Genomic DNA, 115,343 nt, shown 5'->3' with positions numbered 1-115,343 from the left:
ATGGATTGGATGACAACCGATTAAGCTATCTCGATTGTCGTCATTTTGCTGTTCCACCAAAAGAAGGTGATCAGATGGCGTTGTTTTAGTTATTTAAGCCATCGGCATGATGTAAAAAATCCCCCTAAGAGCAAACTCTTAGAAGGATTTTAATGTCGAGTCTTTGTTTCAAGAACAACTATAGTTTGTTGTTAAATTGACTCACCGCATCAACGACTTGTCTTGCGCCAATTTGAATGTCATTCATTACATGACCCGCTTCAGTCGAAAGATCTAACGCTTTATGGGCTTTTTCCATACTTTGTTCGATGAGAGATACGGCTTTTTCTGTCAGGTGTTTATTCTCACCTACAACCTTGATAATTTCTTCGGTGGCCGTACTCGTCCTAGACGCGAGTTGTCTAACTTCATCAGCCACCACTGCGAAACCCCGACCTTGTTCGCCAGCTCGCGCGGCTTCGATTGCGGCATTAAGTGCAAGCAAGTTTGTTTGATCGGCAATACCGCGGATACTTTCTACCAAAGCGGCTACTTTCAATGACTGAGTATTGAGCTCGATTATTCCTTGGCTCGCATTGCCCATTTGCACTGAAAGTTCATCCATTGTCTGAATCGTCGACTCGATGACTTTTTTACCAGTAATAGCGTCCGCATCACTTTTCTTGGAGATGTCATAGGCGATCTTAGAGGTTTCAGAAATAGCGAACTCTCGATTCATTTGCTCGGTAATGACCGTCGCGAATTTAACAACTTTATATAACTCGCCACTTTCATCGTGTATTGGGTTATAAGAAGCTTCCAACCACACCGCATTTCCATGGCTATCAAAACGCTTGAAACGTTCAGAAACAAATTTGCCCGATCTAAGTTGACGCCAAAAATCTTGATATTTTGAAGACTCAACTTCTTTCGAATCACAAAACATTTTGTGGTGTTTACCAATAATTTGGCTTTTTGAATAACCCATGCTTTTCAGGAAGTTTTCATTGGCATTTAAGATAATGCCATCTAGGGTAAACTCAATCACAGCAGAAGATCGGTTCAATGCCGCCAGCATATCTTCCACTTCTTTGGACTGAGAAATCGTTCGCGTAAGCTCAGCCGAGTAAACTTCCAACAGCACGCGCCCATCTTCAACTTGTTTTTTCGGTTGAATAATCGACCTATACCATGCTTCTTGACCTTTCTTGGTCTCTAGCTGTAAAGCGCCATGCCAGTGCTTCTTCCCACTAATAGCAGCCAACATTTTTTGACAATGGTCTTTGTCTAAAGACTTGCCAAGAATGAAATCTTGAATATTTTTACCTGTTAATTCAGCTTTTTCGAAACCACAGGACTTTATGAAAAGCGAGTTTGCATCGACTATTTTTCCGTCTGATGTCATAGCGAAATACAGCATTTCCTGTCTAAGATCGGCTTGAGTCTCTTGAAAGGAAACAAGTTCTTTTTCCAATTCAGTAATTCGGGTCAATAATTTATTGTTACCAAATAACATTTACTTCTTCCTTAAGTATCTCAATTCAATTTTTATTAAAGAGTAGCGGATGTTTTACACGAACACGACATTATTTTTGTTTTAAGAAAACGACTTAGCACTATTTACACAAAAACATTATGTAAATCAGCCGATTCAGTTTATAAACAAGCTTCGACTTACCCCTTTTTTGGAACCTATTTGCATGCCTAGTGATGACTTTATCGATCTGCTCAAACTGCTTATTCGCGCGCCCAGTGTGGTTGGCGCAGAGCATTCATTTTTCCGCGTGTTACAACGCGAACTGGAAGAGCGAGGGGCAAAAGTCACTTGGTACGAAGGTTTGTTGGTTGCCCAAGGCAGCGATCCGTTTAGCACTATGTTTTCGGCGCATATAGATCGTCACGGCTTGGTGTGTACGGGCCCGAATGAATTCCAATACGCAGCGTTTGTATCAGCAAACCGCACTGACTTATTGAACAACTCGGTTTCTGAAGAGTTGATGACCAAGGTCACAGAGCGTTTCAACCATGAAGAGATCTACGCCTACGAGCCTTGGTCTGGGGTGTATCGGGGCAAAGGCACAATAAAAAGCTCTTACGTTTGTGAATTCCGTAACAACTTAATTTTCGAAACCGAAGGGTTAGAAGGTGTGGTTGCTGGTACACCCATTGCGTTTAAAGACCAATTACACATCGTTGACAATCGATTAGAAGGCCAGCTTGATAACGTAATTTCAGCCGCCGCTTTGGTGCATCTTTTTGATCATGGTTTTAAAGGTACGGCCTTTTTTACTGCCCAAGAAGAAGCCGGAAAAAGCTGGCGCTATCTGCTTGAATGGTTCCGTCGCTTTGGTGGCTCAACTAACCGCTTGTTTGTGGTTGATACCAGCCCTTTTCCAAATGTCGATGCCGCCAATGAACAGCTTCTGGTACTTAGGGAAAAAGACGCCAACGCCACGTTCAATAAAGACAGTACACAACTTCTTGAAGAACTGTGCGTAAAAAACAAGATCAGTTATTTGTATAAAAACCGTTACGTGGAAAACGAAAACGCGAAACGTGCTGAGCAAGGGTTGCCGCCAAGCTCGCTAGGTAGTACTGAACTTGGTCGCATTATCGCCGCATCAAATGGCTTGGTAGATGGCACCACTATTCAAATCCCAACCATAGGCTACCACACCATGCACGAATCGGCAGCAGTAGAATCCGTGGATGCGTTTCTGGATATGTTAAAAGTTGTTTCGAATATTTAGATTCACTTCGTACCATTTACTGATTGGTACTATTTGCAACACACAAAAATCCCGTTTCGATATACATTCAAAACGGGATTTTTTATCTACTCAAAAGTAAATATCTAAGTTGTTGGAGTCTTAAGCTTCATTAGCGTTCAGTGTTTACTATCTATGTAAGAGTGCTTACTGGCAAAAGCTTGCAGAGCTTCACAAGCTTGTTCCCATGCATTGTCGTCCTCATATAAAGCAGATTTTAAATACGCTGATGTCATTTTTTGGGTAATGGAGAGACGATCAGGATCTTCGTCATCGGTTTCTTTTGCATCATAACCAGCAATGCCACCTAACCCATGTTTTCCTCCAATTAATGACAACAAAAAATCGCTACCCGGCGCAATATAGTACGGATCCGCATGCCAGTCTGCATCTCGGGTTGTGAAGTGGGGGCTAAGATCTTGATCACCATACACTACTAAATTCTTTGTGGTCATTGATGAATAATCTGGATTAATTTCAGGGAACCTTTCTCTTGCTGATTCAATTAAATCATCTCCCCCTTTGCCCACTGCCGCTAATAGGACTCCGGCTTTGATACGCTGATCTAATACGCTGCGTATATGTGGTAGCATCATGCCCATTAACATAGCCGCTGTCATCGCCCCTGCAGAATGCCCCACGATCGCAATGCGTTCCTTATCTAATCGGCCAGAAAGACTGACTATATCGCGCTCAATTTGCGCCAAATTGTCCAAAATGGTTTTCATTTCAATCACTCTTTCATTGAGAAAAAGTGGCGCATCTGGGTGAGTATTATCGAGACCACCCACTCTTGAGCTTGCATGGGTAGGTTGAATAACGGCAAATCCTTGCTCAGCGTGATAGTTTACCAACGGGGCGTAACCATCTTTAGAAGGCAGGTACGACGATGGCCCATGACCATGAGAAAGTAAGATAATTGGAATATTATCGCCACTTAATGGCAGGGTAATACGAAGTTCAAGTGGTGTTTCACGGCCTTCTACCGTTAGGGTAATTGGGCTAATAGACAGGGTAAGTTGTCGATTAGACTCTGGGATATTCTTAGATTCGGTAACGAGATTATTCATAAAAGCTCCTTAAGTGTTGAGGTGCTAACTCTATCTAAAGGCGCATGTACAATATATAATGAAAAATCCACATTGCATTACCAATAGTATTTAAATGATAGATCCTCTTTCGTGTATTGTGACCCTATTACAACCAAAAGCCGCTTTTTCTAAGGTAGTTCATGCCGCAGGCAAGTGGCGCATTAGACGCGAAGAAATCGGTAATCCTTTCTATTGTGTTGTACTAGAGGGAAGTTGCGAGTTCACATTAAAAGGCGATGAACCGATTGATCTAACCGCTGGCGATTTTGTCCTTGTTCCAGAAGCTCATGCTTTTACGGTAGCTAGCAGCCATGCTCCAGCACTGGACGAAGCCGATACTGTGCCCATTAAAACGGCTGCTAGCACCTATTTTGTAGGTGAAGCAGAGCAAGAGTTGAATGCGCATTTACTTATTGGCCATTGTCAATTTGAGGCGCCTGATTCAAAAATACTAGTATCGCTTCTTCCGAAACTTGTTCACCTTCGCGAAGCGAAAAGGCTCACCACACTGGTCGAGCTTGTTATTGAGGAATCTTTGGCGCAACGCCCCGGCCGCGATTCTGTATTGGCTCGATTATTAGAAATTCTGCTGATTGAAGCTTTTAGAACGAAGATGGACGCGCCAGAAGTTCCTGGTTTGTTAGTCGGTTTAGCCGATGAGCGACTTGCAATAGCAATTCGAAAAATCCATCAAGATGTGAGTAAGGCATGGACGATTGATCAATTAGCCAAAGAAGCCTCATTGTCTCGTTCCAGCTTTTTTCAGCGCTTTAGTAAAGCCGTGGGTTATACACCAATGGAATATGTTATTGCATGGCGTATGGCGATTGCGAAAGACCTCTTAAGACGCCAAACCTTTACTATGGCCACCATTGCAGAAAGGATAGGTTACCAATCTGCCAGTGCGTTTAGCTCTGCTTTTAGCAAACATACAGGACAAGCTCCGTCAAAATTTTTAGTTGAAGACGGTCTTGTTGAGAGAAAGTTACAGGAAGTTTAAACAGAGCAAAACTAGCTTTAGCTACACGCCTACCTAAATTAGCAAATTCAGAAAGCAAAAAAAATCCCGTTTCAAAACATAAACTTGAAACGAGATTTTTACAATTCGAACTATAAAGAGAGCTCTTTTCGAATGATGTCTGCACCCGCTGTTAAGGCATTTAGCTTGCCTCTCGCCACGGCACGAGGCAGCGGAGCCATACCGCAGTTAGTACAAGGGTAGAGCTTGCCTGCATCGACAAACTGCAATGCTTTGCGCAAAGTATTGGCCACTTCTTCTGGTGTCTCTATGGCATGATTTGCCACGTCGATTGCGCCGACCATGACTTTTTTACCGCGAATAAGTTCGAGCAATTCCATTGGCACATGCGAGTTATGGCATTCTAGCGAAATGATATCGATATTGGATTTTTGCAGCTTAGGAAAGGCTTCTTCATATTGTCGCCATTCAGAGCCAAGCGTCTTTTTCCAATCGGTATTGGCTTTGATGCCGTAGCCATAGCAAATATGTACTGCGGTTTCGCATTTCAGGCCTTCAATGGCTCTTTCTAACGTTGCGATGCCCCAATCATTGACCTCATCAAAAAACACATTAAATGCAGGCTCATCAAATTGAATGATATCCACACCAGCCGCTTCTAACTCTTTGGCTTCTTGGTTGAGAATCTTGGCAAATTCCCACGCGAGCTTTTCGCGACTTTTATAATGATCATCATAAAGCGTATCAATCATGGTCATTGGACCTGGCAACGCCCATTTAATCGGTTGCTTGGTTTGCTGGCGTAGAAATTTAGCGTCTTCAACAAACACTGGCTTAATGCGGCTAACAGGGCCAACAACCGTAGGCACAATGGCATCATAGCGGTCACGAATTCTCACCGTCTGACGATTCTCAAAATCCACGCCGCTGAGGTGCTCAATAAAAGTGGTAACGAAGTGTTGGCGCGTTTGTTCCCCATCACTAACAATATCGATACCCGCTTGCTGTTGCTCTTGTAGAGAAACACGCAGCGCATCCTGTTTTCCGTCAACTAATTGATCGCCTTCCAATTTCCAAGGAGACCAAAGGGTTTCTGGCTCGGCAAGCCATGTGGGTTTAGGCAAGCTGCCTGCCGTTGATGTTGGTAGTAGCGTGTTATTAGTACCTGTTTTTTCAATAACTGCTTTTTCAATAACTGTTTTCATAATAAAAGATGCCGTCTATTAAATGTAATGTTGAAAAATAACCATGGAGACTTGCGCCTATGCGTAATTAGCAGACCACTGCTCAAGTACCTTTTGGTAGGGCTTTATAAAATGCTGCTCAGCAAATTTGCCTTGTTCACTCGCTAATTGACTGCGTTCTTCACGGTCATAAACAATTTGTGTTAGAGAATGATCCGAGTTTTTCAAGTTCGGCTGATAGCTCTTTCCAGCAACCGCGTTGGCGTTGTAAATTTCTGGACGGTAGATTTTCTGGAAGGTTTCCATCGTACTGATGGTGCCAATCAGCTCAAGATTGCTGTAATCATTAAGCAAGTCGCCTACAAAATAAAACGCTAATGGTGCAGCACTGTTGGCAGGCATAAAGTATCGAACCTGTAAGCCCATTTTCTGAAAATATTGCTCGGTCAAAGAGGTGCCATTTGGTTGATATTCAATTCCCAATACTGGGTGCTGATTTCCTGTTCGCTGATAGGTTTTATTTTCTGACACACTCAGACATATCACTGGCGGCTTGGTAAATTTTTCTTTAAAGCTGTCTGACTTCACAAAGCTTTTAAAGAGCTTTCCATGCAGATCGCCAAAGTTATCAGGAATGCTAAATTCTTTTTGGCCTTTGTTATGGTTTGGCAGCACGACGCTGAAGTCGTAATCGCGGACATAAGAAGAGAAATTGTTTCCTACAATACCTTCGATACGCTGCTCAGTGTGGTGATCAAGAATATTCGTTTTCAGAATTTCAATGGTTGGGAAAGTCTGGCCCTTCCCTTCGATATCCACATCAACCGAAACGATTTCAAGTTCAACAGAATAACGATCGCCCTTTGCGTTATCCCAATGCGCCAAAGCATTAAAACGATTGTTAATCATCCTTAGCGCATCACGTAAATTCTCTTGTCGTCGCTCTCCTCTGGCCAAATTCGCAAAGTTGGTCGTAATGCGAGTATTGTCTGCAGGGCGGTAGTTTTCATCGAAGCAAATACGCTTAATGGTAAAGATAAAATCGTTGCTCATGGTGACCTCGTATCCTATTTTCTGAAGTGAAATAAGGATCTCTTCCTTGTTCTCACTTGCCAGTTTTTGATTATTGGCGATCTGTCTAATGACTCTATGAGTACATTTATACGCAACCATCATCATGAATAAAAATGAATTAAACTTAATTATATTGAATTTTATTCATTTAAAGAGATGGACGAGCCTCAGAATTGGGAATTTTCAATAACGACTAGGAGGGGAGAATCAAAGACAAGAACGCCCTAAATAGGGCGTTCTATTATCGGGTGCTATTCAACAAGAGAAAACGGAATGACCGGACAATTAAGCACGATATCGGTTCGTTCGATGGTAACCAAACCCTGATCTTCCGCTGTTAGAATCGCTTCTTCAGACGTCAGTTCTTTTGCCTTACTTGGGTCTTTCCACACTACGACATACATCAACCAAAGCGGCGAGTAATGTGTGTCTTGGCTTTTATAGCCTAATGGCTCTGGAACCGAAGCAAATACGCTCCACGCTTGCTCTTGATTCGGAAATGCATACACACGCTCTAACACGGTCTTCACTTGTGGTGGTTTAGGATAATGAGGCACAGCGTCACGCAAACGAGGCGCGTAATTGGCATTTTTGGCTTTTGCCACAGCTTGATCTGATACATCGGTGGTAATGTAGCGAACTTCTTTGCCATCATGCCAGCCATGTAGCAAAGGTAAACTGATTGTGCTCTGTGGCACCTGTTTATTTTTAACAGAATAACTACTACAAGATGCCAATAACAAAACACAGACAATTCCTAAAAGACATTGACGCAACATACCATTCACTCCTGAGTGTTTTAAACAGAAAGATCATTGAAAACCACCAATTAACGGCTATTAATACTATCTACTAACTTATTTAGGCCGCTAATAGCCAACGAGAGACGCGCATGATAGATAAACTTGAAATAAATCATCTTAGAACATTAGATGCGCTCTATCAGTTCAGCAATATTTCAGTCGCTGCTGAACATCTAAGCGTTTCTCAACAGGCTATCAGTCTTCAACTTAAAAAATTAAGAATAATTCTTGGTGATCAGCTCTTTGTTAGAACTGGCCACGGAATGATTCCAACGCCCTATGCCAAAGAGATCGAGTCGCACATTCAACAGATATTGATTCAGATAAATAGCATCCCTCCGGCAAAGATACTTTCTCCACAGGAAATAGAAAGGACTTTGGTTATCTGTGCAACAGACTACACACAAGAAGTGATAGTAACTGACCTAATTAGAGAACTTAGACAATACGCACCTAAAATCAAAGTGATCATTACCAATATAGAACACGCCAATCTAACCAAAAAAATCCATCTAGGCACAATAGATCTTGTTTTTACCACCAGCGCCTATGTTCCCGAAGGATTGATTTCCACTCCATTATTTACAGAGAAGTACTTATGTGTGACAGCGAATAAAGCCATTAAACGTACTCATGATCTATCACTAGAACAATTAACAAAACACGACTTCGTCATCGTTTCGCCAGGCATTGGCAGTTTTATAGGTTCTGCTGATACTTGGTTCGAACAACAAGGCTTTCCACGTCAAGTTACCGTATCCGCCCCATCCTTTCATATGGCTAAAGAAATCTTAAAACATTCAGATATGGTGGGATTCATTCCTTCTAGACTTCTACCGTACGAAGGACTATTTGAGCTTCCATTAGAAAAATACCCACCGGGTTATCAAGTCGTAGCAGCCCATCACCCAAATACCAAAAATGACCTATTAATTAGCTGGTTACTGGACAACATTCAGAAAAAGTTTACTAATTAAAGAGACCTTAACTTGTATCGGTAACAAGCTAGGCTTTATAGTCAAACGACCCACTCAACTCTACTCTAGCGTCACTTTAAACACTATGTAGAGGTCATTATGTCCATTAAACGCATTAACCCACCATCTTTGTATGACGGTACAGCTACTGGCATGTCACAAGCCACTGTCGATACTGATACAGGGTTGGTTTTTATTTCAGGCCAAGTCGATTGGGACACCGATTTTCAAACCAACAATCACGATATGAAAACGCAAACTGCCAATGCGGCAAAACACTTAATCACGGTTTTAGAAGCAGCAAATTCTTCAGTCGAGTCTATTTTGCAGTTACGTGTCTACGTTCGCGGTGAGGTTGCTGACCATATGGAAGACATCGTCCCTATTATCGCCAGCACATTAGGCACTTCACGCCCAGCATTAACGGGAATTGGTGTCGCCTCTTTAACCTCTCCAGAGACGTTAATTGAAATTGAAGCGGTCGCAAAAATCGCTCGATAATATACCGATTCCTGTTTTAACCACAAAGGTTAAAACAGGAACGACATTATCAGCTTAGACATCATTTTCTTTAGGCTTCGAGTATTTATAAACTGTATTTCGACTAACACCAGCGGTTTTCGCGGTTTGCGAAACATTACCTTTGAATTCATTCAGTAATCGCGGAATCAACTGTTCTAGTGGCTCTTCCTGCTCTCTCTGTGAGCTTTCATCGGCTTGTGTCATGGCATCGAGATCATCAAAGAAATCATCAGGCAAATGCCATTCCTCCAATACTTCTTCATCCGCCATGGCCATACCAACTTTAAGTACATGAACCAGTTGGCGCATATTTCCCGGCCAAGGATGAGTCACTAGTAAGTCCAGCATAGGTTGCGACAAAGCAGGACCAGGCTCTTCTTTTCGTAAACGCTCATGGAGGTATTGAATCAATTTCGCTTTGTCAGTTCGTTCACGCAAAGCGGGTAACTCTATGTTCAAACCAGAAATCCGGTAGTACAAATCTTGGCGAAAACGTCCTTCTTTTACTTCGTCTTTTAGGATGCGATTGGTGGCGGATATCAGTTTAATATCCACCGGAAACGCCTCAGTAGAACCCAACGGTGTGACTACTCTTTCTTGTAAAACACGCAATAAACGCGACTGCACAGCCATCGGCATTTCACCGATCTCATCGAGAAATAATGTACCTCGATGGGCACGACGAATCAGGCCAATAGAGCCGCGATTTTGTGCGCCAGTAAAAGCGCCTTTTTCATAACCAAAAAGTTCAGACTCAACTAGTTCTGCAGGAATTGCGGCACAGTTTACTGCGACTAACATCTCTTTAGCTCGGGAGCTGTGATAGTGCAAACTGCGCACAAAAATCTCCTTGCCTGCTCCTGTTTCGCCATGGATCAAAATAGGAATGTCTTTTTCCATGATCTTATGAGCTTGACGTACTAAACGCTCTACTCGGTCGTCGCCATGTTGCAATTCAGCCAATGGAATGACGTTATCTGGAATCGTTTTAGATGGTGATATTTCCGGTTTCTTCACCTTTTCAACAGGCGGATTTTGTTCATTCATAACAAAGGCTTCTGGCTGTGGAGGAGCAACGTAATCAGCACGCTGACGAAAGTCAGGTATGCGCATAATCTGCTGTACGGGAGGAATCACTTTGACATAGAACTGATAACGTCCCATAGCGATCAATTTCATCGGCAAACTATAGGGATGATGCTTAATTTCACGCATTTCAATATCAAAGATTTGATTGATATTGAGTAAGGCTAAATCCTGTGCCAATACCACTTCTGCACGACGATTCGCCGACACAATAGTGCCGTTTTCATCGAGTACCAAGATACCTGACCAATGACTGTCCAAACTGACCACATTGGTATTAAAACTGAGAATGAAATGCTCTTGTTGAAAAGCGGAAAATATCAGACGATTCTCCACACTCAAAGACATCAATTTGACCATACCAAAAGTATGATCCTGTGGAAGATACGCGTCTGAAGAAATGTCTAATACACCGACCAAATCGTTTTTGGTGTTATAGATAGGCGAAGCAGAACCCACCATAAAACGATTGGCACGCAAGAAATGCTCATCTCGTCCAACTTGAATAGCTTCACCGGTAATCAGCGCAGTACCAATGGCATTGGTACCGACGCCCATTTCTGTCCATTGGTTTCCACCCACTAAACCATGCTGTGCAGCACTACCAAAACGCGGTTGCCCCCAAGTATTCAACACATGGCCTTGGCGGTCCGCCAAAACAATCATGCAAGCCGAATTGCTGAGAATATTTTCGTAGTAAGGCAGCACTTCGTTTTCGGTGGTTTCCAGCAAGCTACGATGCTGATCGATCAAGTCACTCAAGGTGCCTTTTGGCAAAGTCGCGAAATCTGGGCTACTGCTGTGATCCAAGCCAAATTGCTCGCAACGATACCAAGACGCTTGAATTCGCTCTTTGTGAGTCTGCGCCAGATTCGCTTCCGAAGCTGGATCTATTTCTGCTGTTGAGGTCGCGATTTTTTGTTGTTTTTGTTCTTCTTCGTCTTGCATTTCCAACTCCAACACATTGGGTAAAACACCTAAAGTGTGCATGAAATGTTCACTGTAATCAGGAGACTGTAAACACTTTGAACACTCGTGAACAGTCCTTTTTCGAAAGTGAAAATCATAAAAAACACTAATAAAAACCGATAAAACCTTTATTTTTCAAAATCTTAACATTTATAAAAAACATAAAAATAATTTTGGCATGGCTTTTGTAAGTACTTAACGAATACAGACAAGATTACAGTGCATTCATTTTTGAGCCTTGCACAAGACCAAAAAGCGTTTGCACTAGAAAACAATAACAACAAAAAAGGTACTTACAATGTCTCTGACGCTGCAGAATGTATCGCGCGTTGTTGAAGGCGAGACGTGGATCGACGATGTAAATTTGTCTCTCGAACCCGGCTCTTTCAACGTTTTACTTGGACGCACGCTGTCTGGTAAAACCACGCTAATGCGCCTCATGGCCGGTCTTGATCGACCAACCAAAGGGAAAATCCTCATGAATGGGGTGGACGTAACGGGTGTGCCCGTTCGCGAACGCAACATTTCCATGGTGTACCAACAGTTCATCAATTACCCCAATCTCACGGTTTACGAAAACATTGCATCGCCGCTTCGCTTAGCAAAGATGGATGAAAAAGAAGTCGACCGCCGTGTACGTGAAACCGCTGAAATGTTGCGTATAGATCCTTATCTTGATCGTCTGCCACTGCAACTTTCCGGTGGTCAACAACAACGTACCGCCATGGCGAGAGCCTTGGTGAAAGACTCGCAAATCATCCTGTTTGATGAACCCTTGGTTAACCTCGATTACAAATTACGCGAAGAGCTGCGCCAAGAATTGCGCGCCTTGTTCAAAGCTCGCAACTGCATCGCCATTTACGCGACAACCGAACCCAACGAAGCCTTAGCCTTGGGTGGTAACACTGCAGTATTGAACGAAGGTCGTTTGTTGCAAATGGGACCAACCGCTGAGGTTTACCATCAACCCAAAGACATTATCACCGCCGAGATGTTCTCAGAACCACCAATCAACGTGGTTCCCGGTCGCGTCAGCGAAGAAGAAGTGACTTTTGACGACACCGTACATTTTCGTTTAAACAGCGATTTACGTCGCCTAACTCCCGGTGAATATCAGTTCGGTGTGCGCGCCTCGCACATTGGTTTAGTGCCACATTCTGACGACGACTTAGAACTACCAGTGCGAGTGGATTTGGCTGAAATCAGTGGCTCTGAAACCTTCTTGCATGTTCACAATCCGCATTTTGATTTAGTGCTGCATTTATCTGGGGTTCATGCCTACCAAGTGGACCAAGAAATTAAGGTCTACTTCCCAACGCACAAACTTTACGCCTTTGACGCTCAAGGCAAGATGGTGCATTCCCCAGCACGAATGAGGGATCAATAATCATGGCCTCTATTACATTAAATGCCTTAGCGCATACTTATACAGACAACCCAACCAAGCCAGAAGATTACGCCATCCGCGAAATGTCCCATGTGTGGGAGCAAGGAGGTGCTTTCGCTCTACTTGGCCCATCTGGTTGTGGAAAATCCACCCTACTGAACATCATTTCAGGTTTGCTGGAGCCTTCCCATGGGGAAGTCTTATTCGACGGCAAACGCGTGAACGAATTAAAGCCAGAAGAACGCAATATCGCTCAGGTTTTCCAGTTCCCTGTGGTGTACGACACTATGACGGTGTTTGATAACTTGGCCTTTCCACTGCGCAATATTGGCGTGCCGGAATACAAGGTGAAGTCGAAAGTATACGAAGTCGCTGAGATTCTTGAACTGTCTGACCAGCTAAAACGCAAAGCCAAAGGTTTATCGGCAGACCAAAAGCAAAAAGTCTCCATGGGCCGCGGTTTAGTACGCGACGATGTGTCGGCGATTTTGTTTGATGAACCACTCACCGTTATCGATCCTCAGTTGAAATGGAAACTGCGCCGTAAGCTCAAGCAAATCCATGAGCAGTTCAACATCACCATGGTGTATGTCACCCACGACCAGTTAGAAGCCTCTACTTTCGCCGATAAAATCGCCGTGATGTACAACGGTAAAATCGTCCAGTTCGGTACCCCACGAGAGTTATTCGAAAAACCAGCCCACACTTTTGTTGGCTACTTCATTGGTAGTCCGGGCATGAACTTTTTTGAAGCCGAACTAAAAAGCCAAGATGATAAAAAAGAAGTACTGATGTTCGGCGATTATGAAATCTCAATCAGCGATGCCATGCTGACACGTTTAAAAGCCATGGGCGCCAATAAGGTTACTTTGGGAATTCGCCCGGAATTTGTGCATGTTTGGGACGGCAAAAATAACGATGCTTTCCCTGTAGAAGTGGACTACGTGGAAGACCTTGGTACATACAAAATCCTATCTTTCTTATTCCAAGGGCAAGTGATGAAAGCGCGCCTAAGTGAAGACCAGAAAGTGCCTTCAGGGCAAATCTACGTAAGCTTCCCTGAGCAATGGACTAAGGTCTATGTAGATGAGTATCTGGTTGATGTAAGTGATCAAGCCCACTCAGAAGATCCAAAAAAGGAGACTGGCCATGCAAACTAAAGTCGAAAACAATAAGGCGTGGTTCCTTGTTCTGCCTGTTTTTCTCATCGTGGCTTTCTCTGCCATCATTCCTCTTATGACGGTGGTGAACTATTCGGTACAGGATATTTTTGATCCTTATACACGCTACTTTGTCGGCACAGAATGGTTCAAGCAAGTGATGCTAGACAGCCGCTTACAAGAAGCCTTGCTGCGTCAGTTTATCTATTCTTTCACGATTATTATCATTGAAGTGCCACTGGGGATTTGTGTTGCCTTGATGATGCCAACCAAAGGCCGAGGCGCGTCTTTGGCCTTAATTCTGGTTGCCATTCCTTTGCTGATTCCATGGAATGTGGTGGGCACTATTTGGCAAATCTTTGGCCGTGCAGACATCGGTTTATTTGGTGCTTTTATGAGCAGTATCGGTGTCGATTATAACTATGCCTCTGATCCTACCGACGCTTGGTTAACAGTTGTCTTGATGGACGTGTGGCATTGGACTCCATTGGTTGCCTTATTGTGCTATTCCGGACTGCGGGCGATTCCTGAAGTGTATTATCAAGCAGCACGCATCGACCAAGCATCACGCTGGGCGGTATTCCGTTACATCCAGCTACCGAAACTCACTAACGTGCTGATTATTGGTGTGTTATTGCGCTTTATGGATTCTTTCATGATTTACACCGAACCTTTTGTTCTTACCGGTGGCGGCCCAGGTAGTTCCACAACCTTCTTGAGCCAAGCCTTAGTACAGCAAGCCATCGGTCAGTTTGACCTTGGTCCTGCCGCAGCGTTCTCGCTGGTGTACTTCTTAATCATCTTGCTCGTGTGTTGGGTGTTCTACACCACCATCATGAACATGCAAAAAGACAAGTAGGAGCGGATCATGACGCAATCAAATACCTCTATGACACGCACACGCAATACAGGTAAAAAAGAACAAGCCCCGGTTTACAGCAAAGCTGAACGTAAGACGCGTAATGCCCACCTTCGTGGACGCTTCGGTTTGGTGCTGTATTTGGTGCTGTTACTACTGCCAATCTATTGGCTAATCAACATGTCATTTAAAACCAATACCGAAATTCTCAGCGGCTTATCTTTCTTCCCTGAAGATTTCACTTTGGCAAACTACGCTAAGATATTTGGCGACCCAACCTGGTACATGGGTTACGTAAACTCAATTTTTTACGTGTCCATGAATATGGTTATCAGTCTACTGGTTGCCTTACCTGCTGCTTATGCCTTTAGCCGCTATAAGTTCATTGGTGATAAGCACATGTTCTTCTGGTTACTCTCTAACCGTATGGCGCCACCAGCTGTGTTCTTACTGCCATTCTTTCAGCTGTATTCTTCTGTTGGTTTGTTTGATACCCATATTGCCGTGGCGCTAGCTCATTGTATTTTCACAGTGCCTTTAGCCGTGTGGATACTGGAAGGTTTTATGAGTGGCGTACCTCGTGAAATTGATGAAACAGCGTATATCGACGGCTATTCGTTCCCTAAATTCTTCGTGCGTATCTTCATCCCCTTGATTCGCTCAGGTATCGGCGTGACAGCCTTCTTTTGCTTCATGTTCTCTTGGGTAGAGTTGCTATTAGCACGGACGTTAACGTCAGTTGATGCAAAACCTATCGCGGCCATTATGACTCGAACCGTCTCGGCGTCAGGGATGGACTGGGGACTACTCGCAGCCGCAGGTGTGCTGACTATCCTACCGGGTATGTTGGTCATTTACTTCGTTCGTAACCATGTGGCGAAGGGCTTTGCCCTTGGTCGAGTGTAAGGAGAATTATTATGGCTTGGATGTCTTGGACATTACCTACCGCCCTATTTTTTATCGGCATTGCTGTGATCTTGGTCGGCATGACCACATGGCAACTGGTCTCGCCTTGCGTGGAACGTCGTGGCTTTTTGCCACTGGCAACCACGCGTGGTGATCGCTTATTCATTGGCCTGCTTAGCAGTGCTTTTATCCACCTTGCATTCGTTGCGTTAACGGATGTGAACATTGCGGTGGCAACCGTCCTATGCGCATTTTGGATGATCATCCTGATGCGTTGGGGCTAGTCAACGTCATTATCAGTAATGAACTGATGGACTCTCTAGTACGACAGGCACGGAAGCCAAACATAAAAAACCAAAAAGAAAAACCAAACTTTGTTGAGGTAAACTATGCACTACAATAAGAAAAAAATTGCACTCGCCGCCTTACCCTTTGCTGTCATGATGCATTCGGCCACATTATGGGCTGACGCGTACTCAGACGCTGCAGAGAAGTGGGTAGATACCGAATTCACCGTTTCTACACTAACCAAGCAACAACAGCTTGACGAAATGCACTGGTTCACCGAAGCCGCGAAAAAATTCCGCGGTATGGAAATCAACGTAGCGTCTGAAACCTTAACGACTCATAAATATGAGTCTCAAGTTTTAGCTAAGGCCTTCACCGAAATTACTGGCATCAAGGTCAATCATGACCTGATCCAAGAAGGTGATGTGGTCGAAAAACTGCAAACACAAATGCAATCTGGCCGTAACATCTATGATGCTTACGTCAACGATTCCGACTTGATCGGTACCCATTTCCGCTACGGCAAAGTGGTACCAATCTCAGACATGATGACTGGCGATGGCAAAGATTTCACCTCGCCAACCTTGGATCTTGCCGACTTTATCGGTTTGGATTTCACTACAGGGCCAGATGGCAAGCTTTACCAATTACCAACCCAACAGTTTGCTAATCTTTATTGGTTCCGTGCTGACTGGTTTGCTCGTCCTGATCTAAAAGCCAAATTCAAATCTATCTATGGTTATGAGCTAGGCGTGCCAGTTAACTGGTCTGCTTATGAAGATATCGCTGAGTTTTTCACCGATAAAGTGAAAACCATTGATGGTGAACGTATATACGGTCACATGGATTACGGTAAAAAAGACCCATCTCTAGGCTGGCGTTTCACCGATGCTTGGTTCTCTATGGCAGGTGCGGGCGATAAAGGTCTTCCAAACGGCTTGCCTGTAGACGAATGGGGTATTCGTATCAAAGATGCGTGTTCGCCTGTTGGTTCAAGCGTCTCTCGTGGTGGTGCAACAAACGGCCCTGCTGCGGTTTATGCAACAACAAAATACGTAGAATGGCTGCGCAAATACGCGCCACCAGAAGCGCAAGGCATGACCTTCTCTGAATCTGGCCCTGTGCCAGCTCAAGGTGGCGTGGCTCAGCAAATTTTCTGGTACACCGCCTTTACGGCTGACATGACGACCAAAGGTCTTCCTGTTGTAAATGAAGATGGTACGCCAAAATGGCGCATGGCGCCGTCTCCTGTTGGGCCATACTGGGAAGAAGGCATGAAAAAAGGTTATCAAGACGTGGGGGCTTGGACTTTCATGAACTCAACACCAGAAGACCGTCGTCTAGCCGCGTGGTTGTACGCTCAGTTCACCACAGCAAAAACCGTTTCATTGAAAAAAACACTAGTAGGTCTAACACCTATTCGTGAATCAGATATCAACTCTCCTGAAATGGCAGCTGCGGCGCCTAAATTGGGTGGCTTAGTTGAATTCTACAAAGGACCGGCGCGTAAACAATGGTCGCCAACAGGGATTAACGTACCTGATTATCCTAAACTAGCTCAGCTTTGGTGGCAGTACATTTCTCAAGCGGCAAGTGGAGAAGCCACACCACAGGAAGCGCTTAACGGCCTAGCAGAAGCGCAAGACAAAGTAATGGAGCGTTTAGAACGTGCTAACGTACAGCCTCTATGTGGACCAAAAATGAACAAACCACGTGACGAAGCTTACTGGTTGGCTCAACCGGGTGCTCCAAAACCAAAATTGGCGAACGAAAAACCACAGGGTGTTACAGTTTCCTATGACGATTTGCTTCGTTCTTGGGAATAAGATAACTCTACACTCTCTGAACATTTGACCGGCCTAGGCCGGTCTTTTTCGAGTGGAAAATGGCGAGGATTAAATTGCATTGGCAATAGTTGATATTACGTGGCTAAATAAATAAAAGTATCAATGTGTCAATGTGTCATTGTTTCATCGTCCACCATCAAAGCTTTTAGCTCGTCCTGCAAGCTTTCAATCTTTTCAGCCAGTATATGCTGCTGAGAAGGCGGTATTTGAGCAATATCCTGAAGCGATACTTTTTCTAAGTTTTCGAGCAAGCTAACCAAATGTTGTATGCGGTCATCTTTTCTGTTCATGCGGGTTCTCTCCGTAGATAGCATGGTGACTACATAACCATAGACAACTTTTAGAAATTACTCTGTCATAAATGAGAAAAGTTATGTAAAAAATTGAAGTATTTGTTAGATAAGAACAAAAAACTTTGATTTTAAAGCATTATTTATAGCTACAAGGGCGAACACCTGAAATCACTAAGACTCTAACGCTGAACGGGAAACCAACTCGATGACATTTTCTAACCGTGAAAACTTCCGAAAAAAGGGTGTCCTTCAACTCTCCAATGTTATCGATGTTGAAATGCTTGCCGATGTGCAAACTCATCTTTGGCAAGAAGTGGAGCGCAACTTTAGCATCAATATCGACGAACCTAGTACATGGTTTACCAATGCCAGTAACCCTGTCGGAGACGCTCGTGCAAAACGGCTAAACGGTATGGGATCGATTATGCGAGAGCTCAAAGCGTCAGGTAAATTGGATAAGGTAGAGAGTGCAATCCAATCGGCTATTGATAAGGTATTTGGTGCTCATTCATGGCAACCGCTAGATCTTTGGTATTCTTTGTTGAGTTTTCCGGGCTCAGAGTCAGTTTGGAATGTGCCTCATAAATCTTGGCATAATGATGAACCCACTGTGGTGGAAGACGCCGAGCCGTGGAGCCTATTTGTTTTTGTATTTCTCGATAATGTCACTGCCGATATGGGGTCAACAACGGTCGTATCTGGCTCTCATCGACGAGCGGAACGTCTCGCAACAGCACTAGGAACATCCAATAACGCGGCGTTAATAAACGCCTTTGAATCGGTGAACAGCGGACTGTTTGAAAACCCTGAAGACGTCACGCTACTGCCCATGGATCAGGTGTTAGATCCCCTTATTCAAGAAGATCCGTGGTTCCAAGAACTGGTTAAAGAAGGCTCCCCTGATCAACGAATCCAACGATTCATAGAAGAAGGTAGTTCCCTGCATGGCATCGAACAGAGAGTTGTCACATTGACCGGCACCGCTGGAGACATCATTGTATTCGATCCGCGCTGTCTTCACACTTTTTCGGCCAATGTTTCAAATCTTCCTCGACAAGTATTACGACTCGATTTTAGGCGCAAAATATAACCTATCGGCCAATACCCTTATTTGCCTTCTTACTTAAACAGTCAATAAAAAAGGCAAACGCTATGATTTCCCAGTAAAATACAGCACCTACCATTTCACTATTTATAAGGTTTTCATGGCAACATTTACGCAGCCCAATTCATTAGATCAGTCCAATGAGGCGTTAGAGCATGCTAGAAAGGCATTTGAAATCAGTGCTTCTAACTTCACGACAGATCACACCGATGTCATCAGTCACATGCAGGCAATTGTTGATATCTTGCTAGCACAAAAACAGTTTGCCGAGGCATTAAAAGAAATCGAGCAGTTAAAGGCACTGGCGGCTTCGAACAAAAAGATCAAAATCGCCATGCTTGAGATGAAAGGTCGAATCAAACAGGTCGGCGCTAGATCAGGTTTTCGATCTAGAGCCACCAAGAAATATACGACCAAAAAACCCAAGAACAGTTAGCCAATCATAGAAGCTTACAGGTTAAAAATTATGCCTCCTGTTCGAGGAGAAATTCCGTTAGCAGTTTATTCACTTCCACTGGCTCTTCAATTTGTGGCGTATGGCCGCAATCTTCTAAAATAATCAATTTAGAATTAGGTGTCATGGCTTGAGCATGTTGCGAATGCGCTAGTGGTATCACCACATCGTGGCGGCCATGAATAAATAAAACTGGCTTCTTTGTCGAAGATAGGATCGCGAGCGTTTTGCTGTAGAGACTTTCTCTTTGTCCCGATACCGTCGATATTTCTTTCAAAGTGGCAACAAAGGCTGCTTGAGCTCCTTCTCGCATAACATTGCGAGCTATGGTCGCTTTTACTTTTTCAGTGACTTTATCCTGATCATAAAAAATGCCTTTAATCTGGTTATCGATCGACATCTGTCCAGGCTTTGATATTAATTTCCCCAAAATCGGCAATAGCATCAAGCGAAAGGGAAGAGGGATATCTTTACCAAGTGCAGCCGAATTCAATAAAACGGCTTTTGTGACTCGCTCTGGATGAAGTCCCATCATATGAACACTGATCCCAGCCCCCATAGAGTTTCCACCTACAGCAGCCTGATCAATCTTCAGCGCATCTAAAAAATGCCATGCAAAACCTGCATATGTTTCTATGCCAAAGGCATCATGGGGAATATCTGACAGGCCATGACCGGGTAAATCCCAGCTAATAATTCTGAAATGCCCAGCTAGTGAGTCCGCTTGCGCTTCCCATGTTTCTAGCGATGAGCCAATACCATGAGTCAGTAACAGTACCGGCTTTTCACCGCCAGTGTCTCGATAGCGAATCGTATTGCCTTGAACGGATGTGTATAAATCTTCCAAAATAGTGCCCTCTCATTGTTTTTATATTTATATGGACAAGGTTAGCAAGGCATATGCCATCTTTAATAACAGCCGTTAGATTACTGATTTTTAAAGACTTAACTGTTTGATTAGAAAACAAAAAAACCAGTTTTCACACTGGCTTTTTTTGGCGTTTAAGCTTTTTTATTTTCTCATCAAATGATAAAACAGAAAAACAAGGGAGGTAGATTTTTTATCATTTAAACAATCGCAACCAACTATCAAATCAAGCTAATCAAAGCGAAAGCTAGAGGCTGTCCAGCCACCGAAAAGCCCTTCATCGTGATACACACAAGTTGCTTTACCATTTTGTGCCGCTCCAAGAGCCACCATTAGCGGAATCAAATGATCTTCTCTTGGGTGAGCAATACGAGCATAAGGCGCTTTGTCCCACTCAACCAATCGACTGTTTCGCTCTGCTGGTGCTGATTCCAGTAATGTTTCTTGTAACCAAGCATCAAAGCCATTCGAAGGCTTGATGGCTTGTGGGCCTCTCAATCCAAGGTTGTGAAAACTCAAGCCACTGCCGACGATCAATATGCCTTCTGCACGTAATGGTGCCAACGCTCGGCCTAATGCCATGTGTTCTTCTGGGTTTAAGTTCGATTTAAGTGACAATTGAACCAGTGGCATATCAGCCTCTGGATACATCACTGCCATGGGAGCAAATGCGCCGTGGTCGAAACCTTTTTTATCATCCAAATCCACTGGAAACCCTGCACCTTTTATGAGTTCAGCGACACGAGCTGCGACGTCTGGCGCGCCCGGAGCCTGGTATTTCACTTCATAGGTATGAGCTGGGAAACCGTAATAATCGTATTCCATTCCCGGAGCTGGACTAGACTGAACACCAAAAGTTTTGCGCTCCCAATGGCCAGAAATCATCAAAATGGCTTTTGGTTTTTCAGGCAATTCTTCCGTCATTCGAACCAAAGACGCTTCAAGATTAGAAAACATGGCGCGCATGTCTGTCATGTAAGGCCAAGGGCCGCCGCCATGAGAAATAAAATAAGTGGGTAACATAATCATTCACCTCTAAAACTGGAATAATTAGCCAACTCGCTAAAAGCTGAATTGGCTTTATTTGATGTGATCAGTCTAGGCTTGCGACTCAACTTGATCAATATGCATCCAGTTAACCCATCATTTCATTTTAATCAACAATCTAATAAAAAAGACTGCTTGAGTTTCTTTTCGATTAAAAAAAGAAAATCTTCATCATTTGATCGATGAAGGTATCTTCTTAGCCATTAGGCTTTCTCATGCTTGCCTTTTTCATAGGTATAGACACGCAGACGATGGCCATCAGGATCGAGCGCGGTGAACGTCGTGCCAAAGTCCATTTCGGTTGGTTCTTGAATAATGTCGACGCCCAGCTCTCTCCATTTGGTGTAATGGATTTGTAGAGTAATCAGATTATCAAGAGCTAGTGCTACTTCCATGCTACCTGCTGGTACATCGTTGGCTTTTGGCAATACGCTTTCTCGCGCCCATAAGCCAAATTTTGTTCCCGTTTCCGAGACAAACAAAGCAAAACCTTCGGTCGACTCGACAGGCTCCCGGCCAAACAAAGGACGATAAAAATCTACACTGCGCTGAACATTATCTACATATAAGATGGTGAAATTTGAGAGATCCATACTGATATTCCTATTTGCTGTTTATATTTCACGTTAAAAGTTTAGTACTTCAAATCGGGCTTTCGCCCGATAAAATGAGAATAAACAGACAGAGTGTCAGATCTTGTCAGCAGTGATGCAAAGTAGAGAGTGTTTTATTGAGAAGGCTTTAACTCATGTAGCGTAGCTCGCCATCGTTTGAGCAATACATGACGAGGCGTTGCATAGCGAGTATTGATTAGCTCACTAGATAGGATTCTATCCGTACGAAAGTTTCGAATCTCCTGTCTCAACTCACACCAAGCAACCAACACTCGCACTTCATCGAAATAGCCTAAAGCAAATGGCCAAATTCGTCGCTGGGAGTGTTTGCCTTTTAAATCTCGATAATCAATAGAGAGGATTTTCTCGTCACGAATGGCTTGACGAACTTCGGCCATATCAACCGTATCTGAGGTCGACTCTTTGCTCGGGCCGATCAGCAAGGTCGTATCATCGAGGATGTCTTTTAATTCCGCAGGCAATACCGACGCAATTTTATTCAAAGCGTTTTGTGCCCCATTACTTAATTGGCTATCGGTACGTTGTGCAACCCAACGTGCGCCTAGCACCAAGGCTTCTATTTCTTCTTCTGTGAACATTAAGGGAGGCATAAGAAAGCCCGGCTTGAGAACGTAGCCAACGCCAGCTTCACCTTCAATATTCGCACCTTGCTCTTGCAGGGTGACAATGTCTCGATACAAAGTCCGCAAACTCACATTGAGTTTTTCCGCCAACGCCTTCCCAGATACTGGATATCGGTAACCACGTAGTAAATCAATTAAAGCAAGCAAACGCTGGGAACGAACCACAACTACACCTATTAATAAAAAGACTTTCGACAATACCTCTCCATTCTGTAATGAACAACTCATCTCGCTAAAAAGTTAACTCTCTGAAGTGAAAATCTCGTGTAATGAATATCTCCTTTTCTGCGCTTTTAAATACCTATCCTCTACTCTATCCGTGTTAATAACGCTTATTAAGTAAACACCGCGTCATGATTGCGCAATATCAGATTACATAAGGGTTATAGGTAATTTCGGGGGTGTTTTTTTAACATCAACAAACGCGCTATGCTGAGAAAAAGAACAACCAACACAGAAAAATATAGATATTTATCAGGAGATAAAAAATGTCTTTTAAAATCGCAAAACGCACGCTTCTCAGCAGTATTATTGCAGCGTCTTCAGTATCAACATTGGCGCTTGCACAACAACAGGAAGGATTCACCGTTACGCCAAGTATTGGCTACTACAATATGGATAGCGATAGAGATACCAAGGATGATCAAGCTTACTCTTTAGGCCTAGGTTACCAATTCAACAACCCATGGGCGGTCGAATTTGTTTACCTAAATGCAGATTCTAAACAATCTGGTGGCGGCGGTGACGTCGATGTAGATCAATACCGAATTGATGGTCTATATCATTTACCAGATGTCAGCCCACTTAATCTTACGCCTTATTTAGCCGCTGGTGTGGGTACTGCCGACTTTAGTAACGGTGGTAATAACAATACACAAGTCAACGCGGGTGGTGGTTTGAAATATGCTATTAATGACACAGTGTCATTACGTGCTGACTTCCGTCTAGTCGATGATGTGGAAGATCATCACCTCGATAATGTCACCTCTCTTGGTGTACAAATGACGTTCGGTGGATCGTCAGCAAACTCAACATCTAATGACGATGATTACACACCTGTAGAGCAGACTTATACACAGGTTGAACCAGAGCCAGCAGCTCAACCACAAGAAACACAACAGCCAGAAGCAGTTACAGAAGAACCTGTTGCAGCCTCACCTATTGCGGAAGAAGCACCGGCACAACCAGAAGTAGTGGCTGAGCCACCGGGAAAAATCAATATTCAATTTGGCCTTAACAAAACCAATGTTGAACAGAAGTTTTACCCAGAAATAGAGAAAATCGCTATTTTCCTTAAAGACAACCCAGAAAGCACTGTCGTAATCGAAGGCCATACAGATGACTCTGGTGCCGCAAGCTATAACCAGAAGCTCTCTGAAAAGCGTGCTCAAGCCATTTCTGATGTGTTAACTAACACCTTTGAGATCTCAGCAACACGCGTTGAGGCAATTGGTTACGGCGAAGAAAGACCTTTCGTTGAGAACGATACAGAAGCACACCGTGAAGCTAACCGCCGGGTTGTCGCAATTATCTCAACCAGCGAAGCATAAGCACCACATATTACATTCTCCCAAGTAGCCTAAGGCTAAGGCAACGCCCGATATTTTTTATATCGGGCGTTTTTTTATTTGTAGTATTTGAAGATTCCTGTGCGAATCACGCTTTTTGACAAAGCGCCTTCTATTTACCTTTGTGCATAATTAGCACTTTGTGACCTTCTGGTGCTTAGTCACGCCACAATTACTTTTTGGCTATTTTTAAGTGAAAACTTACTGTAATAAGCGACGCATTTCCTACACCCTTCTGGGCGCTTTTTGACCACTAAACTGCTTGAACACCACCACTTTAGTAAAGCTTCCGTCATGATTGGGTAGCAGAGGTTCATGTCCCATTTTTTACGCATTTTGAGGGGGCTTTTCACGGCAAAAAATCCGCGTAATCTAGATAGCGAACAACAAAACATTATGTTCATTAGGAGAAATTAATATGTCTACATCATTTAAAAAATACACTCTTTTTAGCGGTGTCCTAATAGCTTCATCACTCGCTACAATGGCATATGCTGCAACACCAAAAGAAGGTTTCACAGTAACACCAAGCATCGGTTACTACGATGCGGATAGTGATAGACAAGCTGGCAATGACATGTCTTACTCCATTGGCGTCGGCTATCAAACAAACAGCCCATTAGCACTAGAAGCAGTTTATCTTCATTCTGATGCCAGCAAAGGTGGACGTGATAACGACTTGAATCAATATCGAGTAGATGGCCTATACAGCCTGCCTGAGTTCACTACTGTAAATCTAACGCCATACGTCGCAGCAGGTGTTGGTATGACAGACGTTGATGGCGACTCTAACAACCTACTGGTAAACGCTGGTGGTGGTGTAAAATATGCAATTAACAGTGATGTGGATCTTCGCGCAGACTTCCGTCTAGTGAAAGATATTGAAGACGATCATTTAGATAACGTAACGTCTGTTGGTGTACAGTACAATTTCGGTATGCCAAACCAACAAGCTTCTAATAACTAAGCTTTAAAAGACAATCAAATCATTCTCTAACATGGATATGTTGCTGAAATAGAAAATGAATAGAAAAGCGCCCAATGGCAACATTGGGCGCTTTTTATATGCTAAATCTAAGAGTTTTATATCACCTACTCAGGATAGGAACTCATCCACGCCTTTGGCAGCCAAATGCCCAGTAGCAAAACAAGCCGTTAATAAATACCCACCTGTTGGCGCTTCCCAATCCAGCATTTCACCAGCACAAAAAACACCTAGCATGGCTTTCAGCATCAGCTTGTCATCAACACTGCTCTCACATACCCCACCCGCACTCGAAATGACTTCTTCTATCGGCTTGGTTTTGTAAAAGCTAACAGGCACCGATTTTAAACATCTAGCTAAGGTTTCTGGCGTCTGAAAGGCTTCTTTAGGAAAGGATTCGTGCAACAACACAGCTTTCACGCCAGTGATACTCAGCGTACGTTTTAAGTATTTACTAAAGGATTCTTTTGGCTTGGTATTGCGCAGTTTTTTGATGACTTGCTCTTCACTTTGCAGCGGCAGAAAATCCATCAACAAAGACGACTGACCTGAGTCGTTAATGCCATCGCGCAAGTATTTAGAAAAAGCATAAATCAGACTGCCTTCCATTCCATCTTGCGTAACAATGCATTCGCCCTTTTTCGTCACCACTTGGCCGTCCTCTAAGGTAAAAGAAAACGCCACATCTTTGAGTGGGCTACCAGCGAACTTAGTTTTTAAATGCTCACTCCATTCACTGTAAAAACCACAGTTGGCACTTTGCAATGGTGCCACATCAATGCCTTTTTCAGTCAATACTGGAAGCCAAGTACCATCTGAGCCCAACTTCGGCCAGCTAGCACCACCCATTGCCAATACAATCGCATCCGCCCGTGCCGTGACACTTTCTCCAGCATGATCAAACACCACTTCATTGGCTGACAAGCCAATCATTTTGTGACGCATATGAAACTGCACACCAGCATCACGCAAACGTTTTAACCAGTTGCGTAATAAGGGGGCAGCTTTCATGTCTTTGGGAAAAACTCGGCCGGATGTGCCGACGAATGTCTCGATGCCTAAATTATGAATCCAATCACACAAGGCATCGGCATTAAACTGACTAATCGATGTATCCAACCACTCAGCTTTGTCGTAATAGCGTTGAATAAACTCTGGATAGGCTTCGGAATGGGTAATATTCATACCGCCAACACCCGCCAATAAAAACTTACGGCAAGCGCTCGGTTTAGCATCATAAACATGAACCTGATGACCTGCGGCACAAATACCTTCTGCTGCCATCAGACCCGCAGGGCCAGCACCGACAACAATGACTGTTTTTTGCATTTGTACCACTTCTTGCATACTCGCCAACATCACTTTAAAGAGTTACTAAAAAAAGAAGTGCATGATAAAGAGTTTTGACTCAAGCCCCAATGATTTCTAGTAAAAAACACACGTTAAAGTATTAAAGCTTAGGTTTTCCCTGCACCCCAGCCGTCAAGGCAAGACGCATAGCTTCTTCTACACCTATGTCCAACTCGGTTAAGCGATCACGGGAGATATAAAGCGTCATACCACCAATTTGATAGCTAAGTGGCACATAAACACCCACTAAATTTTGTTCTCCAAATAACTGCTGCCCAGTTTGTTCACCAGTAATAAAACCAATCACTTGCGCGCCATTCCATTCAATTGACACTACGCTCTTCATTTCCTTCTTTTCCGCCAAGTTAAACACCATCATCATGTCTTTAATGGCGCCATAAATGGACTTCACTAACGGAATACGCTCAAAAATGTTTTGGCTCAACTTCACCAAATAACGAACACCATAAAGGTTGACTAAGAACCCAATCAATACCAAAGCGCCCAACGTAGCGATTAAGCCTAATCCTGGAAAATACAGCGCATCGGGAATAAGGAATAATAAAAGCGGCTGAGCAATAGCTTCACCTGTCGCCAGCAACCAATAGATCAAATACACGGTCAAGCCAATCGGTAAAACCGCCACTAACCCTTTAAGCAATAACGTAATCAATTTATTCATGTTTATAATGATCCTATAAAATTGTTCACAGCATACCGCAAGCTTTGTGCCACTCCTATGACTCTGACAAGAGTTAACGAAAAGATTGCCGAAACATCGTCAGCCTTATACCCTTTCGCGCAATAACGACTAAGTTAAGGCCTCTTACGGAGTAACAATATGAACTACAAACGCCTAGAAACCTTCGTATGGGTTGCCTCGTTAGGCAATTTCCGTAAAGCCGCAGAGCGACTTCATACCACGCAACCAGCTATTTCAGCTCGGATTGCGGGATTAGAAGCTGAGTTAGGCGTTAAACTTTTCGAACGAGAAGGCGGTTCCAGCCCGATTATGTTGACCTCCAAAGGCAAAGAATTACTCCCTTATATAGAAAAAATTCTTTATCAGACCGAGCAACTACGAAAACGCGCCGGTCTTTCCACCGCTTATTCTGGCGTACTGCGTTTAGGTGTATCTGAAACAATAGTAAACACTTGGCTGCCGGATTTTCTTTCCCGTCTGCACAAAGATATGCCAAACCTAGATGTGGAAATGACGGTCGATATCACGGCAAACCTAACGACAAGTATCAAGGACAGAACACTGGATTTAGGGCTGCTAATGGGACCGATTTCTGAGCCGAACATTGTTAACCGAGAGCTCTGTACTTTTTCTCTATCTTGGGTCGCCAGCCCGAACCTGGATCTGCCCGATAGGCTTTTGTATCTAGAAGAGTTAGCCAAATGGCCAATCATTACCTATGCTCGCGCCACTAAACCTTATGTCGAAATTAACCAAAAATTCCGTGAGCTGGATGGCGCACCCGCGCACTTCTTCGCCTCTACATCATTGGCCGCCTGCCGAAGTTTAGCCATTGATGCGGTCGGCATTTCTACTTTGCCGAACATTATGATCGCCAAGGAGCTGGAAGCGGGCAGCCTGCAAAAAATTCGTGCCGTTTGGACACCCAGCGACCTTACGTTCACCGCATCCTATTCAGATGAGCCATTTAACCCGATTGCTGAAGTGGCGACAAATATTGCCGTACTTGCTGCCCAAGAGTACAGCAAAAAGCAAACCGGAGAAGATAACAGAGCTTAAGAAAGCACTTAAATAGACAAACAAAAAACTTGGCGCTCTTTAACCGATACGCCAAGCTTTTTTAGAGCAAACAAAATAACTAGCCTTGTAAAATAGCTTCTACTTGTTTCGCTAAGCTTAACAGCACTTGGTCCTTACCATTGCCAGCCGTCAACATCAGCCCCATAGGCTCTTGTTGAAAACGGAAAGGAACAGAAATACTACAACCATTTAAAACATTGGCTAACGAGGTATTGCGCAGGCACAACAGGTTTAAACGATCGTATTCGGAGTCTTGTGCTAAATCCGTCAATTTAGGCGCGACAACAGCAACGGTCGGCAACAAGAAAACGGTATTAGGTTCTTCCTCTGCCATTCGCTTAATAAAAGCCTGTCGAGCCGCTTGAGTTCTCTGAAAGTCCTCAGCATTAATGGTTTTCGCACGGGCGATACGAGAAGCAACTCGTGGATCAATATCCGCAGTCTCTAAGTCATAGTTCTGACTATAAAACGCCTGACTTTCGAACGACGAGAATTGCCAAACTGGCAAGGTTTTATAGGCTTCTAGAGCTTCAATGAAACGTCGTTCAACTACAACACCAGCGGCCTCAAGACAAGCTAGCTTCTCCTCAAAACCATCCTCAACCAGCGCATCCAAATCATTCATACCAAAGTTACTTGGTACGACTAGCTTCAACTGAGAAGAATCCGTGCTTTTTGCTGAATCCACTGACGGTGCCCCAGACAATACATGCCAAAGCAATTCACATTCTTCTACTGTTTTAGCAATTGGACCGACTGAATCAAGCTCATCAGACAATGGCAAACAACCTTCCCTTGAGACAGTTTGCTGTGATGGTTTAAAACCAGTCAAGCCACAAAACGCCGCTGGAATACGCAATGAACCGCCAGTATCGGTACCAAGCGTTGCATCCGCCACACCCAAAGCGACAGACGCGGCACCACCACTGGTCGATCCTCCGGTAATGCGACCGGCATTAATAGGATTGTCCGGCGTGCCATAATGGGGATTCAAGCCCAACCCAGAATACGCCAGCTCCGTCATATTGGTGTGACCCAAGAAACTCGCACCAGCGGCTCTTAACAAAGCAACGGCAGCGGCATCTTGCTTTGCAAGCTGTTGGTTAATAAATACAGAACCTGCTTGCGTCTTATAACCTTGTACTTGAAACAGGTCTTTAATCGAAATAATCGCACCATTTAATGACCCTGGCTGAGGCTCAACATAATCAAAAAGCTCAGTAAAAACCGCTTGGCCTTTTGTATCAATGATATCTAAAGCACTCTTCCATTTGGCGACAAGTTCTCGATTCTGCCAAGCAAAATTCGATGATTTTGGTTGCGTCATACATTAGCTCACTATTGGCAATTCTTTGGTGATGTATTCACATGAAATAGTGCGATTTAATACAGGGTCATGAATACTCATACGAAATTTTTCTGTACGACGTACACCACCAATCGCAGGGCAAGTTCCACATAACATCGCACTTCCTTCAGGCAAGTTACCTTTCTCAATCAATTCCGTCAAAGGACGAATGTTCGCCAATGAACCTTTTTGATACTGAGTCCAACCTTCACCTTCGTCTACCCAAGATTCGATTAGCAACTCATCTAAATGATCCGCTACTTCATCAAAATCCCATAACGTGGAAGAAACTGGCTTTACCGATACTTGTTTTGAATGAGCAACAGAATGCGCTTCTAGCTTTCTATCAGTATGATCAGAACCCACACCCAGCCACAATTTGCCTTCTGCCTTGATAATTAATGGTTCAACTTCACCAGAGGTATCCCCACTTAACACTTCAACAATCGGATCTTGCGTCACTAGCAAGTTAGATGCACGGTAAAATAATGGCACAGTAGAAGGCGGCGTTACGCCAATTTCTATTAACTCATCAATGTGTTCTTGAACAGACTCCATGTCTCGGGCTGTCCAGCCAGCAATGACTAAGTGTTTGATATCAATTTGCTTTGCAGTTTCATTCACGGTAAATAACATGACTTTCCTTAAAAATTATTAGGTAGGTAAAGAGAAATACTTGGATAAGCAATAAGCAGAATAATCATCAAGATCATCACGCCAACGTAAGGCAAGCTGCCCATGACCACATCTGAGATTTTGCCGTTCTTCCGGGCAGAGTTAACAACGTATAAATTCAATCCAACAGGTGGGGTAATCAATGCCATCTCAACCAAAATGATCATTAGAATACCGAACCAAATTTTGTCGTAGCCAAGCTCAACAATAATGGGAACGACAATAGGAATGGTCGCCACCATCAGCGACAAGGTCTCAATAAAGAACCCTAGAACAATGTACATCAAGACAATAATCAGCAAGGTAGCGATCGCGCTTAGCCCAAGACCTGCTAACAGATTTTGTAACGTCCGGCCCACACCCGCAGCGGTTAAAGCGAAATTGAGAACATACGCGCCCAATACCACCAACATAATCATGGCCGTAATTCGTATGGTTCCTGATAAGCTATCAAGCAGCATCTTCTTCGAAAATGCCTTGTAAGCAAGGGCTAGAACAAGCGCAATCAACACGCCAATAGCAGCGGCTTCTGTCGGTGTGGCCCAGCCCAAATAGATAGAGCCAACAATGCTGAACAATAAAACCAGCACAGGCAGAAGGGACTTCAATGCGACAAACTTTTCTTTCCAGCTACTGTGCTGTTTTGGTCCGCCTAAACGCGGCCAAATAGAACAAATAATGACAGTCACTATCATAAACATCAGCGCCATGCTGATACCTGGAACAATGCCAGCTAGAAACAATTTCGGAATAGAGCTTTCTGTCAGAAAACCATAAACGATCAAGTTTATAGACGGTGGGATCAAAATCCCCAAAGTACCGCCTGCGGCGATAGAGCCAGTAAATAAGCGTTGATCGTAACCTAGCTTTTCTGCTTGAGGTGTCGCAACGGTCGCTACCGTCGCAGCCGTTGCCACCGAAGAGCCCGACGTCGCTGAAAACATAGTCGCCGTTGCAATATTGGCGTGTATCAGACCACCCGGCAGCCACGAAACCCAAGCGTTAAGGGCACCGTAGGTTTTCTGTGCCACACCGCTGCGCAATAAAATCTCACCGATCAGTACAAACAGCGGTACAGCAATGAGCGTTGAGTGATTAGACGAAGACCATAAAACTTGCCCTAATCCACGCATTAGAGGAAAAGGGCTAAAAAACTCATCAATCCCAAATGCCAATAGAAACAACACAATGCCAACAGGAATAGATAAAGCGAGCAGGCCTAACAGACCAAAAAACGTAAAAGGAAGCATTATTCAGTCCCCGTGCCGATAATATCATCTACTTGATCGTGTTTACGCTGAATAACCAACCAAGTAGCACAAACCAGTAACACGCATGAAGTAACAGCAAACCATATCCATCCCGCCATCCATATAGATTGAGGAATGATAAGTGGCGTCTCTAATGAAGTATTGGCAAGTGACTGTCGCTTAAAGCTTTTTTCCACGACAGGAATCACATAATAAGCGGCATAAATCGCCACAAATGACGTAGCGCACAAAGCAATAAGATCTGAAATTGAACGCCCTACTGCCTTACTTTTGTTTCTTAACACATCAATACGTACATGGGCTTTTTCTGTTAATGCATAACAAATCCCCCAGCTAGAAACGGACGCCATGACATAACCAGAGATTTCTTCTGAACCACCAAAACTAATGCCAAATTCCCGCAACACAATATCAACCAGAATGAGGAGAATGCAGGCCAACAAAACTAGGCCTGCAGCAATCGCCACTCCATTATTGATACGTTTTAACCAATCAATAATGCGCATCATGGTAACTATTCTCCAGTCACAGCGACTTGAATACCAACAGCTTCCCCAACTGTGCTATTCCACTCTTTTACCCAGTCCTTGCCAGCGCGATCCGCCCAGTCTGGTAATACTTTTGAGGTAAGAATATCTTTAGCATGTGCTAAGTCAGCGTCACTCGGCTCAACCAACCTCATGCTATGGCTTGGCCCCTTGGTGCATTCGCCGTTACCAGTTAAACAAGCCACATCTTGATCAAGATCACCCTGAGCGGCGTCCCATACTGGTTTTTCGAATTTAGTAGCAACTTCAGATTGTAGGAATGCTTGCTGCTCGCTTGAAAGGTCGTCCCATTTGTCTAGATTAATGGCCGTAACCACAGGATCCCATCCACCCAATGGCAAGGTCATCAGAGTCGTTGTTACTTCCCACCAACCCGCGCTATAACCAGAGCCTGCGCCAGTCACTGCACAATCGATAACGCCACGCTGTAAAGCGCCTGGCACTTCACCAAATCCAATATTCACGCTTTGTGCGCCTAACGCATCTAAGAACTTCGCAGTCATACGACCAGAAGCACGAACTTTCAAACCAGATAAATCCTCTAGAGACGATACCGGCACCTTACAAAACACCACTTGAGGTGGGTAAGGTACAATGGCCAATACTTTCGAGTTAAAGGCTGTCTCATAAATTTTTTCGACCATTGGACGAGCTGCATTTACCATTTTGTGGGCTTCTTCCGCTGTATTCGCTAATAGAGGGACATCTAGTCCTTCTAATGCTGGTGCATCAGCAACGGCATAGTCGCCAACCGTCATGCCAATATCAAAAACGCCATCACCCAGCATTCGAAAAACATCGCCACCGCCAATACCCATTTGGTCATGCGTTGTCATAGAAACACTAAAATCACCCTTGCTGTCACTAGGCAATGTGTTTGTCCAAAAGGGTTGTTCAAATTGTTTATAAAGCGGCAAGCTGCTCCAACTACCGACAATAGAAAGAGACTCATCTGCAAAAGTATTACCTGTGAAAAGCGCCCCAGCTAAAACAAAAGGAATCCCCGTTTTGCATATATTCTGCTTAGTCATGTTCGTGTCCTATTTTGTGAATTTGTTGGTTACAAATTTTTTTATGTACCCCAAAAGACAAATTGTCTTCAGATAGGCTGAGTTCAGTGTTGAACGCTCAAGTGATAAAGTCAATTCGCTATTTTCTTTCTAAAGTGATAAAAAAAACTGATCATCAATACCACTAACACAAAAATAAAGAGCGCATGAGATGAACTTTGATCAATTAAAAACCTTCCTTTGGGTCGCAAAATTAGGCGGAGTACGAAGAGCCGCCCAGCAGATGAATTTATCCCAACCGGCTGTTTCTGCACGAATTTCGGCGCTGGAAGAAGAGCTAGGGATTAAGCTATTTGATCGTCAAAAAAGTGGCGTTGTACTGACAAAAGAAGGCTTATTGCTAAGATCGCATGCAGAACGAGTAGAAAGCTATTTGTCACAAATTAGAGCTGAGCTAACGCCCTCAGAAGAAGTAAAAGGCACATTACGAATCGGCGTAGCAGAAACTATTGCACAATCCTGGCTGTCTGAATTCCTTTCAGCTCTCAGGAAGCATTACCCAAAACTGGTTGTTGAACTTTCGGTCGACATAACCATGAACTTACGCGATCAATTATTAAGCAGAAACATGGATTTAGTGTTTCTAATGGGGCCGCTATCAGAAGGTAATGTGGAAAATATCACTTTACCGTCGTTCCAGCTTGGTTGGTTCTGCCATCCACAAACTGAAAACAAGGATCTGGGCAGCGCACCTATTATTTCTTTTTCTCGACTCTCTCGCCCTTATCAAGAACTCATGTCTGAGTTAATGCGACGCTATCGAGAAGTAGGGCAAGTTTTTCCTTCAACATCACTATCCACCAGCTTTGAAATGATCGCCTCAGGCATTGGCGTTGGTGTTTTACCAATACAACTGGCTCAGCGTTTTATAGAGGCAAACCGTCTTATTTCTTTTGATCCAGGTTGGGTGCCGGATGACCTTATTTTCACCGCGTCTTACTTAAATGATCCAAGGGACCATATTGTTTATCAAGTCGCGCAACTGGCACTTCAGATTGCCAAAGACTACGACCAAAAAACCAAACCACAGAAGAAATAAGAGCCAAATAAAAAATTTGATAAAAAAAATTGATCAAATAGCCCAAAAAAACACGATTAGACTTTTAAGGTAAGCAAGATCTACTCTTAGTTATCAACAATGTGGCAAGAATAAGGAAAAAATAAATGAAATCAGCCCCATCAACCTTACTGCAGCAAACCGCTGACTTGCGCCAAGCCATTCGTAGCAAGGCACATACGGGCGTTACTAGCGGCTTAGCACAAGGTGCGATGCAAGGTAACGTGGTGATTTTGCCAGCCGATTGGGCAAATGATTTTTTACTTTATTGCCAAAAAAATCCAGTTTCATGTCCTTTAATTGGTGTATCTGAAGTGGGTAATTTTACGATGCCAGAGCTTGGCAACGACATTGATATGCGCCACGACATCCCAGAATACTATGTGTACCGTAATGGCGAAAAAGTCGAAAGCCGCTCCGATATTGAAGACCTATGGCAAGACGACATGGTGGCGTTTGTATTGGGCTGCTCTTTTTCTTTTGAAAACGCGCTATCACAAGCAGGACTAACGCCAAGAAACATAGAAGAAGACGTAAATGTCTCTATGTTTGAAACCAATATTGCCACTGTGCCTGCGGGGCGTTTCTTTGGTAACACGGTCGTGACCATGCGCCCTTATGTTCCAAAAGATGCGATTCGTGCGATTCAAATCACCACACGTTTTCCCAAAGCACACGGTGCTCCACTACACTTTGGTTCACCACAAGACATTGGCATTGCAGATTTAAACAAGCCAGATTACGGCGATGCTGTAAGCGTTAGAGACGGCGAAATCCCAGTTTTTTGGGCTTGTGGCGTCACTCCACAAGTGGCCATTCGTAATGCCAAACCACCAATTTGCATTACACACGCACCAGGAAAGATGCTTGTGACAGATATTTTAGATACGGACCTCGCTGTGCTATAGCTTTTTCAGAACCTTGAATGACAACACGCAGGTAGAAACTACCGCATCATTGATAATAAAAAACAAATAACTTTTAAAAATAGGAACGAACACCATGTCAAAATTAACCAGTGCATTACTTATTAGTGGCGTCGCTATCGGCGGCCTTACTTCTACTGCCAGCTTTGCCGAAAAATGGCACATGCCAACTCCTTACGGTGATGGCAATTTACAAACACAAATCGCTTATAGCTTCGCGAAAGAAATCAAAGACAATACCAATGGCGACCTTGATATCACGGTTCACTCTGGTGGTTCTTTGGTCAAGCACACTGAAATCCCACGTTCAGTGAAAACAGGGCAAGTACAGATGGGCGAAGTGTTTTTGGGTATTTTGGGCAATGAAAATCCTATCTATAAACACGACAATATTCCGTTTTTGGCAACGTCTTTTGAAGACGCCAAAAAATTGTGGGAAGCGGCTAAACCTTCTATCGCTAAGGAATTGGACAAAGACGGCATGATGTTGCTTTATACCGTTGCATGGCCAGCACAGAGCCTTTACAGCAAAGAGCCTGTAAACAGCTTGGCCGATTTGAAAGGTCAAAAAATGCGTGCTTACAGCCCAACACAGTCGCGCCTTGCTGATCTAATGAATACCACACCAATGACCATTCAAACGCCTGATATTCCTCAAGCTTTTAGTACTGGCATTATCCAAGCCATGATCACTTCGCCATCGACAGGCGTTGATAGCCAAGCTTGGGATTACGTGAACTATTACACAGATGTGAAAGCATGGATTCCAAAAAATATCGTTGTGGTGAACAAGCGTGCTTTTCGTCGTTTAGATAAAGCGACTCAACAAGTAATACTAGACGCAGCGAAAAACGCCGAAGCGGCAGGTTGGACCCAAATCGCAGCACGCGCAGCGAAAGATAAAGCAACTTTGGTTGAAAACGGCATGGTGGTATCGGATCCATCACCTCAGTTAGTTGAAGAACTAAAAGCCATTGGTAAAACGATGACAGAAGAATGGAAAGCGGAAGCACCAAAAGAAATTGGTGAAATCCTGACTCGTTATCAGAACTGATCATCAAGAGTCTTTAGCGAATAAAAAAGACTCATAAATAAAAGCGTCCTCCCAACACCCCTAGTTTTTTTGTTGATACAACATCAAGCTAGGTGGTGTCTTCCAAGCAAAAAGTGAACACTATGAGCCAATTAAAAGAAAAGCTGTACCTCTGTTCTGGCCTGTTGTCCGGTTTGTGTATCGTTATTATCACCTTGCTTTTATTAGCGCAAATCGTCGGTCGTTTATTCGGTTTTATTGTACCCTCTGCGGAAGATTTTGCAGGTTACGCGCTTGCAGCATCGACCTTTCTTGGATTGGCTTATACCTTCCGTGAAGGCGGTCATATTCGAGTCACCTTGCTGATTCAACGATTTTCTCCGGTCCCCCGCAGGATACAAGAAGGTGTAATTCTGATCTTGTCCTTCGGGCTATTGTGCTATTTGTCCTACGCCTGCAGTTACATGGTGTACGAATCTTATATTTATGAAGAAGTGTCCTACGGTTATATTCCGATTCCGCTTTGGATTCCTCAGCTGCCTGTTGCGATTGGTGTAATCGCGTTGAACCTTGCCATTTTAGATGCATTAGTCACTGTATTGCGTGGTAAAAAGCCCACTTACAGTGAACAAGAAGACGCTCTGTCTTTGGAGGAAATCTAATGGATATGATGTGGATTTCTATCCTGCTGGCGTTTGCCATGCTTGCCCTTTTGTCACTGGGTGTTTGGGTGTCTTTTACCCTAATCGCCATTGGTGGTTTGGGCTTAATTCTTTCTGAAAACTATCAAGTGGATTTGCTTTTTGCGACCTCAAGCTGGGGGGCAAGTACCGCGTGGTCACTGACCGCTTTACCACTGTTTATTTGGATGGGTGAGGTGCTGTTTCGTACGCGCTTATCAGAAGATTTATTCAAAGGTCTGTCGCCTTGGTTAGGCGGCGTTCCAGGTAAATTGCTACATGTGAATATTCTCAGCTGTGGCATTTTTGCTGCGGTATCTGGCTCTTCTGCGGCAACCGCTGCGACGATTGGACGCATGACTTTGCCAGAGCTTCGCAAGCAAGGTTACAGCGATCGCATGGCCATCGGCACCTTGGCAGGCTCTGGGACCTTGGGTCTGCTCATTCCTCCATCGATTATTTTGATTGTGTATGGCGTGGCGGCAGAAGTATCTATCGCACGTTTGTTTATCGCTGGCGCTTTGCCAGGCTTGTTATTAGTCACCCTATTTATGGGCTTTACCATGATTTGGGGACATCTACACAAGGACGAATTACCTAAAACAACGGGTCATGAAACTAGCTGGTCGGCACGCATTAAAGGCTTACGTAAACTATTGCCAGTCGTCGGGTTGATTGGTTTTGTATTGGGGTCTATTTACGGCGGTATTACGACACCAACCGAAGCTGCCGCTATTGGTGTGGCCGGTGCATTGGTACTGGCTGCATTCACTGGATCATTAAGCCGTCACAGCTTTATGGACAGCTTATTAGGCGCGGTAAAAAGCTCTTGTATGATTGGTTTCATCCTAGTTGGCGCGCACTTTTTGACACTAGCAATGGGCTTTTTAGGTATACCTAAAGCCTTGGCTTTGTGGATTTCTGGCATGTCTTTATCGCCTATGGAATTGATCTTATACCTCACAGTATTGTTCGTGATATTAGGCTGTTTCTTAGATGGTATTTCTGTGGTGGTGCTCACTGTAGCGGTCATATTGCCTATGGTACAAGCAGCAAATATTGATCTATTGTGGTTTGGTATCTTCATAGTGTTGGTGGTGGAAATGTCGCAAATCACCCCGCCCGTTGGCTTCAACCTTTTTGTGATACAGGCTCTGACGGGGAAAAATATTTTGTATGTGGCAAAAGCTGCCCTGCCGTTCTTTTTACTGATTGGCGTAGCCATCTTGTTGATCAGTATTTTTCCTGGAATTGTCACGTATTTACCAACGACCATGTCTCAAAACTAACCGCCTTCAACAGTAAACAGGCACAAGGAACCAAAGATGAAATTAAATTGCGATATGGGCGAAGCGTTCGGCGCTTGGAAAATGGGCTTAGACGATAAAATCATGCCATTTGTCGATCAGGCAAACATCGCTTGCGGCTTCCATGCTTCTGATCCACTGACCATGGCAAAAACCGTTGAATTGGCAAAACAACATAATGTCACCATTGGTGCGCATCCCGCTTATCCAGACTTGGTTGGCTTTGGTCGTCGTAACATGGACATCGCACCCGGTGAATTAAAAGCGCTCATTCAATACCAAATTGGCGCGTTAAAAGGTATCTGCGAAAGCCAAAATACCCAAGTGGATTACGTCAAACCCCATGGCGCTTTGTACAACACCATGATGGCAGATTTCACTGTGTTAGACACGGTGATGCAAGCGGTAAGCGAGCTAGACGCTACCTTGCCACTAATAGTGATGGCGGTACCAGAAGCTCCTGAAATCCAGAAGATGGCGAAGAAATACGGTATCCAAGTTTGGTTTGAAGCTTTTTCTGATCGTTTATACACAGACGAAGGCCGACTCACGCCCCGTAAAGAACCCAATGCCGTTCACGCCAGTTTTGATTTGATCGAAAAGCAAGTCGAGCAACTATGCGAAACGGGCATGTTAACGACCACATCAGGCAAACAGCTGGCGATACATGCCGATACTATTTGTGTACATGGCGATGGTGCTCATGCAGTGGACGCTGTTATGCGCATTCGCTCTTTAGTGGATCGTTTAAACAACACAAACGTGAAATAAATTATGAGCCGCGAAGACTTCCCGAACATAGAAATGGTCAGTAATCAGGCCTGCTTATTGACCTTTAATCAGGTGATTAGCGAAGCGACCTCCAATTACATTGCTCAAGTTACGCTGCACTTGACGAAACTAGCGGGCATTGTTGATTTGGTACCATCCTACACCACGCTTTTGGTCGTGTTTGATGATGATCATTATGACCGCTTTGCTATTTTCAAAACCATTCGTCAGACCATAGAAGCCATTGATCCTAATGACTTTTCGGTCAAAGATCAGCGCGAAGTGGTGATTCCTGTGTATTACGGCAAAGAAGTCGGGCCAGATATCGAAGACGTAGCCAAGCACTGTCATTTAAGCATCGACGAAATAATTCAGCGCCATAGTGAAACAACCTATCGCGCCTATGCCATTGGCTTTACGCCGGGGTTTGCTTTCTTGGGTAATACACCCGATGAACTACACGTTCCAAGAAAAACTACGCCGCGCTTAAAAGTCCCGATTGGCAGCGTGGCGTTAGCAGAAAATCAAACAGCGGTTTATCCAAGCGTGACACCAGGTGGCTGGCAAATTATTGGTCGCACACCAGTCAATTTGATTGATTGGGGCAGCAAGAATCTCGCACTAATCGCCATGGGAGATTCGGTGCGATTCGAGCCTATTTCTCGGGATGAATTCTTAGTACTAGGAGGTCAGCTCGATGGCTTTTAAAGTAATCAAACCCGGCTTGTTGGCGCTGATTCAAGACTTGGGCCGCCACGGTCATCAATCTATTGGCCTAACCACGGGTGGCCCGATGGATGAAGTCGCCTTTCGTTGGAGCAATGCCCTACTCGATAACGACAGCAATAGCCCAGGGATCGAAATCACCTTTGGCATGTTCACCTTGGAAGCGCAAGCCGATACCAGCATTGCGATCACTGGGGCGGATCTTGCAGCAACGCTGAACGAGAAAAGCATCACGCCTTGGCAAACCTACGCCATTAAAAAAGGCGATGTATTAGCCTTCCACCAGCCAGTTTGGGGCTTGCGAGCTTACCTCGCAGTAAAAGACGGTTTTCACTGCGAGCCGACGCTAGGCAGTGTTGCCACGGTGGTGCGTGAAAAAATTGGCGGACTCACTGGCAAAGGTGACAAACTACAAAAAGGCGATCTATTAGCCTATCAAGCTTACTCGGGCCATGAACAAAGATCAGTGCCTCGCTTAGCGATTCCAAATTATGGCAACAAAGAAATACCGGTCATTTTAGGTTATCAGTATCAGTCTTTTTCCTCGTTAGATCGCGCCAACTTTTTCTCTAGCGATTACACAGTATCGTCCAACTCAGACCGCATGGGCTATCGCTTGGAAGGCAAAGAAGTACACAGCGACCTGAAAGGAATTATTTCGGAAGGCATTGCTTATGGTGCGATTCAAGTTCCAAAAGATGGCCAACCGATTGTCTTATTGCAAGATAGGCAAACCATCGGTGGCTACCCGAAAATGGGCTGCGTAACCCGTGTTGGCGGTGGCATTCTTGCCCAACAAAAGCCGGGGGATATTATCCAGTTCACTCCTATCACAGTCGATCAAGCCGAGCGAGAGCGTCATTTACAAATGGCTCGACTTACTCAGTGGCGTTAATATTTTCTTATCAATACAAAGCTGGGTAACCAGCTTTGACATTTACTTACCAAACTCTCATTTCATTCCTGTATTTTTATCTTAGACTGATAACTCACTACTTTGCTTATCGTATCGGCGGGATTGAATCTGTTTATGATATTAAAAGTCATTGCTTGTTTAACACTATCCCTTTTTTTATTAGGTGAAAAAGCGTATTCATCGGAATTACGTTTTGGTTTTACTGGCCCATTGACAGGTCCAAATGCCTTTATGGGCAATCAGATTGTAAGGGGCATAAAATTAGGCTTTGACCGTATTAATGACAGCAAGAAACTGAACTATCAACTTTTATTAGTTCCCTTAGACGATGGCTATGAGCCAAGTAGAACACCTTCTCAAGTCAACACTCTAATCAATGATTATGGAGTGAAAGCCATGTTAGGTAGTGTTGGCACACCAACTAACCTTGCTTCCCTTAGTGTGTTATCAAAATACGATATTCCGCTTATATCGCCACTCACTGGTGCGCAATCTATTAGAGCGGAAAGGTCTTCTCCATTTATATTTAATACACGGGCAAGCTATTCAGAAGAAGCCTACTATTTAATAAAAGTACTGGTGAATGATTTAGGTATAAAGCCTAATGAGATTGCGGTTTTCGCACAGAAAGACAGTTACGGTGACGCAGGATTAGCAAGTACGATAGCAGCTTTAACCAATGCTGGGCTGAAAGACCCAACATCAATACTACAGATTAGACATCAACGAAATAGTAGCGAAGTAAGCCACTCCGTTGCTGATGTCTTAGCTGTTTTCCCAATACCTAAAGCCATTATTATGATCAGTACTTATGATACAAGCGCTAACTTCATTAAGCAGCTTGAAAGCTTTGGCGTATCACCACTATTTGCCACCTTTTCATTTACGGGGTTAGAGGCATTACAGACAAAAATTAATGACACTAAAGCAAAAGTATTAATCACCCAAACAACCCCTTCGCTAAATAATTCAAACGCTCCGATCATAAAACAACTGAAAGAAGACATGGCACGATTTGGCGACCTAGCTCCTCCAACGACAATGCAACTAGAAGGTTACATCAATGCTCTCATTGTTGGACAAGCTCTTTTGCCACTAAAAGACATGCCCGCCAGCAAAGAGATCGAAGACAGCCTGAAAAAGCTTATGAGAGATAATGATGATTCTCAGAAACAAAACGAACTGTCTGTTTTGAACCCCAAAAAAAGACACATTTGGGTGCAATTTATTAACCATGGTGAATTACAAGAACTACCTCTCGCTGACATACAGTAACCAGTTATTGAATAAGAGACTGAGCAGGGCCGCATTATGATGACATTAGATCGACATCACTTATCCATCTCTCCTTTGGTTTGGCTGTTAGCTTTTGTCGCTTTAATTTCTTCTATCATCGGAGCCGTTATCTTAACCGCTGCCTTGCAGGAACTAACACAACAAAGGCAAGACCTAAGAGCACAGCAAACAAAACTATTAAACGCATCCGCAGAGCTAAGAGAAATTGTCCCTGCGTTCCGTAGTCAGCTTCGTCAAGCCTTGTTTGAAGGTACTAATTCGGCCGTTGATAACGCACAGCAAATGGCTCTTTATCATCAATCTATCGCTACGCTCCGTTCTGAGTCTATCAACACAAAAACCGCTGCTATAAGCGCACAATTAGAAGAGCGCGAACAAAGCATGTTAGACATAACCAATAAAATTAACGACTGGCACACCCGAAGAACCCAACATGTTTTAGACGAAATACAACTCGACTTTCCAGCCAAAGCCATTGCTCATCTTAGCAATTTAAAGCGTTCTATCTATTCCATGACAGGAGATAACCGCCTACGAGAAAATGCGTTAATCTACCAGTACAATACATCCTCAATCGACGACAGAGATGAACTTGCCAAAGAGTATTTAAAGCTTCGTCTTTCACGACTAGAGTCTGCATTAAACACCGCAATGGAAGACGTAAACACACTTGAAGTCGCTTTAAATGTCATACTGGTTTCTAACTCGCTAAGCACCATTACCGATTTAAAAGATAACCAAATCAAATCCTCCCTCGACCGCTTAGATTATGTCATTGCAGAGTCTGCCAAAACACATCCAGACGCAGCGGAATACCTACAAATAGAAAGAAATGCGTTGGGTAATATTCTATTTGGCGAGCAATATTATTTTGATAATACAAATCAAGTTATCGTACTCGGAAACAATGGCCTTTTTCATATGCGCCTCGAGCATATATTGCTAGAAGAAGAAAAAATCGAGCTTAATAATTTATTAGAAAATATCTTTTTGCCCTTACCACGTTTAATGGATCAAATCGGTGAGTATGTTCAGGTCAATTCAAAGAACTTAGAGCAACAAATTGAAGATAGGTTAAAAGATGTTAAATCACGCATTATCTTGATCAGCATTATTACGATTGCCATATTACTTATATTAGCGTGGGCTATTTCACGCAGAGTGACGCGCCAATTATCTAGTTTTATCAAAAGCGAAGAGCGCTTTCGCTCTATGTTTGAAGTATCGCCAGACCCAACTTGGATACTCATTGATTTAAAAATGGTGGAGTGCAACGATGCCGCGATTCAGACACTTCAATTTCCCAGCAAAGAAAAAATACTGGATACCGAGCTAACCAACCTTTCTCCAACTGAACAAGCTGATGGTCGACTCTCTTCAGTACATTTTGAAAGCCTTTCTGAGAAGGTCGCGCAGCATGGCCACACGAGAACAGAATGGGTCTTCCAACGCTATGATGGCGAATTGATCTATGCGGACATGACCATTCTATCGATTTCTTTTAATAATAAACCAGCCACTATCATATCTTGGCGAGACGTGACGGAAAGAGTCATGTCACAGCAATCTCTAGCGCAATATAAAGTAAAGCTGGAAAATGACATCGCCTTACAAACAGGCGAGCTACAAACGGCAAAAGAAGCGGCAGAAAATGCCAATCAAGCAAAAAGTGAATTTCTTGCCAACATGAGCCATGAAATTCGTACACCAATGAACTCTATCATCGGTATGTCCTCGTTAGCACTTCGAACCGACTTAACAGACAAACAACGCAGTTATATTCAAAAAGTCAGTCACTCAGCCGAGTCTCTTCTCAACATTATTAACGATATCTTAGACTTTTCAAAAATCGAAGCACGAAAAATGGACATTGAAAAAGTCCCTTTTAAGTTACATAGCCTTATCCATAATGTGACCCATGTACTTGAGCTGAAAATTGAAGAAAAGGGGTTAGAGCTCATCATAGATATTGACCAAGAGATACCAGAAAGCGTGGTAGGAGATCCCACCAAACTGCGCCAAATTCTACTGAACCTGAGCAACAACGCGGTTAAGTTTACAGAAGCGGGGGAAATTATCATTAAAGCCACTTCTTTTAAGCAAAATCAGCAAGAACATATCATCCACTTCTGCGTGCAAGATACCGGAATTGGCATCAATCAAGATACACAGGACAAGCTGTTTAAATCCTTCTCTCAAGCTGATGCATCGACAACGAGAAAATTCGGAGGCACCGGGCTTGGACTTGCCATATCAAAACGGCTTATTCAGCTTATGGGCGGAGACATTTGGGTAGAAAGTGAAGAAGGCAAAGGTAGCACCTTTAATTTTACCTTACCTTTCCAGCATTGTGACAAACACCCTGCTCAGTTCACTCTTAGCCCTCAGGTTAGCTTAAGCCAAGTCGTCATTGTGGATGATAACGACACAGCAAGAGATGTTCTAAAAGCGAACGTGGAAGCTCTCGGCCTTATTTGTCACTCTTGCAAGAGTGGGTATGAAGCTATTGAGTATATCCATTCACTAAAAGGGTGTTCGCATCCTTATCCACTGATGCTGATCGATTGGAAAATGCCGGGGCTTGATGGCATAGAGACCTGCAAAGCTATCTTTGAACACACAGACAAGCAATCTCCGCTTACCATCATTATGGTCACGGCCTACAAACTAGATGAAGTACAACAAGCTGGTAATGGTCTTCCTATCGCAGGCTATTTGACTAAGCCCGTCACGGCCTCTAGCTTATTTGATCAAATTATCAATGTCTGTGGCTCTGAAAGTGGACCACTAAATGATAAAGCACTCTACCAGACAAGCCTTGACTGCTCTTATGAATTTTCAGGGATAAAAATATTATTAGTTGAAGACAACGAAATAAACCGCGAATTAGCGGAAGACATACTCACACAACAAGGCATCGACGTAACCACCGCCAATAACGGCCAAGAAGCGATTGATAAGCTAGAAAAAGAGCAATTCGATTGTATCTTGATGGATTGCCAAATGCCCATCATGGATGGCTACATGGCCACCCAAAAAATTCGCTCTATGGTGCAATATAAAGACTTACCTATTATTGCGATGACTGCCAACGTCATGCAAGAAGATATCAAGCGCGCCAAAGAATCTGGTATGAACGACCATATTGCCAAACCTATTAACATAGACACCATGTTTGCCACATTACAAACGTGGATAAACATGAGCAATCGGGGTTCTTTAGAGACATCAAGGTCATCGGTTAATGAGAATCTTAATACCGATATTCTGCCTAACAGCCCGTATATTGATGTCGAAGCAGGCTTGGCAAGAACCCTTACTAGCTCGCTTTATACTCGCTTATTAAAACGATTTTTAGTGACCCAAGTCTATTTCATCGAAGAATACGAAGCTTGTTTGGCAGCGAATGACAAAGAAACAGCCAATCGACACGCCCACACACTGAAAGGCATCGCTGCTACATTAGGAATGACTCAACTGAGCGTATCTTCTGAACGACTAGAAAATGCGATCGAAGAAGACAAAACAGATCTCTCATCTATACTAAAAGCAGTAGAGAATGACCTAAACACGGTTCTTAATGAACTAAAAATTTGGGATAAAATGTGCTCTACGGATTTGGCACAAACGCCTCAACCACCTTTAGTTATGACACAAGAAGAAATTCAAAAAAACATTGAAAAATTAAACGCTTATATTGAAAGCAATACGGTTCAAGCCTTGCCATTAACACAAGCAATACTCCCAAATATTACCGACAGACGTCTTTATGACAGCATGCTTAAAATCGTTGCAGCCTTAAACCTTTACGATTTTGAACAAGCAATGAAACATTTAACTATACTCAAAGAATATTTAGAGGACTCTGAGCAGTAAACATCATGATAAAAGCGACGTTTGAGCAATCTAATACCAAACAACCACTAGAAAAACCGACCGTTCTAATCGTTGACGATACGCCAGAAAACATTGACGTTTTAGTCGCCTCCTTAGCAGATGAGTATACGGTAAAAGTTGCACTAAACGGTATGCGAGCATTAACTATTGCCGCAACGATACCACGCCCAGACATCATTCTTTTGGATGTAATGATGCCGAATATGGATGGTTATGAGGTCTGTTATCAGCTCAAAAGAAACCCATCAACCGCAAACATACCCGTCATTTTTGTGACCGCAAAACACGATATCAGAGATGAAGAACGAGGCTTTGCAATGGGAGCGATTGATTACATCGTCAAGCCAATTAGTCCGCCAATCGTTCGCGCTAGAGTTCGCACCCATATTGCTTTGTATGATCAAAACCGCCAACTACTGAAAAAGGTAGCTGAACGCACTCAGGAACTACAAGCAAGCCAACTTCGTATCATCCATCATTTAGGCCGTGCCGTTGAATACAAAGACAACGAAACTGGCGCTCACGTTATTCGTATGAGCCACTATGCTCGACTGATTGCTGAAGCCTATGGCGGAAACGAAGAGTGGATCAATAACCTTTTTCAGGCTGCGCCTATGCATGATGTCGGAAAAATTGGCATCTCAGATACCATTCTTTTAAAACCAGGAAAATTAACAGCTGAAGAATGGGAAATCATGAAACTTCATACTATTTTTGGCGGTGAAATCTTCTCTGAAGACGATGACCAGATGTTACAAATGGCTCGCACCATCGCACTCACCCATCATGAAAAATGGGACGGCAGTGGCTATCCAAAAGGCTTGAAAGGCGAAGATATTCCTTTGGAAGGCCGTATTGTCGCTATTGCCGATGTGCTTGATGCACTAATGTCCAAACGCCCTTACAAAGAAGCTTGGCCGCTTGATAAAGCTCTATCATATATAGAAGAGCACTCTGGCTCACACTTTGATCCAGCACTTACGCCTTTTGTAAAATTAATGGAGCAACAAATCATTGCCATTCGTCAGGAGTATCCGGATGAATCAAGTTAGCTTCCCGCTATAACCAATCATTATTTTCAGTACAGCTTATCTCTCATTAAAATAGTTTTTTACAATTACAACTTTAGTTATTAACAATTTTACCTATCGAACCGTTTTCCCTAATATGAGTCCTGTTGGTAACGCACTCAAACACACATTAGGAGAAACAAAATGATCAACACGCAAATCAAACCATTCAATGCAACGGCTTTCAAAAACGGCGAATTCGTAGAAATTTCTGAAAAAGACGTACTAGGTAAATGGGCTGTATTCTTCTTCTACCCAGCTGACTTCACTTTTGTTTGCCCAACTGAACTTGGCGACGTTGCAGACAACTACGCTGAACTTCAATCTCGCGGCGTTGAAGTATTCTCTGTCTCTACAGACACTCACTTCACTCACAAAGCATGGCACGCAAGCTCTGAAACAATCGGCAAAATCCAATACTTCATGGTTGGCGACCAAACTGGCAACATCACTAACAACTTCGGTGTAATGCGTGAAGGCCAAGGTCTTGCAGACCGTGCAACTTTCTTGATCGACCCACAAGGCACAATCCAAGCAATGGAAATCACTGCTGAAGGTATTGGCCGTGACGCACAAGACCTACTTCGCAAAGTAAAAGCTGCACAATACGTAGCCGCTCACCCAGGTGAAGTTTGCCCTGCGAAATGGAAAGAAGGTGAAGCAACATTGACTCCTTCTCTAGACCTAGTTGGCAAAATCTAAGCTGACTGAATAAAGAACCCAAAAGGGGTCATACCAGACCCCTTTTTCTCTCAGCACAGTAAATCACTCAATCAAACACAGGTTTCATCATCATGTTAGAAGCAAACTTAAAACAGCAGTTGGGCACATACCTGCAAAATATCGTTAATCCGATTGAAATTACTGTGTCCACAAACGGTTCCGCAAAATCAGACGAATTACTTGAATTGGCTCGCGAAATCACTGAGCTAAAAAACGACAAAATCACCTTAACGGTTGACGAAAACGCATCAGGTCGTGCACCGCAAATGGCTATCGCGCCAAAAGGCGAAGCAGCACGTGTGCGTTTCGCAGGCATTCCAATGGGCCACGAGTTTACCTCTCTCGTATTGGCACTATTACAAGCGGGCGGCCACCCATCAAAAGCCGCACAAGAAACTCTAGTGCAAATTAAGTCTCTGGACGCTGAATTGAATTTTGAGGTGTACATTTCCCTCTCTTGCCACAACTGTCCAGACGTTGTGCAAGCCGTTAACTTAATGGCGGTATTAAACCCTAAAATTACAGCAACCATGATCGATGGCTCTTTGTTCCAAGACGAAGTGAACGAACGCAACATCATGGCCGTGCCATCTGTGTACCTAAATGGCGAACTCTTTGGCCAAGGTCGCATGACATTGGCAGAAATCGTCAACAAAGTAGACACTGGCGCTGCTGACAAACAAGCTGCTGAATTGGCAGAAAAAGCACCTTACGACATGCTCGTTGTTGGCGGTGGTCCAGCTGGCGCAGCCGCAGCTATTTACGCAGCTCGTAAAGGCATCCGCACAGGCGTTGTAGCAGAACGTTTTGGTGGTCAAGTCAGTGACACCATGGCGATTGAAAACTTCATCTCTGTCAAAGCAACTGACGGCCCGAAATTGGTCGCCGGCCTTGAGCAACACGTATTAGATTACGATGTTGACCTAATGAAGCTGCAAAAAGCCGTTCGCCTAGAGAAGAAAGAATTCATCGAAGTGGAATTAGAAAATGGCGCGATACTAAAAAGTAAATCCGTTGTGCTAGCCACTGGCGCTCGCTGGAGAGAAATGAACGTCCCGGGTGAACAAGAATACCGCAACAAAGGCGTAGCTTATTGCCCACATTGTGACGGCCCCTTGTTCAAAGGCAAAAGAACCGCCGTTATCGGTGGGGGTAACTCAGGTATCGAAGCCGCGATTGATTTGGCTGGCATCACTGAACACGTAACGGTTTTTGAATTTGCCGACACCTTGCGTGCCGACGATGTATTGGTGAAAAAAGCCAACTCTTTACCAAACGTCACCATCATCAAAAACGCCATGACAACGGAAGTCATCGGTGATGGACAACGTGTTATTGGCCTAAAATACACAGACCGATTAACCGACGAGTCTCATCTTGTCGATGTCGCTGGGATCTTCGTACAAATCGGCTTAGTGCCAAACAGCGAGTTCTTAAAAGACACGTTGGAGCTAACGAACAGAGGCGAAATCGTCATCAACGCTCATGGTGAGACGTCTATTCCAGGTGTCTTCGCAGCGGGTGACGTGACGACAGCGCCATACAAACAGATCATCATCTCCATGGGATCTGGCGCAACCGCTGCATTAGGTGCCTTTGATTACTTGATTCGTAACTAAACACCCGCTTTCAGCAACGCCCGAACCGACCAACGCCCCTTGCTCCACGCGCAAGCGCGAAAAGTCGCTTCAGGGCGTTGGTTGGTTCGTCACTAAGCAAACAACGAAAATCCTATAAACCGCCCTCTGGCTTAGCGAGATGGCGGTTTTTTTGTGCTCCTGCAATTAGGTTAGAAACAAACTTCCCGCCTCACTCCACGCGCAAGCGCGTAAAACCGCTCGGAATGAGTTTTTAGTACCGTGCTTAAATTTTAAACAAAGTATTGCGTACAAAAACAAGTACAAGTACAATTTTAGGTACTTACTTGAAGGAGTATATTATGGATACGTTAAGTTACTCAGCATTTAGAACTAATCTTGCCAGCACTCTTGATAAAGTGAATGACGATCACAAGCCCGTTCTCATTACTCGTCAGGGAGGCAAGCCTGCCGTACTTATTAGTTTAGAAGATTTCCAGGCCTATGAAGAAACGGCCTATTTGATGGCAAGTCCAAAAAATGCTTTTCGTTTAAACGAAGCCATTGCCGAAGTGGAAGCAGGCAAAACACAGATAAGGGAACTGATTGAGGAATGATTTTATCTTGGGCTGAAAATGCATGGGAAGATTATCTCTACTGGCAACAGAAAGATAAGAAGACGTTAAAACGCATAAATACATTAATCAAAGACGTCACTCGACAACCTTTTGAAGGACTTGGTGACCCAGAACCACTAAAACATAACTGGTCTGGCTATTGGTCACGCCGTATAGATCGAGAACACAGACTTGTCTATAAAGTCGATGATAACCAATTGTTTATCGTTCAGTGTCGTTATCACTACTAGCAGCTCCCTTTTAACCGTTGCCGCAAGGACGCCTTACAATGCAAAAAAACATCTCTTTAGATTGGTCGAAAAAACTGGAGTTTGACGGCGAGTCTTTTCCGAAAGACACATTGAATCGTGCAAAATACGCCGAGTTTTTAACCCAGTTTCTCGTGGGACAAGGTTACGATACGACAAGAGAGTCTGGCGATGAAAAGCGTAATTATGTGCTCAACCTCAACTCCGAATGGGGTTCAGGTAAAACCTACTTTCTAAAGCGCTGGTCTAACGACTTAAAAGCGCATTTCCCTGTTGTCTATATCGATGCATGGCAGCAAGACTATTCTGACGATCCGTTAATGACTGTAATTTCTTCTGTCATTAAGCAGCTAAGAGATCAGGCCGGAATGTCTGAGAGCAACCCAAAGTTTCAGCTTCCCAAAAAAGCACTAGGCCTATTAAAAGCTGCAGCACCTGGTTTTGCTAGAAGTGTGGCAAAGCGCTATTTAGATATTGATCTTGCTGCACTCATGCAAGGAGAAGAGCCAGATATACAAGACGAAAATGGTCTACCCATAGATATGGGTGAACTTGCTTCGACAATGGTAAAACAGCTTATTGACGAGCACGATGGTAAAAAGAAAGCCATTGATGATTTAAAAGCTCATGTGAAAAAGTGGGTTGAGACCGTTACTGCAAAACAAAAGCTCAACTATCCTGCCTTTATTTTTATTGATGAATTAGACCGCTGCCGTCCTAGCTATGCGGTAGAAATGCTCGAAACCATCAAGCACATCTTTGATATCCAAGGCATTGTCTTTGTAGTCGCCACAGACACCGAGCAACTGCAACATGCGGTCAAAGCAATCTATGGCGAAGGCTTCGATGCTCGTCTATACCTTGGCCGATTCTTTAATAGTCGCTTTAGCCTCAAAGCGCCAGACCTGAAAAGTTTTTTAGAAGTGCATACCGATATTAGCAAATTATCTGGCGAATACCTGAAAAAAGCGGGGATTCAAATCCTGCCGCCAAATGACGATGCGAGCATTACCCTGAGCAATATTTCAGTAATTTTAGATGCCTTTAAAATGCCTCCCAGAACTGCTATTCAAATTGCAGATCGCGTTGTGGCGACCATATCCAATATGCCCAAAGGGGCTAAAATTGATATTTTAATGCTGACGACTTTGCTTTGTTTCTATGAAGAAGATAATGAGTTATTTCGGAAAGTGGTTTCAGGTAAATTAGAGTACAAAGACAATAAAGATAAAGACCTTGGGCTTAATGGCTATATAGAAAACCGATTTGAAAATTGTGAGTCTGTTATTGAAATGAGAATAAATCCCAAAGAACATATACCTGTACTCTCACCATCTAAATACAGACCTAGAGAAAATAAATTTGGGAAAGACACCTACAAGTTTTTGTTCAAAGAATACCTAAAATATTGTTTCTTGGAGCTTTTTAGCAAAAACAGTATAGGCATCTACCTTCTATTGAGAGACTCAGGTCAAGCAAAAGAGAATCCTATAACAAATCTATTCGACCAGCTAACCAGTAAAAATCATACGTCTTTAGAAATAGGTTTACTCTGGTTTAAAATATTACGCTGTCATTATGGTGTTGACTCTATCTCTTCAGGACAATACCAAGACTATGTCGAACTGGCTTCTGCGTTAGACCTAATAGAAGAGGAGCCCAAAAATGGCTAATAAACATATCGGCTCTTCCTTTGATGATTTCCTAGAAGAGGAAGGCACACTGGCTGAAACCAATGCCATCGCTATAAAGCGAGTGGTGGCTTGGCAGATTCAACAGAAGAATGTTACTTACTCTCCACAGCCAGTAAGACAGGCTAAAGTCTTTGCGTACGGAAAAATTTTAAACACTTACTTGCAGGAGTAAAATATGGATACTCTAAGTTACTCAGCTTTTAAAGCCAATCTTGCTAGCACGTTTGATAAAGTGAATGACGATCATAAGCCTGTTCTCATTACTCGTCAGGGCGGCAAACCAGCCGCATTGAGTAAAAGACTTTCAAGCGTATGAGGAAACGCCCTGTCGATCAAACAGGGCGTTTTTTGTTTCATCTTCACGCAACATGGTGGCTAAAGCGTTTAGGCCGTAGGTACGGTACCGCCATCCACAATGTATTCCGTGCCTGTGATAGACGACGCTCTCGCTGACACTAGAAAAGTGATTAAGTCAGCTACTTCCGAGGGCTGGGCTGGACGCCCTAAAGGAATGCCGCCAAGCGAATCCATAATCATTTTCTTGCCTCCCTCATAATCGGTGCCAGCATGGTCAGCAAGCCGCTCAGCGAGTCGGACCGATGCTTCCGTTTCTATCCAACCGGGTGATACACGCACAACGCGTATGCCTTTTGGCGCTACTTCTTTCGATAAGCTTTTACTGTAAGTGGATAACGCCGCTTTCGCTGCGGCATAGGCTGTGGTCGACTCTGGCAAAGGAAGTTTGTTCTGTATCGATGTAACATGGACAATAACACCTGAACCTTTAGTTATTATTGATGGCAATAACCCCCTATCAATGCGTACCGCAGACAGTAAATTTTGACTCAATGCATTTTCCCACTCTTGCTCATCAAGCGCCGCAAAACCGCCACTAGGAGCACTTGAACCGCCCAGCACATTGACAATAATATCAACACTGCCAAACTGCTCTAACACAGTATTTACAAAGGCAGTACAACCAGCTGCGCTTAACAAATCACCCTCGATGTATGAAATACCTTGTGTCACCTCTTTAGGTACAGACCGTGCAACTGCAATAACACTGGCTCCAGCTTCATGTAATGACTTAACGACTGCACCTCCCAATCCCTTAGTTCCGCCAGTAACCAAAGCTATACGCCCATTTAACTCAAGATCAAAACTCATAAAGTGATCTCCAACGCGGTGATTTTGTCGCCATCGAGTTTGAAGACATATTGAAGATTTACAGGACTCCCAGGAAAGTTACCTGCGACCAAACCAGTGACAATCATTTGCTCCTCGCTTTCGCGTAAGGACATCGGTTCAACCGTATAGGTATATTTCGTCGATGCATTCGCTTTCCACTGTTTAATTGCGTCCAGCCCCGTATGAGTCTGCCCTTCATCTTTTACCACTGCCTCATCGGAAAAACAGGCAACAATAGCCTCACCATTTTTCTTATCTGCTTTAAAATAATTTGCGATTGGTTTTGGAAGATCAATAGTCATAATACAACTCCTTCACTTAAATTAGTGGCTCAATACAAGCCAAATTGCTGTCTGAAAAGAATGGCGTTAAGCTATCTGGAAAACAAGAACCGACAAAAAAGTAGGGTACTTACTCTGAAGTAAGTTTTTGATCTCATAAGGGCTGAGGCCATAAAAAAAATGACAAAAAAATGGACGCCAGCCTCTGCAGCCGATGGCGTAGAGCAAGTACTAAAGATTCTAGAAGGAAAATGGAAGTTGGTAATCCTCTTCCATCTCTTTGGCGGACAAGTAAAACGCTTCTCTGAATTAGAGAAAGCCATTCCAGCAATCACACAAAAAATGCTAATCCAACAGCTTCGTCAGATGGAAGTAGACGGGGTAATAAAGCGTACTATCTATCATCAAGTACCGCCCAAAGTAGAATACAGTTTAACGGATTGGGGACAGGAGCTTTGCCCTGCTTTAGACGCCTTACTTAAATGGGCTGAAAATAAAAAATGACCGTTTTGAATCAATAATGGAGTATTTAAAAGTTTGCACTGCTAACCTACCTTTTGCTTTTTCAACTTGCATAACCAAGAAATAACACTCGATTTAAGACGAACTGCAAAAATAAATGTCGACATCGAAAAGCCAATACAAACCTTAATTCGTATTGGCTGTTTATGTTTTATTCAGCGTTATTTTGCGGCTTTTTCATTCCACGTTTTTAGCTCAGACTTCGACCAAGATCCGTATGAGGCATTAGGCATAACAATCCAGTCATTACCAAAATGGGCTGCTTCTTTCGCCACGAGTCCACGCTGATACTCAGTTAATTTTTTGTTTTTAAATTCTGCAGCAAAATCATGCAGGCTATCGCCAATCAACATAAGAATATCGTGCTCTTTGCGAACGATATCACGACGAGCTTCTTTCGACTCGGTATACAACAACACATTATCACTGCTTACTTGAGCAACATTCAGCTTTTTCAGTGTCTTAAGCGTGTCTGCTTTGTTCTCCTGAAAACGATCTGAGATATAGTAAATTTTCACACCTTGCTGGGTAACAAAGTCGATGAAATCTTTAGCCCCTGGGATCAAGGTCGGTTCGCCTTTTTGCTCCCAATCACTCCAAGTATCCCAAGAAGTGTAATCGTGGCAGTTATTTACATCACGAACTAATAATGGCGTGTTGTCTATCACTGTTTCATCAAGGTCCAATACCACCGCAGGCTTTTTATCTGAATGATGATTCGCTAAGAGCTGGATAAAACGCTGTGTTGCAAACTGATAGGCCTGTAGCTGAAGCGCCATAACCTCGGCTGATTGTTGCTGATAACGCAGCGCCATATTGTATTCTTTTGGTGTACAACTAGTATCTTCAGCAGCAAACGTAACACTGCTCAACAGTGGTAAGGCAACTAGAATAGATGCGGTAATTTTTCCCATAAAATAGCTCTCCATGTGCGTATAACGAATTAAAGTGACATTTTTATTAAACACGCATTTAATTATAACTCAAAACTATTTTTCTCTTTTTCCTTATTTCAGCACTATAAAAAAAACGCTTATACCCAGTAAAAAATAGCAAAGTGCGCGGAAAAACGGTTAGATTAGATTGATGTACGAAGCTAGTGGAAATAGAAATGGAGAAGCAAATTAATAACCGCATGAAGGTCTCTTTCCTCGCTGACGAGAAGCACTTTATTCCGACAATTGCTCAGTGGTATTTCGAGGAATGGGCACATTGAACGCAGGGAATATCACAAGAAGACATTGAGATAAAAGTCGCAAAGGTGGCGGAAAGTAGAGCCGCGCCCCCCATCTCTTTTGTCTTGCATGACCATGACGAGCTACTTGCTGTGGCGGAACTGAAGTTCCATGAACATCCTAAATTTCCCGATTACAAGCATTGGCTTGGAGGCGTTTTTGTGCCAGCCGATAAACGCGGCAGAGGCTACGCCACAACAGTGTTACAACAGGCTTTGAAGCACGCTAAAACTCAACAGATCACTTCTTTGTATTTGCAGTGCGAACAGCACAATATTCGCCTGTATTTGAAATACGGCTTCGAGGTGATACATAGTTTGAACGATAAGGGTGTTGATAAAGCAGTTATGGTCAAAGCGCTTTACACTGTTTCAAACTACCTGCTCTGGTAACCCCAAGGTACATTCCACAAACGCACTGATTGCGCTTGAAGGGTTGTCTTTGCGGGAAACCAAGTAAGTTGGCGCATGGGCTATATCCTGATCAACCGTTCGGAAAGCCAGCCCTTCGGTTTTATGTAATGACAAGAGTGAGCGCGGCACCATGCCGATGCCCATTCCGGCGATGACGCAGCTGATCATGGTGTAATAACTAGGAATTTCGATAATGCGCTCGCAAGTGTGTTCTTGCCTTTTGAGCCATTTTTCTAGTCGACCTCGATAGGAGCACCCTTTGTTGTAACCCACCATGGTGAGCGAATCCGGTAACTCGGCTTGGTCGCCCCATGCCGCTGGCATGATAAGTACCAACTCTTCGTCATAGCAGTGCACACAAGATAGCCTTGGATCATCTGGTGGATCAGCTGACATCACTAGATCCAACTCCCCTTCCAATACTCGCTCGATTAGCGGCATGGAAGCAGAGGTCATCAGTTCAATCTGGACTGCAGGATAAGTATCGTGATAACGGGAAAGTACATTGGGCAATCGCGAAGCAGCACTGCTTTCCATGGAACCCAATCGTAATAATCCCGAAGGTTCTGCTTGAGTTAGCTCGGCAATGGCACTTTTTTGTAGCTGCAGAATTTTATCGGTGTAATCCAATAATCTCAGTCCCGCCGAGGTGACAGACAGGCGATTATTTTCTCGTAAAAAGAGGTCAACATTGAGTTCACCTTCTAGTTTTTTAAGTCGTGCAGTGACATTCGAGGGCACTCGATGCAAAGCTTCTGCGGCTCGGGTAACGCCTTTGTGTTCTACCACAGCCTTAAAAACAATCAGATCTGAAATATCCATGTCGCCGTCTCTTTCATATTTAATGAAGGCTTTGTTCTTTATTATTCATTATTAATGAAAGAACAATAACCCTATACTGGAAAAAAATCAAAACCGAGAGGATAAAGAAATGAATAGATCAAATGTAGAATCCTCATTACCAATTGCTGGCGTAGCGTACGCGTTAGCAGCTGTTGCTATATGGACAGGTTTTATCTTGGTGTCGAAAGCGGGCGCTTTGGGAGCTTTAGCCTTACCAGACATGATGATGGTGCGCTTTGGCACCGCATTTGTGTTGTTTTTTCCGTTTATTTGGCAACACCGTAAAACCATCTTGCAATGGCGTATGTTTGCGTTAGGCAGTATTGGTGGTTTGGCTTACGCTTTATTTGTATTTAATGGCTTTCAGCATGCGCCAGCAACACACGCAGCTCTTTTATTACCAGGTTTAATGCCGATTATGATCGCAGTGTTAGCTTACTTTTTAGCAAATGAGCGTCACACTAGGGCGTCTTGGATTGGCATTCTAATAAGCAGTTTAGGCATTCTCGCCTTACTAGCTGAAACTATGCTATCAGGCGCATCTTATTGGCTAGGAGATATCAGCTTTGTAATCGCCTGCGTCTTTTGGGGGATTTTCACTGTGCTGTTACGTCGTTGGAAGTTTGCGCCTTGGCAAGCAACATTAGGCATTATTGCTGTCACAACCCTGCTCTTTACCCCTGCGTATATCTTGTTTTTGCCACATCATTTGACAGATGCTTCTTGGGAAATGATTGGTTTACAGGCTTTCTACCAAGGCGTGATGGCAACCACAGTACAAATGGTATTTTACGGACGTGCCGTGCATATTTTAGGTGCTACTAAAATGGGTGGATTGATGGCCTTAGTTCCTGTGTTTGCCAGCGTGTTGGCCGTACCTATTTTTGGCGAACAATGGACGCTAGGATTAACCATTGCCTTAGTACTGATTTTAACTGGTACCATTATTGGTAATATTAGATTCGCCAAATGGCGGTTGCGCGACAAAACCTCCTTGCTAAACAAACCATTTTAAGCAGAAAAGCCGACGCAATATCAATGACGTCGGCTTTCTTTTACATACTAAATGGAAGAACAAGGTTACGCTGTCAGTAGCTGGTCTTCACTTAACAATGTATGCATTTGTGCGGCAATATCTAGGTTCGTATATAAGGTTTTCACCATGCCAACATATTCGTCTGTAAAGGTCTTATGTTGTATCAGTTCACCAAAAACACTTTCCAACTTTAGAAAAGCGAGACTGTCTTGCTCTGTTTTTGAGGCATAGTCATGCAACTCGAGCTTTATGTCATCCATAATGTCTAACGCGACGCCATCTTTGTCAACGCCTTTATCCGAGTAGTAACACCACGCTGCAATAACTAAAGCAGCCAATTTAGTGCTGCCACCCTTTTCGAGATTTTCCATCATGGTTGGAATGATGAATTTCGGCAGTTTCGATGAACTTTCCAGACAAATACGTGCCAAGTTGTCTTTAATATTTGGATTGCCAAAACGCTCAATCAAGGCGCTTTTATATTCGTCTAGATTTATGCCATCAACAGGCGCCAAGATAGGTGTCGCTTCGACATCCATGAATCGACGAACATACGAAGCAAACAAAGGATCGGCAATACAGCCATCAATGGTGGCATGTCCATGAATAGAACCCAACAAGCCCAATACAGAATGTCCCGCGTTTAACAAACGAATTTTCATTAATTCATACGGCGTTACATCTTGAACAAATTGAGCACCAACAGATTCCCATGCTGGTCGGCCATTAGAAAAATGATCTTCAATGATCCATTGCGTGAATGGTTCACAAGTGACTGGCCAAAGGTCTTGAACGCCTTCCTCTTTAAGCAACGCAATATCTTGCAATGTGGTCATCGGCGTAATCCGATCCACCATAGCATTTGGGAAGCGGACTTCTTCTGCAATCCATTGCGCTAGTTCGGGGTCTTGTTTCTCTGCAAAGGCCAGCAACATTTTGCGGGTTATATCGCCATTGTGTTGAATATTGTCACAAGATTGTATGGTGAAAGCAGGCAAACCTTTCGCTCGACGCTTTCTAAGCGCTTCGGCCAAAAAGCCAAAAATCATTTTTGGTGATTGAGGGTTAGCCAAATCATGTTGAACATCTGAATCGTCAAAATCAAAGGCATTGGTCGCAGAATTAAAATGATAACCGCCTTCGGTAATCGTCAATGAAACGATTTTAGTCTGCACATCCGCTAATCGATCTGTCGCGGCTGAGGGGTCATCGCTCGCCAACACAAAGTCAACAAGAGAGCCAATCACGCGGTTTTCTTGGTGACCATCTGGGTGCTTCACGATCAAGGTATAGAGATAATCTTGCTGCTTTAAAATATCGCCAATTTTACGATCGGCTTCACGCAGGCCCATGCCACAGATGCCCCATTCTGTTGACTCAGATAATGCCAAAAAGTCATCGTTGTAGCATGCTTCATGGGATCGATGAAAACCACCGACACCAATGTGAACAATACCCGATTTCAGCTTGCTTCGGTCATACGTCGGGACGACAAAAGAGTCAGGCAAGTTGTGAAGATTTTTTTGATTAAGCTGAATGGTCGTATTCATAAGTGAATCTCGTAAAAAATAAATCATTAAGCTTGAAGCGCTTTTTTACGCTTCAAGGCCCAATAAGCAGTGACAAAATAGATAATGGTGCAGGCAAAACCATAGGTATAGAAAACAGCACGATTATCGAGGTAGGTAGTCATATCTTGGCTTTCGAACATAGTGTTGTATGCCAACACCAATGTGACTAACAAGCTAAGCCATGACAGGATTGTCAGCAATTGAGAAAAGGTAGATCGGTCTTCTACAAAAGGCGCTTGCTCGATGGCTTGCTGTTTATGATACGCACGAACCATATCCGCTTGCTGTTCCATTTCCGCTTGCGCTTCTGGGTATTTCTCAGCGGCTCCGTAGCGTTTAGCAAGCAGGGTATACACACACATAGTGACAAACCATGTTGGCAAGAAAAGATAGTAGAAAGACATCACATCAAGTGTATTTAAACCAAACCCAAACGCCAATCCAATCCCCCAAGACGCCACGGCTGGCGTGCTATGAGTGAGTTTTTTGTAGCTTGCCCAGTAGCGCGTCAAACCAATTTTCGGAAACACAAAGTGTTCGGCAAACACGATAGCGCCGACTGGCACAACCAATAAACCAGCATACGTTAAAAGCGGGAGCATTTTACTAAAGACAAATGGAAAACAAGCAATCAACACTGTTACCAGACCGACGGTAAAGGTAGTTCCTCTACGAGAGTAAGTGGGAAAAATAGCTTGAGCCGCAAGACCGGCACGATACAAGTTTGCATTGGCCGTCGTCCAACCAGCAATAAGCACAATCACAAAACCGGAAAGTCCTAACGCTTGAAAAGCCACATCACCTGGATCTAACTCAATAATAGACTTCTTCACCAAAATGGCCGTACCCGCTCCCATAATGCCCGCAGAAATCCAAGCGATGAAGTGACCAAACAACATACCCGCGCTGGTCGATAATGCATAAATAGGCTTTTTGGCATAACGCAGCAACGCCATATCAATTAGGCCAAAATGCGTGATGGTATTCGCCGCCCACGCAAAACCAATCACCTCAAGCAAGCCTATTCCTGGCTCGCCATGGGCATTCACCCCAGTCCAAATAGATTGATCACCAATCGTAATAAAATCTTTGAAACTGTGGATGACAGTAGAACCCAGCACCGACTCAGATAACGCCGGCAAGATAACCAAGGCGCCCGAGAAAAACATAACAAACAGCCAAGGGCCGCAAATGCCAGAAAACTCAGACACCGCTTTAAAGCCATACATGGCAACAAACACAACGACAGCCCCCACCGCCAGCACCACCAAAACAAACCAAAAGTTGTTGGGATACCAATTCAATTGTGCTGGGATATTAAACAGATAACGCACCGCCGTACTTGAAACAGTAATCATGGCGGCAGAAATAACCGTGAAAATAACGACATTGGCCCAGTTATAGAGCTTGGTCATCGACTGACCCGTGATTTTTTCAAGATAAGTATAAAGACTTAAGCGTGTTTGTGTCGCAATGGGCGCAGTGATCAAGGTCCAGCTCAGAATGGCAAGAATATTACCAATCAAGAGACCCAGTAAAATATCCATGGTTTTGGCGCCGAGAGCAACGAACGTTGCGCCAATGACGAACTCAGTTGCCGCCACGTGTTCGCCTGCGTACAAGCCTAAAAAGTGCTTCCATCCATGCTGCTTATGCTTAGCAATAGGCAATTGCTCTTCATTCACCGTGTCTAACTTTTCAAAATTCATTGTCGGTCTCTTTATTCTTCTAATAGGAATTTTATGAAAGGCCAACAAAGACCCCTCTGAGCGTTATTTCTATCAATCAGCGTGAAAAATCAGCTTAAAAAGAAACGCAGTATTCGAGCAGCGTTATCCAAAAAACCAAGATGCTGAAAAAGGCATTGCTCTTGTTATCATCGAAAATATGGGACAAGGAGTTTAAGAACTTGGAAAGGAGTAAACAAATACAATAGGGCCAAATTTTCGATACTATTTTGACAACGAAACTTTAATTAATAGAAAACAGGTACTTTTTTGACAACGAAACTTTAATTAATAGAAAACAGGTACTTTTTTGAGTGTTTTTATATAAATAGACTTATATAAATACTTTTTTGATCAGTTTTAAAAAAAAGAGTGATGATGATCAATTTGTGGGTGACAACTCCCTCTATCGAAAAACCAGTTACTCAATATTAAAATCAAAAAAACCGCCTCCTGACTGAGCCAGAAGGCGGTTTTCATTTTGAAGAAGTTCTATCGTTAAACCGCAGGTTAGCTATTTAGGAAGATTTCTTCACGAACTGAGATTTCAGCATCATTTCGCCGCCGCCATCTAATTTGCAATCAATATCGTGGTCGCCATCGACAAGGCGTTTAATAGTCGCTTTAGTGCCGATTTTTAGCACTTGAGAAGAGCCTTTTACTTTCAGGTCTTTCGCCAACGTCACTTTATCGCCTTCTTGCAATAAGTTGCCGCCCATGTCTTTGATAATGAGCGCATCTTCATCAACCACAACTTCATTTGGGTTCCATTCATGCGCGCACTCTGGGCAAATCAACATAGCTTGATCTTCATACACGTAAGCGGAATCGCATTTTGGGCAATTTGGAAGACTCATATTTATCACTACCTTCTAACGTAAACGGGAAAATTTCACGCATTATAACCCTATTTTCGTTATGGTTTTTGCTTGCCAATAAAAATAATTTAATTAGACGGTATTCAGTCTTTAAAGCAAAACCATCCGATATGATCAATACAAAGCAGATTTGCATCTTATTTAAACCAATGTTCTCTTAAATACGTACTAAGGTTAATTGACTCAAATAAATAGGAATTTGTAATGAAGCTAGGTGTGATTTGGTTCGGAGATGATTTGCGCTGTGCAGATCAGAACATGCTATGGAGAGCAGTTCAGGAGGTCGATTACCTTGTCTGCCTTTATTGCGATGAGCCTCATAACAATCGCCCTAGCCGATATGCAACGCAAGGCATGTCTGCCAATCGCCGACGATTTTTAGATCAAGGTCTTCAAGATTTAGCACTGCAGTTACAAGCCTTGGGGCAAACTTTATTCGTCAGTTCCATGGATGCGGCCACCAGCTTAAATTTGCTTCTCAACGAAGTACCAATTTCACATCTATATCGTAATCATCATGGCGGTTGGGACGAGCAACAAACACTCAAGCGGATCGCCAGCCGATACCCTGACGTGCGTATTCATCTGGACCATGGTTTGAGCTTATTTTCGACATCTCAGCTGCCATTTGATGTAACGTATTTACCAGATTCTTTTTCAAAATTCCGTCGATTAGTTGAGAGCTTAAACACTTTTACGCCCTTACCTGCCTTGCAAGAACTACCACCAGCACCGGATTTCGACATTCAACGCATTCGCCCTTTGAAGCTTAAGCAAATAGACGACAGCAGCGCATTCAAAGGCGGAGAGCAAGCCGCGATAGATCAGCTGAGCGATTACTTCTCAACCAATCTCCCAAGCCTTTATAAAGAAACACGTAACGAATTAGACGGCTGGGAAAACTCCACTAAGTTTTCGCCATGGTTGGCTCAAGGCAGTTTGTCTGCCAGACAAATCAAAGCCAGTATAGACGTTTACGAGCGAGATCATGGTGCAAGCGAATCAACCTATTGGATTTATTTCGAACTGCTATGGCGCGAGTATTTTCATTGGTATGCGACTCGTTACGGCAAGCAACTTTTCTTGCCCGGTGGCTTAACAGGAAAGCAAAACCAAGGCAGTTATTACGCAGAGCGTTTTCGTAAATGGAGTCAAGGTAATACGCCTTATCCATTGGTGAACGCTTGTATGAAACAACTAAATGAAACGGGCTTTATGAGCAACCGAGGTCGCCAAATTGCCGCCAGCTGTTTGATCTATGAATTAGGCATAGATTGGCGTTATGGCGCCGCCTATTTTGAAGAACAATTGATCGACTACAGTGTTGGCTCAAACTGGGGCAATTGGCAATATATCGCTGGGGTTGGAGCCGACCCAAGAGGTGGCCGTCACTTCAATTTGCAAAAGCAAACCGAACAATACGACCCAAACCAGCATTTTATTCATAAATGGCAAGGCCAAGTCTACGATACACAATTGGATTCAGTCGATGCGGCTGACTGGCCGATTTATCCAGCCCAATGAGCGACCATCAGATGACTGTCGACACGCCAGTAAAACCTGTCGTCGTATGGCTAAAAAGAGACTTGCGCCTAAGCGATCATCTGCCACTTGCCACGGCGATAGAGCAAAAGAGACCAATTATTCTGTTCTATATATTTGAGCCCAGCCTGATTGCGGACCCACATTACAGTGAGCGTCACTGGCGCTTTGTTTGGCAGTCTTTAGAAGATATGAACCGCCAACTGGCTGAGTATGGCGGTCACATACATATTGTTTGGCAGGAAGCCTTACCGGCTCTTGAAGTGCTTCATGCAACCACGCAGTTTGAAGCATTATTCAGTAGTGAAGAAATTGGCATTGGGCTCACCTTTCAGCGTGATATAGAAGTTAAATCTTGGTGTCAGCAACGAAATATATCTTGGCACGAATCTCCAACTGGCGCAGTGATACGGCCACTCGATAACAGAAAAAACTGGGATGAAGATTGGCAAAATGTCATGCGCGCCCCCTTGGCAAACATCGAACTTGAAGCGATAACTTGGTATGAGATAAACACGCCAACGCTTACAATTCCAGCCCCATGGCAAACACCCCAAAAAGGTATTCAAACGGGCGGTCCAACACTGGCTTGGAAAACCTTAGACAGTTTTTATGAAGGGCGCGGCAAAGACTATTATCGATCCATTTCCAGTCCTCTTAGTAGTCGATCAGCTTGCACTCGGCTGTCGCCCTATTTAGCGTGGGGAAATATCAGCATAAAAGAAGTCTATCAAGACCTGCTGTCTCGCTGGAAAACGGCTGGCTGGAAACGTACGCTCATTGCACTCAGCTCTCGATTACACTGGCATTGCCATTTTATGCAAAAATTCGAAAGCGAATGCCGCATGGAATTTCAGCATGTTAACCGAGCTTACGTCCACTTCCCTTATAGGCAAGATGATCAGGTCGAGGCCGATTTACTCGCTTGGCAACAAGGTCAAACGGGTTATCCAATTGTTGATGCTTGTATGCGAGCTTTGCATAAAACGGGTTACATTAATTTTCGCATGCGCGCCATGCTCGTCAGCTTTCTATGTCATCACTTAAATATTGATTGGCGCTTTGGCGTGCATCACCTAGCAAGATTGTTTCTCGATTTTGAGCCGGGGATTCACTACCCACAATTTCAAATGCAAGCTGGCGTCACTGGCTCAAATGCCATTCGAATTTATAACCCCGTAAAACAGTCTCAAGACCAAGATCCAGATGGCGAGTTTATTCGCCGTTGGGTGCCGGAATTGGCTGAAGTACCTGCTCCGTTGATACACTCTCCTTGGGAAATGTCACCAATGGAAGAAGCCTTATATCAATTCAAAATTAGTGAAAACTATCCGGCGCCCATTGTCAGCCTTAAAGAAGCTTCAAAAGAAGCCCGTGATCGCCTTTGGGGGTATCGGGAACAGCCAAATGTACAACAAGAAAAACAGCGTATTTTAGCAACCCATGTTCGTTCGAAGAGTCGGGCAAAATCCAGACAACCGCAACCAAGGAAGTCTTCATGAAACAGTTCCACACGCTGCGCGTTATTCTTGGCGATCAATTAAACGCCGCTCACTCTTGGTTTAAAGCACAAGATAAAGGTGTGCTGTATCTGATCGCTGAACTGCACCCAGAAGCCACCTATGTCACACATCATATTCAAAAGCTGTGTGCGTTTTTCCTTGCCATGGAACGCTTTGCCAGCGCCTTAAAAGAGAACGGCCATGACGTGTGTTACCTCACTTTGGATGACACGCAAAACCAGAGCCTAGAAGAAGTCATTTTAAGCCTCGCTAAACAACATAATATTGATCGTATAGAGCTGCAACGCCCCGATGAATATCGCGTGCTTCAACAATATCACCAGTTAATCGCGAGCAACCCAAAGCCCAAAATTAGGATGGCCGATAGCGAGCACTTCTTATTACCATTCAACGAGATACCTAACTTTTTCCAGGCAAAAAGCACCGTTCGTATGGAGCATTTTTATCGCAAGATGCGCCAGCGCTTTAACATATTAATGGCCGATGAAAGAGAACCTGAAGGCGGACAATGGAACTACGACAGCGCCAATCGCAATAAACTCAAAGTAAAAGATCTAGCAGATATACCAACACCTTTGTGTTTTCAGCATAATGTGACACATTTGCTTGAACGCATTCAACGTCACAATATCCCTTCCCTTGGCAAAGCAGAATCCAGTTTACTTTGGCCTGTCACCAGCCAAGACGCGCTGAATTTACTCTCCTTTTTCTGCGAGCATTTGCTGCCGAATTTTGGCCGTTTTCAAGACGCCATGACTAACCAAACACAACATAGCTGGAGTTTGTACCATTCACGTCTGTCTTTTGCCCTCAATGCGAAATTGATCAGCCCAAAGCATGTGATAAAAGCCGCTATTGCGGCTTATCAAGAAAACGACAATATCGACATCGCTCAAATCGAAGGCTTCGTGCGGCAAATCCTCGGCTGGCGCGAATATGTACGTGGCATGTATTGGATCAATATGCCGGACTATGAACAACAAAATGCCCTAAACGCTGAGCGAGATTTGCCCAGCTATTTCTGGAACGGGCAAACCAAAATGAAATGCCTTGCCAGCGCCATTGGACAGTCTCTCGATTATGCTTATGCGCATCATATTCAACGCTTGATGGTGACGGGCAACTTTTGCTTATTAACCGAAATTCAGCCGCAGCAAGTCGACGAATGGTATTTAGGCATTTACGTAGACGCCTTGGAATGGGTGGAGTTGCCCAATACGCGCGGCATGAGCCAATTTGCCGATGGCGGTTGGATTGCCTCCAAACCTTACGCGGCAAGCGGAAGTTATATGCAAAAAATGAGCGATTACTGCGGTGATTGCCATTACAAGGTAAAAGAGAAAACCAGCGCGGAATCTTGTCCTCTCAACAGCTTATATTGGCGCTTCATGGTGAAGCATCGAGAACGCTTGGCGAAAAATCATCGCATAGGTATGATTTACGGCAATTGGGATAAGCAAGACGACGCGCAAAAGCACGCCGTCTTAGAAAGAGCCGAATGGTGTTTGGAAAACATTGAATCGCTGTAATTTCTACTTTTTACTTTCTGATTGAAAGTTTAATTAACCGATGTAGCTTCTTGGCGATTAAAACGCTGTTGCTGCCATTTAACGATTCTTGGCAGTAACAAACCGGCAATCACAATCGCTACTCCTAATAGCTGCAAGCTTGTTACAGTTTGACCGTAAGCAAATGCCGTCAACGCCGCAAAGACAGGGACAAAATTAAAGAACAACGAAGCGTTCGCCGCACCTAGCTGTTTAACGCCAGAAATCCACAACAAGTAACCACCAACAGTACCAAACACACCGATGAACAATAAATCACCCAACACATAACCACTAATCGCTAAACTTTCTTGCAGTGGATGAACCTCAGCACTAAAAGCCGTGACCAAAGAGATCACACCTAGCCCTGATAGCATGCCAACTAGAGTATAAGGAATCATTGGCATCCAGCGGCTCACACCTTGCGTTAAATAGGTATAAAGACTCCAGCACAGCATACCCAAAAAGATCATTTGATCACCGTGATTAAACTCAAAACCCAACAAGCGTTTTAGCTCGCCATTGGTTAACACCAGCAACACGCCGGATAAACAAACCACCAAACTAAAAACCGCACCGCGTGCTGGCAGTTTGCGTTGCAACAAAGAGCCAATCAAAGACGTGGCCAAGGGGCTAAGCGCCATGATCAAGGCGCCATTGCTGGCATCTGTTTGCGCCAAACCAGTAAACAAACCCAGATTCAATCCACCAACACCAATGATAGAAACGCCAATCGCCCACGCCCATTGTTTTGCCGTTAAGCTAGGCATCGACATGTTTTTCCACTTGGCATAAATAAACAAACAAACAGCAGCAATGGCAAAACGCCAAATGACCAAAGTCAGCGCGTGCACTTCTCCCAACGCATGCTTACCAACAGGAAAACAAGCTCCCCAAAAAAACGTGCATAGCAACAATAGTAATACAGCATTGGTATTCGCCGAACGGTTCATATCTTTCTCCACAAAAAGAAAACTTGAAAATATAAGGCGCAGTGTATAGATTTTAAATACGGAATAAATAAACAAAATTGAGATAATAGATCCCAAATATGAAATTTAACTATTCACTTGATGATATGCGTTGTTTTTGCGCGGTTGCTCAACATGGTAGTTTTAAAAAAGCTTCGGCGGCATTGGAGATTCCTCTTTCCACATTGAGTCGACGAGTCGCTAAATTAGAAGAAGACTTGGCGATAAGATTGCTAAACCGTGACGCCCATAGAGTCCAGCTAACCCATTCAGGACAGCGATATTATGAACGAAGCGCATCTCTTTTTGAGGAGTTAGACGATGTGGCAGTGTGCCTGCTGCAGGACAAAACCCAAGCCAAAGGTACTATTCGGATTTCTGCGCCAGTGAATTTTGGCGTGCAAGTTTTAGCTCAGCATTTTAATGCCTTTTTGATTGAATACCCTGACATCCATTTGGATTTGCGTCTTTCCAATCAAAATATCGACATTGAAGAAGAAGCCATCGACATTGCGTTTCGTGTTGGTGACCACAATGCCGATCATTGGATTGGCAGGCACTTAACGAACATTCGCTTTGTGATATGCGGCTCGATCAATTTAGACCTATCCAGCCTAAAAACACCTTGTGATTTGGACGGTTTCCCCACTGTCTTGTGCTCACCAATGTCTACTTGGAAACTGCAACACACTATATCTGGAGAGATGCTAACTCATAAACCAAACCATAATATTCGCCTAAAAGTAGACGACATCAGCTTGCTCACTCGCGCTATACAAGATGGTTTAGGCATCGGATTTATGCCCGATTACCATGCGCAGCCATTGATTGATTCAGGAGAGCTTCGACAAGTTTTACCTGAGTGGAGCAACCAACCCCGCGGCTGCCAAATGCTCTACCGAGATCGTGATAACATGCCCTTACGACTACGCTTGTTAATCGACTTTATGATCAAGCGGTTTAACGAAAAACCGCTCTAGACCAACGAAAATGTATATAAATTAAGCTACTAAGCAAACTGATTAACGGATAGTTCCACCATTAAATCACTACTAATTTTTTCTAGTGCAGCTTCCAATTCTGACAAAGGTAGATCTTTCGGCACAGCCAACACCATGTCGGTTTTAAACAGCATATCGGAACTCATCGGCGCAGGTTCGCAAGTGGTGGTGAGTTCTTTAACGTTAACCATCAAGGAATGCAGCACTTGAGACACTTCTTTCACAATGCCAGGTCGATCATTGCCTACAACGGACAGCGACAAGGTCGATCCTTCTGTCGCTTTCTTATTCGCCAGTTCAACCGTGACATGCAGACCAAGTTGTTCGAAATTACGTAATGCGTTAACCAGTGCTTCTTGGTGCTCCAACGGAACAGTTACCGTTAAAATTCCGGCAAATTTATCGGCTAGATGTGCCATACGGCTTTCCAACCAATTACCATGGTGGCGAGCGATAGTATCGGATAAACGTTCAACAAGACCAGGGCGGTCGTCTCCGATAAAACTCAATACAAGATGCTGTGACATAGTTTTCTCCATCAATATTTTTAGAGTTATGCAAAAGAGTGAACCGCTTCATGCGATGCTTTCAATAAAAAATACACTAAAAACTGAATATAGACGACTGCAATTATTTTTGACTCTTAACACTGGGCTAAAGTGTGTTGTTTTTCAATTGGGTTTGCCTACGCAAAAACCAAAAGCCCAACAAAGCAGCCGCAGCACCTGAAAAGCTGCCCATACCAATTGCCCATCTGGCACCAAAGACATCAGCAATCCAGCCGACCAAAGGCGCGCCTAATGCAGTGCTTCCCAATGCCGTTGCTAACACTACCGCCATCACTCGGCCACGATAACGTTTTTCCGTAGTTACCTGCATATATGACGCTGTGGACGTCGTAAACAGCTGCAAGCTCAGGCCAAGAAGGATGAGCAACACGGAAAACGCCCAAAACGACGTACTGATAGAAACCAAAAAACAGCTCACCGCGAACATTGCAGCAACATAAATCATAAAGCGGAATGACGGTGATGAGCGACGACTTGCCGTCACCATTGCGCCAGAGATAGAGCCAATTGCCATCATGGAAATCAAGAAACCATATTGATCCGCATGTCCTTGAAAAACATGCACCGTCATCGCCGATAGATACACAGAAAAATTCATCCCTAGACTACAAATCAAGAAAGACATCACCAAGATGACAGCCATTTCCCGATGCTGCCAAATATAGCGAAAACCATCAAAAAATTTCGCCATATCAGGTGTTGCTTTGCTGTTATCAGCAACAACTGCTGGCAGGCGTGTTTTAAATTTATGCAGGGCAATTAATAAAGGAATAAAAGACAACACATTGATCATAAATACCCAACCGCTACCAATCAACGCGATCAAGATCCCAGCAATCGCAGGCCCAACCAAACGAGCCGAGTTAAACGCCACCGAGTTTAACCCTACCGCGTTTGATAATTCTTTTTCACTGACAATATCAGACACAAAGGCATGACGGGCAGGCGCATCAAACGCAGCAACACAACCCAAAGCAAAGGCACAAACACAAACTTGCCACAACACCACCTGCCCACTCAAAACCAACACCCCCAGCACTAAGGCCAGTAGTGCCATTAAGGATTGAGTAATAAACAACAACTTACGTCGATCCATACGGTCTGCCGTCCAACCAGTAAGCGGCAAAAGTAAAATTTGTGGGGCAAATTGCAAGAAAACAACCAAACCAACCGCCGAAGCATTTTTATCCGATAGCTCAGCAATGACTATCCAATCCTGAGCAGTACGTTGCAACCAAGCGCCAATATTCGAAATCGCCGCGCCTCCAAACCAAAGCCGATAATTTGGATTGGATAGAGATCGAAATGTACTGCTCAATGAAAACTCCTTCGATTATTCAATAAAATATTCTTCTATCATTTAAAAATGTCATCTATTGGATTTCATATCAGACGATATTAGTAACAGCGTACAAAAAAAAACTATATTGATATAACTTTCTTGTACAATTAACCATGCACCTCCTATTCTGTAAAACGATAAGGGATTAAAAGTTTCACAGTAGTTCCTCCATCCAAAAATAATCAGCAGGTAATACATCGTGATATTTAACAAAATGTCCCTAAAAACACAGTTTATATCTGTGATCGCACTACCCTGTCTTGTCCTCTTACTTGTCAGTTGGGCTGGCCTTAAAGGCCTTTCTAGCGTGCAAGAGCAAACAAAACAGCTAGCTCAAAATACCAGTGCTCCAATGCGATCTCTTGCGGAAGTCGCATCTCGCATTCCACGTATGCGTGTTGGTATCGATATTATATTGCTGCAAGAAATTCCAGCTATGCAGGATAAACGAGGTGCATTAACTCGTGTAAAAGAAACTCGTGCAGAGGATATTCCTGAGATGGACATGGCGCTTAAACAAGCCCTAGACTCTCAAGTAAACCCTAAAATGCGTGCTGAAGTCCAAAAGATCATTGATATATTCGCTAAAGTAAAAAGCGATGAGCTGGCACCTATGTTAACAGCCATTGAAAACAATGACCTGACCACAGCGCAAGAAATATACAAAAGCAAATACGCAGACAGTTATGGCGTCATGCGTAAAGCTGTCAATAAAATACTTGATGAACTACTTGAACAAGGCCAACAAGGCTACGCTCAAAGCCAAGTCAATTATGAAAATAGTCGCAACAACATGATTGCCTTAATCGTCATCGCATTGTCGGCGTCTATTTTGTTAGCTTGGTTAATGTTACGTCGTCTTAATAGCCGTGTTTCTTATCTTCAGCAACACATATCAAGTGCCAGTGACAAACTTGACCTTGGTACTGTGATGACACTAGATGGTAAAGATGAGCTCAGCGACATTGCTCAGCACTTCAACCAGTTTATTACAAAAGTCCGTACCGCTATTGAAAACGTTGCAGAGAACTCTCGTCAACTTGCTCACACAGCAAACGATGTCGCAGCAAAAGCCAAGGCAACACACACCAACTGTTTAAATGAACGAGACCGTACTACTCAGATTGCCACGGCCATTCATGAAATGGGCGCTACGGTTGAAAACATTGCTGAAAACGCTTCTCAGGCTGCTAGAGCTGCCCAAGAAGCAGATACACAAGCACATCAAGGAGCTGATTTAGTAGCACGGGCACGCCAAGGCGTGACGGCGTTGTCTACAGAAATACAGCATATCAGTTCAGATATTGGGTCATTAGCAACGCAAACAGATTCAATCGGTAGCATCCTAGACACGATTCGTAGCATCTCTGAACAAACAAACCTATTGGCTTTAAACGCTGCCATTGAAGCCGCTCGAGCTGGTGAACAGGGGCGAGGGTTTGCCGTCGTTGCCGATGAAGTTCGCAACCTTGCAAGTCGTTCTGCCGCTTCCACCGATGAAATTCAAAAAATGATCGACAAGCTGCAAGAGCAATCAGCAAAAACAGTCGCAACGATTCAATCAGGACAGGATCAAAGCACCACGGTTATGGGTCAAGCCAATGAAGCAAACAGCTCGCTTGAACAAATCACCGCGCACATTGGTCAGATTAGCGATATGAACATTCAAGTTGCAACTGCAACAGAAGAACAAGCGCTTGTGGTAAATGACATGAGCAAAAACGTTGAAGAGATTAATCAGCTAACAACAGAAACTTCTGAGATCGCAGACGAGCTAACCGCTTCAAGCACGAACTTACAGAAACTATCTGTTCAACTTGATAAATTGGTTACCCAGTTTAAGCTTTAAACTAGAAAACCATAGAAGCAAGAAGGGGAAGCAAATCGCTTCCCCTTCTTTTTGCTCTACAGCTGATATTGAACTAACTAGTTCTTGTCATTCGAAAGACAAGCCGCTGCCGTAAATAAAACATCAGTTGAGCTATTCAAGGCAGTCTCAGCAGAATCCTGCAACACACCAATGATGAAACCAACCGCCACAACTTGCATAGCAATCTCATTCGGAATATTAAACAAGCTACACGCCAACGGGATCAGCAGCAAAGAACCACCAGCCACTCCAGATGCGCCGCACGCCGACACAGCAGCAATTATGCTAAGCAATAACGCTGTACCAAAATCTAATGAAATACCTAATGTATGTACAGCCGCCAAGGTTAAAACCGTGATGGTTATCGCCGCACCAGCCATGTTGATCGTAGCACCCAGCGGAATCGACACAGAATAGGTATCTTCATCTAAGTCTAGGCGCTTACAAAGATCTAAGTTAACCGGAATATTGGCCGCAGAGCTACGCGTGAAAAATGCCGTAACACCACTTTCTTTTAGACATTTAAAGACCAAAGGATACGGGTTACGACGAATCTTCCAGAATACTAATAATGGATTAGTAACAAATGCGATAAACAACATGGCACCAATTAGCACAGCTAACAGATGTGAATAGCCAAATAAGGCATCAAAACCCGTTTCCGCGATAGTGCTGGCAACCAGACCAAAAATACCAAACGGCGCTAAACGAATAATCACCGACACTATGCTTGTCACACTAGTCGCCAAATGCTGCAGCAATGCTTTCGTTGCTTCAGAGGAATGACGTAAACCTAAACCAAAACCAATCGCCCAAGTTAAAATGCCAACATAATTCCCCTGCACAAGTGCATTCACTGGGTTATCAACCATTTTAAACACAAGTGTACGCAATACTTCGCCCACACCCTGAGGTGCGCTTTGGCTTAAGTCTGGCGCGACTAAATGCAGTTGTGTCGGAAACACAAAACTAAACACCACAGCAGTTAGTGCCGCAACAAACGTACCAAACAAATACAGGATAAGTACCGGACGAATGTGACTTTGTTGAGCCTGCTTATGGTTAGCAATCGATGCCATTACCAATAAAAACACCAAAATCGGAGCAATCGCTTTTAGCGCTTTAACAAAAAATCCACCGAGCAAACTTGCTGATAAAGCTGTGCTTGGTGACATGTAAGCCAACGCGATACCACAGATAATCCCGATGGCAATTTGTAGTACCAAGCTACCACGCAAATAGCGCTGTAGTAATGATGGTTTATGATCTAACGTCATTAGAAAGGGGTCCATTGAAGTTTTCGGAATCGCACCTTACTGCATCTCGCCAAAAAAATGAACCATTTTAGGGCATTATTAAAGAAATTATTGCAAGATATCAACAAACTTCGACATTTAACCGATCATTCAAGTTTCGTACAACATCCTTGTTTTCTACTTAAAGCTCGCTTGAACTCAACTCACATTAGATCCATATTGTCCACATACATAAACCTTATAAAGGAATTCAAATGTCGAATTTGTTAGAAAAATTGAACTGGCGCTATGCCGTAAAAAAAATGGATTCAAACAAAGCTGTTGCACAAGAAAAAGTCGACCGTATTCTTGAAGCAATCCGTCTTACAGCAACCTCAAGTGGTCTTCAACCATACGAAGTCATCGTAGTAAAAAACCAAGCTTTACGTGAAGCCATCGTGCCTCACGCTTGGAATCAAGCTCAAATCACCGACGCTTCTCACCTTTTAGTTTTCGCTGCATGGGACAACTACACAGAAGAACGCATTAACAATATGTTCGACCTAGTGAATGACGAACGAGGGTTTAAAAACGAAGGTTGGGAAAACTACCGCCAAATGATCCTAGCCACTTATTCTCCACGCGATGCTGAAGTCAATTACCAGCACGCTGCACGTCAGGCTTATATTGGTCTTGGCACAGCATTGATCGCAGCTGCCGAAGAAGGCGTAGACAGCACACCAATGGAAGGCTTTGACCCAGTGAAAGTAGACGAAATTCTAGGCTTAACTGAACGCGGACTTCGCTCTGTGATTCTGCTTCCTTTAGGTTACCGTGCAGAAGAAGGCGACTGGTTGAAAGACCTGAAAAAAGTACGTCGCGCAAAAGAAGATTTCGTCATTGAAATGAACTAACCTGCTGTCTCGTAAAGACAACAAACCTAAACGCCAGCTTGCTGGCGTTTTTTTATGTCTAATTTTTGAATTTGGTAAGAAATAGGGAATCGTCACATTGTATCAAAAATATTACTCCCTATTCACTGCAATGTTCGTATGCTAATTACATTAAAAACCAAAGGACAAAGCATGATAAAATATCTAGGACTCCTACTAATCACCCTATTTTTAAGCGCTTGCTCTTCTAATGACAATTGGCGCACTGCAAGCCGAGAGCCCGCAGGCATTGCCCCATCACCCGAGACAGAAAAAAACGCCGTCATCGAATTTTATGCCGCCGACGCTTACAGTTGGCGAGGTTGGTTTGCTGTTCATACCTGGGTTGCGACCAAAGAGAAGAATGCTTCTGAATACACGGTTCATGAAGTCGTAGGTTGGCGAGTAAATAGAGGCTTGCCAGCGCTATCTGAATATAAGACCACCACACCGGATCGGTATTGGTTCGGCGCAAAACCAGAAAAAGTACTGTCTATTATTGGCCCAAAAGCCGAAGCGTTGATCCCGAAAATAGACGAAGCGGTAAAGCGTTATCCTTGGGCAAACGAATATACGGTATTTCCAGGGCCAAACAGCAACACCTTTCCTACTTGGATTGGCTTACAAGTACCAGAGCTGAATCTTGATATGCCTTTTAATGCCATCGGTAGTGGCTATGCCGACAACGAAAACTAACCTCCCCATGAATTTCCGAGAAGCCAGCTTCTCGGAAATTAAGTCAGTATTTAGAAAGTCACCATATTGACCCGCCATACCCCTTAGGCTACGTTTTCCCCATGGAAAACGAAGTGCGCAGATCTTGTTGTTAAAGCGAACTCTCCAACCAAACTTTTAACCTAAAGTTCCAGACTAGGTAACAATCATTCAAACTCGTCGTTTTTCACGAGCACGTCTTACAAGGCAAAAACATGGTCATGAATTTCGCTTTTGAAGCACAAAAAACACAACAACGTTTGTTAGCCGAATTAGATTTTAGCCATCTAACCTCCCAACAAAAGGCCATCTTCGTTAAGCGCTTAGAGAGCGGCTTTGCGCCACTTTTCGAGCAGCTTTTTCCGCTTTATGGACAGTGCTTTGATCTGCATTATCATCTTAAGGTGTTACTGCAATCCTTTATCGATTTTCATAAGAAAAAACGCCCAGCCCAAATCAAAGACAAATCAGAGTTCTGGTTCGAATCCAATCAAAACGTCGGCATTGCTATCTATGTGGATTTGCTGGCGGACGATCTCAGTTCTCTTATCGACAAAATTCCGTATTTTGAATCCTTAGGGATTAACTATGTTCATCTAATGCCGCTTTACTTAGCGCCAGAAGGCAACAGTGATGGCGGTTATGCGATTTCAGATTACCGTACCGTGTCACCAAATTTGGGCACCAACAAAGACCTAAAAGACCTTGCTTCCGCGCTACATAAAAAAGGCATCCGCATGGTGTTGGATTTTGTCTTTAATCACACATCAGACGAACACCGTTGGGCCGAAGCCGCTAAATCTGGCGATAAAGAGTATCAAGAATATTATTACTTCATGGGCGAACAAGACGCTATTGAATACAACCAAACCGTACGCGAAATTTTTCCACAAATTCGTCGTGGTAGTTTTACCTATTTGCCCGAATTAGACCGCCACGTCTGGACGACTTTTAACTCATTCCAATGGGATTTAAACTATTCCAATCCGGCAGTTTTTGTCGCTGTGGTAGAAGAAATGTTACATCTAATTTTAAACGGCTGTGATGTTTTACGACTCGATGCCTTAGCATTTGTCTGGAAAGAAAAAGGCACAGTATGCGAGAACTTACCTAAGGCTCATAATCTGATCAAAGCTTTCAAAGCCTGCTTGGACATTGCCGCACCGCAAGTGGTGTTTAAATCTGAAGCCATAGTTCACCCTGATGAAGTAAATAAATACATTGGCGCCGATGAGTGCACCCTGTCTTACAACCCACTAATGATGGCCTTGTTATGGGAAAGTTTAGCGACACGCCAAACCAGCTTGTTATACCAATCCCTTGAACGCAGTTTCACCATTCCAGAGCATACCACTTGGATCAACTATATCCGCTGTCATGACGATATTGGCTGGTTATGGGATGACGCCATTTCTGATCGTCTTGGCATTGATGGTATCGGCCATCGTCGCTTCTTGAATCAATTCTATACGGGTCAATTCGAAGGTTCTTTTGCCGCGGGCGTCCCCTTTCAAGAAAACCCAGTGAATGGCGATTGCCGAGTGTGCGGTACCTTAGCGTCTCTGGCAGGTGTAGAAAACGCCATCGCTGCAGACGATCCGATGTTGCTTGATCACGCCATTAAGCGTATCCGAGTCCTTAACGGCATCAACTTCGCCATGCCTGGCATTCCATTATTGTATCAAGGCGACGACCTTGGTGTACTCAACAGCAACGACTACTTAAACGATCAGACTAAGGTGGATGATAGCCGTTGGGTGCATCGTAAGAAGCTCACCAAAGCCGATTTCGCGCTGGCGGAAGATAAGAGTACACCACAAGGCAAAATCGCTCAGCTGATCCGAGAGATGATTCAAATCCGCAAAGCCAATCCACTTTTCGCAGCGCAGGAATTTGAACTGGTTTCCCTCGGCAGCGAACACTTATTCGCCTTTAGACGGCAAATGGACGACAAAACACTATTAGTCATCGCCAACATGAGCGAACACCTAATAGCACTTAAACATCTGCCGCTTGGTCAATCACTAAGCGAACTAATCGGCCAAGACACAGCAATCAACTTGCTCAACAAGGAATTGATTGATTTGCCATCATTAAGCCTTATTGAACCATTAGATATTCTTTGGCTGATTAATAACTAAGCGCTTTCCAGCGGATACAAAAAAGCGGATTGATAGAGATATCAATCCGCTTTTTAATTGCTCCGTGCTCTTTGCTCGGTAAGGGTTAGTGCTTGGTCGAACCTGGATTCGGTATAAAGTTAATCACCACTTCTTCCGCTTCTGGCGAACTCGTGTGGGGCTTATTCACTCGCGTTGGAATCTCGGTTGGCTGTGCCTGTATTACCGTAGATTGCTCATCCGTGTAACCACAGGAAATGCACTCACGATATTGCTTTTCAACATCATCGTCGCGCCATGCACGAATCTTATCCATCTCACTACAACGAGGGCACACCGCCCCTGCGATAAAACGTTTTACTGTCATAACCCTACCTTCAAAAAAGTAACGCCCTAATTCGACGTCATAAAAAAGCAGCGCCTTGTCTGATTTTTATCAGACGAGGCGCTGCTTCCTTGCGGTACAAAAACTTAAGCTGCGATGCCGCTGTGTCTCAACAAAGCATCGGTGCTTGGCTCACGACCACGGAACTCAGCAAATAATTCTGCTGCAGGACGAGAGCCGCCATTTGCCAATATGGTATCACGGAAGCGCGCGCCGGTATCTTTATTGAAGATGCCGTCTTCTTCGAATTTCGAGAAAGCATCTGCTGACAAGACTTCCGCCCATTTGTAACTGTAATAACCCGCCGCGTAACCACCAGCAAAAATATGCGAGAAGCTATTTTGGAAACGATTAAATTCAGGAGGCGTAGTAACTGCGACTTTGCTGCGTACGTCGTTGATAACGGATTGAACTGAAATGTCTTTTTGATATTCCATGTGCAAACGGAAATCAAACAAAGAAAACTCCAGCTGGCGCATCATCTGCATACCCGATTGGAAGTTCTTCGCTGCCAGCATCTTGTCTAACAAGTCTTGTGGCAGCGGTTCGCCTGTTTCGTAATGACCCGCAATGTGAGCCAGAGCTTCTGGCTCGTAACACCAGTTTTCCATAAATTGACTTGGCAACTCGACGGCATCCCATGCCACACCATTGATGCCCGATACAGAAGACACATCCACTTGAGTCAACATGTGGTGCAAGCCATGACCAAATTCATGGAACAAGGTGGTGACTTCATCGTGAGTCAATAACGCTGGCTTAGCGCCAATTGGTGGGGTGAAGTTACACACAAGATAGGCAATCGGTAGCTGCAAGCGGTTATCGCTTAAACGACGACGTGTACGGCAAGAATCCATCCACGCACCACCGCGTTTTGCTTCACGCGCATATGGATCTAAATAGAAACGAGACACGTCTTCGCCATCCTTACTGATGGTGAATAACTGCAAGTCCTTGTTATAGCTATCAAATTCTTTTTCTTCGCGAATATCCACACCGAATAAAGTTTGTGCCACGTGAAACAATCCAGACAAAACCTTGTTCATTGGGAAGTAAGGACGCAACTCTTCTTGAGAAATACTAAACTTATGCTGGCGTAGTTTTTCCGCGTAGTAAGTCATGTCCCAAGCGTTCAATTTCTCTATGCCATTTTCATCTTTCGCAAACGCTGTTAGCTGCGCAAGATCTTGTTCTGCTGAGCTTTTTGACTTTTTCGCTAAATCATCTAAGAAATCGATAACCTGCTGCCCGTTGTCAGCCATCTTAGTGGCAACCGACAATTCAGCGTAGTTATCAAAACCAAGAATATGAGCCATCTCATGACGCAGTGCCAAAATCTCGTCGATCAAAGGCGCGTTATTAAATTTGATGTCGCCACCTTGGTCTGACGCACGAGTCGCAAAGGCACGATACATTTCTTCGCGCAAAGCGGCGTTGTCAGCGTAACTCATTACAGGCATGTACGATGGGAAGTCTAAGGTGAACAACCAGCCGTCTTTTTCTTTCGCTTCGGCCATTTGTTTTGCTTGTGCTAGGGCCGATTCAGGTAGACCAGACAATTCACTTTCGTCGGTGATTAATTTGCTCCACGCTTGTGTCGCGTCCAACACGTTTTCACCAAACTGACTACCCAATTCAGACAAACGCTGGCTGATCTCGCCATAGCGTTTTTTCGCTTCACCCTCTAGGCCAACACCTGACAATTCGAAGTCACGGATAGTTTGGGTTAAGGCTTCAGTTTGTGCTTGATTCAGCTCTTTTGAAACCTCACTTTCAGCAAGGTTTTTGTACGCTTGATATAAGGCTTTGTTTTGCCCAAGATCCGTATAAAACTGCGTCAACTTTGGTAAGCATGCATTGTAAGCCGCGCGCAGCTCAGGCGTGTTTTTCACTGAGTTCAAATGGCTAATTGGCGACCAAAAATTGTTTAAATCGTCGTGCAGTTGATCCAGAGGTAAAACAAGGCTTTGCCATGTTGGATTGGTATTTTCACTCACACAGGCATCGATGGCTGCTTGGTTGTGCTTTAGTAGTTTTTCTAGGTCCGCTTCGATGTTCGCAACATCGACGTCGGTAAAATTCGGTAAGCTGGTCGCGTCCCATACAGACTGTGACATATCATGATATCCTTTTATATTAATTGAACGCTGTATTGCATTGATCAATACTATGCTTACTAAGATAGGTTGTCTTAACACTTTTTCAATGTATAAAAGCCTATTGTGTTAATAGTTCCTTCATTTAATAACACTTTCTATTAACAAGACCCCCTTTAAGAGAGGATTTATGGTGATGAAATCTTTCCGCGGTAAAACACCGCAATTAGGCGACCGTGTTTGGGTCGACGATAGTGCCGTCATTATTGGTGATGTCACTATTGGCGAAGACAGCTCGGTTTGGCCTTTGGTTGCAATCCGTGGCGACATGCACCGCATTCGTATTGGTGCTCGCACCAGCGTCCAAGACAATTCCTGCTTGCACATTACTCACGCCAGCGACTATAAGCCAGAAGGTCATCCTCTGACTATTGGTGACGATGTCACTGTGGGTCACATGGCGATGCTACACGGCTGTACCATTGGCAGCAGAGTGCTAGTTGGCATGGGCACCACCATTCTTGATGGCGCAGTAATTGAAGACGAAGTCATCATAGGCGCAGGCTCTTTGGTACCACCTGGCAAGCGTTTAGAAACGGGCTTTATGTACATGGGTTCTCCCGTGAAACAAATCCGCCCACTTAACGACAAAGAGATTGAATACTTTCAGTATGCCGGACTTAATTACGTCAAATTGAAAGATGAGTACTTAGCTGAAGCTGAAGCGAGCAAATAGATAAATCAACATCACGGTTGAGTGGTAATAAAATCCCAACTAACCTCGTCTAACAATCAGACAAACAACTCGAGGCTTAAATGACTAATGCGAACCTCTCTGTTGAGATGGACTCTTCAGCAGCCGTTAACATCTTTCAGGATGCTGTTTTTATTGAAGAGTTACGCACGCAGATGCTGAAGTTTGCCAAGCTTCAAGTACGAGACAATCAATTAGCCGAAGACGCAGTACAAGAAGCTATGTTCTCTGCGTATCAAAATATTGATCGTTTTGCGCGACAAGCAGCGTTTAAGACTTGGGTGTTTTCTATCTTAAAGAACAAAATAATCGACTTACTACGCAAGGAAAAACGCCATACGGCGGCCAGTCAGCTCGAAGATGGGCCAAACCTAAGTGGTGAAGCGTTAATAGAGCATTTATTCGAAGAAAATGGTCACTGGCAAAAAGACGAGCGCCCAAAAAAATGGGATCAGCCAGAACATGGCGTTGAAAATGAACACTTCTGGCGTATTTTTGATGCGTGTTTGGATGCGTTACCAGCCAAATATGGTCGACTATTTATGATGCGCGAATTTCTCGAAATGGATACGCCTGAAATTTGTCATAACGAAGATGTGTCGATAAGCAGCCTAAATGTCACCTTGTATCGTGCTCGGCTGCGCTTAAGGGAATGTCTAGAAGATCACTGGTTTCAGAAGGAGACATCGTAAATGATTAAATGCAAACAAGCGACTCAGATGCTCTCGGAGAAACTGGATCGCCCTTTATCCGCCAAAGAAAAGATAAACTTGGCCATGCACACTGCAATTTGCACTCCTTGTCGCCAGTTTGGCAAACAAATGGAGACTATTCGCGGATTATCAAGGTCTTATACCAAAACAAAAGAAGCAGACGAGAAATAACTCTGCCCTATAAAAATACCGAATAAGCTAACGCAAACGTTTAAACGGCAGAGTATAAGCCACTAGGAACAACAAAGCGGCACAGACAACGACACTTGGCCCAGTTGGTGTATCCCAGCGATAAGATGCCCACAAGCCGCCACACACAGACAGACAACCAATCAAACTAGCGAACGACGCCATCTGTACCGGCGTCTTCGACAATTTCCGTGCGGTTGCTGCGGGAATGATCATCAAAGAGGTAATCAGCAACACGCCGACGATTTTCATTGCCACGGCAATCACCAAAGCCACCAGCAACATCAGCAATAGACGAATCGCTTCTACCGGATAACCTTCTACTTTTGCCAATTCTTCATTAACGGTTACAGCTAGTAGCGGCTTCCAAAATGTCACCAATAACGTGATAACCGCCAAACCACCACCGTAAATCCAGTAAACATCGGCTTGGTTAATCGCCAGCAAATCACCAAACAAATAGGCCATCAAATCGATGCGGATATTGTCGAGAAAACTTACTGCAACCAAACCAAGTGACAATGCCGAATGCGCTAGAATCCCTAACAAGGTGTCCGTCGCAATAATGTGTTTCTTCTGCAAAGTCACCAACACCAAGGCCAAACCAACACACAAAACGATAATGGCAAGATTCAAATTGATGTCTAATAAAAAACCTAACGCCACACCCAACAAGGCCGAATGCGCCAAGGTATCACCGAAATAGGCCATGCGTCGCCAAACAACAAACGCGCCTAACGGCCCTGCTACTGCAGCAACACCCAATCCACCTAACAAGGCTCTGAGCAAAAGATCTAACATGCTATTACGAACTCCAAAATCTGCTAACTTAGGTGTGATTAGTGATGATTACACTGAGAATGATCGTGGCTATGAGCATCACCACCGTCTGACAAAATACTGCCGTGTTCATCATGCACATGATCATGCTGATGGGCATAAATTGCGATGGATTCGTCTGCCCCTGGCACACCAAACAAAGCTTGATAAGCTGGGTGACCAGTCACGTGTTGTGGGCTACCCGAACAGCACACATGCTGATTGATACACACCACGGTATCGGTTTTCGCCATCACCAAATGTAAATCATGGGAAACCATCAGCACACCGCAATTTAGCTCATTACGAATGCCTTCAATCAGATTATAAAGTTCCACTTGCCCATTCACATCCACGCCTTGCACTGGTTCATCAAGTACCAATAAATTCGGTCGGTTCAACAAAGCGCGAGCCAATAATACGCGCTGCGTTTCGCCACCTGACAACACATGAACCTGAGACTGAAGCAAATGACCAATGCCCAATTTTTCCAAGGTAGGCAAAATTTGCTGTTTATCAACACCCCGTACCAAAGCTAAAAAATGCTTTACCGTTAATGGCAAGGTCGGATCGATATGCAACTTTTGCGGCATATATCCGATTCGCAAGGTTTTGTGTCTTACCACTTCACCTGATGTGGCCTCTTGTAGACCGAGTAAGGTACGAATCAGCGTACTTTTACCGCTACCATTTGGGCCAATCAAGGTAACAATCTCGCCTTCACTGATGGTCATATCTATGTTTTCGAGCAAGACTCGGCCATCAAACGAGATACCAATTTTGTCAAAAGCGACCAATCGTTTGCTCACGCGCTTGCTCCTACTGATTTTTCCTTACATTTCGCGCACAAACCCGTTAATTCAATGGTTTCAGCGCGTAATTCAAAACCTTGATGTGCGGCTTTTTCGATTAGCGCAGCATGAATATCTTGGTAATCAAACTCCATGACATTGTGGCATTCGTCGCAAATCAAGAAGTAGCCTTTGTGAGCTTTGTCTGCATGGGCACAACCAAGGTAGGCATTCATCGATTCCACTTTGTGAATAAGTCCTGCGCCTAATAGAAAATCCAATGCTCGATAAACCGTTGGTGGCGCCGAATTAAAACCTTCTTCGGCTAACTTCGCCAATAGCTGATAAGCACCAAGTGGACGATGACTTTCCCAGATCAATTCTAATGCGCGGCGACGTACTTTCGTTAATCGCTGGCCTTGTTGGACGCACAATGCTTCCGCTGTGCTTAACGCGCTTTCGATACAGTGATTGTGATTATGATGGACGTGCTCATGTGAATTTTCATGTTTCATTAGAAAGCCCTCCCGGCATTGCTTAAGTAGCTCCAAATCATTGAAGTACTGATGATAATCAACGCGAAAGCGGCAAGAAAACCAAAGGTGCGCGACACTCGCTGTCGCCAAACACGGTGCTCACTACTTAACGCAAAACCGGTATCACGAACAAAAACACTGACACCCGCCAAAGCAGCGACAGTAATTGCTGTGCCTAACGCCATGGCAAAAGTCGCCACCAAGCCCCAAACAAAAATGCCCGTGCTCAAAGAAAACAACAAAACCAAAATAGCTCCAGTGCAAGGACGAATCCCTACCGCCGCCACCATAGCCCAAATACTGCGACGGGCGGTTTTTGCTTCGTCTTCATGGTGTGCACAGCAAGTATGATCATGAGAATGGCCTTCATGAGAATGGTTATGGTGCCCCTCTAGGTGATCTTGCGAGTGATCATGTCCACAACCAGACTGGCCGCGTAATAAGCGCACCAGAATCCACACTCCAATAAAGCCAACCGCTGCAAAGCTCGCCACCTCAAAGAAACGACTGATTTGCATGGCCTTTCCCGCCAAAGAAAATACTTGGCTAAGTACCACAATAACCAATACAGCCATCACCGCCTGAACACCCGCACACAAAAACGCTAGGCTAATACCACGACGCAACGGTGCTTTGCTCGCCAGCATATAAGCAGAAATAACCGCCTTGCCATGACCAGGACCTGCCGCGTGAAAAACGCCATAGAAGAAGCTTGTAGAGATTAACCCCCACAATAAAACCGGACTGCCGCCCTTGCTGATAGAGCGAACTAAAGACACTAATTCACGATGAAAAGTGGCTTGTTGAGAAATAATCCACTGAATAAAATCTTGATAAACCGCAAAGTCCATCGCAGCATAAAGAGGCGAGCTAAGACATAAAAAAGATAACAATAAAAAAACGACGTTCTTTGCCATAATTGGCTCTCACCGAGATTGGATAGAATTTTGTTATGATATAACAAGTAAAACCCAAGGAGAAGCCAAAGCCAAGAAACGCCGCATTTTGTACAAAGTTTAATTCATAACCACTTAGCTAGCGGCTGAAGTCACTGGCTGTAAAAAGCCCATGACACCACTCATAAATATCTGCGCAGCCATAGCCGCCAAAATCAAACCGGTAATCTTAGACAAAACGTTTAAGCCTGTTCGACCAAGCATTTTTTCAATCAAAGAACCGGAATACAAAATAATCGCCAGAGTACCCAACGCCAACAACAAACCACACAAGCCGATGAACAAATCCCAGCCTTGCAATTCAGCGCCGTAAACCAGAATGGTACCAATGGTCGCAGGTCCAATAATTGTCGGGACCGCTAATGGTACAACAGACACATCATCACGTTCTTCGCTTGGCATGCCAACCGCATGATTACGCGTACCATCACGTACCAAACTCAAGGCAGACATAAACAGCAAGATACCAGAGCCAATACGGAAAGAATCCAGAGTGATGCCTAATACAGCAAACAAACTGCCGCCAAAAAACAACAACACAATTGAAATCACCACAGAGGCAATAATCGCTTTATTCGCCACTTTTCGACGCGATGCCGAAGATTCTCCGCGAGTTAACGCAAGAAACATAGACAATACAAAAAACGGTGCAAAAAGAAAAAAGAACTTAATCCAAGTTGAAATCAATAAACTCATTTAGAAGAATCACCAGAAAAGCAGACAGCAAAACCGCATGCTTATTGAGGCCTTTGGATAGTGTCACGAGCAAAGTCAAGACAGATCAAAGATCTCTTATTATCTAAAGCCCTATCTTATATTGCTAGGACTCACCCAATTTACCGAGCTTGTGGCGCAGCAAATATTTATCTGAAAACAGTCTCTATTTAAGGACCGTCTTTCTAAAAGAACACAAGTGAACCAGAAGAACTCAGACGAAGATATTCTAGCAAAGAATCATAAATAATGAGGAGTAAATCACATTTCATAACAAGAAAAGCCGACATAAAGTCGGCTTTTCGAACAAAGATTTAGGATATCTTATTGGTCTGTTTTATTTGGCGTTTTGAAACGTCCAAGCACCCAAGTAAAGAATACTGGCACAAACAATACGCCTAACAGTGTGGCAGAGATCATGCCACCGATAACGCTCACACCCAAAGAGTGCTGACTAGCAGCCCCCGCTCCGGAAGCTAATGTTAACGGCACAACCCCTAAAATAAAGGCCATCGACGTCATAATGATTGGTCTAAAGCGCAACTTAGCGGCTTGAATTGCGGCATCTTTTAACGAATAGCCTTGTTGATAAAGGTCTTTGGCAAACTCAACAATCAATATCGCATTCTTCGCCGACAAACCAATAATCGTAATCAGACCCACTTTAAAGTACACATCATTTGACATACCAGTCAGGAATACAGCAAGAACCGCTCCCAATGCACCAATAGGAATAATCAGAATAACTGACATCGGGATAGACCAACTTTCGTACAAGGCAACCAACAACAAGAAAACCACCAAAATAGAAATGGTTAGTAGCATTGGAGCTTGTGAACCCGCTGCTTTTTCCTGATAAGACAAGCCTGTCCACTCATAGCCAATACCTTTTGGTAAGGTACTAATAATGCGCTCAATCTCAGCCATCGCTTCACCAGAACTATATCCAGGTGCTGGGCTACCTGAAATTTTGAAGGCTGGATAACCATTGTAACGAGATACCTGAACCGGCCCTATTTCCCATGAACTATTCGCAAAAGAACGCATAGGAACAAGATTGCCTTCGTCATTCAATACTTGTAGCTCTAGAACACGCTCTGGTGTCATACGATCTTCGACATCGGCCTGAACAACAACGCGTTGTAAACGACCAGCATTGGTAAAGTCATTCACCGTTGCTGAGCCATAGGCCGTAGAAACCGCGTTATTGATGGATTCAAAACCCACACCAAGCGCTGTCGCTTTTTTACGGTCTATATCAATTCTAAGCTGCGGAGCATCTTCTAAGCCTTCCATCATGGCATAAGCAATAATTGGAGACGCATTCGCTTGACCTAGAACAACATTACGAGCATTGGTAAGCGCTTCTCGACCCAGATTACTTCGGTCTTGCAGCCGCAATGAAAAACCACCTGAGTTACCCATACCTTCGATCGGTGGCGGTGGCACTGCCATAGAACGACCATCGGAAATGCTGCCTGCGAACTGGCCATAAGCCCCAATTTCATCGAACAAAGATTCTTCTCGTTCAGACCAATCAGTAAAGGTCGGAAATAGCAAACCGGCATTAGACCCCATTCCAGAGAAACTAAAGCCCATTACAGCAACCACATTCTCGACTGCATCGCGCTGCCCTAAGAACTGCTCTACGTCTTTCATTGTATCGTCAGTTCGAGAGAACGTTGCCCCTGCTGGAAGCTGCAAATCGACGATCATGTAACCTTGGTCTTCCGTTGGTACAAAAGATTCTGGCAAACGCACATAGGCATAACCAAGACCAATAATAAGCACCAGATAAACCAACATGAAACGTCCAGAACGATTCACTAGCTTGCCATTTAATGTAGAGTAGCGACGAGTTAAACCTGCAAACTTGCGGTTAAACCAACCAAAAAAGCCACCCTTCTCATGATGCTCTTCTTTGTTGATTGGTTTCAACAATGTTGCACACAAAGCAGGCGTAAAAGTTAACGCCAAGATACCGGACAACATGATAGAAACAGCAAGCGACATAGAGAACTGCTGATAAATAATACCTACGGATCCGCTCATAAAGGCAAGCGGCACAAATACCGCCGATAGCACCAAGGTGATACCGACAATGGCACCAGACACTTGGCCCATGGCTTTGATCGTTGCCTCTTTTGGAGAAAGTCCTTCTTCCACCATAATACGTTCGACGTTCTCAACCACCACGATGGCATCATCCACCAAAATACCGATGGCTAACACCATGCCGAACATGGTCATCATGTTCACCGAGAAGCCCATCAAAGACATCACAGCAAAGGTTCCCAAAATACAAACAGGAACAACGATAGTAGGAATTAAGGTATAACGTAAATTCTGCAAGAACAGCAGCATTACAAGGAAAACTAAGATAATAGCCTCAACCAAGGTGCTAATTACTTTTTCAATTGCTGCACTAACGAATTTAGACGTGTCATAAGGGAAACTAATTTGAATATCATCTGGGAAGTTCGCTTCTAATTCAGCTGCACGGGCTTTTACTGCCTTCACTGTTTCAATAGCGTTTGCACCCGGTGATAACTGAACCGCACCCATGATAGCCTTTCGTCCATTAAGGCGGGTTTCAAAATTATAGTCCTGCTTACCCAACTCAACACGAGCAACGTCTTTCAAATACACAGCAGAACCATCAGGATTACTCTGAAGCACAATATTGCCAAACTCTTCAGGGTCCTCCAAAAAGCCTTTCACTACTATACTAGCCGTTAGCTCTTGCGTGTCATCCGCTGGTCTACCACCAAAACTACCAGCAGGAACCTGGGCATTTTGGTTTCTAATCGCGTTATTAACATCACTAATTGATAAACCGTAACTCAACAGTTTTTCAGGTGATACCCAAACACGCATAGAGGCTTCAGTACCAAAATATTGCAGTTTACCCACACCCTCGACACGACGAATATTATTGTTGATATTTCGTGCGGCATAATCTGCCAAAGTCACAATACTTTTGGACGAATCATCACCTTTAAAAGTCAAAGCATAAATCATCAAAAAGCCAGAACTGGCTTGGTCAACTTGCACACCCTGAGTAATAACACTACTTGGTAAACGCGCTTCTGCTTTTTTGAGGCGGTTTTGTATATCAACCTGAGCCAAATCAGGATCAGTGCCTGGCTCAAAAGACGCCGTTATTTGTGCAATACCATTTGCGTTACTAGAGGAATCAAAATAGAGCAAACCTTTCGCACCATTTAATTCTTCTTCGATAACACTGGTTACCGAGTCTACTAAAACTTGTGCAGATGCACCTGGATACGTCGCTGTGATTTCAACCTGAGGTGGAGCAACCACCGGAAATTGCGACACAGGCAAAGTTGGTAAAGCAAGAAGCCCCGCCAGCAAAATAAAGATAGCCATTACCCAAGCGAAATTGGGTCGTGCAATAAAGAAATTAGACATGTATTAAGCCTCTAAAAACGTCTTAATAGTTAAGGTAAAATGAGCAATGAACTAAGTATTAGAGGCTACTTTAGCGGAAGCCGTTACCTTCTCTCCCGCTTGATACATACCTGCATTATCAATAATCACTTTATCACCAGCATTTAATCCTTCCGTAATACGCCATAAATCTTTCGACATTGAGCCTGTCACAACTGAACGAGACTCCACTGTGTTTTGATCATTGACGATATAAACAAACGCACCATTATTACCACGCATAACAGCGCGTTGAGGGATCAAGATAGCTTGAGCAGAATGGGACTGCACGGCTTCAACACGAACATACATGCCTGGGAGTAACACTTTATCGGCATTTGAAAACAGGCCACGTAGTACAACATTACCCGTTTTTTCATCAACCTGACTGTCAGAAAATAACAACTTTCCTTCAAAAGCCTTACCGTAGCCATCTAATTTAGCCATCAATTTAGCACTATTGGCAGACGCACTTTCTTCTACAGATTGACGATATTTCAGCGTATCAGTAACGGATTGAGTGAAATCGATATAAACAGGATCAAGCTGCTGAATGGTGGCTAACAGAGTGGTATCACTCTGCCCTACCAACATACCTTCACTTACATTCGCGCGGCCGATGCGACCAGAAATCGGCGCTCTCACCGTTGCGTATTCAAGGTTAAGCTCAGCATTCGCCACATCGGCTTTCGCTGAAGCCACCGAAGCTTTTGCACTCAAATATGCAGCTTGTGCTGCATCAAAAATTTGCTTGCTGACCGCTTGAGATTTCACAAGAGGCGCGTAACGATCAACCAATGCTTTTGCATCAAACAAAGTCGCTTCCGCCATTGCTAAATCGCCCTTAGAACGAGCAAGAGCAATTTTTAATGACGCCGGATCGATTTCAAACAACACATCTCCCGCTTTAACATCAGAACCCTCAACAAAGGTTCTATGCAAAACAATGCCTGGTACACGAGCTCGTACCTCTGCCTCACGAATAGGTTCAACTCGTCCGGGCAAAATAGCATTTTCTTCATACTCAACAGGTTGCACAGTGCTTACTGTGGCTGGTCGTGCACTTGGAGGAGGACTGGCTTGAGCCTCTGGCTCACTTTGGGTGCAGCCAGACACAACAATTAACACTGCTAATACTGGTAGCAACGCTCGCCCATTTTTTAGAATTCGCATCATTAGTTCATACCTTAAATTTTTTGCCAGAGATAAAACATCCTCAAATAGTATTAAAACAGATCATATGAATCTATAGTGATTCATATGATCTGTTTTAAATTCACTTTTTTTCTGCTTTTTACCCTAATATAAGAGTTCACATACTAGATATTCCGCGTAAAATCCCTTGCATAAAAAGCGGGATTCTGAACATAACCACTGATAAACCTGAAATATGGTCATTTAAAGACAAACTGGATATTGATATGACAGAACACGAAACAAACAATGCATTTCAGAACGCTCTAGCACTTGCATTAGTTGAGCACCCACGAGCGTCATTGCAAGAACTCGCCTGTGCTGTAGGGGTCAGTAAAGCGACCTTATATCGTTTCTGCCCTACTAGAGAAAGTTTGCTTGATAGATTACAAAACAGCAGCGTAAATGCATATGCGCAGGCCATCCAAGAAGCAAACCTAGAAACAGCAGAGCCACGAGAAGGGGTTCGTAAACTACTAGAAAATTGCTATAAAAATAAAGAGTTAACCCTCTTTACCATCCAGCATTGGCAGCCTGAACAAATAGAAAACAGTAAGTGCATACAGGCACAAGAAAAACTCGATGCATTTTTCTTAAAAGGGCAGCAAAGCGGCCACTTTCGAGTAGACATTAGTGCCGCTGCCATTACCGAGTGCTTCCATGGTTTATTATTTACTATGATAGAAGCAGAACGATTAGGACGAGTACCCAGAACAAGAGTACTAACAATTATAGAGCTAGTACTCTTAGAAGGCGTCAGTGTACCTTCAAGCACAGCCTAAAATCGAAGTGTAACAATAGATAGTTAACGTTGGCTAAGAGCGAGTTTCACGCCAAAGCCCAACAGCAAGATGCCAGTTAAGCCATCTAAAATGAACGCCACTTTTGGTCGAGCCAACCAAACTCGCGCCTTATGAACCATAAGCGCAAGAAACGTTTGCCACAGCATCGCTATGATAAAATGCAATGAGGCCATAAAAAGTGATTGAGCCAATGCTGAATGGCTAGGATCAATAAACTGCGGCAGAAACGCCATATAGAAGATAATTGGCTTTGGATTCAGTACGTTAGACAAAACGCCTTGGCGAAAACTGCCCCACGCCGTCAATGCTTTAGGATTTTTAGCCTCTTTAAACGTCATACCAACAGGATTCATCGCACTGCGAATGGCTTGCACACCTAAGTACACTAGATAAGCAGCACCTACCAGCTTAAACGCAGTGAACAAACCAGCAGAACCAAGCAAAATCACCGACAAACCTAACGCCGACACCGTCGCATGAGCGAACAATCCCATGCAAATACCTAAGCTGGTCAAAAAGCCCAAACGCCAGCCACCAGACGCCGCGTTACGCATAACCAAAATAGTATCCACACCTGGACTCATCGTAAGCACAGTGATGGCAGCTAAAAAAGGCAACCATTGGAAATGTTCTAACATGTACTTCAGCCTTTATTTATAGGTTATAAGTGAGCATTTTAAGTCTATTTTTAACAAAGTATTGGCAAGCGCAGTAGTCGAGTAAAAGTCTCAACTTAGGGTTTGCAAGTCACATCCACCCAAACCGCAACCGAGGTTTCCGTTGCTTCACGTTCAATTGGCGTACAAATTTCAGATAACGCGCCTGACAAACTTACCAAGCCTTCTTCTAAAGGTTCCATGGCAAAATACAGTTCGTCATCACCAAAGGCCAAACTCAAGGTCGATGTTTCAAGATTTACCGGAGTGGGTAAATCGATACCCAAGCGAATCCACAACATCTGATCGCGAATGCGAACATCGATAATACGTACGCCTTGTGGCACTAAATCAACACCATCTTGCTTCATTTTGATAAAAAAACCGTACTTATCAAAACTCTTTAACACCTCGATCATGTCGAGCTTTTCTTGACCTTTTAACTCTCCGTCGCCGTCCACATCGTATTCGGCAATCAAACTGGTGGATGTAAAAAGATCCAAGCTCCACGTCGCTTCAAGCGTGTTAATACTCGCTTGGTCTACCTTGACTCGATACTGAGAATCCACCCAAACATGAGGATGCGCCATGGCCGACCCAGCAAACAGAGCGGTAACGCATAAACACAACAGAAAACGCATCATACTGTGACCTTTTAAAAACCGTGCTTTATTGAAATTCAACTAGGCTCGGTGTGAAGTGCACTCTTGCTTCCAAAATACGCTGAAACTCTAACGGGTCATGCTGTTGCGCCAAACGCTCTGGATCATGCTTCGCACCATGCCATGCTTCCAAGCGAGACAACCAAAAACGTAAAGCAGCGATTTTTAGCATATAAGGCCAAGCCAGCACTTCTTCTGGGCTGGCTTCACGCTCATGCAAATAGGCTTTTATCAACGCCTTATATTTGGCTTTATCCAATTCGCCTGTCTTCATATCTGAACACCAATCATTCACCACTATTGCCAAATCGTACATAACCCAAGAATGACAAGCGTTGTAGAAATCGATAATGGCAGACAGCTTATTGCCTTCAAACAAGGTGTTGTTGTAGAACAAATCCCCGTGAATCGTGGTCTTGGGCAGGTCTGGATATTGTGCAATGAAGTCATCAAATTCAGCAATCTGTGACAACAATAATTGCGCTTGTTCTGGCTCTAATTCACCAGCAATGGCTTGACTGGTTTTGTGCCACCAAGCAACACCACGGTGGCTATCACGATGTACGGGGAAATCTTCACCAGCAATATGTAACTTAGCTAAGGCTTCGCCCATTAATCGGCAAGAAGTTTCATCTGTGCCTTTTAGCTCCCCACCTGGGAAGCAGTCGACAATAATAGTGGGTCGGCCATTTACTTCACGTAGTCGCTCACCATGAATGTCAATCAAAGCAGCTGGAACATTAAAACCTTTGTGTTTTAAATGGGCTACAACGTCTAAAAAGTACGGTACTTCGTCTAAATCAAACTCTTCAAACAAGGTCACCACATACTTTCCAGTAGTTGTCGTCAGAAAGTAGTTGGTGTTTTCTACCCCTCCGGAAATGCCTTGGAACGAAACCAGTTCACCTAAATAATAATCGGCCACTAAGGCGCGCATGTCAGAGTCCGAAAGGGAAGTGTAAACAGCCAAGTTTCTACCTATTGTTGTCTATAAAGAGATGGAATAAAAAATAATTGCCTATGCTCTACAATTAACCCCAAAAGGTCAATTCTAACTAGCGTAAATAGGTCTTTTTCTGTTCGCATTTTGTCGAGCAATTCATTTACCTGTTACAACCCAGTTAATTAAAGAGACATATATTAACCAAGGAACAACAGCAAGTTGATAACAATGCATCTATGATTAAAAAACAGACTCAACCGAAAGCACTCTATAATGATCCATGACGATGAAAAAAAAATCACTGTATCGGCCGTTTATCGGCTACTCATTGCTTCGTTCTTCACAAGTGTAGCCTTCGCTGTTTTTTTTAACATCTACCCTACTGCGCACATCATAGACTCCATCATTCCAAGCATCGACGCTATAGTTCTGCTTACTGTACTGATCTACTATCACTACAACCCCCATACAGTGATGAATAAAATCATTGTTTTTTTTATCATCTTTTTCATTCTGACCTTTTCACCAACCACTATTTATTATGTATGGATGGCATGGGGGAACGAATGGCGCTTTATTGATGAATACCCCCCGATTACTGGGCTCATTATGGCGATTATCACGCTTAGTGTTATTATGCTGCCAAAGAAATATAAACGTTACATGGTTCTAATGTGGGCATCGATTGCTCTGCCTATTATCTACTATCTACTCAACCATCCTGAGGAGTTACAAACACCTCGCGGCTATGAACTTATCGGGACATTTGGTCCTGCAAGCTTATTGCTCTACATTGTGTTTCCTTATCAAAAAAGCATTCGTCGACACATCAACAAGGTCACTGACGACTTGCGCCGTTTCGAATTAGAAGCGGGCCGAGATTATTTAACTGATATTTATAACCGTAGAGGATTAACCCTTTGGCTAGGGCAACTCAAATCTGATGATCAAATCGCCATTTTGCTTATCGACGTAGATCACTTTAAAAACATCAATGATCGCCACGGTCACTCGATTGGCGACCGAGTTTTGGTCGAAGTCGCCTCTCGTCTCCGTTCTATTTATTTCGAAAAACACACTATTGCGCGCTGGGGAGGAGAAGAATTTGCCGTCATATTGGTCAATCCAAAAGCGAATACATTGCCTTTTATTGGCTCTATGTTTCAGCACACACTAGGGTCCTTGCCTTACAAATCTGTCGGAAAAGTCACCGTTAGCGTAGGTGTGTCGAAGATTGCACCTCACGACAGTTTTTTAGAACTCATCGACCAAGCTGACAAAGCGCTTTATATCGCAAAAAACAATGGCCGCAATCAATCGATTATATACAGTGAAAGCCTAAAACAACCCTATTCACGAGCCAGTTAAACCCCTCTCACATTAAGCTTTCAAAACTTATCAGGCATTTTGGCTGTAAAAACACGCTCAAACACATAGAATAGACCTCATATTTGCCGATTCACAAAGAGGTTCTATTTTGGCTACGGATTCAACAACACAAACATCCCCAATGGTTCTGGTAGACGGCTCGTCCTACCTTTACCGAGCATTTCACGCGATTCCACCCATGCACACCAGCGACGGTCACCCAACCAACGCCACGCGCGGTGTGATCAGCATGATCCGCAGCCTAATCAAAACCTACCCAGACTCCCCTATGGTGATCATTTTTGACGCCAAGGGTAAAACCTTCCGCGACGAGATCTACAGCGAATACAAAGCACACCGTCCACCGATGCCTGACGACCTACGCCCACAAATCGAACCGATTCATCGCATGGTGGAAGCCATGGGCTTGCCGCTTGTTATCATCGATGGTGTAGAAGCCGACGACGTCATCGGCACCATTGCCAAACAAGTGGGCGAAGCGGGTCGCGACGTAGTGGTTTCCACTGGCGATAAAGATATGGCACAGCTGGTTACCGAAAAAGTCACCCTTGTGAACACCATGAACAACACCGTCATGGACATCCAAGGCGTGAAAGACAAATTCGGCATTCCACCAGAACTCATCATCGATTACCTCGCACTCATGGGCGACAAGGTCGATAACATCCCGGGCGTACCGGGCGTGGGCGAAAAAACCGCTCTTGCCTTGCTACAAGGCTTGGGCAGCATCAAAGACATCTACACGCGCTTAGACGAGATCGCAGATTTAGGCTTCCGTGGTTCTAAAACCATGAAGCAAAAAATGGAAGACAACAAAGAGATGGCCGAGCTGTCTTATACCTTGGCGACCATCAAATGCGACGTAGAATTGCCTTTCGAACCACAAGAATTGAAAAACGGCGAAGCCGACAAAGAAAAGCTGCGTGAATGGTTCACCAAGCTAGAATTCAAAACTTGGTTGTCTGACCTAGACAAAGCGCCAAGCGTAGAAACCGCCAGCGATACCGTTGGTAATGACGGCCAAGTGGAAACACCGGTTAAATCCAACATCGAAGCCAACTACGAAACCGTCTTAGACAAAGCAAGCTTCAACAAATGGCTAGAAAAAATCCAAGCCGCTGAGCTTGTCGCCTTCGACACAGAAACCACCTCGCTTAACTACATGGCAGCTGAACTAGTTGGTTTGTCCTTCTCGGTTGAAGCGGGCGAAGCGGCTTACATTCCAGTCGCTCACGATTACGAAGGCGCGCCAGAACAGCTAGATCGCGCTTGGGTGCTAGAACAACTTAAACCTTGGCTTGAAGACGACAGCCAAGCGAAAGTCGGTCAACACCTAAAATACGACGCCAACGTACTGAACAACTACGACATCACCTTGCGCGGCATCGCTTACGACACCATGTTGGAGTCTTACGTGTACAACTCCGTAAGTTCGCGTCACGACATGGACACCCTTGCCAGCAAGTTCCTCGGCCACACCAACGTTAGCTTTGAAGACATTGCCGGCAAAGGCGCTAAGCAAAAAACCTTTAACCAAATCGACTTAGAGGTCGCGGCGTTTTACGCTGCGGAAGACGCCGACATCACCTTGCGCTTGCATCAAGCAATTTGGCCGAAAATCGAAACCACGCCAGAATTAGTCAGCATTTTCAAAGACATCGAATGCCCATTGATTCCCGTCTTGGCGAAAATGGAACAAACTGGCGCCTTGATTGATCCAGAACTGCTTCATGCACAAAGCAGCGAGATCGCCGCCAAACTGCAAGAACTAGAAATCAAAGCCCACGAAGAAGCGGGCGAAAGCTTCAATCTAAGCTCGCCAAAACAACTGCAAGTCATCTTGTTCGAAAAACAAGGCTTGCCGGTTATCAAGAAAACACCAAAAGGCCAACCATCCACGGCAGAGCCGATCTTGCAAGAACTGGCACAAGACTATGAACTACCGCGTTTGATCATGGAACACCGCAGCCTGTCTAAGTTAAAATCCACTTACACCGACAAACTGCCAGAGATGATCCAGAAAACCGGACGGATTCACACCTCTTACCACCAAGCCATTACCGCGACAGGCCGTTTGTCGTCGACCGATCCGAACTTGCAGAACATCCCAATTCGTTCTGCCGAAGGTCGTCGTATTCGCCAAGCCTTCATCGCGCCTAAAGGCTACAAGTTAGTGGCGGCCGACTACTCTCAAGTCGAATTACGCATCATGGCGCACTTGTCCCAAGATCCGGGCTTATTAGACGCTTTCACAAAAGACGCCGACGTGCATAAAGCCACCGCAGCGGAAGTCTTCGAAGTGAGCTTAGAAGAAGTGACCACAGAACAACGCCGCCGCGCCAAAGCCATCAACTTCGGTTTGATCTACGGCATGTCTGCCTTTGGTCTAGCGAAGCAGCTTGGTATTGGTCGACCAGAAGCGGGCAAATACATCAAACGCTACTTCGAACGTTACCCAGGCGTACAGCAATACATGGAAAACACCCGCGAAAGCGCGAAAGAAAAAGGCTATGTAGAAACCATCTACGGCCGCCGCTTGTACCTGCCAGACATCAAAGCGAAAAACGCCATGATGCGCCAAGCTGCCGAGCGCACCGCGATCAACGCACCGATGCAAGGGTCCGCCGCCGACATCATCAAACGCGCCATGATCAAGATGCACGATTGGCTCGCAGACACCGACCTAGACGTGAAAATGATCATGCAAGTACACGATGAACTCATCTTCGAAGTAGCTGAAAAAGACCTAGAAAAAGCCCAAGCAAAAATCGTCGATATAATGCAAAACAGCAGCAAAATCGACGTGCCTTTATTGGTAGAAGCGGGAGTTGGAAACAACTGGGACGAGGCGCATTAAGCGCCTCGGACTACCATTAAAAGGATATACGTTCTGCTATGATCTAAAGAGGGATATAACAAGGACTAAAATGATGACTGTGACATTTTTAAATAATAAACGAAAAATATCATCTTCTATCCCTTGTATTTACTGTGCTATAGAACAAGGCGTTAAACTTTCCTCCAATCATAATTTATTATGTATATATAGCGCAGTGTGACAATGACTTTAAGTGTTCTGGAATATCTTAAGAAAAACGGCCCTTGCCTTAGCTCTGAGGTGACTGAATATTTAGTGTCATCAGGCATATCTTCTGACGCAGCAAGGCAAAGAGTTTCAAGGGGATCAAAACAAGTCCTTAGACTGGACCTTTCTCTTCCTAAGCGCGTTAAGTTTTTATACACCAAAGAACAGTCAGGTACTTGGGCATATTGGGTCAATCTTCAAGAAGCATTATTATCCACAAACTCTGCTTACGGCTTCGCAATTACAGCCCTTCGTGCTCGCGGCGGAATCATGCCAAAAAACTTTTTTGAAATTGCCTCAGGCTCTCCGATTAAACAAAAGAAACATTTATCTGCTAGCACAGTACTGAGTAGGCTAATCAGCACTAACCTTGTAAAAGAGACAACTGTTGAAGGTGTTGGACCTTGCATCTACCTCGGCTTACATACAAATCATGTCGATGAACTAATTGCCCCCATGAGAGCAAGATACAATGTAGAAAGTATTACTCTAGAGGGAATAAAACAATGGCTTCAGAACCTAGGTTTTGTTTCATACAATCTAGCTATAACTCGATCTAATCAAAGCAACCCAACCGTAAGCACAACTGCATGGGACCTAATGGGACAATCTTATCTAAGCCCAGTAGTCAGTTTTGTAAGTAATACAGATAAACCTAAAAATGGTTTTGTAGTTTGTGAGATTTTACTCACTGAGGAAGTATCGGAAGTAGACATCCTGCCTTTCATTCAAAAGTTAAATGCTTTAAGGAGCCTAAATAACGTTGGGAAACAGTTGGTTTTCTTTGTGGCTGACAGCTTTAGCCTTAACGCACTAAAGAAACTAAAATCAATAGGAGTATCACCTGCAACAACTAAGGCTATATTCGATACAGAAACAGCAAAGGGGCTAAGAAACCTGACAGAAATACTCTCTAACGTAATAGAGAAAGCAATTACTCCGGAGAAAATTGATGAAATATTCAAAAGCCTCGGAAAAATTGAGGGCGCTGCGAACAGACTTAGAGGTAACCTTTTTGAATACGTGATTGCAGAAACCATGAGAGCTGAATTCACGCATATTGAACTAAATCGTGTGTGCCAAGGCCTGAGTGGCAGTAAAGAAGCAGATGTAATCTGTATAAGTCAAAGCCAAGTTCTATTCATTGAAGGCAAAGGCTATAACATCAACAGATTGGTTGATATTGAAACTGTTGATTATTGGTTAACTCAGCAAATTCCAGTGTTCAGGCAGGCTGCATTAAACCACTCTGACTGGAAGACTCGGAAGATGCGATTTGAATTTTGGAGTACAGGAACATTTTCTGATGAAGCGAGGACAAGGTTAGAGGAAGCAGAAAAGCAAGCAAGTAGGTATGAAATTGGCTTCAAAGATATGCATTTAATCAAATCAAAAATCCAAGCAACATCCAATTCCGCCTTGAAAAAAACGTTTGAAGAACATTTTGCTAAGCACCCGATGAATAACAAATAAGTGTAAACATAATTGGCGCCTGATGAAATTACCAATGAACAACTGGGGGCAAATAAAAATTAATCTCCCTAACTTGGCTTTCTACATCGTTTCATAGGCGGAACTCGCCTGACCGTTAGTTTTTCAGTCTCTTCTTTGAACTTGTCATTCCCCAATGCCATGTTGGACTGTAAGAATTCGAGTGAATCTAAAAAACTATTCGCGAGTACGCTGTAAGTAGATCACGTACAGTCCACTGGCAATGACTATACCCGCCCCTACAATGGTCCACCTGTCTGGTAGTTCGCTAAATACTAAGAAGCCGATAATGGTGGCAAATACCAATAGGCTGTAGTTGAACGGTTGTAATACCGAGGCTGGAGCATACTCTAGCGCTTTCACTAGCAATAGCTACGCGGCGACACTCATAATCGAGATCACAGCCAATAAAACCCATTCCTGCATGCTTGGTGCACACCAAAGACGCTTGCACACGCGCAACCGACCAATGCCATATAGAGAACAACCCGAACAATTGAAGGTTAATTTTCAACAGCCCCCAATTTCTAGAGAATTTCCTAGAGAGGGGCTAGTAAGTCACTATCAAAACCAATGCCTGTTAAATTATTTTTTTCAAAAATAGATACGAAATTTTGATTCACAAACAAACGTGTTGTTCCTGCACGCTTGGACTTAAAAATAGGCTTTTTGGCAATATCGTCAGGTTCAAAAGCCAATGTTTTTAAGCCAACGCGAATACCATCTGAATATTCATTGATGGTAAGTTCTTTATCTTCCTTAGCGTAGGTTAGGCAGTTATAAAGAAACATAGATACATCATTGACAGTAATAGGCAAAAGCTCACCCGTCTCTACAAAAATATCTCTCAGCACAGACTTAGCCTTCTCACTAATTATCAGGGTATGCCCACCCCAACGGCTCACATCAGGAAAAGGAACACCTTGCTGTTTAAAGTAAGGTAAGGTTGAACAGGCAACCCCGTCTTTCCAAATAGGTAAGATAGGCTCATTGGTTAAAGGCTGATCGAACAAAAAATCTTCTACCTCTTCCCCTCCGAGCTGTTGTGCTAATTGATGACTGTCGAAGTCTAAAAAGCCTTGTTGTAGCTCTCCTGAGGTGATTTTGTAAACCTTCATTTCCCACTCCACTGAGTATCTTTTCCTTCTAGGATTTGACTTGGATGAGCGCCTGTCTTTAATTGAACTTTTACCATTTTCAACTTAGCTAAAAACTGTGTGGCGTCTACATCTCTATTTCCGAGTTGAGTTCCAATCCACTGTTCATAGTTATGCCTATGGATACTAGCATGCGATGGTGCATCAGGGGTCGCCCAATCATGCTCTTGATTTTTAAAATAATTTCTAAGCCAAACACCATTCACAGGATCATTAATTCCAAAACAAAATGTATGTAAGTTCATTCTTGCCTCATAAACGGCTTGCCTAAGGTACTGACCTTTTCCTGGGATAATGTGATGGGCATGATGGTAAGGCGTTGGCTTTGGTTCTCCTATCGCTTCAAGATTCTGGATCAGTACCTTTGTAGGGTGATGCTTTTCATTGCGTAATTCATTACGTTTAGCAACAGAGTTTTTCTGTCTATACTCTTCCAGTTGGCTTTCAAGCCAAGCTTGTATTGCTAGGGACTTTCTTTGTAATTTTAAATGTTCCCAATCCCTATTCTGACGCTCTATTCGCTCCTGTTTTTCTTTAGATGTTTCATTGACTGGCGCGGTATTATTTTTAGTAATATAAAATTCTCGTGCTTTTTTTTGGTAATTATAAAGTGACATTTCTAGAACTGTCGGCTCACTTGGACGTGTTGGCATTGGAATTGCGCTGTAGGTCATAAACAACCCTCCCTGTTAATACGTATTTTTCTTACTCTACTTTATAACTTCTTTTAAGGCATGAATAGTGATCGACACCACACCTCGGGATTTACGCATATAGAGCTCTGGGACGGGGCAAAAACTATTCGCGGGTACGCTGTAAGTAGATGACGTACAGTCCACTGGCAATGACGATGCCCGCTCCTAGAATGGTCCATCTGTCTGGTAGTTCGCTAAATACTAAGAAGCCAATAATGGTGGCAAACACCAGTAAGCTGTAGTTGAACGGTTGTAATACTGAGGCTGGTGCATACTCTAGTGCTTTCACTAGCAATAGCTGCGCGGCGACACTCATAATCGAGATCACGGCCAATAAAACCCATTCCTGCATGCTTGGTGCTCGCCATGCCGTCACACCAAAGAGGGTTGCACACACGAAGCCGATCAACGCCATATAGAGTATGTTGGTATGAAAACCATCACCCGCTGAACTCACCTGACGAGTCACGACGTGGTAGCAGGCAAAACACAGGGCGGCGGTTAATGGTATCAATGACTCAGGTTTGAAAACGTCCAACCCAGGCCGAAGGATAATAAGCGTTCCGGCAAAGCCGACACAAACCGCTAACCACGATTTCATACTTACCCGCTCCCCTAGGATGGGGGCCGCCAAGGCAATCGCCATCAATGGGAATGCCGCCATCAGCGAATGGGATTCTGCCAAGCCAAGATGACGCAGTGCCAGATTAAAAATCGCAATCTCTGCGATGGATAATATGGAGCGCAATACTTGTAACTTAGGACGAACCGAACGTAGTGCATGACGAATGGTGCTGGTGCGTGACACCCAAACGATGGCAAACAGGGCAAATACCCAGTAGCGCACTAATACCACTTGCGCCACCGACATATCCTGCACGAGGATTTTCGTCACGGCATCTTGTGATGCGAATACCAACATCGCGGCTAGGCATAACAATACGCCTTTTCCCACTAAGTTGGAGCCCACTTCCCTGTTAGATGGATTCATTTGGCCATTGCCCTTTTATGGTGTGCTGATTCTTGGATGGTCTCTGGATTGTAAAACATCTCAAAGAACAATTGGACAATTTAGATGTGTTTAAAAATTGGGCGCTAGAAACCATTTTGGCTATCGCTTAATAGATAACCCATAATTCACTTTAAACGACCTATTTTGGTGCAAATTTGACGTGTTTTGTCCGTCTAATTCATCGTGAAGTCGGTAGAATCGAGTTTTAAAGCATGAGATGGAGCAAGGCGGTAGATGGATTTCAATATCAAGCTTATCTTTAGTGGCATCGCAATTGCGTTGGCGCTTTCAGGTTTTATCCCATATATTGCGCTGATCCTACGAGGCAAGGTGAAGCCTCATGTGTTTTCATGGGTAATTTGGGGCATTACCACCACCATTGTATTCTTTGCTCAGCTAGAAGCCGAAGGCGGCATGGGCGCATGGCCCATCGGGCTATCAGGCTTTATTACAATTTTCATTGCTTTCTTAGCGTATATAAAGCGCGGGGATGCCACTATTACAAAGCTGGATTGGGGCTTTTTAGCACTGGCTTTGGCATCTTTGCCACTTTGGTACGTAACCAATGATCCCTTGTGGGCTGTGTTGATTCTGACCACGATCGATATGATAGGTTTTGGTCCCACCTTTCGAAAAGTCTATCACCGCCCTTTTGAAGACAGTCGTATTTTCTTCATTATTATGATCTTACGTAATGCGTGTTCTGTGGTTGCACTAGAAGCCTACTCTGTGACGACAGTGCTGTTTCCACTCTGCTTGGCGGTAGGTTTTTTAATTATATTGGTTATCATGCAATTCCGTCGCAGTGTTCTTTCTCAGCAAGTGGTTTAGTCGGATTGGTCATTTTGACTGATCCCAACCTACTACTCTTTGCGTAACTAAGGCATGACTCATAAAAAAACACATTTACCCGAAAAAATTTGTCCCGTCTGCCAGCGTCCATTTGCCTGGCGTAAAAAATGGGAAAGGGATTGGCCGCAGGTAAAATACTGCTCTGAACGCTGCAAACGCCAAGCAAAAAAAGAAGCGGAGTAATCCACCTCTTTCTATATTAGGTTTGCTGAATTCACTTAAAGAGCTAACTTTCTAAGAGATGGTTTCCTGAAGCTGCATTGAAAGCGCTTTTGTTTCTAGTGTTCGTTCATTAAGGCGCTTTAGTCGCTCATTTACTTCCACCGCCAATTTACCGATATTGATTTGTTTGACGGAGTTTTCGTTAACGAGTTGGTTAATTTCATTCACTTCGCTACAGATTTCAGCCAGAGATTCGCCCGCTTTATTGGTTAGCTCAAAGGTGTTTTGTACCGACTGAACACTGCCATCTATGTTGTTAACCGCTTCTGTCACGCCCTTTTGAAGGCTTTCAATCATGGCTTGAATATCTTGAGTGGATTGTTGGGTTTTGCTAGCAAGATTGCGAACCTCATCGGCGACGACAGCGAAGCCTCGGCCTTGCTCACCTGCACGAGCCGCTTCAATGGCGGCATTAAGCGCCAACAGATTTGTTTGGTCCGCAATACTTCGAATCACATCCAACACGGAGGAGATTTGCGCCGAATTATTAGAAAGCCGATTAATCACTTCCGAAGTAGAGGTAACTTGGTGAGTGAGCTCTTGTAGAACACCTTCAGCCAATTGCAAATTTTGCAGACCTTGATTGCCATCGTCCACCAAGGTCCCTACCTTTTGAGCGATGATGTTGGTATTGGCAGCTACACCTTGGATGAGTGGAGCACTATGTTGGCGATGTTCTAGAATTTCCGACAGATCTTTTTCCTGCTTATTGGCAATCTGACTCAGCGCGTCAATTTTACTCTGCAATGATGCTGCGTGCGGTTCAGTTAGCGGCAGATTTTCATGTTTAGGAAGTGTTAATTGATGAAGGACATTATCGATCCAAAGTGATAAATCATCGACCTTCGTCGGTAAAGCTAATTGATTATCATCTTTTAAGTACTTAGCCACCCCAGCGACAATAGACTGATGCATCTGGTGTTGATAGCGGTACATCTTTAGATAACAAAAAGCGAAAAATATTGCTAATGCTGTGAGTGACCAGATCAGAATTAAACTAATACCCGTTGTCATAAAATCTGTCAGCGTGAGCTGTACCGTAAAAGCGATGGCAATCAGTGTTTCGGCAATCAGCAACCCAATAAATTGCACTTTCTGTCTAGCATCCATGATGAGTTCCTATTTTTATTTTTGTGAACAATGCTTTTAATGAATTTAATCAGACCACAAAACAGATTAAATCAATAATTGTTTATTCGATAACCAATTTCAATTTTGAGATAGCTACTTGAGACATACAGACCTTTCCACACTAAGTATTTAGCTTTACCGACTCTCCCTTTTTCTATTGTCTTTACTGACACTTCTAGTAAAAAACGCAAATTTCACAGTGTTTACTGACTCTCTATGCTGAGTTAATCAACTTTCCTACGGGTAATTTTGTTTTACAGTAACACTATCAACAAGCGCTTCTCAGGAGCTAATTATGTCTACTTACACAAATGGTGTTTCGCTAAAAGCAAAGCGTTATAACGACAAACTGTTACTTAATATGAAGACATCAGGTCACCCAAGTGACATGGATTTCGAAAACATCACACCTCAGTTAGAAGCTGCGATTTATTCTATTCATTCGCCCTATGCCGCTTTGCTGGTCGATATTAGTGAGTTTGAAGGCTGGAGCATGAGAAGCGCTTGGTCGGAATTTTTGCTAAGTCAGCGACTGGGCGGTGAATTCAATCGCATTGCCATCTACGGGAAAAGCCGTTGGCAGAATAGACTCATTCGTGTGATTAGCTGGTTTATCTCTGCAGACATTAAGGTGTTCAAGCGTAAGAAAGAAGCCACCGACTGGGTTATGGCTTCTTAAGTCCGTCTTGGACGGTTGGACTTAACAAACCCTTTATAAGTACAGCAGTAGATTACTAATATCAGAGATGTAAGCGGCTCCACTAATCCATTTTAAACAATATTAAATGAGCAGATTTATGCTCAAAAATAACCTTTTAAAGGTATTTTTGAGCAATTAGCTTCTCATAAAATACTTTTAATGACTATAATGAGCAAAATTATGCGCATACAGGCATTCGATGAAAACACTTACTATCCAAGCTCTGACTCAACAACAATGGCGCGATATCGCTATACTACAACTACTCACCCCTGAAAAAGGGATAGCTAGCCCGAGTCGCCTTGGTTATGAGTTTGAATATTCCGTCGAGTGGTTAGATCTTAATGATGAGCGTGCTTGCAGCTTAATGCTACCCGTGCAAATTATGATTGAGCATGAAGCCGATCATTGGTTTGGCTTTTTAGAAGATATTGTTCCTGCTGGTGCAGCCCGTCGATATTTAATCGACTTATGGGGACTTCAAGCCCTTTCTTCTGGTGAACAAGACACTGCCTTATTGGAGAAAGGTACTATTGCGCCAATTGGCAATTTGAGAATAAAAGAGTCTCTCCCCACCTTACCAGCTGATTCCACTCTTCATCTTCGAAAATTCACTTTAAATGATGTGGTCGAACGCGACTCTAGCTTTTTAGAATATGCTCAAGAGATGGGAGCCATTAGTGGGGGTGCAACGGGCGCAGGGGGCGAAGCCCCCAAACTGTTAGTGCGTTGCTCAGCACAAGAAGAAATTTGGATTGATACGTTTCAAGAGCAACATGATATTGCTGATGCTCATTATCTGGTGAAGTTCCCACGTGGTCGCAAGACACGAGATGACTGCGATATTCTACGAGCGGAGTACCATTTCTACCATGAATTAACAGATATGGAATTTAATACGATCAGCACAGGGAACATGAAGCTACTAGAAGGGAGCCGATACCCTTCTCTTTGGCTTCCAAGGTTTGATACTCATTGGAATGAATTCAACTGGGAACGCTATGGTTTGGAATCTATTTTTTCTGTATTAAACAAACCTGCTGGGAGCTACCTTAATCATTTTGAGGTCATCCGTTCTGTTTGTAACTTATTACAAAAGCAGTCAACAGAGTTTGATACAGAAGCATTTGTTTGCGAATGGCTAAGCCGCGACTTGCTCAATATCGCTTTCGGCAATTCTGATAATCATGGTCGTAATACTGCCCTACTGAAAAAGCCTAGCGATATTTGGTTATCACCCATTTATGACTTTGCACCAATGAAAGTAGATCCTGAAGGTATCACTAGAACCACAAAATGGGGATCACCATTTGAAGAAGGCGGAGAGTATCGCTGGCAAGCCATTACAGAAGAGCTTAATGATTTATGCCCGTGTGACACTTCATTCTCAGCACTAAAACAAACCGCAAGCAAGCTTATTGGTTTACAACAACGTCTGGAAGCGAGAGGGGTGCCTGAACATATTTTAGAGGTTATTCAAGTTAAATGGTTAGAAACGAAACTAGCACGTTGGGATCTTTTATGAACATGACAGCTTCCGAACGCCAAGCTTTATTAGTGGAGCTTCTACAACAGCACATGTTGGGGAAACTCACCCAAGGACAAATGTTAAAACGCCTTCGCAAGGAGGTACTGGGCTTTTCCCAAACTCGCTATGCAGAGTTAGTTGGAGTGAGCCGTCGTACCTTGACGGATATCGAACAAGACAAAGGCAGCCAAGTACAGAGTATTATCGACAAGGTATTCAAGCCTCTGGGAATGAAATCTGGACTAACGCCAATTCATCCTCATGTCGCGAAGCATATAATGGCTGGCGCTCAGCTTGATGGCGACTTAAAGGTGAAATAATATTATGGAGCTCTAGTTTCATAATTAATCAAGCTAATCAAAACCCTACTTTATCCACTCAGCTAAACGTGCTGACTCCGGCCACCAAGTAAAGGCGGTTAGCCAAGCCTCTGCACTTGGGCTTATCCAATAGCCCACAGCACAACCGAATACTAACAGAAGCGACGTCAGCGGCTCGCCCCAGTCGGTGAGCTTCAGCGCAGTACCAAACGAGCGCTTGATACGCATTCCTGAGAGTTCAATACTGTATAACTCGTCTAATGTAAGATGGATTGTCGCGCCTAGGAATATGAAGCCACCAATGCCCCAAGCGGTTTTCGCTTCAAGTGCGAATAAGTGGTAAGCGATAGGCACTGAAAGAGCGGTAAACATGAGGTTAGCAAGCAGACTGTGCAGCGTGCCTCGATGTACGGTGAATTTTTCAAATATTTGTTGTACTGGAAAGCGCACGACTAGGTAGCTGACTATCGCTAAGACGAGTATTTGCCAATGAAGTAGTTTGTCCATCCCAAATGCAATGGCGAGACCTGCGACCAATGCGCCAAACAGTCGAAACACCAATCGAATCGCGGCGGAGTCATCAGCGTCAATATCAGGCAGCAAACCACCCAGCGTTCCAGCCAAGGCGTAAAGAATGGCTTCATTCATGTTGGCAACCCCCATAATAAAAGTGCTTGCTGCCAATGGTGCGCTCAGTATGGCAGCCACAGTAACGTGAGTTTTAAAGTCGGCCATTTGATGTTGCCCTTATTGCGATAATCTAAAGTAAGATGTTGTTTTATATATAATTAAAGGTTATTTGGCGCATACTACAGGAATTGAGTAACAGGATTAAAGGCTGTCAAATGTAAAGGAATCATAAACTTCCAGCCGTTTTTGTTTATACTTAGCCCACTGTGGGCGAGAGTGCCTGATTTAATTGATTAAGAGACAATAAATGGCAAAACGTAAACAAGGTATATTCGGCAGGATTTGGTTTGTTGTATGGCGTTTTTTGCTATTTCTCGTTCTCGTCATATTGTTGTTTCGGTTTGTGCCGCCACCAACAACGGCGTTTATGTTGCAAAGCCCTTATCCAGTGACTCAAGATTGGATCAGCATTGATAAGCTGCCTTCTTACATGCCGTTGGCAGTGGTTGGTTCCGAAGATCAGCGCTTTCCTGAGCACTTCGGTGTCGATTTATCTGCCATCAGCAAGGCGCTAAGCCAATACGATGATGGCGACGGTCTTCGTGGTGCTAGTACGATTACGCAGCAAACTGCAAAGAATCTCTTTCTCTGGTCGGGCCGTAGCTTTGTTCGTAAAGGTCTAGAAGCGGGCTTAGCGATGAGTCTTGAAACGCTTTGGGGTAAAAAACGTATTCTCGAAGTGTATTTAAATATCGCAGAATTCGGCAAAGGTATTTACGGTGTAGAAGCCGCAAGCCAGCATTACTTTGGTCGATCCGCTAGCAAACTGACTTTAGAGCAAGCCGCACGATTGGCTGTGTTATTACCAAGTCCACGCAAACGAGACCCTAATCATTTAACCCCTTACCTTCGCCAACGAGTCGACTGGATTGAACGCCAAATGCAGCAGCTTGGCCCAGACCATTTAAAGCCGATTCTGGAATAGAAAGCACCAGTAGCACACTATTTTTTAAGGGTTCTACTCTTCTTTAAGTGCTAGAATCCGCCTATTCCGATTAGGTTTTACTTTAAAGGCAGGCTATGACCGTTCTTCTGATGACTCCACCCATGACGCAATTAAATACGCCGTATCCAGCGACGGCATATTTGACGGGCTTTTTGCGCTCTCGGGGCTATGAGGCGGTGCAGCGAGACCCTGCCATTGAGCTGTTTCTTGAGATGATGACGGCCCCCGCTCTGGATATTATCCGTCAGCATGTGGAAGACAACTTCGAGTCATTTGAAGACGATGAACTACCCGATGCGGTGTTTTGTTTCTTAGCAGAATTTGACCGCTATCGCCTTTGTGTCGAACCGGTTATTCGCTTTTTGCAGGGCAAAGATTCCAGCCTTGCCCTGCGTATCACTTCTCGCCGTTTCCTACCCGAAGGCCCAGCATTCGATGCCATTGCCCAAATGGAAGCCGTATCAGGTGATATTCTGAAAACGGCTTTTGGTCAGCTTGGCGTGCAAGACAAAGCCAAGTATCTCGCGACCCTGTTTATCAACGATTTGTCTGCGGTCATCACGCAAGGCGTTGACCCGTATTTTGAGGTCAGCCGTTATGGCGAACGTCTGGCGGCAGCTAACCCAAGTTTTGATGATCTCTACAATACGCTGATGGGCGAGCCGAGCTTCAGTTCAGAAATTCTCGAGCAATTGGTAGAGCAATATCTGGAAGAAACTCAACCCAGCGTTGTCGCTTTAACCGTGCCTTTCCCCGGCAATATGCTAGGTGCGTTACGTATTGCGCAAACTTGCAAAGACATTAATCCAGACCTGCCAGTGGTATTGGGTGGTGGTTTTATTAATACCGAGCTACTTGTTGACTATTATGCTTTCCGTTCGACAACACTGTAAATCCTAATCTATACACCTATTACCTTTCATCTATAACCGATGATGCTTGGGAAATGTTCTCTGACATCGTTTTCAGTAGCTGATATTTACGCTCTTCTAATGTCTCTATTTGATGATCGATAGATTGTAGCAGTGACTGTTGAGCGCTGAGTGTTTCTTCACAAAATTCAGCGCCTTCTACTAGCCTCATGCATTCGGGGAAAGTACGTATATCTTTGAGATTGAAACCAAAAGAAATCAAACGCTGAATTTGCCTTACCTGAGTAATCGCTTCTATCGAAAAAAAACGATAGCCATTATCTCCACGATAGCATGTTAATACGCCCTCTTCTTCATAGTGTCGAATAGATCTCACACTGACACCTGATCGCTTAGCTAAATTGCCAATAGTGATCGTTCCTGTTGGTTTTCTGTTTTGCATAGAATACTCAAATTTTACGTTGACTCTCACATTAGTGTTAGGGTTTAGACTGCGTTTTTAATCTTAAACTAAGGATATATCTTATGATAAAAATCGCACGTAAGCTCGCTTTGAGTAGCTTACTCTACTCGTTTTTCTTAATGTTTTTTACTCCATTGGCTTTCGCTAGTGATCAGAATTATAAAGTGGTTTCTGCCGATGGCGTATCTCTTGCTGTACAAGAATCTGGGGCTCCAGAAGGAATACCTATCATTTTTGTTCACGGTCTGCTTGGCAGCCATTTAAGCTGGAGTTCGCAAATTAATGACCCTCAGCTGGCAAAAAACCGTTTAATTACATTTGATCTTCGTGGTCATGGATTATCTGATCAACCTGAGGCAATCGAATCATATCAAAATGGTCGTTTATGGGGCGATGATTTAGCCGCAGTGATTGAGTCGGTTAAAACCACATCACCACAAAAGCCAATATTAGTTGGCTGGTCTCTAGGGGGATCTGTCATCAGTAGCTATTTAGCAACCTATGGCGACTCTCATATCGCGGGTGTTATGTATGTTGGTGGAGTGATTGAGTTAGCGGCTGGACAAATCACACCTCATCCAAAGACTTATAGTGGTATGGCAGATGAAGACCTAAAAACACATCTTGAAGCTGAACGTCACTTCATACGCTTATGCTTTAATACACAACCTGATACCGAGACTTTTGAGCTTTTATTGGCCAATGCTGCGACAGCATCTTTTAACATGCAAAAAACCGTTCCAAGTATGAATGTGGATGTTGTGAATGGCCTAGGCAAGCTAACCAAACCTTTTCTTTTAATTTATGGCGCTCATGATGCTTTGGTTAACCCCAACGCATCTCTACAGAGAGTTAAAGAGCTTAATTCTACTAGTCAGAGCAAAATATATGAAAACTCAGGACACTCTCCATTTTTTGAAGAAAGCACTCGATTTAACAACGATATAATTAATTTTATTAACAACACAATGAATAAAAATTAAAAAAAAATAGTTTCTGAAAAATGCCCATAGTATCAACATGCCGCTATGGGCAGCCCCAATTCTACCTTCATTAGGAAACGTCTTAATTCATAATCCTTGAACTAAAGAACAGCTAGAAAAACAGCATTTAAAAAAGGTTGGAACTCTTTTTAAATGCTAGAATCCGCCTATTCCGATTAGGTTTTACTTTAAAGGCAGGCTATGACCGTTCTTCTGATGACTCCACCCATGACGCAATTAAATACGCCGTATCCAGCGACGGCGTATTTGACGGGCTTTTTGCGCTCTCGGGGCTATGAGGCGGTGCAGCGAGACCCTGCCATTGAGCTGTTTCTTGAGATGATGACGGCCCCCGCTCTGGATATTATCCGTCAGCATGTGGAAGACAACTTCGAGTCATTTGAAGACGATGAACTACCCGATGCGGTGTTTTGTTTCTTAGCAGAATTTGACCGCTATCGCCTTTGTGTCGAACCGGTTATTCGCTTTTTACAAGGCAAAGATTCCAGCCTTGCTTTACGCATTACTTCACGCCGTTTCCTACCCGAAGGCCCAGCATTCGATGCCATTGCCCAAATGGAAGCCGTATCAGGTGATATTCTGAAAACGGCTTTTGGTCAGCTTGGCGTGCAAGACAAAGCGAAGTATTTAGCGACTTTGTTTATCAATGATTTGTCAGCGGTGATTACCCAAGGCGTCGACCCGTATTTTGAAGTCAGTCGCTATGGCGAACGTCTCGCCGCAGCGAACCCAAGTTTTGATGATCTCTACAATACGCTGATGGGCGAGCCTAGCTTCAGTTCTGAGATTCTAGAACAATTAGTCGAGCAATATCTGGAAGAAACTCAACCCAGCGTTGTCGCTTTAACCGTGCCTTTCCCCGGCAATATGCTAGGTGCGTTACGTATTGCGCAAACCTGTAAAGCCATTAATCCTGATCTGCCTGTGGTGCTTGGCGGTGGCTTTATCAACACAGAGCTACGGGCACTAAAAGACCCTCGCGTATTCGAGTTTGTGGACTTTATTTGTCTGGACGATGGCGAACGCCCGTTTATGACGCTATTGGAATTCTTTGATGGTAAGCGTGAAATAGACGAGTTAGTACGTACTTACTTCCTCGCAGAAGACGAAAATGGCGAGCCATTCGTTCACTATAACGAAAACGCGGAACTGCACGATATTCCTCAAACCGATGTGGGAACACCAATTTACGATGGTCTGCCATTAAGCGAATACTTGTCCTTATGTGAAATGCTCAACCCAATGCATCGTATTTGGAGCGATGGCCGCTGGAACAAGCTGACCATAGCCCACGGCTGTTACTGGCGAAAATGCAGCTTTTGCGATGTGACACTGGATTATATCGATCGTTACGATGCAGCAGGGGCGGATATCTTGGTGGATCGGATTGAAGAATTGATTGCTGAAACCGGACAAACAGGCTTCCATTTTGTCGATGAAGCCGCGCCGCCAAAGGCGCTGTTTGCTTTAGCAAAACGCTTAATCGAACGCGGTGTCGTGATCAGTTGGTGGGGCAATATTCGTTTTGAAAAAACCTTCACACCAGAGCGCTGTCAGTTATTGGCGGATTCTGGTTGTATCGCCGTCAGTGGTGGTCTTGAGGTCGCATCCGATCGATTACTCAAACTGATGAAAAAAGGTGTTAGCGTCGAGCAAGTGGCACGAGTCACCAAAGCCTTCAGCGATGCGGGTATTCTGGTTCATTCTTACCTGATGTATGGCTTCCCGACACAAACCGAGCAAGAAACCATTGATGCCCTAGAAATGGTACGACAAATGATGGCTCAAGAATGTTTCCAATCGGCGTTTTGGCACAGATTCGCTGCTACGGCGCACAGCCCAATTGGTATTAATCCCGAAGAGTACGGCATCACGCTTGCTGAACGTCCCGATATTTTGTTCGCAGAAAACGATGTGGATTTCACCGATCCAACGGGAACCGATCACGACATGCTTGGCGACGGACTGCGAAAAGCACTCTACAACTTCATGCACGGCATTGGGTTTGATCAACCAATGGACTTTTGGTTTGATAAACCAGTGAAACCGACTTTAGTAAAACCGAATTTGATATCTAAAGCCTTGAACGACCTGATTGTTAGTAGTTAAACCTCATTATTAAAGTAATTGAGCTGAACGAAAATACGAATATTTGTTTAGCTCATAGTTACTGTAATACATCCTTATCCTTCGCTAGAAGTAGCAACATTCATATTGTAATATGTGCGCTGATGTCAGGAAGTCGATGTGGCTAAATCCCCCCCAACTTAGCCAACGCCCCTGATTACATATTTAAACGTCACCCTACTCTTTATGAGTGCACCTAATAGGAATTTTTATGGCTTTCGATTATGGATCGATTGATCTTGGTTTAAAGAACCCTTTTAAAAAAGAAGGCGCAGTTACTGCGCTACGAGGCATTGTTCAATTAGCCTTAGGAATATACTTACTTATTGACTCAGTGAGTTATGTTCAGACAAGCAAAATTGCGGGGTGGATTTTTGTTTTCTTTGGTGCGTTTCTTTTAGCTGGTGGCCTTAATGCTCTTGGCAAAGGTATATACGCAATGTTGCGTTACTTTGTCGGCCGAAATCATCCTACTTCTCTTGCTTATAACTTCAGTAAATCTGAATCTAGTACTGCTCAAGAAGAAGCTAATACTGTCGCATACTCTCGTCAATCGATTGAAGAAATGCTCATCGGTCGTAAAAATAGTTCTTTTGTTGAACCAATTGGCTTTTTGGCTCGCTTGCTTCATAGCTTTATGCCTAAGCTATTATTCATGCCTTACCCTATACGAAACCTTATGCAACGCCTATTTGGTGCCTGGGTCAAAACACTTATTGCCATAGTTGCTTATGCTTTTGTCGCATTTGTTTCTCTGTCTGGACTAATTGGCGAATCAGGCAATACAGTATTTCCAATCTATTCTGTTGCCTTACTGTTTTATATTATTTCAGTATGGCGTAAAGCGTCTAAACCATTAAATCGTCGAGCAGAATTAAATATTGAGTCTCTTGGCACAGGTACTATTGTTAAAGTGATTATCTGGTCACTGCTATTACCAGTGGCGATTTCTATTGGTTTAGAGTGGTCGCTAGGCAGTTCGAATACTTCACAGTCAAAGTTAAATACTTTTATTGCCGCTCTACCAGCATTACATACTTATCTATACTTAATCGGTGTTTTTACTATATCAACATTAGGTACCGGATTAATCGCTGTAATGCTCACTAAGCGATTAAAAAATACTACCCCCACAACCGAAGTTTCTGAGCTTCGTGAAAACTGGCAGGAGTCTGTTCACCCAAACGAAATATTTATCAATCTAGATAATCTTGTCATGGCAAACCGCCGTTATAAAGAAGTTCCTAACCGCGTTTACCAAGAGCTTGACCCTAAACTTAACGAGCAAGTTGAAGGTAAAGGAGACTTCAGTGGAAAATTGATTCAGGAAATACAACCTCGCTATAAACCAATGAACCTAGGTGGCAGCTTCAATATTTCCCGTATGGTTGCATTGATATCAGGAAATGTGCTCTTTATCATCGCCAGCTTATTCAGTTTTTTACTCGCTTATGTCACATTTGATCTTTACCAAGCAAGCCAGCTAATCTCTGCATCTAGTTTAGAAAAGGTGACGAGAGCAGCTGGATTTAACCTGTTTATCGATACACTTTATAGTGCGATACATCTTGTACTTATAGCAATGATTGCTAAGTCATTTGCCCGATTACTAACTACCGCCGCACATATTTTTTTCGCAGAATTACAATTTGAATCCTTACTCATTTACTTCAAATGTGAAGGTACTTTCACTGAGTCAAAAATATCCACAGGAACAGGGATTCATGACAGTACTCGCTCTGAAAATACGTTAGTTAGGAGCAGCATTACACCCTGGGTTATTGTCTCTCGTATCGTATCCACCACGTTTGCCGCAACGGGTATGCGTAACTTAGAGCACCCAAGATACATACAAGAAATGCATAAAGATGATGCAGAACTAGCTTCTATTAGAGCGGATGTCATCGGGTTCTTAAAAGATCGAGAATCAATAGCCTCTATAACCAGTGCACGAGATTTAGGTAATGCATCCCAAATTCACCAGCTTAATCAACAAACTCGAGCATACTCTGATGCTCCACAAACAGCTTTAACCATGGACGAACAAGCCGCTGGGGTCCTGCAAAAAGAAGAAGAACCAGAAAAATAGTCATATTAAATAAAAACGGCCATTAAATGGTCGTCCCTGAATAATGGCGTTTCAGGCAAGAAGCGCCATACGACTTTTAGGTCTTTCCATTCGCCACGGCGCACAGTCCGATTGGCATTAAATTCGTAGACAGCTCCGCCATACTTTCAGATTTCTGGCTGTAAGAAGCTGTCAGAGCGAGGTTTATTGGATTGACGCTCGTGAAAGAATATATACATTGCCAATACAAACAACACGACAGCCAGCCCGCAGATCAATAGATATACATTTGATAAACTGCCAGTCGCATCATAAATCATCCCCGCCAAGACATTGCCTAGAGCACCACCAAGTCCGAACGTTACCATGCCAATACCGTTGATCTGCATGGTCGCTTTGGAAGAATATTGTTTGCTTATCCAGCCTGCAATAATGCCCCAAATAGGGAAATACATCATGCCGTAGCCAAAGCCTGCAAGCATAACAAACTGCTCAGGACGATAAGTGAAAGCTAACAAGCCTAAAGCAAAAACGCCAAAAATAACCAAAAGCGTAACACTAGGACCTTTTTTATCTGCCAATTTGCCAACAAAGAAGCCCGCGATCATGCCTGTTACGCCAATAACCCCCCAAGTATATCCGCCCAATGCTGGCGGTAGTGATAACTCCGCCAAATAGGTATTCAGCCAAGTCGTAAAAGTAATGGTTGAAGCGCCCACTAGTAACAAAATCAAGCAAGCAAGAAAAGCGGTGCGTTCACGCAATACGGTTTTAAACAACTGCCGTGTGCCCATTGCGAAAGTAACATC

The 115,343-nt window shown here is 43.8% G+C and carries 111 protein-coding genes (2 of these 111 cut by a window edge); 62 read left to right on the top strand and 49 right to left on the bottom strand.

Going from position 1 to position 115,343, the window contains the following annotated elements; all coding sequences use genetic code 11:
• Positions 1–89, top strand: the final stretch of a protein-coding gene (locus tag CYL31_RS02320; protein ID WP_212917386.1) for a PA0069 family radical SAM protein. It extends 1,030 nt beyond the left edge of the window; 89 of the gene's 1,119 nt are visible here — the last part of the coding sequence; its start codon lies off the left edge, out of view; it ends in the stop codon at positions 87–89.
• A gap of 89 nt (positions 90–178) precedes the next feature.
• Here CYL31_RS02320 and CYL31_RS02315 read toward each other — a convergent pair whose 3' ends face one another.
• Positions 179–1,495 carry a methyl-accepting chemotaxis protein gene (locus CYL31_RS02315; protein ID WP_212917385.1) on the bottom strand — a complete coding sequence of 439 codons (1,317 nt, stop codon included), beginning with the start codon at positions 1,493–1,495 and terminating at the stop codon, positions 179–181.
• Positions 1,496–1,679: 184 nt separating this feature from the next.
• Here CYL31_RS02315 and CYL31_RS02310 point away from each other — a divergent pair, with 184 nt between their 5' ends.
• The gene (locus tag CYL31_RS02310) at positions 1,680–2,729 is read left to right on the top strand and encodes a peptidase M42 (protein WP_212917384.1); all 1,050 of its coding nucleotides are present in this window, start codon (positions 1,680–1,682) and stop codon (positions 2,727–2,729) included.
• Between the two features lie 137 nt (positions 2,730–2,866).
• Here CYL31_RS02310 and CYL31_RS02305 read toward each other — a convergent pair whose 3' ends face one another.
• Entirely contained in the window at positions 2,867–3,817 is a 951-nt protein-coding gene (locus tag CYL31_RS02305) for an alpha/beta hydrolase family protein (protein WP_212917383.1), read from the bottom strand.
• A gap of 94 nt (positions 3,818–3,911) precedes the next feature.
• Between CYL31_RS02305 and CYL31_RS02300 the strand changes: the two genes are divergently transcribed.
• On the top strand, positions 3,912–4,838 hold the full coding sequence (locus tag CYL31_RS02300) for an AraC family transcriptional regulator (RefSeq protein ID WP_212917382.1): 927 nt from the start codon (positions 3,912–3,914) through the stop codon (positions 4,836–4,838).
• A 110-nt stretch (positions 4,839–4,948) separates the two neighbouring features.
• On the opposite strand, the gene CYL31_RS02295 is transcribed toward CYL31_RS02300, so the two are convergent.
• The 3 genes from CYL31_RS02295 to CYL31_RS02285 all read right to left on the bottom strand — a co-directional run bounded on the left by CYL31_RS02295 (position 4,949) and on the right by CYL31_RS02285 (position 7,854).
• Entirely contained in the window at positions 4,949–6,022 is a 1,074-nt protein-coding gene (locus CYL31_RS02295) for a methionine synthase (RefSeq protein ID WP_212917381.1), read from the bottom strand.
• A gap of 57 nt (positions 6,023–6,079) precedes the next feature.
• Positions 6,080–7,054 carry a DUF1852 domain-containing protein gene (locus CYL31_RS02290; protein WP_212917380.1) on the bottom strand — a complete coding sequence of 325 codons (975 nt, stop codon included), beginning with the start codon at positions 7,052–7,054 and terminating at the stop codon, positions 6,080–6,082.
• A gap of 272 nt (positions 7,055–7,326) precedes the next feature.
• Positions 7,327–7,854, bottom strand: coding sequence for a DUF7482 domain-containing protein (locus tag CYL31_RS02285; RefSeq protein ID WP_212917379.1), 528 nt, complete (start codon positions 7,852–7,854; stop codon positions 7,327–7,329).
• Positions 7,855–7,967: 113 nt separating this feature from the next.
• Here CYL31_RS02285 and CYL31_RS02280 point away from each other — a divergent pair, with 113 nt between their 5' ends.
• The gene (locus tag CYL31_RS02280) at positions 7,968–8,855 is read left to right on the top strand and encodes a LysR family transcriptional regulator (RefSeq protein WP_212917378.1); all 888 of its coding nucleotides are present in this window, start codon (positions 7,968–7,970) and stop codon (positions 8,853–8,855) included.
• Positions 8,856–8,954: 99 nt separating this feature from the next.
• Positions 8,955–9,356 (top strand): RidA family protein, encoded by a 402-nt coding sequence (locus tag CYL31_RS02275; protein WP_212917377.1) that lies wholly within the window; start codon positions 8,955–8,957, stop codon positions 9,354–9,356.
• A 54-nt stretch (positions 9,357–9,410) separates the two neighbouring features.
• Here CYL31_RS02275 and CYL31_RS02270 read toward each other — a convergent pair whose 3' ends face one another.
• On the bottom strand, positions 9,411–11,453 hold the full coding sequence (locus tag CYL31_RS02270; RefSeq protein WP_346729488.1) for a sigma-54-dependent Fis family transcriptional regulator: 2,043 nt from the start codon (positions 11,451–11,453) through the stop codon (positions 9,411–9,413).
• A gap of 277 nt (positions 11,454–11,730) precedes the next feature.
• On the opposite strand from CYL31_RS02270, the gene CYL31_RS02265 reads away from it, so the two are divergent.
• The 6 genes from CYL31_RS02265 (at position 11,731) to CYL31_RS02240 (ending at position 17,858) form a co-directional block, all read left to right on the top strand.
• Positions 11,731–12,819 (top strand): ABC transporter ATP-binding protein, encoded by a 1,089-nt coding sequence (locus CYL31_RS02265; RefSeq protein WP_110574671.1) that lies wholly within the window; start codon positions 11,731–11,733, stop codon positions 12,817–12,819.
• Between the two features lie 2 nt (positions 12,820–12,821).
• Positions 12,822–13,979, top strand: a complete 1,158-nt coding sequence (locus tag CYL31_RS02260) for an ABC transporter ATP-binding protein (protein ID WP_212917376.1) — start codon at positions 12,822–12,824, stop codon at positions 13,977–13,979.
• Positions 13,969–14,838 (top strand): carbohydrate ABC transporter permease, encoded by an 870-nt coding sequence (locus CYL31_RS02255; RefSeq protein ID WP_212917375.1) that lies wholly within the window; start codon positions 13,969–13,971, stop codon positions 14,836–14,838. Before CYL31_RS02260 ends, CYL31_RS02255 begins: the two co-directional genes overlap by 11 nt.
• A gap of 30 nt (positions 14,839–14,868) precedes the next feature.
• Positions 14,869–15,744 carry a carbohydrate ABC transporter permease gene (locus CYL31_RS02250; protein WP_212918820.1) on the top strand — a complete coding sequence of 292 codons (876 nt, stop codon included), beginning with the start codon at positions 14,869–14,871 and terminating at the stop codon, positions 15,742–15,744.
• A gap of 11 nt (positions 15,745–15,755) precedes the next feature.
• Positions 15,756–16,028: a DUF2160 domain-containing protein gene (locus CYL31_RS02245; RefSeq protein WP_212917374.1), complete on the top strand. Its 273-nt coding sequence runs from the start codon at positions 15,756–15,758 to the stop codon at positions 16,026–16,028.
• Between the two features lie 105 nt (positions 16,029–16,133).
• Complete coding sequence (locus CYL31_RS02240; RefSeq protein WP_212917373.1) at positions 16,134–17,858, top strand: ABC transporter substrate-binding protein; 1,725 nt, start codon at positions 16,134–16,136, stop codon at positions 17,856–17,858.
• Positions 17,859–17,986: 128 nt separating this feature from the next.
• On the opposite strand, the gene CYL31_RS02235 is transcribed toward CYL31_RS02240, so the two are convergent.
• Positions 17,987–18,169, bottom strand: coding sequence for a hypothetical protein (locus CYL31_RS02235; RefSeq protein ID WP_212917372.1), 183 nt, complete (start codon positions 18,167–18,169; stop codon positions 17,987–17,989).
• Between the two features lie 208 nt (positions 18,170–18,377).
• Here CYL31_RS02235 and CYL31_RS02230 point away from each other — a divergent pair, with 208 nt between their 5' ends.
• Both CYL31_RS02230 and CYL31_RS02225 read left to right on the top strand, forming a co-directional pair.
• The gene (locus tag CYL31_RS02230; protein WP_212917371.1) at positions 18,378–19,262 is read left to right on the top strand and encodes a phytanoyl-CoA dioxygenase family protein; all 885 of its coding nucleotides are present in this window, start codon (positions 18,378–18,380) and stop codon (positions 19,260–19,262) included.
• A gap of 115 nt (positions 19,263–19,377) precedes the next feature.
• Positions 19,378–19,713, top strand: a complete 336-nt coding sequence (locus CYL31_RS02225; protein ID WP_212917370.1) for a hypothetical protein — start codon at positions 19,378–19,380, stop codon at positions 19,711–19,713.
• A 28-nt stretch (positions 19,714–19,741) separates the two neighbouring features.
• Here the strand turns inward: CYL31_RS02225 and CYL31_RS02220 are convergent, their stop codons facing one another.
• From CYL31_RS02220 to CYL31_RS02205, 4 genes are all read right to left on the bottom strand, one after another.
• Positions 19,742–20,578, bottom strand: a complete 837-nt coding sequence (locus CYL31_RS02220; RefSeq protein ID WP_212917369.1) for an alpha/beta fold hydrolase — start codon at positions 20,576–20,578, stop codon at positions 19,742–19,744.
• A 252-nt stretch (positions 20,579–20,830) separates the two neighbouring features.
• Positions 20,831–21,622: a DODA-type extradiol aromatic ring-opening family dioxygenase gene (locus tag CYL31_RS02215; protein ID WP_212917368.1), complete on the bottom strand. Its 792-nt coding sequence runs from the start codon at positions 21,620–21,622 to the stop codon at positions 20,831–20,833.
• Between the two features lie 227 nt (positions 21,623–21,849).
• Positions 21,850–22,239, bottom strand: coding sequence for a VOC family protein (locus tag CYL31_RS02210; RefSeq protein ID WP_100186151.1), 390 nt, complete (start codon positions 22,237–22,239; stop codon positions 21,850–21,852).
• 134 nt (positions 22,240–22,373) lie between these two features.
• Positions 22,374–23,102 carry a helix-turn-helix transcriptional regulator gene (locus tag CYL31_RS02205; protein ID WP_249411669.1) on the bottom strand — a complete coding sequence of 243 codons (729 nt, stop codon included), beginning with the start codon at positions 23,100–23,102 and terminating at the stop codon, positions 22,374–22,376.
• Between the two features lie 290 nt (positions 23,103–23,392).
• Between CYL31_RS02205 and CYL31_RS02200 the strand changes: the two genes are divergently transcribed.
• Complete coding sequence (locus tag CYL31_RS02200; protein ID WP_212917367.1) at positions 23,393–24,454, top strand: OmpA family protein; 1,062 nt, start codon at positions 23,393–23,395, stop codon at positions 24,452–24,454.
• Between the two features lie 436 nt (positions 24,455–24,890).
• A complete protein-coding gene (locus CYL31_RS02195) occupies positions 24,891–25,439 on the top strand; it encodes a porin family protein (protein WP_212917366.1) in 549 nt (182 codons plus the stop codon).
• 129 nt (positions 25,440–25,568) lie between these two features.
• On the opposite strand, the gene CYL31_RS02190 is transcribed toward CYL31_RS02195, so the two are convergent.
• Both CYL31_RS02190 and CYL31_RS02185 read right to left on the bottom strand, forming a co-directional pair.
• Positions 25,569–26,786 carry a TIGR03862 family flavoprotein gene (locus CYL31_RS02190; protein WP_249411668.1) on the bottom strand — a complete coding sequence of 406 codons (1,218 nt, stop codon included), beginning with the start codon at positions 26,784–26,786 and terminating at the stop codon, positions 25,569–25,571.
• 121 nt (positions 26,787–26,907) lie between these two features.
• Positions 26,908–27,489, bottom strand: a complete 582-nt coding sequence (locus CYL31_RS02185) for a DUF502 domain-containing protein (RefSeq protein ID WP_212917364.1) — start codon at positions 27,487–27,489, stop codon at positions 26,908–26,910.
• Between the two features lie 159 nt (positions 27,490–27,648).
• Here CYL31_RS02185 and CYL31_RS02180 point away from each other — a divergent pair, with 159 nt between their 5' ends.
• On the top strand, positions 27,649–28,569 hold the full coding sequence (locus tag CYL31_RS02180) for a LysR family transcriptional regulator (protein WP_212917363.1): 921 nt from the start codon (positions 27,649–27,651) through the stop codon (positions 28,567–28,569).
• Positions 28,570–28,648: 79 nt separating this feature from the next.
• On the opposite strand, the gene CYL31_RS02175 is transcribed toward CYL31_RS02180, so the two are convergent.
• The 5 genes from CYL31_RS02175 to CYL31_RS02155 are packed head-to-tail and all read right to left on the bottom strand — an operon-like array spanning position 28,649 to position 33,463.
• Complete coding sequence (locus tag CYL31_RS02175; RefSeq protein ID WP_212917362.1) at positions 28,649–29,917, bottom strand: amidase family protein; 1,269 nt, start codon at positions 29,915–29,917, stop codon at positions 28,649–28,651.
• Positions 29,918–29,920: 3 nt separating this feature from the next.
• Positions 29,921–30,574, bottom strand: coding sequence for a DUF2848 domain-containing protein (locus CYL31_RS02170; RefSeq protein ID WP_212917361.1), 654 nt, complete (start codon positions 30,572–30,574; stop codon positions 29,921–29,923).
• A gap of 8 nt (positions 30,575–30,582) precedes the next feature.
• Positions 30,583–31,863: a TRAP transporter large permease gene (locus tag CYL31_RS02165; RefSeq protein ID WP_212917360.1), complete on the bottom strand. Its 1,281-nt coding sequence runs from the start codon at positions 31,861–31,863 to the stop codon at positions 30,583–30,585.
• Positions 31,863–32,393, bottom strand: a complete 531-nt coding sequence (locus CYL31_RS02160) for a TRAP transporter small permease subunit (protein ID WP_212917359.1) — start codon at positions 32,391–32,393, stop codon at positions 31,863–31,865. The genes CYL31_RS02165 and CYL31_RS02160 overlap by 1 nt, the downstream gene beginning before the upstream one ends.
• A gap of 5 nt (positions 32,394–32,398) precedes the next feature.
• Positions 32,399–33,463 (bottom strand): TRAP transporter substrate-binding protein, encoded by a 1,065-nt coding sequence (locus CYL31_RS02155; RefSeq protein WP_212917358.1) that lies wholly within the window; start codon positions 33,461–33,463, stop codon positions 32,399–32,401.
• A gap of 190 nt (positions 33,464–33,653) precedes the next feature.
• On the opposite strand from CYL31_RS02155, the gene CYL31_RS02150 reads away from it, so the two are divergent.
• The 18 genes from CYL31_RS02150 (at position 33,654) to CYL31_RS20675 (ending at position 52,377) form a co-directional block, all read left to right on the top strand.
• Entirely contained in the window at positions 33,654–34,541 is an 888-nt protein-coding gene (locus tag CYL31_RS02150; RefSeq protein ID WP_212917357.1) for a LysR family transcriptional regulator, read from the top strand.
• 125 nt (positions 34,542–34,666) lie between these two features.
• A complete protein-coding gene (locus tag CYL31_RS02145; protein WP_212917356.1) occupies positions 34,667–35,467 on the top strand; it encodes a putative hydro-lyase in 801 nt (266 codons plus the stop codon).
• A 94-nt stretch (positions 35,468–35,561) separates the two neighbouring features.
• Positions 35,562–36,539, top strand: a complete 978-nt coding sequence (locus CYL31_RS02140) for a TRAP transporter substrate-binding protein (RefSeq protein WP_212917355.1) — start codon at positions 35,562–35,564, stop codon at positions 36,537–36,539.
• 122 nt (positions 36,540–36,661) lie between these two features.
• On the top strand, positions 36,662–37,180 hold the full coding sequence (locus CYL31_RS02135; RefSeq protein ID WP_212917354.1) for a TRAP transporter small permease: 519 nt from the start codon (positions 36,662–36,664) through the stop codon (positions 37,178–37,180).
• Positions 37,180–38,487, top strand: a complete 1,308-nt coding sequence (locus CYL31_RS02130) for a TRAP transporter large permease (RefSeq protein WP_212917353.1) — start codon at positions 37,180–37,182, stop codon at positions 38,485–38,487. The genes CYL31_RS02135 and CYL31_RS02130 overlap by 1 nt, the downstream gene beginning before the upstream one ends.
• Positions 38,488–38,523: 36 nt before the next feature.
• Complete coding sequence (locus CYL31_RS02125; protein WP_212917352.1) at positions 38,524–39,276, top strand: 5-oxoprolinase subunit PxpA; 753 nt, start codon at positions 38,524–38,526, stop codon at positions 39,274–39,276.
• A gap of 3 nt (positions 39,277–39,279) precedes the next feature.
• The gene (gene pxpB, locus CYL31_RS02120; RefSeq protein WP_212917351.1) at positions 39,280–39,984 is read left to right on the top strand and encodes a 5-oxoprolinase subunit PxpB; all 705 of its coding nucleotides are present in this window, start codon (positions 39,280–39,282) and stop codon (positions 39,982–39,984) included.
• The gene (locus CYL31_RS02115) at positions 39,974–40,897 is read left to right on the top strand and encodes a 5-oxoprolinase subunit C family protein (protein WP_212917350.1); all 924 of its coding nucleotides are present in this window, start codon (positions 39,974–39,976) and stop codon (positions 40,895–40,897) included. The genes pxpB and CYL31_RS02115 overlap by 11 nt, the downstream gene beginning before the upstream one ends.
• A gap of 135 nt (positions 40,898–41,032) precedes the next feature.
• Positions 41,033–42,193 (top strand): ABC transporter substrate-binding protein, encoded by a 1,161-nt coding sequence (locus CYL31_RS02110; RefSeq protein WP_212917349.1) that lies wholly within the window; start codon positions 41,033–41,035, stop codon positions 42,191–42,193.
• A gap of 36 nt (positions 42,194–42,229) precedes the next feature.
• Complete coding sequence (locus CYL31_RS02105) at positions 42,230–46,090, top strand: hybrid sensor histidine kinase/response regulator (RefSeq protein WP_212917348.1); 3,861 nt, start codon at positions 42,230–42,232, stop codon at positions 46,088–46,090.
• Between the two features lie 5 nt (positions 46,091–46,095).
• Positions 46,096–47,163, top strand: a complete 1,068-nt coding sequence (locus CYL31_RS02100; protein WP_212917347.1) for a response regulator — start codon at positions 46,096–46,098, stop codon at positions 47,161–47,163.
• A 162-nt stretch (positions 47,164–47,325) separates the two neighbouring features.
• On the top strand, positions 47,326–47,883 hold the full coding sequence (ahpC, locus tag CYL31_RS02095) for an alkyl hydroperoxide reductase subunit C (protein WP_212917346.1): 558 nt from the start codon (positions 47,326–47,328) through the stop codon (positions 47,881–47,883).
• Positions 47,884–47,975: 92 nt separating this feature from the next.
• Positions 47,976–49,523, top strand: a complete 1,548-nt coding sequence (ahpF, locus tag CYL31_RS02090; RefSeq protein ID WP_212917345.1) for an alkyl hydroperoxide reductase subunit F — start codon at positions 47,976–47,978, stop codon at positions 49,521–49,523.
• Positions 49,524–49,843: 320 nt separating this feature from the next.
• The gene (locus CYL31_RS02085) at positions 49,844–50,098 is read left to right on the top strand and encodes a type II toxin-antitoxin system Phd/YefM family antitoxin (protein ID WP_100636859.1); all 255 of its coding nucleotides are present in this window, start codon (positions 49,844–49,846) and stop codon (positions 50,096–50,098) included.
• Positions 50,095–50,349 (top strand): Txe/YoeB family addiction module toxin, encoded by a 255-nt coding sequence (locus CYL31_RS02080; protein WP_100636858.1) that lies wholly within the window; start codon positions 50,095–50,097, stop codon positions 50,347–50,349. Before CYL31_RS02085 ends, CYL31_RS02080 begins: the two co-directional genes overlap by 4 nt.
• Before the next feature lie 38 nt (positions 50,350–50,387).
• Positions 50,388–52,040 (top strand): KAP family P-loop NTPase fold protein, encoded by a 1,653-nt coding sequence (locus tag CYL31_RS02075; protein WP_212917344.1) that lies wholly within the window; start codon positions 50,388–50,390, stop codon positions 52,038–52,040.
• Entirely contained in the window at positions 52,033–52,233 is a 201-nt protein-coding gene (locus CYL31_RS02070; protein WP_212917343.1) for a hypothetical protein, read from the top strand. Before CYL31_RS02075 ends, CYL31_RS02070 begins: the two co-directional genes overlap by 8 nt.
• A 3-nt stretch (positions 52,234–52,236) precedes the next feature.
• Complete coding sequence (locus CYL31_RS20675; RefSeq protein ID WP_249411667.1) at positions 52,237–52,377, top strand: type II toxin-antitoxin system Phd/YefM family antitoxin; 141 nt, start codon at positions 52,237–52,239, stop codon at positions 52,375–52,377.
• 68 nt (positions 52,378–52,445) lie between these two features.
• Here the strand turns inward: CYL31_RS20675 and CYL31_RS02060 are convergent, their stop codons facing one another.
• Positions 52,446–53,228: an SDR family oxidoreductase gene (locus tag CYL31_RS02060; protein ID WP_212917342.1), complete on the bottom strand. Its 783-nt coding sequence runs from the start codon at positions 53,226–53,228 to the stop codon at positions 52,446–52,448.
• Positions 53,225–53,551: a nuclear transport factor 2 family protein gene (locus tag CYL31_RS02055; protein ID WP_249411666.1), complete on the bottom strand. Its 327-nt coding sequence runs from the start codon at positions 53,549–53,551 to the stop codon at positions 53,225–53,227. Before CYL31_RS02055 ends, CYL31_RS02060 begins: the two co-directional genes overlap by 4 nt.
• 159 nt (positions 53,552–53,710) lie before the next feature.
• Between CYL31_RS02055 and CYL31_RS02050 the strand changes: the two genes are divergently transcribed.
• Positions 53,711–54,034 (top strand): winged helix-turn-helix transcriptional regulator, encoded by a 324-nt coding sequence (locus CYL31_RS02050; protein WP_100186176.1) that lies wholly within the window; start codon positions 53,711–53,713, stop codon positions 54,032–54,034.
• A 179-nt stretch (positions 54,035–54,213) separates the two neighbouring features.
• Here the strand turns inward: CYL31_RS02050 and CYL31_RS02045 are convergent, their stop codons facing one another.
• The gene (locus CYL31_RS02045; RefSeq protein ID WP_249411665.1) at positions 54,214–54,966 is read right to left on the bottom strand and encodes a 5'-nucleotidase, lipoprotein e(P4) family; all 753 of its coding nucleotides are present in this window, start codon (positions 54,964–54,966) and stop codon (positions 54,214–54,216) included.
• A 347-nt stretch (positions 54,967–55,313) separates the two neighbouring features.
• On the opposite strand from CYL31_RS02045, the gene CYL31_RS02040 reads away from it, so the two are divergent.
• Positions 55,314–55,679 (top strand): GNAT family N-acetyltransferase, encoded by a 366-nt coding sequence (locus CYL31_RS02040; RefSeq protein ID WP_212917341.1) that lies wholly within the window; start codon positions 55,314–55,316, stop codon positions 55,677–55,679.
• Here the strand turns inward: CYL31_RS02040 and CYL31_RS02035 are convergent.
• Positions 55,659–56,522, bottom strand: a complete 864-nt coding sequence (locus CYL31_RS02035; RefSeq protein ID WP_212917340.1) for a LysR substrate-binding domain-containing protein — start codon at positions 56,520–56,522, stop codon at positions 55,659–55,661. The genes CYL31_RS02040 and CYL31_RS02035 overlap by 21 nt on opposite strands.
• Before the next feature lie 109 nt (positions 56,523–56,631).
• Here CYL31_RS02035 and CYL31_RS02030 point away from each other — a divergent pair, with 109 nt between their 5' ends.
• Complete coding sequence (locus CYL31_RS02030) at positions 56,632–57,558, top strand: DMT family transporter (RefSeq protein ID WP_212917339.1); 927 nt, start codon at positions 56,632–56,634, stop codon at positions 57,556–57,558.
• 65 nt (positions 57,559–57,623) lie between these two features.
• Here CYL31_RS02030 and CYL31_RS02025 read toward each other — a convergent pair whose 3' ends face one another.
• The 3 genes from CYL31_RS02025 to CYL31_RS02015 all read right to left on the bottom strand — a co-directional run bounded on the left by CYL31_RS02025 (position 57,624) and on the right by CYL31_RS02015 (position 61,734).
• Positions 57,624–59,129, bottom strand: a complete 1,506-nt coding sequence (locus CYL31_RS02025; RefSeq protein ID WP_212917338.1) for a mannitol dehydrogenase family protein — start codon at positions 59,127–59,129, stop codon at positions 57,624–57,626.
• A 26-nt stretch (positions 59,130–59,155) separates the two neighbouring features.
• Positions 59,156–60,859, bottom strand: coding sequence for a purine-cytosine permease family protein (locus CYL31_RS02020; protein ID WP_212917337.1), 1,704 nt, complete (start codon positions 60,857–60,859; stop codon positions 59,156–59,158).
• Between the two features lie 536 nt (positions 60,860–61,395).
• Positions 61,396–61,734 carry a zinc ribbon domain-containing protein YjdM gene (locus tag CYL31_RS02015; RefSeq protein WP_212917336.1) on the bottom strand — a complete coding sequence of 113 codons (339 nt, stop codon included), beginning with the start codon at positions 61,732–61,734 and terminating at the stop codon, positions 61,396–61,398.
• A gap of 225 nt (positions 61,735–61,959) precedes the next feature.
• On the opposite strand from CYL31_RS02015, the gene CYL31_RS02010 reads away from it, so the two are divergent.
• From CYL31_RS02010 to CYL31_RS02000, 3 genes are read left to right on the top strand one after another with little or no spacing between them, the layout of a single operon-like run.
• Positions 61,960–63,279 (top strand): DASH family cryptochrome, encoded by a 1,320-nt coding sequence (locus CYL31_RS02010; RefSeq protein WP_212917335.1) that lies wholly within the window; start codon positions 61,960–61,962, stop codon positions 63,277–63,279.
• Positions 63,280–63,290: 11 nt separating this feature from the next.
• Positions 63,291–64,799 carry a cryptochrome/deoxyribodipyrimidine photo-lyase family protein gene (locus CYL31_RS02005; protein WP_212917334.1) on the top strand — a complete coding sequence of 503 codons (1,509 nt, stop codon included), beginning with the start codon at positions 63,291–63,293 and terminating at the stop codon, positions 64,797–64,799.
• Positions 64,796–66,349, top strand: a complete 1,554-nt coding sequence (locus CYL31_RS02000; RefSeq protein ID WP_212917333.1) for a cryptochrome/photolyase family protein — start codon at positions 64,796–64,798, stop codon at positions 66,347–66,349. The genes CYL31_RS02005 and CYL31_RS02000 overlap by 4 nt, the downstream gene beginning before the upstream one ends.
• A gap of 29 nt (positions 66,350–66,378) precedes the next feature.
• Here CYL31_RS02000 and CYL31_RS01995 read toward each other — a convergent pair whose 3' ends face one another.
• The gene (locus tag CYL31_RS01995; protein ID WP_212917332.1) at positions 66,379–67,320 is read right to left on the bottom strand and encodes a DMT family transporter; all 942 of its coding nucleotides are present in this window, start codon (positions 67,318–67,320) and stop codon (positions 66,379–66,381) included.
• 98 nt (positions 67,321–67,418) lie between these two features.
• Here CYL31_RS01995 and CYL31_RS01990 point away from each other — a divergent pair, with 98 nt between their 5' ends.
• Positions 67,419–68,318, top strand: a complete 900-nt coding sequence (locus tag CYL31_RS01990) for a LysR family transcriptional regulator (protein ID WP_212917331.1) — start codon at positions 67,419–67,421, stop codon at positions 68,316–68,318.
• A gap of 29 nt (positions 68,319–68,347) precedes the next feature.
• Here CYL31_RS01990 and CYL31_RS01985 read toward each other — a convergent pair whose 3' ends face one another.
• Together CYL31_RS01985 and CYL31_RS01980 are read right to left on the bottom strand one after the other, a co-directional pair.
• The gene (locus CYL31_RS01985; protein ID WP_212917330.1) at positions 68,348–68,866 is read right to left on the bottom strand and encodes a glycine cleavage system transcriptional repressor; all 519 of its coding nucleotides are present in this window, start codon (positions 68,864–68,866) and stop codon (positions 68,348–68,350) included.
• A 127-nt stretch (positions 68,867–68,993) separates the two neighbouring features.
• Entirely contained in the window at positions 68,994–70,226 is a 1,233-nt protein-coding gene (locus CYL31_RS01980) for an MFS transporter (protein ID WP_212917329.1), read from the bottom strand.
• 238 nt (positions 70,227–70,464) lie between these two features.
• Here CYL31_RS01980 and CYL31_RS01975 point away from each other — a divergent pair, with 238 nt between their 5' ends.
• Complete coding sequence (locus tag CYL31_RS01975) at positions 70,465–72,099, top strand: methyl-accepting chemotaxis protein (RefSeq protein ID WP_249411762.1); 1,635 nt, start codon at positions 70,465–70,467, stop codon at positions 72,097–72,099.
• A 77-nt stretch (positions 72,100–72,176) separates the two neighbouring features.
• Here CYL31_RS01975 and sstT read toward each other — a convergent pair whose 3' ends face one another.
• Positions 72,177–73,397, bottom strand: coding sequence for a serine/threonine transporter SstT (gene sstT, locus CYL31_RS01970; RefSeq protein ID WP_249411664.1), 1,221 nt, complete (start codon positions 73,395–73,397; stop codon positions 72,177–72,179).
• Between the two features lie 233 nt (positions 73,398–73,630).
• On the opposite strand from sstT, the gene CYL31_RS01965 reads away from it, so the two are divergent.
• The 3 genes from CYL31_RS01965 to CYL31_RS01955 all read left to right on the top strand — a co-directional run bounded on the left by CYL31_RS01965 (position 73,631) and on the right by CYL31_RS01955 (position 77,142).
• Positions 73,631–74,269, top strand: coding sequence for an NAD(P)H-dependent oxidoreductase (locus CYL31_RS01965; protein WP_212917326.1), 639 nt, complete (start codon positions 73,631–73,633; stop codon positions 74,267–74,269).
• A 171-nt stretch (positions 74,270–74,440) separates the two neighbouring features.
• A complete protein-coding gene (locus tag CYL31_RS01960) occupies positions 74,441–74,983 on the top strand; it encodes a DUF3750 domain-containing protein (RefSeq protein WP_212917325.1) in 543 nt (180 codons plus the stop codon).
• Between the two features lie 233 nt (positions 74,984–75,216).
• Positions 75,217–77,142 (top strand): alpha-amylase family protein, encoded by a 1,926-nt coding sequence (locus CYL31_RS01955; RefSeq protein WP_212917324.1) that lies wholly within the window; start codon positions 75,217–75,219, stop codon positions 77,140–77,142.
• Positions 77,143–77,227: 85 nt separating this feature from the next.
• Here CYL31_RS01955 and CYL31_RS01950 read toward each other — a convergent pair whose 3' ends face one another.
• Together CYL31_RS01950 and prlC are read right to left on the bottom strand one after the other, a co-directional pair.
• Positions 77,228–77,488, bottom strand: coding sequence for a YheV family putative zinc ribbon protein (locus CYL31_RS01950; RefSeq protein ID WP_212917323.1), 261 nt, complete (start codon positions 77,486–77,488; stop codon positions 77,228–77,230).
• Between the two features lie 104 nt (positions 77,489–77,592).
• Entirely contained in the window at positions 77,593–79,623 is a 2,031-nt protein-coding gene (gene prlC, locus CYL31_RS01945; protein WP_212917322.1) for an oligopeptidase A, read from the bottom strand.
• A 169-nt stretch (positions 79,624–79,792) separates the two neighbouring features.
• On the opposite strand from prlC, the gene CYL31_RS01940 reads away from it, so the two are divergent.
• From CYL31_RS01940 to CYL31_RS01930, 3 genes are all read left to right on the top strand, one after another.
• Positions 79,793–80,338, top strand: a complete 546-nt coding sequence (locus tag CYL31_RS01940; RefSeq protein ID WP_212917321.1) for a gamma carbonic anhydrase family protein — start codon at positions 79,793–79,795, stop codon at positions 80,336–80,338.
• A gap of 80 nt (positions 80,339–80,418) precedes the next feature.
• Positions 80,419–81,048: an RNA polymerase factor sigma-70 gene (locus tag CYL31_RS01935; RefSeq protein ID WP_212917320.1), complete on the top strand. Its 630-nt coding sequence runs from the start codon at positions 80,419–80,421 to the stop codon at positions 81,046–81,048.
• Complete coding sequence (locus tag CYL31_RS01930; protein WP_212917319.1) at positions 81,049–81,240, top strand: zf-HC2 domain-containing protein; 192 nt, start codon at positions 81,049–81,051, stop codon at positions 81,238–81,240. It abuts the gene before it with no gap.
• A gap of 27 nt (positions 81,241–81,267) precedes the next feature.
• Here CYL31_RS01930 and znuB read toward each other — a convergent pair whose 3' ends face one another.
• The 7 genes from znuB to CYL31_RS01895 all read right to left on the bottom strand — a co-directional run bounded on the left by znuB (position 81,268) and on the right by CYL31_RS01895 (position 89,700).
• Entirely contained in the window at positions 81,268–82,059 is a 792-nt protein-coding gene (gene znuB, locus CYL31_RS01925) for a zinc ABC transporter permease subunit ZnuB (RefSeq protein ID WP_212917318.1), read from the bottom strand.
• Positions 82,060–82,097: 38 nt separating this feature from the next.
• Positions 82,098–82,886: a zinc ABC transporter ATP-binding protein ZnuC gene (gene znuC / locus CYL31_RS01920; RefSeq protein WP_212917317.1), complete on the bottom strand. Its 789-nt coding sequence runs from the start codon at positions 82,884–82,886 to the stop codon at positions 82,098–82,100.
• Positions 82,883–83,383: a Fur family transcriptional regulator gene (locus tag CYL31_RS01915; protein WP_212917316.1), complete on the bottom strand. Its 501-nt coding sequence runs from the start codon at positions 83,381–83,383 to the stop codon at positions 82,883–82,885. The genes znuC and CYL31_RS01915 overlap by 4 nt, the downstream gene beginning before the upstream one ends.
• Complete coding sequence (locus CYL31_RS01910; RefSeq protein ID WP_212917315.1) at positions 83,383–84,321, bottom strand: nickel/cobalt transporter; 939 nt, start codon at positions 84,319–84,321, stop codon at positions 83,383–83,385. The genes CYL31_RS01915 and CYL31_RS01910 overlap by 1 nt, the downstream gene beginning before the upstream one ends.
• 114 nt (positions 84,322–84,435) lie before the next feature.
• The gene (locus CYL31_RS01905) at positions 84,436–85,056 is read right to left on the bottom strand and encodes a MarC family protein (protein WP_212917314.1); all 621 of its coding nucleotides are present in this window, start codon (positions 85,054–85,056) and stop codon (positions 84,436–84,438) included.
• Positions 85,057–85,398: 342 nt separating this feature from the next.
• Positions 85,399–88,506 carry a multidrug efflux RND transporter permease subunit gene (locus CYL31_RS01900; protein WP_212917313.1) on the bottom strand — a complete coding sequence of 1,036 codons (3,108 nt, stop codon included), beginning with the start codon at positions 88,504–88,506 and terminating at the stop codon, positions 85,399–85,401.
• A 51-nt stretch (positions 88,507–88,557) separates the two neighbouring features.
• The gene (locus CYL31_RS01895) at positions 88,558–89,700 is read right to left on the bottom strand and encodes an efflux RND transporter periplasmic adaptor subunit (protein ID WP_212917312.1); all 1,143 of its coding nucleotides are present in this window, start codon (positions 89,698–89,700) and stop codon (positions 88,558–88,560) included.
• 245 nt (positions 89,701–89,945) lie between these two features.
• Between CYL31_RS01895 and CYL31_RS01890 the strand changes: the two genes are divergently transcribed.
• The gene (locus CYL31_RS01890) at positions 89,946–90,500 is read left to right on the top strand and encodes a TetR/AcrR family transcriptional regulator (RefSeq protein WP_212917311.1); all 555 of its coding nucleotides are present in this window, start codon (positions 89,946–89,948) and stop codon (positions 90,498–90,500) included.
• A gap of 23 nt (positions 90,501–90,523) precedes the next feature.
• Here CYL31_RS01890 and CYL31_RS01885 read toward each other — a convergent pair whose 3' ends face one another.
• The 3 genes from CYL31_RS01885 to CYL31_RS01875 all read right to left on the bottom strand — a co-directional run bounded on the left by CYL31_RS01885 (position 90,524) and on the right by CYL31_RS01875 (position 92,809).
• The gene (locus CYL31_RS01885; protein WP_212917310.1) at positions 90,524–91,159 is read right to left on the bottom strand and encodes a LysE family translocator; all 636 of its coding nucleotides are present in this window, start codon (positions 91,157–91,159) and stop codon (positions 90,524–90,526) included.
• Between the two features lie 95 nt (positions 91,160–91,254).
• Positions 91,255–91,821 carry a DUF1007 family protein gene (locus CYL31_RS01880; protein WP_249411663.1) on the bottom strand — a complete coding sequence of 189 codons (567 nt, stop codon included), beginning with the start codon at positions 91,819–91,821 and terminating at the stop codon, positions 91,255–91,257.
• A 25-nt stretch (positions 91,822–91,846) separates the two neighbouring features.
• The gene (locus CYL31_RS01875) at positions 91,847–92,809 is read right to left on the bottom strand and encodes a homoserine kinase (RefSeq protein ID WP_212917309.1); all 963 of its coding nucleotides are present in this window, start codon (positions 92,807–92,809) and stop codon (positions 91,847–91,849) included.
• Positions 92,810–93,055: 246 nt separating this feature from the next.
• Between CYL31_RS01875 and CYL31_RS01870 the strand changes: the two genes are divergently transcribed.
• From CYL31_RS01870 to CYL31_RS01860, 3 genes are all read left to right on the top strand, one after another.
• Positions 93,056–94,150 (top strand): GGDEF domain-containing protein, encoded by a 1,095-nt coding sequence (locus CYL31_RS01870; RefSeq protein ID WP_249411662.1) that lies wholly within the window; start codon positions 93,056–93,058, stop codon positions 94,148–94,150.
• Between the two features lie 142 nt (positions 94,151–94,292).
• Positions 94,293–97,028: a DNA polymerase I gene (gene polA / locus CYL31_RS01865; RefSeq protein WP_212918814.1), complete on the top strand. Its 2,736-nt coding sequence runs from the start codon at positions 94,293–94,295 to the stop codon at positions 97,026–97,028.
• 204 nt (positions 97,029–97,232) lie between these two features.
• A complete protein-coding gene (locus CYL31_RS01860) occupies positions 97,233–98,729 on the top strand; it encodes a hypothetical protein (protein WP_212917308.1) in 1,497 nt (498 codons plus the stop codon).
• A 195-nt stretch (positions 98,730–98,924) separates the two neighbouring features.
• Here CYL31_RS01860 and CYL31_RS01855 read toward each other — a convergent pair whose 3' ends face one another.
• The 4 genes from CYL31_RS01855 to CYL31_RS01840 form a co-directional block, all read right to left on the bottom strand.
• Positions 98,925–99,110: a DMT family transporter gene (locus CYL31_RS01855; protein ID WP_212917307.1), complete on the bottom strand. Its 186-nt coding sequence runs from the start codon at positions 99,108–99,110 to the stop codon at positions 98,925–98,927.
• A 176-nt stretch (positions 99,111–99,286) separates the two neighbouring features.
• Positions 99,287–99,865, bottom strand: coding sequence for a hypothetical protein (locus CYL31_RS01850; protein ID WP_212917306.1), 579 nt, complete (start codon positions 99,863–99,865; stop codon positions 99,287–99,289).
• On the bottom strand, positions 99,862–100,578 hold the full coding sequence (locus tag CYL31_RS01845) for an AHH domain-containing protein (RefSeq protein ID WP_212917305.1): 717 nt from the start codon (positions 100,576–100,578) through the stop codon (positions 99,862–99,864). The genes CYL31_RS01850 and CYL31_RS01845 overlap by 4 nt, the downstream gene beginning before the upstream one ends.
• Before the next feature lie 124 nt (positions 100,579–100,702).
• Positions 100,703–101,590, bottom strand: a complete 888-nt coding sequence (locus CYL31_RS01840) for a DMT family transporter (protein WP_212917304.1) — start codon at positions 101,588–101,590, stop codon at positions 100,703–100,705.
• Between the two features lie 255 nt (positions 101,591–101,845).
• On the opposite strand from CYL31_RS01840, the gene CYL31_RS01835 reads away from it, so the two are divergent.
• Together CYL31_RS01835 and CYL31_RS01830 are read left to right on the top strand one after the other, a co-directional pair.
• Positions 101,846–102,442, top strand: a complete 597-nt coding sequence (locus tag CYL31_RS01835; protein ID WP_212917303.1) for a hypothetical protein — start codon at positions 101,846–101,848, stop codon at positions 102,440–102,442.
• Positions 102,443–102,496: 54 nt separating this feature from the next.
• Positions 102,497–102,646 carry a DUF2256 domain-containing protein gene (locus CYL31_RS01830; protein WP_212917302.1) on the top strand — a complete coding sequence of 50 codons (150 nt, stop codon included), beginning with the start codon at positions 102,497–102,499 and terminating at the stop codon, positions 102,644–102,646.
• Positions 102,647–102,697: 51 nt separating this feature from the next.
• Here the strand turns inward: CYL31_RS01830 and CYL31_RS20790 are convergent, their stop codons facing one another.
• Positions 102,698–103,795, bottom strand: a complete 1,098-nt coding sequence (locus CYL31_RS20790) for a methyl-accepting chemotaxis protein (protein ID WP_283248213.1) — start codon at positions 103,793–103,795, stop codon at positions 102,698–102,700.
• Positions 103,796–104,111: 316 nt separating this feature from the next.
• On the opposite strand from CYL31_RS20790, the gene CYL31_RS01820 reads away from it, so the two are divergent.
• From CYL31_RS01820 to CYL31_RS01810, 3 genes are all read left to right on the top strand, one after another.
• Positions 104,112–104,495: a SpoIIAA family protein gene (locus CYL31_RS01820; protein WP_212917301.1), complete on the top strand. Its 384-nt coding sequence runs from the start codon at positions 104,112–104,114 to the stop codon at positions 104,493–104,495.
• A gap of 220 nt (positions 104,496–104,715) precedes the next feature.
• Positions 104,716–106,041 (top strand): type II toxin-antitoxin system HipA family toxin, encoded by a 1,326-nt coding sequence (locus tag CYL31_RS01815; RefSeq protein ID WP_212917300.1) that lies wholly within the window; start codon positions 104,716–104,718, stop codon positions 106,039–106,041.
• Positions 106,038–106,364 carry a helix-turn-helix transcriptional regulator gene (locus CYL31_RS01810; protein WP_212917299.1) on the top strand — a complete coding sequence of 109 codons (327 nt, stop codon included), beginning with the start codon at positions 106,038–106,040 and terminating at the stop codon, positions 106,362–106,364. Before CYL31_RS01815 ends, CYL31_RS01810 begins: the two co-directional genes overlap by 4 nt.
• Positions 106,365–106,409: 45 nt before the next feature.
• Here CYL31_RS01810 and CYL31_RS01805 read toward each other — a convergent pair whose 3' ends face one another.
• Complete coding sequence (locus CYL31_RS01805; RefSeq protein ID WP_212917298.1) at positions 106,410–107,099, bottom strand: metal-dependent hydrolase; 690 nt, start codon at positions 107,097–107,099, stop codon at positions 106,410–106,412.
• Positions 107,100–107,301: 202 nt separating this feature from the next.
• On the opposite strand from CYL31_RS01805, the gene mtgA reads away from it, so the two are divergent.
• Both mtgA and CYL31_RS01795 read left to right on the top strand, forming a co-directional pair.
• The gene (gene mtgA, locus CYL31_RS01800) at positions 107,302–107,979 is read left to right on the top strand and encodes a monofunctional biosynthetic peptidoglycan transglycosylase (RefSeq protein WP_212917297.1); all 678 of its coding nucleotides are present in this window, start codon (positions 107,302–107,304) and stop codon (positions 107,977–107,979) included.
• A gap of 95 nt (positions 107,980–108,074) precedes the next feature.
• Positions 108,075–108,893 (top strand): cobalamin B12-binding domain-containing protein, encoded by an 819-nt coding sequence (locus CYL31_RS01795; protein ID WP_249411661.1) that lies wholly within the window; start codon positions 108,075–108,077, stop codon positions 108,891–108,893.
• 19 nt (positions 108,894–108,912) lie between these two features.
• Here CYL31_RS01795 and CYL31_RS01790 read toward each other — a convergent pair whose 3' ends face one another.
• The gene (locus CYL31_RS01790; RefSeq protein WP_114412064.1) at positions 108,913–109,314 is read right to left on the bottom strand and encodes a MerR family transcriptional regulator; all 402 of its coding nucleotides are present in this window, start codon (positions 109,312–109,314) and stop codon (positions 108,913–108,915) included.
• Between the two features lie 83 nt (positions 109,315–109,397).
• Here CYL31_RS01790 and CYL31_RS01785 point away from each other — a divergent pair, with 83 nt between their 5' ends.
• The 3 genes from CYL31_RS01785 to CYL31_RS01775 all read left to right on the top strand — a co-directional run bounded on the left by CYL31_RS01785 (position 109,398) and on the right by CYL31_RS01775 (position 114,555).
• Positions 109,398–110,318: an alpha/beta fold hydrolase gene (locus CYL31_RS01785; RefSeq protein ID WP_212917296.1), complete on the top strand. Its 921-nt coding sequence runs from the start codon at positions 109,398–109,400 to the stop codon at positions 110,316–110,318.
• 201 nt (positions 110,319–110,519) lie between these two features.
• The gene (locus CYL31_RS01780; protein ID WP_212917295.1) at positions 110,520–112,448 is read left to right on the top strand and encodes a B12-binding domain-containing radical SAM protein; all 1,929 of its coding nucleotides are present in this window, start codon (positions 110,520–110,522) and stop codon (positions 112,446–112,448) included.
• A 229-nt stretch (positions 112,449–112,677) separates the two neighbouring features.
• Positions 112,678–114,555: a hypothetical protein gene (locus tag CYL31_RS01775; RefSeq protein ID WP_212917294.1), complete on the top strand. Its 1,878-nt coding sequence runs from the start codon at positions 112,678–112,680 to the stop codon at positions 114,553–114,555.
• Positions 114,556–114,701: 146 nt separating this feature from the next.
• On the opposite strand, the gene CYL31_RS01770 is transcribed toward CYL31_RS01775, so the two are convergent.
• Positions 114,702–115,343: the 3' portion of an MFS transporter gene (locus tag CYL31_RS01770; protein ID WP_212917293.1), read on the bottom strand. Its footprint extends 570 nt past the window's final position; 642 of the gene's 1,212 nt are visible here — the last part of the coding sequence; its start codon lies beyond the right edge, outside the window; its stop codon occupies positions 114,702–114,704.

The organism is Marinomonas sp. A3A (genome assembly GCF_018336955.1).
Lineage (GTDB): Bacteria > Pseudomonadota > Gammaproteobacteria > Pseudomonadales > Marinomonadaceae > Marinomonas > Marinomonas lutimaris.
The sequence above is the reverse complement of the archived record's forward strand: the minus strand, read 5'-3'. Positions and strand labels throughout refer to the sequence as shown.

Bases quoted from the DNA above. Each gene is read 5' to 3' on its own strand.
- CYL31_RS02315 (WP_212917385.1), bottom strand. From the start codon at position 1,495: ATGTTATTTGGTAACAATAAATTATTGACCCGAATTACTGAATTGGAA.
- CYL31_RS02310 (WP_212917384.1), top strand. From the start codon at position 1,680: ATGCCTAGTGATGACTTTATCGATCTGCTCAAACTGCTTATTCGCGCG.
- CYL31_RS02305 (WP_212917383.1), bottom strand. From the start codon at position 3,817: ATGAATAATCTCGTTACCGAATCTAAGAATATCCCAGAGTCTAATCGA.
- CYL31_RS02300 (WP_212917382.1), top strand. From the start codon at position 3,912: ATGATAGATCCTCTTTCGTGTATTGTGACCCTATTACAACCAAAAGCC.
- CYL31_RS02295 (WP_212917381.1), bottom strand. From the start codon at position 6,022: ATGAAAACAGTTATTGAAAAAGCAGTTATTGAAAAAACAGGTACTAAT.
- CYL31_RS02290 (WP_212917380.1), bottom strand. From the start codon at position 7,054: ATGAGCAACGATTTTATCTTTACCATTAAGCGTATTTGCTTCGATGAA.
- CYL31_RS02285 (WP_212917379.1), bottom strand. From the start codon at position 7,854: ATGTTGCGTCAATGTCTTTTAGGAATTGTCTGTGTTTTGTTATTGGCA.
- CYL31_RS02280 (WP_212917378.1), top strand. From the start codon at position 7,968: ATGATAGATAAACTTGAAATAAATCATCTTAGAACATTAGATGCGCTC.
- CYL31_RS02275 (WP_212917377.1), top strand. From the start codon at position 8,955: ATGTCCATTAAACGCATTAACCCACCATCTTTGTATGACGGTACAGCT.
- CYL31_RS02270 (WP_346729488.1), bottom strand. From the start codon at position 11,453: ATGCACACTTTAGGTGTTTTACCCAATGTGTTGGAGTTGGAAATGCAA.
- CYL31_RS02265 (WP_110574671.1), top strand. From the start codon at position 11,731: ATGTCTCTGACGCTGCAGAATGTATCGCGCGTTGTTGAAGGCGAGACG.
- CYL31_RS02260 (WP_212917376.1), top strand. From the start codon at position 12,822: ATGGCCTCTATTACATTAAATGCCTTAGCGCATACTTATACAGACAAC.
- CYL31_RS02255 (WP_212917375.1), top strand. From the start codon at position 13,969: ATGCAAACTAAAGTCGAAAACAATAAGGCGTGGTTCCTTGTTCTGCCT.
- CYL31_RS02250 (WP_212918820.1), top strand. From the start codon at position 14,869: ATGACACGCACACGCAATACAGGTAAAAAAGAACAAGCCCCGGTTTAC.
- CYL31_RS02245 (WP_212917374.1), top strand. From the start codon at position 15,756: ATGGCTTGGATGTCTTGGACATTACCTACCGCCCTATTTTTTATCGGC.
- CYL31_RS02240 (WP_212917373.1), top strand. From the start codon at position 16,134: ATGCACTACAATAAGAAAAAAATTGCACTCGCCGCCTTACCCTTTGCT.
- CYL31_RS02235 (WP_212917372.1), bottom strand. From the start codon at position 18,169: ATGAACAGAAAAGATGACCGCATACAACATTTGGTTAGCTTGCTCGAA.
- CYL31_RS02230 (WP_212917371.1), top strand. From the start codon at position 18,378: ATGACATTTTCTAACCGTGAAAACTTCCGAAAAAAGGGTGTCCTTCAA.
- CYL31_RS02225 (WP_212917370.1), top strand. From the start codon at position 19,378: ATGGCAACATTTACGCAGCCCAATTCATTAGATCAGTCCAATGAGGCG.
- CYL31_RS02215 (WP_212917368.1), bottom strand. From the start codon at position 21,622: ATGTTACCCACTTATTTTATTTCTCATGGCGGCGGCCCTTGGCCTTAC.
- CYL31_RS02210 (WP_100186151.1), bottom strand. From the start codon at position 22,239: ATGGATCTCTCAAATTTCACCATCTTATATGTAGATAATGTTCAGCGC.
- CYL31_RS02200 (WP_212917367.1), top strand. From the start codon at position 23,393: ATGTCTTTTAAAATCGCAAAACGCACGCTTCTCAGCAGTATTATTGCA.
- CYL31_RS02195 (WP_212917366.1), top strand. From the start codon at position 24,891: ATGTCTACATCATTTAAAAAATACACTCTTTTTAGCGGTGTCCTAATA.
- CYL31_RS02190 (WP_249411668.1), bottom strand. From the start codon at position 26,786: ATGCAAAAAACAGTCATTGTTGTCGGTGCTGGCCCTGCGGGTCTGATG.
- CYL31_RS02185 (WP_212917364.1), bottom strand. From the start codon at position 27,489: ATGAATAAATTGATTACGTTATTGCTTAAAGGGTTAGTGGCGGTTTTA.
- CYL31_RS02180 (WP_212917363.1), top strand. From the start codon at position 27,649: ATGAACTACAAACGCCTAGAAACCTTCGTATGGGTTGCCTCGTTAGGC.
- CYL31_RS02175 (WP_212917362.1), bottom strand. From the start codon at position 29,917: ATGACGCAACCAAAATCATCGAATTTTGCTTGGCAGAATCGAGAACTT.
- CYL31_RS02170 (WP_212917361.1), bottom strand. From the start codon at position 30,574: ATGTTATTTACCGTGAATGAAACTGCAAAGCAAATTGATATCAAACAC.
- CYL31_RS02165 (WP_212917360.1), bottom strand. From the start codon at position 31,863: ATGCTTCCTTTTACGTTTTTTGGTCTGTTAGGCCTGCTCGCTTTATCT.
- CYL31_RS02160 (WP_212917359.1), bottom strand. From the start codon at position 32,393: ATGATGCGCATTATTGATTGGTTAAAACGTATCAATAATGGAGTGGCG.
- CYL31_RS02155 (WP_212917358.1), bottom strand. From the start codon at position 33,463: ATGACTAAGCAGAATATATGCAAAACGGGGATTCCTTTTGTTTTAGCT.
- CYL31_RS02150 (WP_212917357.1), top strand. From the start codon at position 33,654: ATGAACTTTGATCAATTAAAAACCTTCCTTTGGGTCGCAAAATTAGGC.
- CYL31_RS02145 (WP_212917356.1), top strand. From the start codon at position 34,667: ATGAAATCAGCCCCATCAACCTTACTGCAGCAAACCGCTGACTTGCGC.
- CYL31_RS02140 (WP_212917355.1), top strand. From the start codon at position 35,562: ATGTCAAAATTAACCAGTGCATTACTTATTAGTGGCGTCGCTATCGGC.
- CYL31_RS02135 (WP_212917354.1), top strand. From the start codon at position 36,662: ATGAGCCAATTAAAAGAAAAGCTGTACCTCTGTTCTGGCCTGTTGTCC.
- CYL31_RS02130 (WP_212917353.1), top strand. From the start codon at position 37,180: ATGGATATGATGTGGATTTCTATCCTGCTGGCGTTTGCCATGCTTGCC.
- CYL31_RS02125 (WP_212917352.1), top strand. From the start codon at position 38,524: ATGAAATTAAATTGCGATATGGGCGAAGCGTTCGGCGCTTGGAAAATG.
- pxpB (WP_212917351.1), top strand. From the start codon at position 39,280: ATGAGCCGCGAAGACTTCCCGAACATAGAAATGGTCAGTAATCAGGCC.
- CYL31_RS02115 (WP_212917350.1), top strand. From the start codon at position 39,974: ATGGCTTTTAAAGTAATCAAACCCGGCTTGTTGGCGCTGATTCAAGAC.
- CYL31_RS02110 (WP_212917349.1), top strand. From the start codon at position 41,033: ATGATATTAAAAGTCATTGCTTGTTTAACACTATCCCTTTTTTTATTA.
- CYL31_RS02105 (WP_212917348.1), top strand. From the start codon at position 42,230: ATGATGACATTAGATCGACATCACTTATCCATCTCTCCTTTGGTTTGG.
- CYL31_RS02100 (WP_212917347.1), top strand. From the start codon at position 46,096: ATGATAAAAGCGACGTTTGAGCAATCTAATACCAAACAACCACTAGAA.
- ahpC (WP_212917346.1), top strand. From the start codon at position 47,326: ATGATCAACACGCAAATCAAACCATTCAATGCAACGGCTTTCAAAAAC.
- ahpF (WP_212917345.1), top strand. From the start codon at position 47,976: ATGTTAGAAGCAAACTTAAAACAGCAGTTGGGCACATACCTGCAAAAT.
- CYL31_RS02085 (WP_100636859.1), top strand. From the start codon at position 49,844: ATGGATACGTTAAGTTACTCAGCATTTAGAACTAATCTTGCCAGCACT.
- CYL31_RS02080 (WP_100636858.1), top strand. From the start codon at position 50,095: ATGATTTTATCTTGGGCTGAAAATGCATGGGAAGATTATCTCTACTGG.
- CYL31_RS02075 (WP_212917344.1), top strand. From the start codon at position 50,388: ATGCAAAAAAACATCTCTTTAGATTGGTCGAAAAAACTGGAGTTTGAC.
- CYL31_RS02070 (WP_212917343.1), top strand. From the start codon at position 52,033: ATGGCTAATAAACATATCGGCTCTTCCTTTGATGATTTCCTAGAAGAG.
- CYL31_RS20675 (WP_249411667.1), top strand. From the start codon at position 52,237: ATGGATACTCTAAGTTACTCAGCTTTTAAAGCCAATCTTGCTAGCACG.
- CYL31_RS02060 (WP_212917342.1), bottom strand. From the start codon at position 53,228: ATGAGTTTTGATCTTGAGTTAAATGGGCGTATAGCTTTGGTTACTGGC.
- CYL31_RS02055 (WP_249411666.1), bottom strand. From the start codon at position 53,551: ATGACTATTGATCTTCCAAAACCAATCGCAAATTATTTTAAAGCAGAT.
- CYL31_RS02050 (WP_100186176.1), top strand. From the start codon at position 53,711: ATGACAAAAAAATGGACGCCAGCCTCTGCAGCCGATGGCGTAGAGCAA.
- CYL31_RS02045 (WP_249411665.1), bottom strand. From the start codon at position 54,966: ATGGGAAAAATTACCGCATCTATTCTAGTTGCCTTACCACTGTTGAGC.
- CYL31_RS02035 (WP_212917340.1), bottom strand. From the start codon at position 56,522: ATGGATATTTCAGATCTGATTGTTTTTAAGGCTGTGGTAGAACACAAA.
- CYL31_RS02030 (WP_212917339.1), top strand. From the start codon at position 56,632: ATGAATAGATCAAATGTAGAATCCTCATTACCAATTGCTGGCGTAGCG.
- CYL31_RS02025 (WP_212917338.1), bottom strand. From the start codon at position 59,129: ATGAATACGACCATTCAGCTTAATCAAAAAAATCTTCACAACTTGCCT.
- CYL31_RS02020 (WP_212917337.1), bottom strand. From the start codon at position 60,859: ATGAATTTTGAAAAGTTAGACACGGTGAATGAAGAGCAATTGCCTATT.
- CYL31_RS02015 (WP_212917336.1), bottom strand. From the start codon at position 61,734: ATGAGTCTTCCAAATTGCCCAAAATGCGATTCCGCTTACGTGTATGAA.
- CYL31_RS02010 (WP_212917335.1), top strand. From the start codon at position 61,960: ATGAAGCTAGGTGTGATTTGGTTCGGAGATGATTTGCGCTGTGCAGAT.
- CYL31_RS02005 (WP_212917334.1), top strand. From the start codon at position 63,291: ATGACTGTCGACACGCCAGTAAAACCTGTCGTCGTATGGCTAAAAAGA.
- CYL31_RS02000 (WP_212917333.1), top strand. From the start codon at position 64,796: ATGAAACAGTTCCACACGCTGCGCGTTATTCTTGGCGATCAATTAAAC.
- CYL31_RS01995 (WP_212917332.1), bottom strand. From the start codon at position 67,320: ATGAACCGTTCGGCGAATACCAATGCTGTATTACTATTGTTGCTATGC.
- CYL31_RS01990 (WP_212917331.1), top strand. From the start codon at position 67,419: ATGAAATTTAACTATTCACTTGATGATATGCGTTGTTTTTGCGCGGTT.
- CYL31_RS01985 (WP_212917330.1), bottom strand. From the start codon at position 68,866: ATGTCACAGCATCTTGTATTGAGTTTTATCGGAGACGACCGCCCTGGT.
- CYL31_RS01975 (WP_249411762.1), top strand. From the start codon at position 70,465: ATGTCCCTAAAAACACAGTTTATATCTGTGATCGCACTACCCTGTCTT.
- sstT (WP_249411664.1), bottom strand. From the start codon at position 73,397: ATGACGTTAGATCATAAACCATCATTACTACAGCGCTATTTGCGTGGT.
- CYL31_RS01965 (WP_212917326.1), top strand. From the start codon at position 73,631: ATGTCGAATTTGTTAGAAAAATTGAACTGGCGCTATGCCGTAAAAAAA.
- CYL31_RS01960 (WP_212917325.1), top strand. From the start codon at position 74,441: ATGATAAAATATCTAGGACTCCTACTAATCACCCTATTTTTAAGCGCT.
- CYL31_RS01955 (WP_212917324.1), top strand. From the start codon at position 75,217: ATGGTCATGAATTTCGCTTTTGAAGCACAAAAAACACAACAACGTTTG.
- CYL31_RS01950 (WP_212917323.1), bottom strand. From the start codon at position 77,488: ATGACAGTAAAACGTTTTATCGCAGGGGCGGTGTGCCCTCGTTGTAGT.
- prlC (WP_212917322.1), bottom strand. From the start codon at position 79,623: ATGTCACAGTCTGTATGGGACGCGACCAGCTTACCGAATTTTACCGAC.
- CYL31_RS01940 (WP_212917321.1), top strand. From the start codon at position 79,793: ATGGTGATGAAATCTTTCCGCGGTAAAACACCGCAATTAGGCGACCGT.
- CYL31_RS01935 (WP_212917320.1), top strand. From the start codon at position 80,419: ATGACTAATGCGAACCTCTCTGTTGAGATGGACTCTTCAGCAGCCGTT.
- CYL31_RS01930 (WP_212917319.1), top strand. From the start codon at position 81,049: ATGATTAAATGCAAACAAGCGACTCAGATGCTCTCGGAGAAACTGGAT.
- znuB (WP_212917318.1), bottom strand. From the start codon at position 82,059: ATGTTAGATCTTTTGCTCAGAGCCTTGTTAGGTGGATTGGGTGTTGCT.
- CYL31_RS01915 (WP_212917316.1), bottom strand. From the start codon at position 83,383: ATGAAACATGAAAATTCACATGAGCACGTCCATCATAATCACAATCAC.
- CYL31_RS01910 (WP_212917315.1), bottom strand. From the start codon at position 84,321: ATGGCAAAGAACGTCGTTTTTTTATTGTTATCTTTTTTATGTCTTAGC.
- CYL31_RS01905 (WP_212917314.1), bottom strand. From the start codon at position 85,056: ATGAGTTTATTGATTTCAACTTGGATTAAGTTCTTTTTTCTTTTTGCA.
- CYL31_RS01900 (WP_212917313.1), bottom strand. From the start codon at position 88,506: ATGTCTAATTTCTTTATTGCACGACCCAATTTCGCTTGGGTAATGGCT.
- CYL31_RS01895 (WP_212917312.1), bottom strand. From the start codon at position 89,700: ATGATGCGAATTCTAAAAAATGGGCGAGCGTTGCTACCAGTATTAGCA.
- CYL31_RS01890 (WP_212917311.1), top strand. From the start codon at position 89,946: ATGACAGAACACGAAACAAACAATGCATTTCAGAACGCTCTAGCACTT.
- CYL31_RS01885 (WP_212917310.1), bottom strand. From the start codon at position 91,159: ATGTTAGAACATTTCCAATGGTTGCCTTTTTTAGCTGCCATCACTGTG.
- CYL31_RS01880 (WP_249411663.1), bottom strand. From the start codon at position 91,821: ATGATGCGTTTTCTGTTGTGTTTATGCGTTACCGCTCTGTTTGCTGGG.
- CYL31_RS01870 (WP_249411662.1), top strand. From the start codon at position 93,056: ATGATCCATGACGATGAAAAAAAAATCACTGTATCGGCCGTTTATCGG.
- polA (WP_212918814.1), top strand. From the start codon at position 94,293: ATGGTTCTGGTAGACGGCTCGTCCTACCTTTACCGAGCATTTCACGCG.
- CYL31_RS01860 (WP_212917308.1), top strand. From the start codon at position 97,233: ATGACTTTAAGTGTTCTGGAATATCTTAAGAAAAACGGCCCTTGCCTT.
- CYL31_RS01850 (WP_212917306.1), bottom strand. From the start codon at position 99,865: ATGAAGGTTTACAAAATCACCTCAGGAGAGCTACAACAAGGCTTTTTA.
- CYL31_RS01845 (WP_212917305.1), bottom strand. From the start codon at position 100,578: ATGACCTACAGCGCAATTCCAATGCCAACACGTCCAAGTGAGCCGACA.
- CYL31_RS01840 (WP_212917304.1), bottom strand. From the start codon at position 101,590: ATGAATCCATCTAACAGGGAAGTGGGCTCCAACTTAGTGGGAAAAGGC.
- CYL31_RS01835 (WP_212917303.1), top strand. From the start codon at position 101,846: ATGGATTTCAATATCAAGCTTATCTTTAGTGGCATCGCAATTGCGTTG.
- CYL31_RS01830 (WP_212917302.1), top strand. From the start codon at position 102,497: ATGACTCATAAAAAAACACATTTACCCGAAAAAATTTGTCCCGTCTGC.
- CYL31_RS20790 (WP_283248213.1), bottom strand. From the start codon at position 103,795: ATGGATGCTAGACAGAAAGTGCAATTTATTGGGTTGCTGATTGCCGAA.
- CYL31_RS01820 (WP_212917301.1), top strand. From the start codon at position 104,112: ATGTCTACTTACACAAATGGTGTTTCGCTAAAAGCAAAGCGTTATAAC.
- CYL31_RS01815 (WP_212917300.1), top strand. From the start codon at position 104,716: ATGAAAACACTTACTATCCAAGCTCTGACTCAACAACAATGGCGCGAT.
- CYL31_RS01810 (WP_212917299.1), top strand. From the start codon at position 106,038: ATGAACATGACAGCTTCCGAACGCCAAGCTTTATTAGTGGAGCTTCTA.
- CYL31_RS01805 (WP_212917298.1), bottom strand. From the start codon at position 107,099: ATGGCCGACTTTAAAACTCACGTTACTGTGGCTGCCATACTGAGCGCA.
- mtgA (WP_212917297.1), top strand. From the start codon at position 107,302: ATGGCAAAACGTAAACAAGGTATATTCGGCAGGATTTGGTTTGTTGTA.
- CYL31_RS01795 (WP_249411661.1), top strand. From the start codon at position 108,075: ATGACCGTTCTTCTGATGACTCCACCCATGACGCAATTAAATACGCCG.
- CYL31_RS01790 (WP_114412064.1), bottom strand. From the start codon at position 109,314: ATGCAAAACAGAAAACCAACAGGAACGATCACTATTGGCAATTTAGCT.
- CYL31_RS01785 (WP_212917296.1), top strand. From the start codon at position 109,398: ATGATAAAAATCGCACGTAAGCTCGCTTTGAGTAGCTTACTCTACTCG.
- CYL31_RS01780 (WP_212917295.1), top strand. From the start codon at position 110,520: ATGACCGTTCTTCTGATGACTCCACCCATGACGCAATTAAATACGCCG.
- CYL31_RS01775 (WP_212917294.1), top strand. From the start codon at position 112,678: ATGGCTTTCGATTATGGATCGATTGATCTTGGTTTAAAGAACCCTTTT.